This is a genomic window from Desulfitobacterium dichloroeliminans LMG P-21439 (genome assembly GCF_000243135.2).
Taxonomy (GTDB): Bacteria; Bacillota; Desulfitobacteriia; order Desulfitobacteriales; family Desulfitobacteriaceae; genus Desulfitobacterium; species Desulfitobacterium dichloroeliminans.
The window spans coordinates 1,252,447-1,367,789 of record NC_019903.1 but is presented as its reverse complement, the minus strand read 5'-3'; the positions used below and the strand labels follow the sequence as shown (position 1 = coordinate 1,367,789).

General features: G+C 47.0%; 115 protein-coding genes, 3 pseudogenes and 1 riboswitch (2 of these 119 only partly in view). Of the genes and pseudogenes, 11 read left to right on the top strand and 107 right to left on the bottom strand.

Annotated elements, in window-relative coordinates; translation table 11 throughout:
• From DESDI_RS06465 to DESDI_RS06310, 33 genes and pseudogenes are all read right to left on the bottom strand, one after another.
• On the bottom strand, nt 1–124 hold the start of the coding sequence (locus DESDI_RS06465; RefSeq protein WP_015261838.1) for a DUF4320 family protein. It extends 272 nt beyond the left edge of the window; 124 of the gene's 396 nt are visible here — the first part of the coding sequence; the start codon lies at nt 122–124; its stop codon lies off the left edge, out of view.
• Nucleotides 118–495, bottom strand: coding sequence for a hypothetical protein (locus DESDI_RS06460; RefSeq protein ID WP_015261837.1), 378 nt, complete (start codon nt 493–495; stop codon nt 118–120). The genes DESDI_RS06465 and DESDI_RS06460 overlap by 7 nt, the downstream gene beginning before the upstream one ends.
• Before the next feature lie 15 nt (nt 496–510).
• Nucleotides 511–1,380 (bottom strand): secretion protein F, encoded by an 870-nt coding sequence (locus DESDI_RS06455; RefSeq protein WP_083879890.1) that lies wholly within the window; start codon nt 1,378–1,380, stop codon nt 511–513.
• 8 nt (nt 1,381–1,388) lie between these two features.
• The gene (locus DESDI_RS06450) at nt 1,389–2,318 is read right to left on the bottom strand and encodes a type II secretion system F family protein (protein ID WP_015261835.1); all 930 of its coding nucleotides are present in this window, start codon (nt 2,316–2,318) and stop codon (nt 1,389–1,391) included.
• The gene (locus tag DESDI_RS06445; RefSeq protein WP_015261834.1) at nt 2,315–3,715 is read right to left on the bottom strand and encodes an ATPase, T2SS/T4P/T4SS family; all 1,401 of its coding nucleotides are present in this window, start codon (nt 3,713–3,715) and stop codon (nt 2,315–2,317) included. Before DESDI_RS06445 ends, DESDI_RS06450 begins: the two co-directional genes overlap by 4 nt.
• Entirely contained in the window at nt 3,712–4,524 is an 813-nt protein-coding gene (locus DESDI_RS06440; protein WP_015261833.1) for an AAA family ATPase, read from the bottom strand. The genes DESDI_RS06445 and DESDI_RS06440 overlap by 4 nt, the downstream gene beginning before the upstream one ends.
• Entirely contained in the window at nt 4,524–5,420 is an 897-nt protein-coding gene (gene cpaB / locus DESDI_RS06435) for a Flp pilus assembly protein CpaB (RefSeq protein ID WP_015261832.1), read from the bottom strand. Before cpaB (DESDI_RS06435) ends, DESDI_RS06440 begins: the two co-directional genes overlap by 1 nt.
• Nucleotides 5,421–5,432: 12 nt before the next feature.
• A complete protein-coding gene (locus DESDI_RS06430) occupies nt 5,433–5,858 on the bottom strand; it encodes a prepilin peptidase (RefSeq protein WP_015261831.1) in 426 nt (141 codons plus the stop codon).
• Nucleotides 5,848–6,111: a DUF6133 family protein gene (locus tag DESDI_RS06425; protein WP_015261830.1), complete on the bottom strand. Its 264-nt coding sequence runs from the start codon at nt 6,109–6,111 to the stop codon at nt 5,848–5,850. Before DESDI_RS06425 ends, DESDI_RS06430 begins: the two co-directional genes overlap by 11 nt.
• 57 nt (nt 6,112–6,168) lie before the next feature.
• Nucleotides 6,169–6,585, bottom strand: a complete 417-nt coding sequence (locus DESDI_RS06420; protein ID WP_015261829.1) for a SpoVG family protein — start codon at nt 6,583–6,585, stop codon at nt 6,169–6,171.
• A 64-nt stretch (nt 6,586–6,649) separates the two neighbouring features.
• Entirely contained in the window at nt 6,650–7,216 is a 567-nt protein-coding gene (locus DESDI_RS06415; protein ID WP_015261828.1) for a YodL domain-containing protein, read from the bottom strand.
• A gap of 16 nt (nt 7,217–7,232) precedes the next feature.
• Complete coding sequence (locus tag DESDI_RS06410; RefSeq protein ID WP_015261827.1) at nt 7,233–7,961, bottom strand: hypothetical protein; 729 nt, start codon at nt 7,959–7,961, stop codon at nt 7,233–7,235.
• Between the two features lie 41 nt (nt 7,962–8,002).
• Nucleotides 8,003–12,610 (bottom strand): S-layer homology domain-containing protein, encoded by a 4,608-nt coding sequence (locus DESDI_RS06405; protein WP_015261826.1) that lies wholly within the window; start codon nt 12,608–12,610, stop codon nt 8,003–8,005.
• A gap of 88 nt (nt 12,611–12,698) precedes the next feature.
• Nucleotides 12,699–13,283, bottom strand: coding sequence for a hypothetical protein (locus DESDI_RS06400; protein ID WP_015261825.1), 585 nt, complete (start codon nt 13,281–13,283; stop codon nt 12,699–12,701).
• Nucleotides 13,276–13,569 carry a division/cell wall cluster transcriptional repressor MraZ gene (locus DESDI_RS06395; RefSeq protein ID WP_015261824.1) on the bottom strand — a complete coding sequence of 98 codons (294 nt, stop codon included), beginning with the start codon at nt 13,567–13,569 and terminating at the stop codon, nt 13,276–13,278. The genes DESDI_RS06400 and DESDI_RS06395 overlap by 8 nt, the downstream gene beginning before the upstream one ends.
• Nucleotides 13,566–14,021 (bottom strand): hypothetical protein, encoded by a 456-nt coding sequence (locus tag DESDI_RS06390; RefSeq protein WP_015261823.1) that lies wholly within the window; start codon nt 14,019–14,021, stop codon nt 13,566–13,568. Before DESDI_RS06390 ends, DESDI_RS06395 begins: the two co-directional genes overlap by 4 nt.
• Nucleotides 14,022–14,055: 34 nt before the next feature.
• Complete coding sequence (locus DESDI_RS06385; protein ID WP_015261822.1) at nt 14,056–14,988, bottom strand: DNA adenine methylase; 933 nt, start codon at nt 14,986–14,988, stop codon at nt 14,056–14,058.
• Nucleotides 14,989–14,992: 4 nt separating this feature from the next.
• Nucleotides 14,993–15,193: a hypothetical protein gene (locus DESDI_RS06380; RefSeq protein ID WP_015261821.1), complete on the bottom strand. Its 201-nt coding sequence runs from the start codon at nt 15,191–15,193 to the stop codon at nt 14,993–14,995.
• An 87-nt stretch (nt 15,194–15,280) separates the two neighbouring features.
• Nucleotides 15,281–16,486, bottom strand: a complete 1,206-nt coding sequence (locus DESDI_RS06375) for an antirestriction protein ArdA (RefSeq protein ID WP_015261820.1) — start codon at nt 16,484–16,486, stop codon at nt 15,281–15,283.
• Nucleotides 16,487–16,547: 61 nt separating this feature from the next.
• Complete coding sequence (locus DESDI_RS06370; RefSeq protein ID WP_015261819.1) at nt 16,548–16,874, bottom strand: hypothetical protein; 327 nt, start codon at nt 16,872–16,874, stop codon at nt 16,548–16,550.
• Nucleotides 16,874–17,383, bottom strand: a complete 510-nt coding sequence (locus tag DESDI_RS06365) for a hypothetical protein (RefSeq protein WP_015261818.1) — start codon at nt 17,381–17,383, stop codon at nt 16,874–16,876. Before DESDI_RS06365 ends, DESDI_RS06370 begins: the two co-directional genes overlap by 1 nt.
• A gap of 152 nt (nt 17,384–17,535) precedes the next feature.
• On the bottom strand, nt 17,536–18,573 hold the full coding sequence (locus DESDI_RS18160; protein WP_015261817.1) for a hypothetical protein: 1,038 nt from the start codon (nt 18,571–18,573) through the stop codon (nt 17,536–17,538).
• Between the two features lie 78 nt (nt 18,574–18,651).
• Nucleotides 18,652–19,926 (bottom strand): McrC family protein, encoded by a 1,275-nt coding sequence (locus DESDI_RS06355; protein WP_015261816.1) that lies wholly within the window; start codon nt 19,924–19,926, stop codon nt 18,652–18,654.
• Nucleotides 19,923–22,205: an AAA family ATPase gene (locus DESDI_RS06350; RefSeq protein ID WP_015261815.1), complete on the bottom strand. Its 2,283-nt coding sequence runs from the start codon at nt 22,203–22,205 to the stop codon at nt 19,923–19,925. The genes DESDI_RS06355 and DESDI_RS06350 overlap by 4 nt, the downstream gene beginning before the upstream one ends.
• A gap of 454 nt (nt 22,206–22,659) precedes the next feature.
• A complete protein-coding gene (locus DESDI_RS06345) occupies nt 22,660–23,121 on the bottom strand; it encodes a GyrI-like domain-containing protein (RefSeq protein WP_015261814.1) in 462 nt (153 codons plus the stop codon).
• 16 nt (nt 23,122–23,137) lie between these two features.
• Entirely contained in the window at nt 23,138–24,490 is a 1,353-nt protein-coding gene (locus DESDI_RS06340; protein WP_015261813.1) for a DUF3788 family protein, read from the bottom strand.
• 120 nt (nt 24,491–24,610) lie between these two features.
• Nucleotides 24,611–24,874, bottom strand: a pseudogene (locus tag DESDI_RS17575) (cell wall-binding repeat-containing protein); the annotation flags it as partial.
• A 246-nt stretch (nt 24,875–25,120) separates the two neighbouring features.
• Complete coding sequence (locus DESDI_RS06335; protein ID WP_015261812.1) at nt 25,121–26,548, bottom strand: cell wall-binding repeat-containing protein; 1,428 nt, start codon at nt 26,546–26,548, stop codon at nt 25,121–25,123.
• 170 nt (nt 26,549–26,718) lie between these two features.
• Nucleotides 26,719–28,500: a hypothetical protein gene (locus tag DESDI_RS06330; protein ID WP_015261811.1), complete on the bottom strand. Its 1,782-nt coding sequence runs from the start codon at nt 28,498–28,500 to the stop codon at nt 26,719–26,721.
• 85 nt (nt 28,501–28,585) lie between these two features.
• Nucleotides 28,586–29,146, bottom strand: coding sequence for a hypothetical protein (locus DESDI_RS06325; RefSeq protein WP_015261810.1), 561 nt, complete (start codon nt 29,144–29,146; stop codon nt 28,586–28,588).
• A gap of 44 nt (nt 29,147–29,190) precedes the next feature.
• A complete protein-coding gene (locus DESDI_RS06320; RefSeq protein ID WP_015261809.1) occupies nt 29,191–29,994 on the bottom strand; it encodes a hypothetical protein in 804 nt (267 codons plus the stop codon).
• Nucleotides 29,995–30,054: 60 nt separating this feature from the next.
• Complete coding sequence (locus DESDI_RS06315) at nt 30,055–30,546, bottom strand: hypothetical protein (protein ID WP_015261808.1); 492 nt, start codon at nt 30,544–30,546, stop codon at nt 30,055–30,057.
• Nucleotides 30,547–30,715: 169 nt separating this feature from the next.
• Nucleotides 30,716–31,648: a helix-turn-helix domain-containing protein gene (locus tag DESDI_RS06310; protein WP_015261807.1), complete on the bottom strand. Its 933-nt coding sequence runs from the start codon at nt 31,646–31,648 to the stop codon at nt 30,716–30,718.
• A gap of 727 nt (nt 31,649–32,375) precedes the next feature.
• On the opposite strand from DESDI_RS06310, the gene DESDI_RS18245 reads away from it, so the two are divergent.
• From DESDI_RS18245 to DESDI_RS18180, 3 genes and pseudogenes are all read left to right on the top strand, one after another.
• Nucleotides 32,376–32,675, top strand: a complete 300-nt coding sequence (locus tag DESDI_RS18245) for a hypothetical protein (RefSeq protein ID WP_015261806.1) — start codon at nt 32,376–32,378, stop codon at nt 32,673–32,675.
• Nucleotides 32,627–32,746: pseudogene (locus DESDI_RS18535) on the top strand (hypothetical protein); the annotation flags it as partial. The gene DESDI_RS18245 and the pseudogene DESDI_RS18535, both read left to right, overlap by 49 nt.
• A 56-nt stretch (nt 32,747–32,802) precedes the next feature.
• Complete coding sequence (locus tag DESDI_RS18180) at nt 32,803–32,958, top strand: transposase (RefSeq protein ID WP_202950017.1); 156 nt, start codon at nt 32,803–32,805, stop codon at nt 32,956–32,958.
• A gap of 180 nt (nt 32,959–33,138) precedes the next feature.
• Here the strand turns inward: DESDI_RS18180 and DESDI_RS18390 are convergent, their stop codons facing one another.
• Nucleotides 33,139–33,522: a winged helix-turn-helix transcriptional regulator gene (locus DESDI_RS18390; RefSeq protein ID WP_015261804.1), complete on the bottom strand. Its 384-nt coding sequence runs from the start codon at nt 33,520–33,522 to the stop codon at nt 33,139–33,141.
• Nucleotides 33,523–33,670: 148 nt separating this feature from the next.
• Here DESDI_RS18390 and DESDI_RS06295 point away from each other — a divergent pair, with 148 nt between their 5' ends.
• Nucleotides 33,671–34,066 (top strand): pyridoxamine 5'-phosphate oxidase family protein, encoded by a 396-nt coding sequence (locus DESDI_RS06295; protein WP_015261803.1) that lies wholly within the window; start codon nt 33,671–33,673, stop codon nt 34,064–34,066.
• Nucleotides 34,067–34,172: 106 nt separating this feature from the next.
• Nucleotides 34,173–34,583: a flavodoxin family protein gene (locus tag DESDI_RS06290; RefSeq protein ID WP_015261802.1), complete on the top strand. Its 411-nt coding sequence runs from the start codon at nt 34,173–34,175 to the stop codon at nt 34,581–34,583.
• On the opposite strand, the gene DESDI_RS06285 is transcribed toward DESDI_RS06290, so the two are convergent.
• From DESDI_RS06285 to DESDI_RS06055, 46 genes and pseudogenes are all read right to left on the bottom strand, one after another.
• Complete coding sequence (locus DESDI_RS06285) at nt 34,561–34,812, bottom strand: hypothetical protein (protein WP_015261801.1); 252 nt, start codon at nt 34,810–34,812, stop codon at nt 34,561–34,563. The genes DESDI_RS06290 and DESDI_RS06285 overlap by 23 nt on opposite strands.
• A 15-nt stretch (nt 34,813–34,827) precedes the next feature.
• Nucleotides 34,828–35,052: a helix-turn-helix domain-containing protein gene (locus DESDI_RS06280; RefSeq protein ID WP_015261800.1), complete on the bottom strand. Its 225-nt coding sequence runs from the start codon at nt 35,050–35,052 to the stop codon at nt 34,828–34,830.
• Between the two features lie 143 nt (nt 35,053–35,195).
• On the bottom strand, nt 35,196–36,758 hold the full coding sequence (locus tag DESDI_RS06275; protein ID WP_015261799.1) for a recombinase family protein: 1,563 nt from the start codon (nt 36,756–36,758) through the stop codon (nt 35,196–35,198).
• A 1-nt stretch (nt 36,759) separates the two neighbouring features.
• Nucleotides 36,760–37,176, bottom strand: a complete 417-nt coding sequence (locus DESDI_RS06270; RefSeq protein ID WP_015261798.1) for a recombinase — start codon at nt 37,174–37,176, stop codon at nt 36,760–36,762.
• Nucleotides 37,177–38,178 (bottom strand): recombinase family protein, encoded by a 1,002-nt coding sequence (locus DESDI_RS06265; RefSeq protein WP_427846167.1) that lies wholly within the window; start codon nt 38,176–38,178, stop codon nt 37,177–37,179.
• 7 nt (nt 38,179–38,185) lie between these two features.
• A pseudogene (locus DESDI_RS06260) lies at nt 38,186–38,617 on the bottom strand (type II secretion system protein E); the annotation flags it as partial.
• 14 nt (nt 38,618–38,631) lie between these two features.
• The gene (locus tag DESDI_RS06255; protein WP_015261796.1) at nt 38,632–39,444 is read right to left on the bottom strand and encodes an AAA family ATPase; all 813 of its coding nucleotides are present in this window, start codon (nt 39,442–39,444) and stop codon (nt 38,632–38,634) included.
• Between the two features lie 2 nt (nt 39,445–39,446).
• Nucleotides 39,447–40,307 (bottom strand): Flp pilus assembly protein CpaB, encoded by an 861-nt coding sequence (cpaB, locus tag DESDI_RS06250; RefSeq protein ID WP_015261795.1) that lies wholly within the window; start codon nt 40,305–40,307, stop codon nt 39,447–39,449.
• A 13-nt stretch (nt 40,308–40,320) separates the two neighbouring features.
• A complete protein-coding gene (locus DESDI_RS06245) occupies nt 40,321–40,764 on the bottom strand; it encodes a prepilin peptidase (protein WP_041219317.1) in 444 nt (147 codons plus the stop codon).
• Nucleotides 40,754–41,017, bottom strand: a complete 264-nt coding sequence (locus tag DESDI_RS06240; RefSeq protein ID WP_015261793.1) for a DUF6133 family protein — start codon at nt 41,015–41,017, stop codon at nt 40,754–40,756. Before DESDI_RS06240 ends, DESDI_RS06245 begins: the two co-directional genes overlap by 11 nt.
• A gap of 44 nt (nt 41,018–41,061) precedes the next feature.
• Nucleotides 41,062–41,427 (bottom strand): hypothetical protein, encoded by a 366-nt coding sequence (locus tag DESDI_RS06235; protein WP_041219782.1) that lies wholly within the window; start codon nt 41,425–41,427, stop codon nt 41,062–41,064.
• Nucleotides 41,428–41,482: 55 nt separating this feature from the next.
• Nucleotides 41,483–41,695 (bottom strand): hypothetical protein, encoded by a 213-nt coding sequence (locus DESDI_RS06230; protein ID WP_015261791.1) that lies wholly within the window; start codon nt 41,693–41,695, stop codon nt 41,483–41,485.
• A 41-nt stretch (nt 41,696–41,736) separates the two neighbouring features.
• On the bottom strand, nt 41,737–42,141 hold the full coding sequence (locus DESDI_RS06225) for a SpoVG family protein (RefSeq protein ID WP_015261790.1): 405 nt from the start codon (nt 42,139–42,141) through the stop codon (nt 41,737–41,739).
• A 65-nt stretch (nt 42,142–42,206) separates the two neighbouring features.
• Nucleotides 42,207–42,767 (bottom strand): YodL domain-containing protein, encoded by a 561-nt coding sequence (locus DESDI_RS06220; RefSeq protein ID WP_015261789.1) that lies wholly within the window; start codon nt 42,765–42,767, stop codon nt 42,207–42,209.
• 15 nt (nt 42,768–42,782) lie between these two features.
• Nucleotides 42,783–43,376 carry an LPD28 domain-containing protein gene (locus DESDI_RS18035; protein ID WP_015261788.1) on the bottom strand — a complete coding sequence of 198 codons (594 nt, stop codon included), beginning with the start codon at nt 43,374–43,376 and terminating at the stop codon, nt 42,783–42,785.
• A gap of 86 nt (nt 43,377–43,462) precedes the next feature.
• On the bottom strand, nt 43,463–47,503 hold the full coding sequence (locus tag DESDI_RS06205) for an S-layer homology domain-containing protein (protein WP_015261787.1): 4,041 nt from the start codon (nt 47,501–47,503) through the stop codon (nt 43,463–43,465).
• An 85-nt stretch (nt 47,504–47,588) separates the two neighbouring features.
• Nucleotides 47,589–48,176: a hypothetical protein gene (locus tag DESDI_RS06200; RefSeq protein WP_015261786.1), complete on the bottom strand. Its 588-nt coding sequence runs from the start codon at nt 48,174–48,176 to the stop codon at nt 47,589–47,591.
• Nucleotides 48,169–48,462 (bottom strand): hypothetical protein, encoded by a 294-nt coding sequence (locus tag DESDI_RS06195; RefSeq protein ID WP_015261785.1) that lies wholly within the window; start codon nt 48,460–48,462, stop codon nt 48,169–48,171. Before DESDI_RS06195 ends, DESDI_RS06200 begins: the two co-directional genes overlap by 8 nt.
• Complete coding sequence (locus tag DESDI_RS06190) at nt 48,459–49,025, bottom strand: hypothetical protein (RefSeq protein WP_242825446.1); 567 nt, start codon at nt 49,023–49,025, stop codon at nt 48,459–48,461. Before DESDI_RS06190 ends, DESDI_RS06195 begins: the two co-directional genes overlap by 4 nt.
• A gap of 52 nt (nt 49,026–49,077) precedes the next feature.
• Nucleotides 49,078–50,010: a DNA adenine methylase gene (locus tag DESDI_RS06185; protein ID WP_015261783.1), complete on the bottom strand. Its 933-nt coding sequence runs from the start codon at nt 50,008–50,010 to the stop codon at nt 49,078–49,080.
• Nucleotides 50,011–50,014: 4 nt separating this feature from the next.
• Entirely contained in the window at nt 50,015–50,218 is a 204-nt protein-coding gene (locus DESDI_RS06180) for a hypothetical protein (RefSeq protein ID WP_041219316.1), read from the bottom strand.
• A gap of 149 nt (nt 50,219–50,367) precedes the next feature.
• Nucleotides 50,368–50,694 carry a hypothetical protein gene (locus DESDI_RS06175; RefSeq protein ID WP_015261782.1) on the bottom strand — a complete coding sequence of 109 codons (327 nt, stop codon included), beginning with the start codon at nt 50,692–50,694 and terminating at the stop codon, nt 50,368–50,370.
• A complete protein-coding gene (locus DESDI_RS06170) occupies nt 50,695–51,207 on the bottom strand; it encodes a hypothetical protein (protein ID WP_015261781.1) in 513 nt (170 codons plus the stop codon).
• 194 nt (nt 51,208–51,401) lie between these two features.
• On the bottom strand, nt 51,402–52,685 hold the full coding sequence (locus tag DESDI_RS18240; protein ID WP_015261780.1) for a hypothetical protein: 1,284 nt from the start codon (nt 52,683–52,685) through the stop codon (nt 51,402–51,404).
• A gap of 146 nt (nt 52,686–52,831) precedes the next feature.
• Complete coding sequence (gene rlmD, locus DESDI_RS06160; protein ID WP_015261779.1) at nt 52,832–54,187, bottom strand: 23S rRNA (uracil(1939)-C(5))-methyltransferase RlmD; 1,356 nt, start codon at nt 54,185–54,187, stop codon at nt 52,832–52,834.
• A 31-nt stretch (nt 54,188–54,218) separates the two neighbouring features.
• Complete coding sequence (locus tag DESDI_RS06155; RefSeq protein WP_015261778.1) at nt 54,219–54,947, bottom strand: CPBP family intramembrane glutamic endopeptidase; 729 nt, start codon at nt 54,945–54,947, stop codon at nt 54,219–54,221.
• Between the two features lie 300 nt (nt 54,948–55,247).
• On the bottom strand, nt 55,248–55,853 hold the full coding sequence (locus DESDI_RS06150) for a hypothetical protein (RefSeq protein ID WP_015261777.1): 606 nt from the start codon (nt 55,851–55,853) through the stop codon (nt 55,248–55,250).
• A gap of 409 nt (nt 55,854–56,262) precedes the next feature.
• On the bottom strand, nt 56,263–57,393 hold the full coding sequence (gene nspC, locus DESDI_RS06145; RefSeq protein WP_015261776.1) for a carboxynorspermidine decarboxylase: 1,131 nt from the start codon (nt 57,391–57,393) through the stop codon (nt 56,263–56,265).
• Between the two features lie 5 nt (nt 57,394–57,398).
• Entirely contained in the window at nt 57,399–58,604 is a 1,206-nt protein-coding gene (locus DESDI_RS06140) for a saccharopine dehydrogenase family protein (RefSeq protein WP_015261775.1), read from the bottom strand.
• A 122-nt stretch (nt 58,605–58,726) separates the two neighbouring features.
• Complete coding sequence (gene lgt / locus DESDI_RS06135) at nt 58,727–59,542, bottom strand: prolipoprotein diacylglyceryl transferase (protein WP_015261774.1); 816 nt, start codon at nt 59,540–59,542, stop codon at nt 58,727–58,729.
• 634 nt (nt 59,543–60,176) lie between these two features.
• Nucleotides 60,177–60,863, bottom strand: coding sequence for a phosphoribosylaminoimidazolesuccinocarboxamide synthase (locus DESDI_RS06130; protein ID WP_015261773.1), 687 nt, complete (start codon nt 60,861–60,863; stop codon nt 60,177–60,179).
• 81 nt (nt 60,864–60,944) lie between these two features.
• Nucleotides 60,945–62,159 carry an NADP-dependent isocitrate dehydrogenase gene (locus DESDI_RS06125; RefSeq protein ID WP_015261772.1) on the bottom strand — a complete coding sequence of 405 codons (1,215 nt, stop codon included), beginning with the start codon at nt 62,157–62,159 and terminating at the stop codon, nt 60,945–60,947.
• 59 nt (nt 62,160–62,218) lie between these two features.
• A complete protein-coding gene (gene nifV / locus DESDI_RS06120) occupies nt 62,219–63,361 on the bottom strand; it encodes a homocitrate synthase (RefSeq protein ID WP_015261771.1) in 1,143 nt (380 codons plus the stop codon).
• Nucleotides 63,362–63,808: 447 nt separating this feature from the next.
• Nucleotides 63,809–65,263 carry an Asp-tRNA(Asn)/Glu-tRNA(Gln) amidotransferase subunit GatB gene (gene gatB, locus DESDI_RS06115; protein WP_015261770.1) on the bottom strand — a complete coding sequence of 485 codons (1,455 nt, stop codon included), beginning with the start codon at nt 65,261–65,263 and terminating at the stop codon, nt 63,809–63,811.
• Nucleotides 65,263–66,738, bottom strand: coding sequence for an Asp-tRNA(Asn)/Glu-tRNA(Gln) amidotransferase subunit GatA (gene gatA, locus DESDI_RS06110; protein WP_015261769.1), 1,476 nt, complete (start codon nt 66,736–66,738; stop codon nt 65,263–65,265). Before gatA ends, gatB begins: the two co-directional genes overlap by 1 nt.
• A gap of 23 nt (nt 66,739–66,761) precedes the next feature.
• The gene (gene gatC, locus DESDI_RS06105) at nt 66,762–67,046 is read right to left on the bottom strand and encodes an Asp-tRNA(Asn)/Glu-tRNA(Gln) amidotransferase subunit GatC (RefSeq protein WP_015261768.1); all 285 of its coding nucleotides are present in this window, start codon (nt 67,044–67,046) and stop codon (nt 66,762–66,764) included.
• Nucleotides 67,047–67,147: 101 nt separating this feature from the next.
• Complete coding sequence (ligA, locus tag DESDI_RS06100; RefSeq protein ID WP_015261767.1) at nt 67,148–69,127, bottom strand: NAD-dependent DNA ligase LigA; 1,980 nt, start codon at nt 69,125–69,127, stop codon at nt 67,148–67,150.
• A gap of 157 nt (nt 69,128–69,284) precedes the next feature.
• Nucleotides 69,285–70,919 (bottom strand): putative manganese-dependent inorganic diphosphatase, encoded by a 1,635-nt coding sequence (locus tag DESDI_RS06095; RefSeq protein ID WP_015261766.1) that lies wholly within the window; start codon nt 70,917–70,919, stop codon nt 69,285–69,287.
• Between the two features lie 40 nt (nt 70,920–70,959).
• Nucleotides 70,960–73,224 (bottom strand): DNA helicase PcrA, encoded by a 2,265-nt coding sequence (pcrA, locus tag DESDI_RS06090; RefSeq protein ID WP_015261765.1) that lies wholly within the window; start codon nt 73,222–73,224, stop codon nt 70,960–70,962.
• Between the two features lie 166 nt (nt 73,225–73,390).
• Nucleotides 73,391–74,263, bottom strand: coding sequence for a rhodanese-like domain-containing protein (locus DESDI_RS06085; RefSeq protein WP_015261764.1), 873 nt, complete (start codon nt 74,261–74,263; stop codon nt 73,391–73,393).
• Nucleotides 74,264–74,303: 40 nt separating this feature from the next.
• Nucleotides 74,304–74,978: a TorD/DmsD family molecular chaperone gene (locus DESDI_RS06080; protein ID WP_015261763.1), complete on the bottom strand. Its 675-nt coding sequence runs from the start codon at nt 74,976–74,978 to the stop codon at nt 74,304–74,306.
• A gap of 20 nt (nt 74,979–74,998) precedes the next feature.
• On the bottom strand, nt 74,999–76,138 hold the full coding sequence (nrfD, locus tag DESDI_RS06075) for an NrfD/PsrC family molybdoenzyme membrane anchor subunit (protein WP_015261762.1): 1,140 nt from the start codon (nt 76,136–76,138) through the stop codon (nt 74,999–75,001).
• An 11-nt stretch (nt 76,139–76,149) separates the two neighbouring features.
• Nucleotides 76,150–76,698: a 4Fe-4S dicluster domain-containing protein gene (locus DESDI_RS06070; protein WP_015261761.1), complete on the bottom strand. Its 549-nt coding sequence runs from the start codon at nt 76,696–76,698 to the stop codon at nt 76,150–76,152.
• Nucleotides 76,698–78,896 (bottom strand): respiratory selenite reductase catalytic subunit SrrA, encoded by a 2,199-nt coding sequence (gene srrA / locus DESDI_RS06065; protein WP_015261760.1) that lies wholly within the window; start codon nt 78,894–78,896, stop codon nt 76,698–76,700. The genes DESDI_RS06070 and srrA overlap by 1 nt, the downstream gene beginning before the upstream one ends.
• A gap of 29 nt (nt 78,897–78,925) precedes the next feature.
• The gene (locus DESDI_RS06060; RefSeq protein WP_015261759.1) at nt 78,926–79,999 is read right to left on the bottom strand and encodes a rhodanese-like domain-containing protein; all 1,074 of its coding nucleotides are present in this window, start codon (nt 79,997–79,999) and stop codon (nt 78,926–78,928) included.
• Between the two features lie 241 nt (nt 80,000–80,240).
• Nucleotides 80,241–80,927: a Crp/Fnr family transcriptional regulator gene (locus tag DESDI_RS06055; protein WP_015261758.1), complete on the bottom strand. Its 687-nt coding sequence runs from the start codon at nt 80,925–80,927 to the stop codon at nt 80,241–80,243.
• Between the two features lie 217 nt (nt 80,928–81,144).
• On the opposite strand from DESDI_RS06055, the gene DESDI_RS06050 reads away from it, so the two are divergent.
• Both DESDI_RS06050 and DESDI_RS06045 read left to right on the top strand, forming a co-directional pair.
• Nucleotides 81,145–81,456 (top strand): ArsR/SmtB family transcription factor, encoded by a 312-nt coding sequence (locus tag DESDI_RS06050; protein ID WP_015261757.1) that lies wholly within the window; start codon nt 81,145–81,147, stop codon nt 81,454–81,456.
• A 1-nt stretch (nt 81,457) separates the two neighbouring features.
• Complete coding sequence (locus DESDI_RS06045) at nt 81,458–83,203, top strand: FAD-dependent oxidoreductase (RefSeq protein ID WP_015261756.1); 1,746 nt, start codon at nt 81,458–81,460, stop codon at nt 83,201–83,203.
• A 78-nt stretch (nt 83,204–83,281) separates the two neighbouring features.
• On the opposite strand, the gene DESDI_RS06040 is transcribed toward DESDI_RS06045, so the two are convergent.
• The 16 genes from DESDI_RS06040 to DESDI_RS05965 form a co-directional block, all read right to left on the bottom strand.
• Entirely contained in the window at nt 83,282–84,373 is a 1,092-nt protein-coding gene (locus tag DESDI_RS06040) for an FAD:protein FMN transferase (protein WP_015261755.1), read from the bottom strand.
• A 159-nt stretch (nt 84,374–84,532) separates the two neighbouring features.
• The gene (locus DESDI_RS06035; protein ID WP_015261754.1) at nt 84,533–85,420 is read right to left on the bottom strand and encodes a major membrane immunogen, membrane-anchored lipoprotein; all 888 of its coding nucleotides are present in this window, start codon (nt 85,418–85,420) and stop codon (nt 84,533–84,535) included.
• A 440-nt stretch (nt 85,421–85,860) separates the two neighbouring features.
• Nucleotides 85,861–86,631, bottom strand: a complete 771-nt coding sequence (locus DESDI_RS06030) for a CbiQ family ECF transporter T component (protein WP_015261753.1) — start codon at nt 86,629–86,631, stop codon at nt 85,861–85,863.
• 39 nt (nt 86,632–86,670) lie between these two features.
• Nucleotides 86,671–87,294, bottom strand: coding sequence for a Gx transporter family protein (locus DESDI_RS06025; protein ID WP_015261752.1), 624 nt, complete (start codon nt 87,292–87,294; stop codon nt 86,671–86,673).
• Nucleotides 87,287–87,670: a NusG domain II-containing protein gene (locus tag DESDI_RS06020; RefSeq protein ID WP_015261751.1), complete on the bottom strand. Its 384-nt coding sequence runs from the start codon at nt 87,668–87,670 to the stop codon at nt 87,287–87,289. Before DESDI_RS06020 ends, DESDI_RS06025 begins: the two co-directional genes overlap by 8 nt.
• A 39-nt stretch (nt 87,671–87,709) precedes the next feature.
• Nucleotides 87,710–88,819 carry an FAD:protein FMN transferase gene (locus DESDI_RS06015; RefSeq protein ID WP_051015666.1) on the bottom strand — a complete coding sequence of 370 codons (1,110 nt, stop codon included), beginning with the start codon at nt 88,817–88,819 and terminating at the stop codon, nt 87,710–87,712.
• A gap of 179 nt (nt 88,820–88,998) precedes the next feature.
• Nucleotides 88,999–89,679, bottom strand: coding sequence for a bifunctional phosphoribosyl-AMP cyclohydrolase/phosphoribosyl-ATP diphosphatase HisIE (gene hisIE, locus DESDI_RS06010; protein WP_015261749.1), 681 nt, complete (start codon nt 89,677–89,679; stop codon nt 88,999–89,001).
• Between the two features lie 82 nt (nt 89,680–89,761).
• Nucleotides 89,762–90,523 carry an imidazole glycerol phosphate synthase subunit HisF gene (gene hisF / locus DESDI_RS06005; RefSeq protein WP_015261748.1) on the bottom strand — a complete coding sequence of 254 codons (762 nt, stop codon included), beginning with the start codon at nt 90,521–90,523 and terminating at the stop codon, nt 89,762–89,764.
• Nucleotides 90,517–91,308, bottom strand: coding sequence for a 1-(5-phosphoribosyl)-5-[(5-phosphoribosylamino)methylideneamino]imidazole-4-carboxamide isomerase (gene hisA / locus DESDI_RS06000; RefSeq protein WP_015261747.1), 792 nt, complete (start codon nt 91,306–91,308; stop codon nt 90,517–90,519). Before hisA ends, hisF begins: the two co-directional genes overlap by 7 nt.
• On the bottom strand, nt 91,286–91,915 hold the full coding sequence (gene hisH / locus DESDI_RS05995) for an imidazole glycerol phosphate synthase subunit HisH (RefSeq protein ID WP_015261746.1): 630 nt from the start codon (nt 91,913–91,915) through the stop codon (nt 91,286–91,288). Before hisH ends, hisA begins: the two co-directional genes overlap by 23 nt.
• Before the next feature lie 12 nt (nt 91,916–91,927).
• Nucleotides 91,928–92,512 (bottom strand): imidazoleglycerol-phosphate dehydratase HisB, encoded by a 585-nt coding sequence (gene hisB, locus DESDI_RS05990; RefSeq protein ID WP_015261745.1) that lies wholly within the window; start codon nt 92,510–92,512, stop codon nt 91,928–91,930.
• A gap of 15 nt (nt 92,513–92,527) precedes the next feature.
• The gene (gene hisC, locus DESDI_RS05985; protein WP_156801170.1) at nt 92,528–93,598 is read right to left on the bottom strand and encodes a histidinol-phosphate transaminase; all 1,071 of its coding nucleotides are present in this window, start codon (nt 93,596–93,598) and stop codon (nt 92,528–92,530) included.
• A 26-nt stretch (nt 93,599–93,624) separates the two neighbouring features.
• The gene (hisD, locus tag DESDI_RS05980) at nt 93,625–94,905 is read right to left on the bottom strand and encodes a histidinol dehydrogenase (protein WP_015261743.1); all 1,281 of its coding nucleotides are present in this window, start codon (nt 94,903–94,905) and stop codon (nt 93,625–93,627) included.
• A gap of 104 nt (nt 94,906–95,009) precedes the next feature.
• Nucleotides 95,010–95,669: an ATP phosphoribosyltransferase gene (gene hisG / locus DESDI_RS05975; protein ID WP_015261742.1), complete on the bottom strand. Its 660-nt coding sequence runs from the start codon at nt 95,667–95,669 to the stop codon at nt 95,010–95,012.
• A 305-nt stretch (nt 95,670–95,974) separates the two neighbouring features.
• Nucleotides 95,975–97,126 (bottom strand): ATP phosphoribosyltransferase regulatory subunit, encoded by a 1,152-nt coding sequence (gene hisZ, locus DESDI_RS05970; protein ID WP_015261741.1) that lies wholly within the window; start codon nt 97,124–97,126, stop codon nt 95,975–95,977.
• A gap of 1 nt (nt 97,127) precedes the next feature.
• Complete coding sequence (locus tag DESDI_RS05965) at nt 97,128–97,466, bottom strand: YerC/YecD family TrpR-related protein (protein WP_015261740.1); 339 nt, start codon at nt 97,464–97,466, stop codon at nt 97,128–97,130.
• Between the two features lie 208 nt (nt 97,467–97,674).
• A riboswitch (SAM riboswitch) is annotated at nt 97,675–97,776 on the top strand.
• 151 nt (nt 97,777–97,927) lie between these two features.
• Between DESDI_RS05965 and DESDI_RS05960 the strand changes: the two genes are divergently transcribed.
• The 4 genes from DESDI_RS05960 (at nt 97,928) to DESDI_RS05945 (ending at nt 101,603) form a co-directional block, all read left to right on the top strand.
• Entirely contained in the window at nt 97,928–98,950 is a 1,023-nt protein-coding gene (locus tag DESDI_RS05960; protein WP_015261739.1) for a methionine ABC transporter ATP-binding protein, read from the top strand.
• Entirely contained in the window at nt 98,943–99,620 is a 678-nt protein-coding gene (locus DESDI_RS05955; RefSeq protein ID WP_015261738.1) for a methionine ABC transporter permease, read from the top strand. Before DESDI_RS05960 ends, DESDI_RS05955 begins: the two co-directional genes overlap by 8 nt.
• Before the next feature lie 179 nt (nt 99,621–99,799).
• A complete protein-coding gene (locus tag DESDI_RS05950) occupies nt 99,800–100,654 on the top strand; it encodes a MetQ/NlpA family ABC transporter substrate-binding protein (RefSeq protein WP_015261737.1) in 855 nt (284 codons plus the stop codon).
• Between the two features lie 247 nt (nt 100,655–100,901).
• Complete coding sequence (locus DESDI_RS05945) at nt 100,902–101,603, top strand: hypothetical protein (protein WP_015261736.1); 702 nt, start codon at nt 100,902–100,904, stop codon at nt 101,601–101,603.
• Here the strand turns inward: DESDI_RS05945 and DESDI_RS05940 are convergent.
• The 11 genes from DESDI_RS05940 to DESDI_RS05890 all read right to left on the bottom strand — a co-directional run.
• Nucleotides 101,600–102,985 (bottom strand): MFS transporter, encoded by a 1,386-nt coding sequence (locus DESDI_RS05940; protein WP_015261735.1) that lies wholly within the window; start codon nt 102,983–102,985, stop codon nt 101,600–101,602. The two genes, DESDI_RS05945 and DESDI_RS05940, sit on opposite strands and share 4 nt — an antisense overlap.
• A 14-nt stretch (nt 102,986–102,999) precedes the next feature.
• Nucleotides 103,000–103,554, bottom strand: a complete 555-nt coding sequence (locus DESDI_RS05935; RefSeq protein WP_015261734.1) for a manganese catalase family protein — start codon at nt 103,552–103,554, stop codon at nt 103,000–103,002.
• Nucleotides 103,555–103,656: 102 nt separating this feature from the next.
• Nucleotides 103,657–104,916: a phosphoribosylamine--glycine ligase gene (gene purD, locus DESDI_RS05930; RefSeq protein WP_015261733.1), complete on the bottom strand. Its 1,260-nt coding sequence runs from the start codon at nt 104,914–104,916 to the stop codon at nt 103,657–103,659.
• A 38-nt stretch (nt 104,917–104,954) separates the two neighbouring features.
• Nucleotides 104,955–106,517 carry a bifunctional phosphoribosylaminoimidazolecarboxamide formyltransferase/IMP cyclohydrolase gene (gene purH / locus DESDI_RS05925; protein ID WP_041219306.1) on the bottom strand — a complete coding sequence of 521 codons (1,563 nt, stop codon included), beginning with the start codon at nt 106,515–106,517 and terminating at the stop codon, nt 104,955–104,957.
• 36 nt (nt 106,518–106,553) lie between these two features.
• Nucleotides 106,554–107,156, bottom strand: coding sequence for a phosphoribosylglycinamide formyltransferase (gene purN / locus DESDI_RS05920; RefSeq protein WP_015261731.1), 603 nt, complete (start codon nt 107,154–107,156; stop codon nt 106,554–106,556).
• The gene (gene purM / locus DESDI_RS05915; protein WP_015261730.1) at nt 107,156–108,175 is read right to left on the bottom strand and encodes a phosphoribosylformylglycinamidine cyclo-ligase; all 1,020 of its coding nucleotides are present in this window, start codon (nt 108,173–108,175) and stop codon (nt 107,156–107,158) included. Before purM ends, purN begins: the two co-directional genes overlap by 1 nt.
• A 94-nt stretch (nt 108,176–108,269) precedes the next feature.
• Entirely contained in the window at nt 108,270–109,688 is a 1,419-nt protein-coding gene (gene purF / locus DESDI_RS05910; RefSeq protein ID WP_015261729.1) for an amidophosphoribosyltransferase, read from the bottom strand.
• A 111-nt stretch (nt 109,689–109,799) separates the two neighbouring features.
• Entirely contained in the window at nt 109,800–110,516 is a 717-nt protein-coding gene (gene purC, locus DESDI_RS05905; RefSeq protein ID WP_015261728.1) for a phosphoribosylaminoimidazolesuccinocarboxamide synthase, read from the bottom strand.
• A 70-nt stretch (nt 110,517–110,586) separates the two neighbouring features.
• Nucleotides 110,587–111,882, bottom strand: coding sequence for an adenylosuccinate lyase (purB, locus tag DESDI_RS05900; protein ID WP_015261727.1), 1,296 nt, complete (start codon nt 111,880–111,882; stop codon nt 110,587–110,589).
• Between the two features lie 163 nt (nt 111,883–112,045).
• On the bottom strand, nt 112,046–112,537 hold the full coding sequence (gene purE, locus DESDI_RS05895) for a 5-(carboxyamino)imidazole ribonucleotide mutase (protein ID WP_015261726.1): 492 nt from the start codon (nt 112,535–112,537) through the stop codon (nt 112,046–112,048).
• Nucleotides 112,538–112,571: 34 nt separating this feature from the next.
• On the bottom strand, nt 112,572–115,343 hold the 3' portion of the coding sequence (locus DESDI_RS05890) for a phosphoribosylformylglycinamidine synthase (protein WP_015261725.1). 1,074 nt of this gene lie beyond the right edge of the window; 2,772 of the gene's 3,846 nt are visible here — the last part of the coding sequence; the start codon falls outside the window, past its right edge — the gene reads right to left on this strand; its stop codon occupies nt 112,572–112,574.

Here is a 115,343-nt window from a genome sequence, read left to right as displayed (position 1 = left end):
TGTTTTTCGTTATGAATACCGGCAGGACGCTGACAGCAACAGCGATAACCAGCATGACACACAGCACCAGCACTGCCACATCGATATACCCCTCACCGCGCTGGGAACGGAGGAGCTTCAGCATAAGCGTACCCCCTCGTTTTGCGCAGGGGTCTGCCCGTCCTCCAGCATGGCATAGTCCCCCTCTCCCAGCCCCTTGTCGGTGATGCTCCAAAGTACATGATCCATTTCGTCGGCATGGGATACATTTTGCTCCGCCAGCCACTGGTCGCTCACTAACTGGAGCGGGTTATCAAACCGGAGCAGGTAATCCGCATAATCCGGATTACAGCCACCCATAAGCTCATCATAGACGAGCTTTACCGCGGCGATCTCCGCGGCCTGCTCAATGAGGTCGGAAGCGGGTCGGTCCTGGAGCTGCTGGAGGTAGGTGCGGTAGTTTGCCTCAATCCGTTCCTGCAGCTTCTTTTCAAGTTTTTTTCTTTCCATATCCATATGGGTTCCTCCTTTTTAAAACATGTTGCCAAGGGACGTTAAGATCTGAACCGCGATGATCGCCATATATGTCAGCAAAAAACACATCAGCATCACGAAGGAAAACACGCGGATTTTCGGCGGGATTTTCTGCGCCTGTCCCTTGAGCCGCTGGAGCTCCAGTGCCTTGAAGTCATGAGCCAGCATCTGAAAATACACGGCGCTGTCATCGCCCCGCAGGACGCCGATGAGTCCTCTTACCACATCGGACAGCATGGGCGAGTTGAGCCTTGCTTCAGACCGGGTCAAGGCGGCCTCGTAGGATGAGGAGCGCATATCGGCCGTCAGCACATCCAGCTCCCGCACGAAAGCAGGACCGGCGTTTTTCTTGTAATTCTCAAGCATGGCGAGTACATCCCGGCTGGATTTTAAGGTCTGCTCAACCGTCGCCACAAACCGGGGCAGCTCGCTTTCGATCTGATCGCGCTTTGCTTTCAGTCGTTCATCGGCCTTGCGGATTTCCTTGAAGTAGGTCAGAATCGCGAGGATGACCAGAATCGGCGTGACCAGAGGAAGCAGAATCAGACATGGAATGACGCCCAGCAGGATGGCTCCGGCCTTGGTGATGGCGTAGGCTGTGTAGACCTCCGGGGTCATGGAGTAGCCTGCCGCCTTGAGGATGTTTTCCATCCTGCTGTGCTTGTACTCATCCATGCGGATATGCTTTGATAGTCTGACCGCGCCGGACATGATCCAGGCTTCTATGGTCTTTGCGGCTTTTTTGCTTCCTTTTCCTGCCCCCAGCATAGCCTTGGCCGTTTTCATGGTGGGCAGCTTCAGAATATCCGAAAGGACAAAAAACAACCCCGTTGCAAGCAGGATTCCTGCTAAAAATAATTGCTTCATCATCTGCGTCACCTCCTGTATTCAATGGGCTTGGTCAGCCGGATTACAAATGCAGTGGAAATAAAGATGGCAGCCGCACAAACCGCCAGAATGATTTGCCCCACCGCCGTATACATCAAGGTGTGGTACCAGTCCTTGTTGAGTAAATACATGATGGGTACATTCCCGACCACCAGCATCGCCATGATAATGAATTCCTTCCGGGGTTCGAATACCAGGTATTCCAGCTCCGCGTTAACAATGCGCATGTCGCTGAGCTTCGACACAATAGGGGTCAGGGTGGTTTTCAGGCTCCGGTCGTACTGGCAGGCGGCGATGGCGTCACACCACTCCCTGAAAACCTCGTTTTCAATTTTCGGCTTCATTGCATGGAGGGCATCGTCAATGTCCGGACTGATGAGCTTGACCTGTGCCAGAAATCCGGCAAAAACACTCCGGACCGGTGGGTTCAGATAGGGGAGACTTTCCTCCACCGCCGTCACGATATCCTCGTTCCGCAGATATGCCGTGGTGATGATGGATAAGGCCGTTTCCAGCTCGGCAGCGATGTTCTTTTTGTAGTGGCTTGATGTCAATCGGACGTACCAGAACGGAAGAAACATCATACCGACTGCCAGCACCGGCACCAGAAAAACATTCCCCATGAGGATGGCAAGGCTGGCGCCGCCGGCAAAACACAGCAGGGATGCCGCGCAGATAAGGGAAAAGCGGCTGCTCCGTCCGGTGATCTTGAGGATTTCCTGCACCTCCGTGATCTCTCGCCGGAAAAAGGACATTTTTTTACGCCGGGCGGCCTCGTTGATCTCTGAACGGATGCTCTTGTTTTTCCGGGTCAGAAACCCGAACAGGCCGTCAGTAAACGATAGCGGTGAAATTCCAAGTAACAGGAAGGCGCCGGCGATCATGCCGACGCAGGCAACTAAGAGAATTGCGGTCATGCCACAGCACCTCCCATCGAAAGAATGTGTTTCAGGGTATCCTGAGGCATGCCGTTTTCCAGCAGACGTCTTTGCAGGCTTTCTGAAATCCCCTGTATTACGCCGTGCCGGCCGCTGATGATGAATTTGCCGTTTTCCATGCGGTTTTCGGTGATATGATACTGGAACAGAGGACGGAAGTTCCTTGTGCCGTCTGGCAGGATTTCGCACTCCATGATCTCCATGACGCGGCGCGCCTTGTTTTCGAGCTGCTTGCAAAACACCACCAGGGGATAGGCTTCCGTCACATAAGCCATGAGGGTTTCGTCAGACATGTCAACGGCGCGTTTGCAGAGTGATACCATCCTGCGCCATGTCGCCTCGCAGCTGTTGGAGTGGATGGTGGTCAGCACGGTAATGCCGGTTCGGGCGGCCTCCTGGGCGGCGTTAGCTTCCGCGCTGCGCATCTCACCGACCACCACATAATCCGGATTAAAGCGCAGGGACATATCCAGCAGGGTGGTCTGCGTGATCCGCTGCCGTTCGTTTTCGCTGTCGCGGGTCAGGGTGTGGATGACGCTATTGCAGACTCTTCCATCCCGCTGGCGTACCAGCGCCAGCTCACGGGAGCCGTTCTCAATGGTAAAAATTCGCTTGCTGTCGGGTATCGTGGTGAGAAGCCAGCCGGCCAGCGTGGTCTTGCCGGAGCTGGTGGCGCCCGCCACGCAGGTGGAAACACCGTAACGCAGGCATTCCGCCAAAAAGTCCAGCATGGGTTCGGTGGCGGTTCCGCCGCCGATGAAGTCCTCTTTTTGCATGGACTGCGGATTGACGATACGGATGCTTGCCGCTACGCCTACATCTTCATCCACCACCGGAGCTTTCAGCACAGCGATGCGGATGTTCTTGGAAAGATGCCCCAGCACGGCGGGACTGGCGTTATCCAGCACCATGCCAGATACATGAAGCATGCGGCGCACCACATTGACGGCATGCTCCGGGCTATCGAAGCGTTCCTTCAGCTTTTTGGTGACGCCGCTGCTGTACTGCACCTCCACATCGTTCCAGGCGTTGACGTCGATTTCCTCAATGCCGGTGCCGAAGATGTACTTAGTTAAAAACGAGAATTCCGCCATCTCGGTGTACAGGGCGTCCACCAGCTGGGCCTGCGCCATGCCGGCCACTGCCAGGCGGTAATCCTGCACATATTTGGTGATATAGCGCTTGACTTGGGCTTTTACTTCTTCCGTACCGCCGTCGGTGATGAGGGTCGCATATTTGCCGGTGATATATTCCTGTACCTCTTGAAGCACCGAATTAAATTCCCTGGTGGCCCCGCCCGGCGAAAAGAACAGCTCCTGATTGCCTGTCATATCAGCCGCAGACAAATGTTCCAGCTGTAAAGAGTCCTTTCTCATACCTCGAACACCTCCTTTGCGATTTTGGCGATCTCCAAGCGGAAGCCACGGCTGTCCTTGAGCGCCAGCTCCCCAAGCAGGTTTCCTGCCAGCGCCAGATTCTCCAGCTCATAGGAATACGGGATTTTAAACGCCATGTTGCCCAGCACCTGCTCGATGTGCTCCCCTGCCTGATTGGTTTTCACGTTTGATGCCGCCTTGTATTGCTTATCAGCGTCCCATTTCTGTTCCTGTAACAACGGGAGCTGGCTGGACAGATAGCTGACCGATTTAAGGTCGCAGTTCACCAGCCGGAGGACGGAATCGGCCTCCAGAAGCGCAACCGCCGAGAGGACATCATAGGCAATGTAGCTGCCGCAGTCGATGATGACATACGGGGCAACATCCCGCAGGTGGTCAATGAGTTCAACCGCCAGCTCTGGAGTATAGGGCGGATATGTATACATATTCTCGCCCTTCATCATACCGATGATGGTCAGATAGCCCATCTTCTTGAGGGTGATGCAGTTCTGGCGGATGAGGGTATCGGTGATGTGGGTCGCCGCCAGAATACTGCCCAGGGATCGTTCGCATTCCAGATCGGCAGGCGGACAAATGCATGGCAGCATCGGAGCCGTCATGTCACAAAGAAGCAACACAACGTTGCGCTTATGATCGGCCAGATACTTGGCAAGGCGCACACTGACGGTGGTTTTGCCGCTGCCGGGGCTGCCCCACACGGCCAGAACCTGAACATCCGGTTCCAAGTCCTCCTGGGGCGGCTTCAGCTGGTTTCGGGAGAAAAGACTCCCTTTCATGAAATTCATCATCAGCGCCCCCCACTTTCCATGCTTTGCGATTCTGCAGCGGTATTGGCTGCGGCGGCTTTGGCTGAGCTGCTGGTTGATGTGCCGCCCGCAGCGCTGCTTGTCGATGTGGTACTGCCTGTTGAGGAGGTACTGCTTTGGCTCTGCGAGGGCTTCGGATACAGAGCTTCCAGCAGTTTATCCTGAATGGCAAGGAATTTCTGGGCGCCATCCTTGGTGCCGCGGTATACCAGGGACAGGTGGAGCTTGCCCTCAGAGTCCAGCTCTGCCAAGATTTTCGCCTGCTCCGGCGATACAAGAAGGGTTACGGTGGCGGGAAGCTGCTTTTCATTATTCGAACTTGTGGATTTATCCTTTTGGGTATCGGCCTGATCGGTGTCATAGCCGGAACTGGCGGTCACGCCGACAACCTCCACATAGGTCAGCTCGGTGGGGATGACCGTGGAGCCCTGCTTTTTGTAGTCCGGGGCAATGACGCTGACAATATCCCCCGAGGTCAGCTTGCCGGATAAGCCCTCCGCGAAGCTCTTGATGGTGACGGAAATGGCCTGTTTGCTTCCGTTCAGATCGTACAGGTAGGCGTTTTCCGAAGCCGGGCTGTCCGACAGCTTGGCGGCGAGGATGTAATCGCCGGGCGTCAAATCAGCCTTGGCATACTTTCCGATCACCGAATCGGCTTTCGTCATGACGTTTTCGGGCAGGTTGTAGCCGCCTACCTCCACGGTCTGCACCATATCCTTGGTGATTTGTTCGCCGTTTTGGATGTCCTTGACCACCCGGACTACGGTGGTTTTCTGCGACACACTCTGGTTAAAGAGAGGCGTCAGCGCAAAGCAGATAATCAGGGAAAGCACGATGCAGATAGCCCCCAGCACCGTGCGGTTTTTCAAAAAGCTCATAGAATGTTCCTCCTAAAAAAAGAAATAGGCTGTCAGGCAGCCGAGAGAGAAAAAAGGCGCTAGGGGATATGATTTTCGTATATCCCCTCCGCGCGCCTTTTGGATCAGGGTATATATTGCATGAAATATCAGCATGGCGGTAAATCCAAGGATGATCCCCGCCATGCTTTTGTGAAGGCCCAGCACCAGCCCAACGGCAGCGGTGTACTTGATATCCCCGCCGTCCAATCCGCCTAACCGGAGGGCAATGCCGAATAAAAGGACGGCGGTCACGAGCCCCAGCAGCTTTTCCGGCGTGAGGGTCAATAGCCCGGTCAGAGCAATCCCAATACAAACACAATCCGGTATGAGCTGTTTTCTGATGTCACTCACTGAAGCCGCGACCAGCAGAGCGGTAAAAAGGCCGCCCTGCAGCAGCAAGGGCAAGTTACTTACCATAGTTGAACATGTCCGTGATCCGCTGCTTCAGGGTCGGAAGCACCGTTTCTCCGAACAGGGCGTAGAGCCCGGCGAGAACAAGCGCGCCGATTACCACGGCCATCAGGATTTTAATGGCGGTATCCACAAAGCCCTCCCCGCGCTGGGAGCAGAGCAGGGTCTTTGCCGTCAGATACTTCAAGGTCAGATGGTCACGGATATTGACCGCCGTGTTGGACAGGTTTCTCTTGATCTTGTTCAGGAATTTCTTCATTTAAATATACCTCCAATATGTTTTGATAGAATTGTTGTGTGACAAGGATGGCGGGACCTACAGTCCCGCCATCTGCATGCCGGAGCGCTGCTCCGGCGCCTGTTCAAAAGGGGATGCTTCCGCCTTCTGCTGGTTCTGTGCCTGGCTCTGCGTCAGAGCCTGATGGTAAGCGTCAATGACGGCGTTGTTCAGCTGCTCCCGGAATTCCTTGGTTACCGGGAAGCAGATGTCCTTGTATTCACCGCTTCCGGCCTTGTAGCTGGGCATGGCGACGAACAGCCCCTTGGTGCTGTCCATCACCTTCACGTTGCGGATGGCAAAGCAGTCATTCAGATTGACGGATGCGATGGCTCGGATATTGCCCTCCGGCCGGATGGAGCTGATCTTCACATCCACCTTCATGGGCAGGGGCTGTTCCGCGGCGGTCTGCGCATCCTGCTGGGGAGCCTTGGACGTTGCCTGGATTTTACTCATGGTCGATTCCTCCTTTTATAATTTAGAGATGAAAAAACAGCCTTTCGGCTGAGGGTTACTTGGGTCACATACTCATCTGCGGGCCTTGTGTCTGTTCCTGCTCCGATCCCTGAAACGGTATCTCCCGGAAGCCGAAGCGGTCGACATAGTGGAAGGAGCTGCCGGACTCGTCGTACAGCTCTACTACATCAGACATAGAGAGGCTATGTCCCTCGTAGCCGGGCGGGTGGTCCAGGTTGAATTTGGCATAGAGCTCCTCCAGATCGTTGGTTTCCACTTCGCCGTCGTATACCGCTTGGTAATTGGCAGGGTCCGGCTCCCCGAAGCGCTCCGTGAGTTCGTCGTATCCGATGAATTTCATCATGATATCGGCGTCGGACTTCAGCTGATGCACCCTGCATTTCTTCAGCACCTGCAGGTTGCCCTCCGGGTCGAGCTTACCTGCCGCCAGACGGTCAAAGGTACCGGGCATCCACTCGATGTTAAGCCCTCTGGTGTTTGAAAGATAGGATTTCAGCTCATCGTTTTCAAACATCGGGTCCACTATGGCCGTATCCCGTTTGGTGTCTAGATAGCCCGCCGTATTGCCATAGTAGAGAATGCGGTTGTTTTTGATTTGGATTCCGTTCATATAGCACCTCCTTGCATCACATTCCTCCCATTGTCTGCTCCATGCCAGATTCCTGGGATGCAGACTCCTGAGAAGTCCATCCGGTCATGGATTTGATGACCATGGCTTCCTCCTGGATTTTGGACACGCCCAGCTTTTCGTTGTTGTAATCGGCCAGCTCCCGGTTCTTTTCCAGATTGCCGGTATCCCAATCCGATTTGTAGTATCCGGTTTCGCCATGCTTGACGCAGATCAGGCTCCCATCACTGGTCAAGGTAGAAAAGCACATTTCCGGCAAATCCTGTTCTGCATCCAGGAGCTTTTGAAGCTGGCTCATTTCCTGCTGACGCTTGTCGTAGATATATACATAGGCATTGTAATCGCCCTGGATCGGCGTACACCGCAGACAGTAACGGTAATGCTCGCTTTCTGCAACAAACCCATAGCTTCCTCTGGAGCCGTCACCCAGCTTGCTGTCACCATGGTCGTAGCAATATTCCGACATTACGGAGAGATTTCTCAATGGTCCAGTCTTTCGAAGCTCGTTCACGAAGGACTGAAGCTCCGACTTGAATTCCGGTGTATTCAGCGCGTCCTCGTTGTGCGGCCACCAGGTTGACAAGAACTCCCTGCCTCCATGCCCAAAGTCGACGCGCAGGTGGCCGACCGTTCCGAGTTCATGATCCTTCTCATCCTGAGAATAGAACAGCCCCGCTTCCTCAGTCGAAGCGGGGCGCAGACAAAGCCTTTGGTTTTCAGCGTTCATTGGCGATTCCTCCTTTTCTGCTTTCCGTCAATTCTACAAGGTTACTCAAAGTAGAATGTGACGGAATAAGTGATGTTTGACTTGTTATACATGCACGTATGGTTCGTGTAGTAGTAAAACTCCAGCTGGCTGTAGATTCCGGCCGCCAGTGTACGGCTGAAGGTGATGCCGTTGGTGGTGGTCTGGTAGTCCAGTTGGTCCCACTGTCCGGTCAGGACGTTGTACCCGCGGACGCGGCCGTAATCCTGACCGCTGTGCCCATCAACCGGCGGCACCGTGAACGTATAGCTGGTGATGGTTGCGCCTGCGATACCCTGTTCCAGGATGACCGATTCGGGACCTGTCAGCGTCATGCCGCCACCGTGGGTTGAATCAGATACGAAAAATACAATAGCTGCCCAGGGCGACTCAGCTCCGGTGGAGTCCACCGCCTTGACGCGCACCACATTCTTGCCCAATGGGTAGGCGGTACTGGTTTGAGCCGGCCTACCCTCCCACACATAGGTGATGGCGTCGCCGTCCGGGTCGGTGCTGCTTGCTGTGATAGTGATCGCTACACCGGGAGCTATACTGTTGCCATCCGGCGTTCGGGTAATGACGGGCGTGGTCGGCGCCGAGTTGGTCACTGTGAAGGAGATGGCAGTCCAGTCGGAATAAAGCCCCCAGGCATCCTTTGCCCGGACATAGACTGTATGGCTACCCACGGCATAATAGCTGTCGGAGGTGTTTCCGGAGTATTCCAGGGTAACGGAATCCCCATCCGGGTCGGAAGCGTAGGCATAGAGGTTGACCAGGAGATTACCATCCTTGGCTGTTCTGGTTACCGAGGCGCTTCCTGAAGGCTTGTTTGGCGCGTTGTTGGTGATAGCAATGCCCTGCGAGTAGATGAAGGTTCTGCCTGCGCTGTCGGTAGTGCTGGCCGTCAGGACATAGCTTCCGGTGCTGCTGATGGCTATGGTGCCGCCGCTGTTTGACAGGCTTCCGGTATAGCTGGCCGCGCTGCCATCCTTTGTCAGCGACCAGTTGAGGGTTCTGCCCTCCAGCCCGGAGGTCGACGGTAACGACACGCTGAATCCGGAGCCGATGTGAGCCGAGGAAGGAAGCGTGAACGCAAAGCTGGCAATGGGTTTGACTATTCCGGTTCCGGAGGTGAAAGTGAAATTCCGCCCGTTGGTATCGGTGATCACTGCCTGCAGTTTCACGGAGATGGTTTTATCCGTATAGATACGCAGACTGCCGCCGCTGATTCCGAGGGTGCCTGTTGCATACTCCGTGTAGGGCTTCGCCCCACCGCCATCCACTGAGATATACCAGTTGACAGAGGCTCCGCTCAGCTCGGTGCCGGAGGCGGTGACTGCCATAGACTCGCCGCTGTAGGTCAGCGATGGGATGCTGATGCTCATGGTTGGGATGGGGGATATTGTGAGGCTCCGGCTTCTCGTAAAGGTCCGGCCGGTGGGGTCCGTCATGGTCAGGACGAGTTCATACTGGCCCTTCGAGGGGAAGGTGATCGCGCCGCCATTCTTGGTCAGGGTGCCGGAAACATAAGTAGAATACGGTTTGGCATCACCAGTGCCCTGAATGATCGTCCAGTCCCCGGTGAGATTATCCAGATCGGTACCGCTGACGCTGACCGTCCCGGCTTCCCCGGTGTACCAGGGCTGCGGGATGCTGATGCTTATGGTCGGGATGGGATACACCGTGAAGCTCCGGGTTTCCGTAAAGGTACGGCCGTTGGTGTCCGTCATGGCCAGGATTAGTTCATACTGTCCCTTCGTGGGGAAAGTGATTGTGCCGCCGTCCTTGGTCAGCGTGCCTGTAGCGTAAGTGGAATACGGCTTTGCATCTCCATTTCCTTGCTTGATGGTCCAATCTGCGGTGAGGTTTTCCAGATCGGTACCGCTGATGCTGACCGTTCCTGCTTCGCCGGCATGCCAGGTCTGCGGGAGACCGACTGACATTGTTGGGATGGGAAAGACGATAAAGCTCTGGCTTCGTACAAAGGTGCGGCCGGTGGGGTCTGTCATTGTGAGAATCAGCGTGTATTGTCCTTTTGTCGGGAAGGTGATCGTCCCGCCTGTTTTCGTCAGGGTGCCGGAGGTGTGGATGTAATAGGACTGTGCGCCGCCGTCGCCCTGAATGATCGTCCAGTCTGCGGTGAGGTTATCCAGATCGGTACCGCTGACACTGACCGTTCCGGTTTCACCGGCGTACCAGATCTGCGGAACATCTAGCAGGATGGACGGGATGGGATAGACTGTGGTGGAGGCGCTGTAAGAGAACACACGGCCCAGGGCATCCGTCATGGAGGCGGTCAGGGTGTATTCTCCAACCTCTTTGAACTGGATTTTGCCGCCGTAAGCGTTCAGGCTGCCCTCCAGCGCATCGGTGAGCTCTCTCGGCTTGCCGTCCTTTGTGATCGTCCATTCCACCGGCAGCACATTATTGTTGCCGCGGGTTCGAAGGTCGACAGTGCGGTCGGTATGCGTTGATGCCGGCAGCTCAAAGGAAATATTCAGCACCGGCAGGACTACGATCTTACCGCCGTCCTCGTAGAGGAACACGCGCCCGGTTTCATCGGTGATCCTTGCAATGAGCTCATAGGTTCCGGCATGTTTAAAGCGGATGGTTCCTCCATCATTGTCCAGAGTCCCGTCGATGTAGGTCGCAAGATCTTGGAATCCGAAGCCGTTCTCCAACAGCCATTCCACTTTTAAGTTCCCTAATTCCAAGGTTTTTGGAATCACAGAAACTTCGGTGTCGGTGTGTGCGGTTTCCGGCAGCTTATATGTGATGCTGGGTACCGGATAGACCTTGATGGGTGAGGTATAGCTGTAGGTCCGTCCCGCCGGGTCGACGAAGGCGGCTTTTAGCACATATTCGCCCTTTTCCTTGAAGCGGACGGTGCTGTTCATATCCGTGAGCGTTCCTTCGATGCAGTCGGCAACAGATACAGCTTTGCCGTCTTTTATCAGTGACCATTGGATTTCGGCAGTCCCAAGATTCTGGAATGTGGCCTTTACAAGAACACTCGTATCGGTATGCGCGATCTCCGGCAGATAGAAACCAACGGAGCCCACAGGGTAGACCGTGACGGTCTGTGAGGCTTCGAAGGTACGGCCGGTTTCATCGGTGAGAGTTCCGGTCAGCATGTACACGCCCTTGTCCTTGAACCGGATGCTTCCTCCCGCATCGGTCAGGGTGCCCTCCAGCTCGTCGGATAACACAGCGGCTTTACCGTTCTTGGTCAGGCTCCACACTACGGACAGGCCGCCGTTTTCAGTCAACGTGGTGGATACCTCCACGGTCTTGTCCGTATGGGAAGCAACGGGCAGCGTGAATGTAATACCGACTAACGGGTAAACCTTGGTGCTCTCGGCATGCGTAAAAATGCGCCCGGTTTCATCGGTTATGGTGGCGGTCAGCGTATAGCTGCCCTTGGTCTTGAACACAAAGGTGCCGCCGTCATTCCGCAGCGTACCATCCAGTATGTCTGCAGTCTGGACGGCTTCTCCATCCTTCACCACTGTCCACACGATGTCGTGGCCGTAGAGCTTTTCGAGCGGGAAGGTAAGGGTGACCGACTTGTCAGTGTGAGTTGTTTCCAGCATGTCAAAGGTCAGGTCAATCACGGGATAGACCGTCACCGTTTTGCTTAAGACCGTTTCTTTTCCTCTGGCGTTTTTCGCCGTTGCCGTGAGGGTGTATTTCCCTTCCTCTTTAAACTGGATTGTGCCGCCCTCAAGTCCCAGGCTGCCGGTGACGGCGTTGGCCAGCGCCACCGGCTGCTCAGAGCCGTCCACTGCCGATTTCGTCATTGTCCAGGTGAAGCTCTGCATATATTTCCACACGGGCATCACCTTAATCTCAGTATCGGTGTGTGCGGTTTCGGGCAGGTCAAACCGCACCTGCGCATCCGGGACGTAATAGGAACCACCGCCTGAACCACCGCCCGGCGTGGGTGTCGGCGTCGGGGTCGGAGACGGGGTTGGTGTCGGCTTTTCCTTATCCGGGTCGGTAGGCATCGGGGTCGGTGTCGGCGTAGTGGTATCGGTTGCCGGGGTTGTTGGGGATGGTGTCGGTGTGGATGGTTTTGGATCGGCCTTGTCGATCATATCATCAGCCTCTCCCTTGGTAACGGGATCGTTGGGATGGATCTTGTCGTCATCAGTGTCCCCTATGATTCCGTCCTCCTTTCCGACGATGACATAGCCCTTGTCATCGTCCGCGATATCCGACTGGTCATCGTAGCCGCTGTGTCCCTGGGTATTTTTCGCTTCCTCGTCCTGGCCCTTGGCCCGCACCATCATTTTAATGATCTCGGCGCGGGTGATGGGCTCGTCGGGCTTGAAGCCGTCCGGGTAATCGGCAGGGTCAATGATGCCGGCGTCAACAAGGGCCTCGATGTACTTCTCCGCCCAATGTCCGTCGATGTCGGAAAAGCTGGGCGTGTCTTTTTCCGATCCGGCGGTGTCCAGCTTCAGTTCCTTTGCCAGCTCCGCGGCGAATTCCCCGCGGGTGATGATGTCGTTCTGCCCTATGAACAGTTCAGGATGCAGGCGATAGGCAATATATAAGCCGCTGGTCACCAGCAGCACCGCCAGAAGAAATACCGCGAGGATACATTTCCTTTTGTCTTTCAGGTTCATAAATTTTTCATACCTCTCTTCCTTTTAAATTTGACTGTGAAAAAACCGGAATCATATTCTCGATTCCGGCTTTAAGTCCTTAATATTTTCATAGCTTCAGCTCCATGCCTCCCGGCTCCTGCCCATCGCGGTGTACATCCAGTATCTCCTGCGTCGGGTAGATGACCTTTCCCTCCACCATTTCAAAGACGCAAAAGTCATCGCGGTCACAGATCATGATCCTGTGCTGGTAGTCCTTCTGCATTTCGATGTAATCCTGTACCTCCTTGGGGCTGCACAGCCATACGCCGGAGGTGTAGCGGCCGTCCGGCAGGTAGCAGTAGCCGCTGAACTGCGGCTCGTTGCCCTTTAAATCCAGCGCGCCGATGGGCCGGATTTGAGAGAGCTGGAGGCGGGCCTTCTCGGAGAGGGCTTCCGGTTTTGCGATGCCGAAGATGTCGCTCCGGTTCCAGCGAACATGTTCGCCATCCGCAAGAGAGACAGTGAAAATGGAACGGCCAATGGGATAGGGATTGCTGCCGTTGCCTCCGGTGCAGAAATAGAGCTGCCGTTCCGCAATTTTGTATTCCTCCGGCAGTGCGGAGGAGTGAAGAACGATCACTTTTCCCGCGATGGACATGTCATAACCGACCTGCCGGCAGTCCTCCTGTGTTAATAGGGTTTTATCACTCATGGCGTTGCCCCTTTCTCTGATCAACGAGTTCCAGGAGCTTTGCGGCAATGGAAATCTGCTTTTCCTCCGGCATCTCCCGGATGGCGGCATGGACATAAGCTTCCACTGCCTCCGGCGACATGTCGCCCACCTCAATGAGATCGACCTTCTTTACGCTGACGGTTCCCTGGCTGACGCCGACCTTGACGATATCGCCGTAGTCCATGCCAGTTGCGGCGCGGAGCTCCTTGGGGATGAGGACGCGGCCTTTGCCGTCCATAATCTTGTATATAGGCTTTGCTTTCATACGAAATAGCCCTCCTTTTTCATGACCTCCCGAACGGTTTCGGGGTGGATACCGAAGGATTGAAACAGGTTTTTGAGACCATCCGGCAGGCGGTTCAGGATATCCGATTCCTTGATGATGATGGCGCCGGGAACGCAGGTGACGTCCAGATCGTTGTCGATGGGAATGCCTGCGGCGTTCAAAAGCTCATGAGGAAGCGCGAAGTCATCCTCCGGCTCACCGTCCTTCTGTTCTGTATCCTCATCCTCGTCACAGTCCGGAGCGAATGCAAAGGTTACCGGGGTATCTGGCGAGACGACCATCACCGGGCAGGGAAGCAGTCCTTCCTCTGAAATCGCCAGAGTCACGGTCATCTCTGAGTCTGGCTGGATAGCCGCAGCGTTGATGAATTCCATGGGCAACGACAGGCGGCCTTCCTTGTCTACGCAAATACGTTTTTCAATCAGTTTCATAATGGTTTTCCTCCTAAATTTGATTTTTGAATGGTTATTCCATGCCATAAAAACCGGCAAGGTCGAAGAGACCCAGCTGGGTCGGCATATCCCGCAGCCGTTCACCGGTGTCGTAGTTGGAGATCAGGACTTCGGCATACTCGCTGCCGTTGTCATAACGCTGGGCCAGATTGTTCAGGCGACTCACTGCCTCGATCCGGAAGTCCTGATACAGCTCCCGTATGAATTCACAGTCGTTGTAGCTGACCAGCCACTTGCCCTGACAACCTGCCAGCGTATCCCGCAGGCGGTAGTGATCCTCCTTGAGAAATTCCACCGCATAGTGACCTTCTGTCAAATAGTACGGCGGGTCGCAGTAGATAAAGGCGTTCTCCCTGTCGTATTGCTTGATTAAATCCTCGAAGTCCTTATTCTCGATGACGGTATCCTTTAATCTTCGGCTGCCCTGCCAGAGCAGATGAAAGGTCTTACGGATATCGAAGGGCTGGCAGCCGTAGCTGGTACAGCCGCTTCCGTAACTGTAGCGTATGAGCTTAAAGAAGGCAGCGGCGCGTTTGATGTCATTCATCTGTGCCTTCTCAATGAGGATGGTTTTGATTTCCTCGAACTGGATCGGAGTCAGCTGCCGCTGGGCCAGCTCCAGTTCCTTCTGCATAAATTCGCTAGTGAATTCCTCCTTCTCCAGATATCGTTTTAGGACCATAAACTCGTCGCGGCCGTTTAATGGAAGGAATCCCAGTTCCGTCAGGAACGCCATCGGCTGGTCGCGGACACAGCGGAACATATTCGTCAGGTCGGAATTATAATCGTTGTACACCTCCATGACCGTGCCTAGGGGACGGCCAAACAGCACCCAGCCTCCGCCGCCGAAGACTTCGACATACCGCCCGTATTCCTTGGGCATCCTTTGGTAAATGAGATCCCGCAATGCTTTCTTGCCGCCCACCCAGCTGATGATGCTGTTCATCGCATCACCTGCCTTTCTTTTTGCCGTGCATCCGATCCAGGTCGGTCTTTAAACAGGAACCGTCAGGACTCCAGCAGATAAAGCCGACGCCGGGATAAGGACAGCCCTCGCAGCGGGAAGGCTCCTTCGGGGAAGGTATCGTAAACTTCGGAGGTCCGGTGATCTCCGCGACTGTTTTTTCTTCTGTTTTTAAATCATGATTCATAGCTTCAGCTCCTTCCTCGGAAAACAAAAAAGGCGCTGCCTTTTTTGTAAAGACAGCGCCATTCTGTTCCGATATGTAGTTGGCCGGTCAACCCATCTGTTGGCCGGTTTGCTTGATGGAAAAGTCCAGGGTCATTTCCTGGTTGTTGCGGCGGATGATGCCATAGGGAGTAGTGATGGCTTTTGCTTCCTGCATCCATTTGGAATCGCAGCGTGAAAAGTGGAGCAGCTTCAAGTCGGGATCGCTTTCCGGAATGTGATAGCGTAGGAGGAATTCCTGCCTTGCATATTCTTCTGGTGAGGATAGGTCAGGATTAAAATCATAGCAGTCCAGGTTTCTGGTCAAGTCCAACGCCTGGTCGATGTCCGAGCAATCGCTGATTTCCAGGGCAGCTTTGAATTTCGGAAGCTCTCCGGCGTTCTCCAGTTCTCGGATACGTTCGGCAAGGAGATTCATTTTATCAATGTCCTCACTGAAAGAGAACGCCTGCTCCAGCATCGGAATGGGACTGGAGCAATGGGTAAACACACATTCCTCCAGTGATACCGCACCCAGCTGCTCCAGTGCCGCGAGGATTTTCTTATCTCCAGCCGGCAGGAGAAGCGGCACAGTCTTATCCGGTTCCTTATCTTCCATATTAAAATCCGCCTCGGCTAGCTGGAGTTTGAAAATATATGGTGCTTCCTCCGGCAGATCGGGAAGGTGAGCGCCGTCATAGATTTGGTTCATAACACCGGAGCCATGCACTACATAATAGCCATTCTTGAATATACCGCCTTCCGCTTTCCGCTGTTCACAGCCTATTTTCTCATAGTCCAGCAGCTCCAGCAGTTCCTTCTGATACTCCGGCGGTATATGATTGATCGCATCGATAAAATCGTTGTCCACATAGAATTTTCCGAGCTCCCGATCATTGTTCACGGGAACCACATGGACATCTTCCAGACTATAAGTTAGATTAATGAGTGCTTTCATGTCCGGCTGTTCATCGCCCATCGCCACACACCCGTTGAAAGCCAGCAGGTCATGCGTGGGCAGATCGCTGATGCGGTGTGCCAAAAAATTTAGTTCGTCGAGGGAAGGCTTCTCCTGAATGAAGTTCAATTCCTCGCCCTGCATATTAAAGCACTCGACAATTTGATATGGCAGACCATCCCTGATCCGGGCGCGATCCATTGCGTCCTGTATCTCGTCCCGGCTGGCGGGAAGGTTCAGGTAAGCGCCGACATATCCCAGCGCGTCATATAAGTCCGACCGCATGAGTGTAACGATCATCACTTTTTCTTTCTGCATTTGATCAACTCCTTTTGAAATAAAAAAACGCCCTTCAGTTTCAGGTAGAAACCAAAGAGCGCTACATGTTCATCTGCAATCCCTGATCGGGATAGAGGATGGCGAAGCGTGCAGTCTGCAGCTTTTCCGCCTCACCGTTTTTAATAATTTCGTGATGTGAGCCGATCCACTGTAAGTCCTCCAGAGCAACTGGCTCGGGCGGGCCTTGTCCATACCGGAAGGATTGGACAACCACAGAGATGTATTCCGAGCAGCCGCAGTCCTCCACCAGCTCCTGATATGACTGCGATCTTTGTATGTCCTCCACTTCAGGGATGCCGCCCATGATGGCAACGTCGCGGATGCCTGTGTTGGTTTCTAAACCGATGAGTGAAAATATCTTGCTCATCACATCCCTCCCATCACGGGACCGCCGTGTTCAAGGTCGGGAGCTTTGTTTTTCATTTCATCCTCCAGCTTAAGGGAATAGTTTTCATGATTCCAAAAACTGACGTAAATCTCGCCGTCAGGAGTTTTGATGGGACGCTGCTCAAAACCTTCGCCGTATCCGTCAGAATTTTGTCCAGAGACATAATCCAAGAGTGCGGCAACTTCTTCGCCGGAGAGGGGCTCCTTCAGTCCGGCATTCATAACTCCCCACAGCTCGCCGTCAACAACCTCCACTGATGGATAAAGGCTATACACTTTTTTGTTGAGAGCTTCGTCGTGGATGTATTCGGCAAGACCTCGATCGTTTTCGAAGAAACGATTCTCCTTGGCAATGGCAGCGAGAATCTGATCCTCATATGCCACAGCTTCCCTGGGTGTGATATCCTCCCGCTCATCCTCCGAGCAGTCATACTGAGGATAGCTGACGACCTTCAGAGGGAAAAAGATACTCATTTTTTCGTTTGCCATTTTGATTTCCTCCATTCTTAGTTGGCGTGATTATTTTGAAGCCCTAAAAAAGGGCATAAAAAAAGCAGGGTATCTTCGTTAGAAAATACACCCGCTCATTTTCAGGAATTTATCTACAAACCATTGCTTTCATCTTCATTTTTCAGCTAACCTCATTTATGTAACGCCATCCATTTTAATAAAAATGGTCTGTCATTATTTGCAGGCACTTCAAACCACTCCGAGCACAGAAAATAATCCTCATTATATATCTTTACTGGTGATGAATAGTACCTCTTTGGGCTTTCACCATCCGTTAAGCTGGCTTTTTGGAGTAGTGGATATTGAATATCAAAAGTTTCTTTTGAATATTCCTTTGTCTTCATTTTCTCTATTTCTTCCTTGGTAACCTCACCGTTTTCAAGCATTTTACGAAGAACAGTTCTTATAATTATGCCGATTTTCATTTCTTCAAGTCCATCAATACCGTTATACTCAATAGCTTCAAGATTTGGTGATATCTTTTTCTGTACTGTATTTCTGATTCCGCCATTAATCTGCTTTGGTTTTTTAACTGCAAAAAGATTATACATTTGTAAGCTTCGCATAAATAACTCTGAAGTATCTGCAACATCCCCCAGTACATTAAGCACCGGTTCAAGAATCTTATCACTGAAATCTTCATTAGCAATAATACGGATTTTGTATTTCACATTTAAAGTGCTCAGAACAGAAGAAATATCGTCAATGCAGATATTGATATCATTAATAACAGATGGATTTATTCTAGGCGATGTAAAAATGATTGTCCCGGAATTAATATCAAAATATCCATATATACACATTGCTGTCCTGATACATTTTTTGATAACTCTGGTTACAGTTTCTTCTTTTGTCCCGTAATTTAAACCCGCTTCATGAAACGCAACATCAATGGCATAGATGTGCTGTTCATTTTCATCAAATGATATACCCATTACATCAATTTCAGCCTGAGTAAGCACCTGATCTATTCCGCTGTTTCCTTTATACAAATCATAACCATACTTAGTTTTGAAGACCTCAGATGAGTTTTTCATTAGCTGCTCTAATGCTTCTTTGTGCTTAAGCTCCCATTTGGAGGAAGCTTTCCAGTTTGTTTGCACAAGTTGGCATTCTTTAATATGTTTAAGCCATGATAAAAGTAGCGATTCACCAATTTCAATCTTCATTTAAACCACCTCACAGTTCCATATATATCTTAGGCTAGATTCATTCCTAGAAATTATGCTTTATTAGGCTGTTAATTTCTAAGAACATACTATCTGCGTAATATAACATGAGAGCTCGCTTTTTTCGCCACGATCAATAAAACCTGCCACCTTGATAAGGTCAATGGGTTTCATGAATACTTTAGCCATAATCCCGTTCGTGAGTGGATTATAAGTATTAATCTGCTGCAGGACTGGAAGCCCATTCATTGCTGGATAGAGTATCGTAGCGGAATTATTTCCAATTCCGCTGACTGCATATACAGCTAATTGATAAAGCATATCACGCGGAAGGTTTCTATCCCATAGATCACGATATTTCGCATCAAGAAGTTGCACCACCGAACCATTTTTAAGCAAAGCGAAATCAGGACGAGGAGTCGGTGAACGCTTTCCTTTGGGATTGCGTTTTGGTTCATAAGCGAAAAGCATTCCAAGACGATACTGATCTATCACAGAATACTCATCCTGCAAGCTTTTTAATAGCTTGGATACAAGAGTCTCAAAAAACAGGTTCATATCAAAAAAGTAGCCTGGCAAGGAAATGTGTTCCTCTCCATTCTCAATCTGAACCGATTGCGACTCAAACAGGATATTAATTAATTCTATGGCCGGCTTATACACATCATTTAGGCGCGATATTGATCTTTGTGCCGCATTTAATATCGGCCTGCTGAGCCTAGTTTCTTTAGTCAGCATTGATAATTGGTCGCTTATTCTCATCACATCATGACGAAGATTGATATCTGATGCAAGCTTGCCTGCGAGCCTTAAACCTGCCAAAAGAACCTGATTCAAGAGGGTATTTTCTGTTCTTTCATAATAATTACAAGGCAGACACGCCGCAATTGCTCCACCGCGGCTGGCAAGGCGGCTCATATCGATTCGTCCTTTTACACAGGACAAATCATTCTCAAATAATGTATACCCTTTAATAAACCCTCGGTTAAGCAGGCTCTCAGCATAGGTATACAGCGTATATATCAGCAAATCAATGAAATTCAGATTGTCGATATCAAAGTTTGCATAGTGGAATAATTTGAGGTTTCGAAGTCCATAGGTGTACTGCAGCAAAGTAATTAACGGCATCCCATGCAGCTTTGGGGTGATTTGAATACGAATATCGCCTAACGATAAACGGCCCACAAATGAATTGCTTCTTATCAGTACACCATTTCTCATTTCCAGGATTTCAAGGATGCTACTCTCCGTAAGTTTTTGCGCAACTTTGCGTTCAGTCCCATCTTTTAAGTATACACCGTCAAGAAATTGTTCCGACCATTCTGTTAGTTTTAAATGGACTATCGCGCTCATTGTTCTTCTTCCTCTGGGGGACCGGCGACAATGGCATCGGCATCGCTTGTATCATGTTCCTCGCTCAAACGTATTTCCGGACAAGGCTTTAATAATGCGCCGATCAGTTCTGTAAAATCGCCCTCACATAAGGAGTATTGGAGAGTTTGGTTTTTAACGTCAACAAAATCCGAATCTAAAATTGCTGCCATTCGCTCATAATCACCATAACAATATTCTTCGATTAAAGGAAGAATATCTTCCGCTATCACCTGGCGGAAGCGATTCTGAGAAGTAATTGGTTTTTCACCCTCCATGAAATAAGAGTGACCAATTTGCAAGTTGCGGGCATCTCTGCCGATATGCTGGCAGATTCTTTGGTTCAGCCTCTTAAGCCATTCGGAGACAGGCAGTGCGTCAAAGTTAATCCCTTCAAGCAAACTGTAGTCCGGCATTAATTCGTGGAAACCGAAACGCCTGCGGAGCGCAGCGTCCAACAGAGCAATTGACCTGTCGGCTGTATTCATAGTTCCAATGATAAAAACGTTACCCGGTACCGAAAAAGGTTCACCAGATACGGGAAGATATAACGTTTTCCCCCGTTTTCCGGACTCAATTAACATAATAAGCTCGCCTAAGATGCGCGAAATATCTCCCCGATTAATTTCATCTATAATCAGGAAAAACGATTTATTGGGTTCCTTTATCGCATCCGAACAAAGCCTTTTGAATATTCCATCACGAAGTTCAAACAGGGTTTGTCCATTTTCAACCCGTGGTTTTATTCCTTCGATAAAATCCTCATACCCGTAGGAAGCATGAAAACAGCAAATACGGACATATCCATTCGTCCGGCCATCGCCCAAAATGCTTTTTCTCTCATCGTCAGAAAGAGCCTTCCATGATTTCCTAAAGATATTCCGCGCTGCCAATTCCTGCGCTGCTTTTTCAGCATGATATGTTTTTCCTGTACCGGGTGGCCCATAAAGAATGATTTGCTTTTTACGTTCCAGGATACCGTCGATTTTTTTCATAATTCCTTCAAGCGATTGGAGCGGTTTTTCAGCAGGTTTTGACGATACAGTATTCTTTTGTTCTGTAGAGCCTTTTGATAATAATTCGCGTATCTTAAGTAAATTGTCCATGTTTCTATATGGATTTACTGTTGTGCGAAGTCCTTCTTTCGCTTCCGGCAGTTGAGTTTGTTCAACAAATATCCATTCAACTTCCCTTAAATGTGGAAACTCCAAGCCTTCACGGTATTCATAGCCGCCTGTGACTCTGCCGATTCCAAGAGTCTGCATCCCGTCGCCGGCTACGACGATGTCGTTCTCCTTGATTGTCTTAAAAAACCTGATGATCTCATTCAGTTCACGAGATATTGTCTGGGGTTGGTTGGGATAGAGCTTCTCAAATGGCTCCTTCAAAGAATCTCGTATCTCGCTATCCTCTTGGCCATATTGGGTCAAGTCGCCGAGTTCTGCCCAACCGATAGAGATATAGCTATTTTCCTGCATCAGGGGCCATATACTTGTTTTGCTCGATCCGCTTCTTGTACCTATGCGATAATAGTTGACTGGAGAGCCATACATATGCACCATAGTTCGTACAATATGAGAAGACGGTCTGCCAGTCTCCGTGATAATTTTCATCAGCTGCCCTGTCAATGCATAGAGCGATTCAGACTCTGGCTTCTCGCCGTAACATAAAAGAGCATGCTTCTGCCAACCGGTTGTATGGAAAGCGTCAATGTAATTCGGGAAAAGCATATGATAATACTTGTGAATCCATCCGTATCCGCCGATTTTTACATCTTCATCGGAATCCAAACTCTGCTGTAAAGCTATATAATCTTTGTACTCGGGATTCTCAAACTTGGAAATTTGCTCAGCGCCTCTTACTATGGCATCACGAATCTTTTTGCCCTTTTCAATCGCGTCTGCCAGCGAAAGGACGACCTGCTTTTGAGGGCTGCCGGTCATCCAATTGTTATCACTTTTACGTTTGTACATGATGTACTTCAGAGAGCTGCCGCCAGCAATACTGCCGTATTGCCTCGTGTCTATCATCTCGTCATTCTTAAATTCAAGCCAATAGGCAAGCCCATCATGATTCATGACATTGAAAATTGTCTCTATTAATTCTTCGCCTTCAATGCTTTTTAAAACATCAGGACCGAAACGCTTACGAAACATGATATATTCCTGATCTATTTGAGAAACTGGCTTAATATCGCCTTTTTCTAACAGTCGATCGCATTCCTCTATGATAGCGTCATTATTAAAGAAAAAGAAAAACACTGGGTATATCCCTCCATCTCTACTCGAATTTAAAATACTGTTGCCATTCAACGCATAAGGTCATAAACATTATATATGGAAAAATTTATAATAACAATGATAAAACAATCGATGCCATCTTGGTAACTACCCTTTGTCATCTATGAAAACGGCCAAAAAAACGGGCCAAAATTTGCACTTTTTTGCTTCGTTTTTTGCTCATTTTTGGCTTGCAAACCACAACATCTTGTGGTCAAAGTCTACTTTTTGCCCTCCGAACCACATTTCGTCATCTTTATTATCGTTTCAACGTGCCTTGAATGGTCAAAAAAGATGCCGCTGCTTGAGCGTAGTAGGGCCTTGGCGGAAAGGTAAATTTCGCCTAATTTACAAACAGGAGCAGTTGTAAACTCTCCTCATAGATTATTCTTAATGTATCGCACAGTAATGTTTATGATCTATAGGGGAGTCAATCCTATTTTATCGGCACAACAATCTGTGTTAGCAGTTCACTTGCATTGCGACTATCATCATTCAAATAATAATTGAAAATCTTTCCTTGCTGTTCATAGCCATGCTCTATTATCCACTGTATAATTTCAAACATCATCGGATCAGTATCTTCATAAGCACCTAAGAATATGCCTGACACCGCTTTTTGAACAGGAATAGTATATCCTGTGATGTCATCATTTCCCAATACTGATTTTGCAACAGGAAAACCCATTTCTACATCAAGGTTTTCTAAATCAGCATTATGGTAGCATACAAAAGGACCACCGGAGAGCAGCAGACCATTACATGCTGCATACTCCATAATTACCCCATAGGCTTGTTTAGCAGTATCCGGGTAATCATTGAAGTGAATAGTCGTGCGGATAGACAGGACATGCTGCTCCGGTTGTTCCAATAAATTGATTTTTGATATTATTGCCATTTCAATTGCCTCCAGATTAATTTTTTTTTTTACCTCTACGGATGGCGATACATTGCTTAACATCCTCTAATACCGCGTCATTCGTCACGTTTATCATGAGCCACTTCTGACCCATACCGCTTTTTGTTTCGTGGTACAACTGTTGCAAATACTCTGTGAAAAAAGGGAGTGTAAATTCGGTTTCTGTCTGCTCACGATCACCAATGACTATAAGGGCAATAAAGTATCCCTCCTTTGGATACAAGGTACATAATGTACGTCCTGCCTTTTTATATTTCACATTCCATCCGTACTGCAAGGAACATCTACTATATTCCAGCACCGGCTTGCTCTGATATTCTGTCTCCATATGTTTGCACAGGCATTCAAATAAAGGGCTATTCACATAGGTGTTAATGGTTGTTATTGATGGCTTTTGTGTTCCATTGGTTTTATCCCATGTTTGTTTAATTTTAAATATCCTTTGCGATGAGCTTAATGGCAGCCATAACTCCATATAGCTGGCATCCTGATTTTTATTATAATATATCTCGGCAGCGAAATCGCCACAAGTCAGGCTGTGCTTTTTCATCCAGCAATTCATAAATGAGGACGCTTTGAAAATTGCGGAACCAATAAGTTCTGCAAAGTTTTCTGCCTCCAAGCAGCAAACGGCATATTCACCGCTTGGAATTGTATATGAAGCATATCCCTCTTCCTGTATATTTCCGGTGGCTTCAGCACCGGCCATGTAGTTACAGCAACCTTCTCTGGCATCTCCCAAATAAAAAACACCAAATTCATTGCCATTCGGCAGTAAATTTAGAATGTTCGATTTCTGACGATGGAACTCATCCCATATTATCCCGGTAGTAGCAATACCGGTACCTTTGCCTCCTGTTAATTCAGTATCAGGCACCTCCCCTTCAATTCCAATAAATGTGCGCGGTTCATCCAGTTTTCTACGAATCACTTCAACCACAATACCATCAGCTATTAACGATACATCTTCATTAACCATGATATAGTTCAAAAGCAGATCTGGTTTGATGAAATGATTGAGTATAACAGGACAATCACGATATGCATCTGGTGTAATGCCATATGCATCTTTAAATGCACGAGTAAAGTTGGCATGATCTGAAAATCCATAATCAAGTGCCACATCAATGATTCGCTTTTCTTTACTTTTAAGAGCTTCCGAAGCTTTTGCCAACCTACGCAGCCTCACGTATTCATTTACAGATTTTTTCACTAAACGCCCAAACAAGCGCTGAAAATAATACGGTGATAATGATGCTACATTTGCAAGAGTTTCCATCTTTATATTCTCTGACAAATGGTCTTCAATATAGTTCAATGAGTTTTGTATTGCTTGCCATGCATGCATATTATACCTCCTGAAAAAAGGATAGCACTGATATAACCTGACCGCTTGTCACACAATGCTATTTTGAAAAATATTACAATTTATTACCCCTGTTCAATTCATTTGTATCTTTTTATATACTCAAGGGTCACATGACTTGTAATTGTTTAAGCAGACATTCGGTGTGAACGCGTATCTCGCCATCAACTGTCTAATCTGCTGCTCAATGTTTTTACTGACTACAGCCTCTCCTCCGAATAGTGTCGCTCCGGTTAGTTTCTTGCCCTTCAGATAAGTCCTGACCTGATCAGACAACTTGCTGTCCGCTAGGATGATTGGGGCATTGTGATTTGCTGCATAGACACTTCCGGCCAGGGCATCCGGAAAGTTGTTGCCGGTGGCTATAAGACACTTTGTTTCTGTTCACCTCAAGCTTATCTTAATCTTCGCATGTGCTAAAAACAATCCACGCTCCGCAGACTAAACGGAGTGTGGATTTCTGTTACTGTATATCAATCCATTCATGTTTTTAGCTTTTAATAATGCAGCAATCAAATCAAGCACGATGTCATCTTTTTTATCTAAAGCCCTTGATTTATCTGAGATTCAAGCACGTTCAATTTACATTTTTTGTTACACGCTTATTAACACCTACTCGTAGATACGTTCGACTTCATTGCGGACTGTGTCTGCAATCGCACCAGTCCCGCCTAAAAGATGGACTTTTGTGGTGTTTTGCTTGTTATCCCCTAAATATTGTTTTACATAAGTAGAAAGCGGTTCGCCCACAAACAGAATTGGACTGTTAAATTTAGCGGCGACGGCAGAGCCGGACAGCGCATCTGGGAAGTCCTTGCCTGTAGCCAGAAATACTCTCTCCGTATTCGCCTCAAAATTCTTCGCTACCAGGATTGCCGTCTCGTAAATATCGCTGCCGCTGATGCGCTTGGCATTGGTCAGTTGGCCCAGAACAGTGTTGCTGACGGCACTCTGATTTCCAACCACGATGGTCTCTGTCGGCGTTATAGATAGCAGCGCCGCTTGAATAACAGCCGGCAGGGAATTCGGCTGTGTCAACAAAATGGGAATTTCTTGATTGGCTGCCAGCGGTGCGACCACCAGCGCGTCATGAAAATCCTGGCCTGTTGTAATGACGACCTTGCCTTTATAGCCAAGCTCCGAAGCAATTTTCGCCGCCGTAGCATAGCGGTCGGCGCCGCCAATCCTTTGCACGGTATAACTCTGTTTCAGTTTGTTCTCAATCGCCTCGGAAACAGCGCCGCTGCCTCCCAGAACAATGACCTTTTTAGCTCCTAAGCGGGCAATTTCCGCAGCTGTGGCAGGGGTCAGCGTCAGACGGTTCGTAAACAGAATGGGAGCGTCGCATTTTTTGGACAGGGGCGTTCCGGTAAGCGCATCGGGATAATTGTCCTCTCGTGTCAAAATGATGGTATCGGCGCCGCTTGGCCAGCCCTCTTGCGATACCGCAATCGCGGTTTCTATTCGGCTGGCTCCGCTCAAACGATCCGTTTTGGAATCGGCGTAGAAGCTGCCGGATCCGATGGTAACCACATTGGAGACGGGAGAATATATAGGCTGCACGTCCGGCCAGCCCTCGTAGTAATCGTAGTAGACGCGGAGCTGGTAGGAATAAATATGGCTTTTAATATCGACAGAGGTCAGGGTACCTTCGTCAATGGGATCGAAGGTAATTGCAAAGGTCCCGGCGCTAACGGGTGCTTCGCCGTCCTCGCCGCCGGTGTAAACATTAATATATCCGCCGCCGCCGAACTCGTTCCAGGATCCGTCGTCAACCTTCACCGAATAGTCCCAGAAAACAGAACCGCCGCCAGGGGCCTCGCTGTCGAGATTGAGAACGCTCTGGGGGAAATAGACCTGGGCTTCAAAATATGGCCTGCCGTCATCATATGTCTTTAACGCGATGTTCTGGATTGAAGGAGCTTCTATGGATGAAGGAACACCTTCCGGCAAAGCTGCAAATGCAGTGATCGGGAATAGTGCGGTAACGAGAAGTGCCACAATTAACAGCAGACAAGTCCTAACAGATGATTGTTTCATGATAATCCTCCTAAAAATAATATAGACTCTCGGCATTCACCGAGGCAGATAGCACAAGCCTTTGCTTATACCATCCCTATTGATTTCTCCTGCTTACGGGTAGTGGGATTTCATTTATTACACGATGCCGTATGCTTTGTGTTGAAACATACTTAAAAAACAAGGAGTAGTTACTTGGGCGTATGCTTAATCTCAATCGTATACGTAATGCTTCCAGAGGCGCTGCCTTCTTCAGGATAGCCGATCGAAGCGGTTTTAGTGAAACTTTCCGAGCCCATGACTGCATTATTGTTGGTGAAGGGCACTTGGAAAAGGTAATTTCCGTCTTCCTGTTTGTAATCTTGGAATAATTGTTCCGCCATAAAGTTGACAAAGCTGTATTCATCGGACGATTTTTGATCAAGCTCGGGGTTATACCAGACTTTCGTCTGCGCTCCGATCATATCGACCTGAACATCCACCGTTTTACTGTCGCAGGGAGAGAAGTTGATAAACTTCATATTCACCGGATATTTGTTAGGATAATCAATCCGTGTCGTATTTGGTGAACTGTTGGAATAGCTTACATATTCTCCCTCACCCTTTCCGGTAAATACTTTTTCGTCGTTTTCATCCAGCCAGGATAATTTCACTTTGCCCTTCAACGTCATTCTTTGGTTGGCAATGCCGGAGTGCAGCGAGACGTCATAGTTTATAGTGAAGGTCATCGCATCTTTGAGTTTCTGCAGGTACTTCCGGGAAAAGTCCTGGGAGACCTGAAAGTCTGAGGTGAAAATCAACGCGCTCTGGATCAGCGACACTGCCGGTCCCATTGCTTTGTAATTATGCTCTTCTCTGATTTCTTTAATCTTCTTGTCTGCGGCACGGACCATCCAGTCGGAAAATGTATCCAAATAAGGTTGGATAGAGATATCCACTCCCAGAGTTTGGGCTTCTTTTAAAATCTTCAGTGACGCGTTCATTACCGGGATCAGTTTATCGACATCGTTTTTGTAGGTTCGGATCAATTTATCGGCTTTCTTGATATTTCTCATCTGCAGAAGCCCGGCATAATAAAAGGATTCCTGCTCCTGACCCACCAGAGCGACTTCACGGCCTGAGGCTAAAAGCTTGATGATCAGGTCCTTTTCCGGCTGAACAACACTTTCAATGTACATGTCCAGGGCCCGGTTTCTTACTTCCGAGGCATTTTCTCCGTCTTCATCCTGACACATAAAGGTATAATCTGGCGGCACAGGGGGTGCGGATATCGGGGTCTTGAGAAAAGCTCTGGCTTCAATAACGGCTTCTTTGTACGACTCTGCAGCCATTTCAGCCGCCTGCTGAAATTCCCCTTCGCTCACCGGTGTATAGAGAATATAGGAAGAAAAATGGGCTATTTCTATGGAAAGCATATCCGTTTCCGCTTTCTTGGAAGCAAAATTCAAGTGCGTCCCGGATTGATCCCCGAAAAAAACAAAGGATTTGTCTGTACTGGCCTTTGGTCCGCTAATGGACAGAGTGGCCGGAATAATAAACTGCAGGCCTTCCGGCCGCAAAACGACGCCGGCATTCAGCTTGCCAGAAACCATGTCTGTGCTGATATCTCCGGCCAATTGCATGGAAATTGTTTCGGCATACGGCAGGGCATTTTCCGGAATATCCAGGCGCCAGACATTTCCTTCCGTATCTTTAAGCTCCAGAAAGACCGGACCGCGCAGAGGCACATAGCGGACGGAATCTTTGCGTGTCTTATCCAGGGTTAGAGCGGCATTCCCTAAAGAATAATATGAATTCGTTGTGTCTTTGCCGCTTGTTTCCTGATTGGCCAAAGTAACCTCTTGCTTTTCAATAAATTTTTTGAGATCATCATCCGTTGTTTTTTTAGCTGATGTTTTCGCGCAGGAACAAGCAGCCAATAACATGACAACTGATAAGAAAATACTGATGATTTTTTTATTTTTTGCAATCATTTCACAACCCTGATTCTCTCTTGTAATAATTCGTTTTTTCAATAACTAGCTGTTATTTTGATCTGCCATCAGGATATTCATCGTGTTATTCAAAGCGGATATTCGAAAGTATTTGCTCATAATCTGCCGAGAGTGAATCAAAGGAACTGGCTAAATCGCCAAAAGTAATTGCATAGACGTCTGTGCCCTCTAAAAGATAGACATATTCATATTTCATCTGCATCTTGCTGACCATACAGGTGAACATAATTTTTTGGGCGTCGATTCCTCCTATACTTATCTTTTCTGATTGACCAATGTACTTGACATTATCAAAGGATCCTTCGAAGTATCCTTTGGCTTCCTGTACAACGGCCTCAAGGGTTTTGCCGCTGAAATTTTCTTTTTTAACCATAAAGCTAGCCGTGTTCTTCATATATTGGACCGGGAGAACAGAACCGGTTACCTTCTCCCAGCCGGAGGGCGGCGTAATCAAAATCTTTGTTTCCGCCGTTTGGGCTGTTGCCGGCGATGCTGCCTGGGCACTTGGATCGGATTGACCTTGACTTACCGATTTTTGGTCCTGTGCAGGTGTTTTTTGAGAGCTGCAGGCTGAGAGAGCAGCCATTAAAATCAAGCAAATACAAAGTACCATTAGTTTTTTCATTGCGGTAATACTCCTTTTTTTCGTAACGTAAAGTAACATATTAGCTATTGCACCGGCTTCTCCATCGTGACTGTCACTGTATTGTTACCCTTTTCAATATTCATGTAGGCGTTAACCCATTCGCCTTTGGCGTTATAAGCCCGAAAATCAATCGCTGAAACGCTTGTGCTTTCGTCTACATCTGTCGTAAAGCCGTTCTGTTTCAGAAATTTGATATAACCTTCAAAAATTGCTTGATCCACATATTCTAAATGAACCGTTATGCTTTTGTTATTGTCATTGACAACATCGGTAATCTTCCCTGCCAGTTCGGGAACACTTTCCATAAAGTCTTCCGGCCATGATGCAGCGTCATTCATATCGACAGCCGTAGCGGATTGGCCGGAAGCGTTGCCCGACCCATAGGATATTGTGCCTTCCTTGGCAGTAATATTATAGGTGAAGACCGCTGTTGAACCGTCTGCCGCTTTACCGCTGTGAATCAGACTTTCTTCGTCGGCCATACTCATCTCCCCTTTATATCCCATTTTTTTCATTTCGGTAATATAGGCTTGGGCATCCTCTTTTGCCATTTCGGAGAAAGCTACTGTACATTGCCCGGTACTGTCATCCTTCAACACGGCAGTGATCTTGCCTTTTAATTCCGGTAGATTTCCCATGTTATCGGCAGGCCATTTTAAATTTTGGCCGACATCGAGGTCGCCATTTGTGCTTCCGCTCTGGCCAGCATTTCCTTGGGTCTGCCCCCCATTGTTTTCATCTGTTTTACTGCCTGATCCACAAGCCGTTATCATAAACGCCATACACACTATTATCACCACAGTAACAAAACACCTTATTGTTTTCATTGTTTTTTCCTTCTCTTTCAAGTTCTTTTTTTAGAAGTGCTAGAATACCACAATAATCTCTTACTTCATAAGCATCATCGCTCCATGAGATATGTTATCATTGCTTTCGACTACCGGGAAAAAAACGGCGCTTTCATAATCGTCACTATGATTCGGGATGAAGTCATCCCTCACAAACATGGAGAGAGGCTCAACCAGATTTTTCAGCAGCGTTGTTTCCCCTAAAAAGATATCTTCCACAGCTTCCAGCACAGCAAAATTCTCATTGGTAATGCGGCTTAGAAAATTGATCTTTCCTGCTTTTACATCGTCAGGCTTTATGTTTGCTCTTTGCAGCAGGATATGATTTGCCATGATCAGCATGCCGTTGCGTTCAAAAATGGCAATTGGATAAGGGAAATTACCAATCACCTGGAAATGCAGTCCCTCGTTTTGAATTAGCAATTGCATGCTTTTTATTAAGCTGTCCTGAACCTTAACCTTTATTTCAATGTTTTTTTGCATCTGAATCAGATCTTCCAGAAGTTTCTCCTTGCTCTTTTTTTTGCTCACTATTCACCACCTCATTTCATTAAAAGGCCTCTTTTACTTCATGGTAGTGATTTTCAGAAAATAAATATAGTTAATATCAACCTGACTTTAGTAAAGATATTGCTCAATTAAAAAAGCTCCCGTGTTCTTATCACTGACACGGAAGCCTTTATCCTATACTTTTTTATTTTTATCCAAGTGTTTTTCGGTATTGCGATGGTGTCATTCCTACCTTTTCCTTGAACACCCTGGCGTAATTTCCATTGTAATTCAAACCGCAGGTAGAAAAAGCTTCGCCAATAGATAGATTCTGATCGCAAAGCTTCTCCTTCAGCTTGTTTATTTTAACGTCCTGATAATAGCTGAAGGGAGTCATGGAAGTATACCTTTTGAAAAGACGGGAAAAGTGATATCGACTCAGATTTACCGACCTTGCCGCCATGTCCAGATCAAATTCTTCCAGCCAATGGCTTTCTATGTATACCTTCGCTTTAACCATTTCTTCTTTACCATTATACAGCTTGGATGTAACAAAGACATGGACGACATAGGCCAGTTGATTATGATCATCAAAAATAGGAAAACAAGTAATGTTCTGGAAGCTCATGTCAAAGCAAAGCTCGCCTACCTCAAATCTATTGATAATTTCTTGAATTGGCATTTCTAAATCTTGAAATTGTACGGTTTCACCTTGAAATGACTTTAAAATTTGTTCTCTCGCTCGTTCTTCCCATTTGTCGATAACTGGATCTTTCAATACATTGAATTTCCCGATTAAATGATCTTTCGATGGTATATGCATTAGCCTTAAAGATGCTTCGTTAGTTAAAACCATCGTCCCGTTCGGTGAATAAACTTGAATTGGATAAGGAAAAAATTCTATAATCCTTGAAAGCATCTCTTCATTTCCACCCCAGGATTGAAAAGGACGGACAATGTCTTTTTGACTTTCTTCCGTTACTTTATATCTGCCATCTCTTGGTTTGGCAGCGTCGTTGGGAATGGTCCAGACCCTGCCAAACTGGACAGCACCCGTTATCATATTGTGCATGCACAGATATTGTACCCGTCTTACAGATACTCCCCACTTTTCTGCAGCTTCCCGAACTGTCATGTAGTCCATAAAATCACGTCCTCTGCTTTAGATAGAACATTTCGACTAATATGTTAGTACTTTCCAGTATAATACGTTGATACGTATGATACCAGCGATTTTTCTTAATAACTGTTGAATCCTAAAAATGTTACCATAGATTCAACGGTGATACGATATGTCACATGAGTTGACCCATACCCCGTTTTTACAGACACTATAAACACCAAGCCCATTTATATTCTATCAAAAAAAGAAAAGACGTGAAGCGCCCTCTCACGTCAAAACATGTTTTCATTTATAATCCCTCAGCCCCTTTATTTATCAGCATTTCCGCCGTCGCAACAGGATTACGGCCTCCACATGCTTGGAGTTGCATTGATAGCTATCATTTTTATTGTTCCAAGCCCTTTTTTTATCAAGGGTCGTATTAGGGAACATATCCAAGATTGGCTGTCGTTTGCGGAAACATATCATTAGAGATTAGCCGTCTCTTATTTAGCCTAGTTGTTTAGAAGTAAGTTTTAGATTAAAACACAAGCCTTGTAAGCAGATAGACCGTCTCAACATACAGTCAAATTAGGGCTTGAAAGTTTCATAAAATCATGTCTCAGCTTCGTAAATCTTATAGTTATTCTCATCTTATGCCTCATTCACTAAGTTAATGGAATCCTCGATTTCAATTAATGCTTGGGAGTGTAAAATAAATTGTGCCTTTAGCTAATCCAACTATAATAGCACTAAGGAGTTGTCGGAAATGGCTAAGAGCAAAAAACCAAGAATTATGTCCCAGGATCAAGTAAGGCAGTTTATCAAAGAAAACGAGATCCAATCCGTGGAGGATATCCAAAACGTCCTCAAAGACATGTTTGTAGAAGCACTGCAAGGCAGGCTGGAAGGGGAAATGGATACTCATCTCAGGTATCAGAAACATGAAGATGCAAGAAGGAAACTGCAAATCGACGAAACGACCATAGCACCCAAACAGTCCGCAGCGACTACGGAGAAGCCGGTCTGGAGATTCCCCGGGATCGAGAGAGTGACTTCGAACTGGTGATTGTCAAGAAAGGCCAAAGGAGTCAGCACCAGAGACATTCAAGCTCATCTGCAGCAGTTGTATGGAATTAAGGTATTCCAATCCTTATATCAAATATCACAAACAAAATCATGCCCACTATGAAAGAATGGCAGAACCGTCCGTTGATGCGGATCTACGTCATGGTCTTTTGGATGCTATTCACTATAAAGTAAAGCAAGACGGAATGATCGTCAATAAAGCGATCTATATGGTCATCGGCATCGATATGGACGGACAAAAGGATGTTCTGGTCTGTGGATAGGAGAGAATGAAACCTCCAAGTTCTGGCTGGTGGTTCTCAATGAGCTGAAAAACCGATCGGAAAGGGCTCAAAGTTATCTATTGTAAAGGAGATTAATAGCTAAAAGCACAAAATAATTGACAGACCCCGAAATGACCTATAGTGGTGTTACAAATCTAATTGACTATTTCACTATTTGATCTACTCTTTCATGTCTGTTAACATACCATTGGCATGGAAATAAGTTAGTCCCCAATTCCCCATAGAGCTTATAACATCACAAAATTTCTCTCCAAGAGGTGTTAATGAATACTCAACTTTCGGAGGAATAATTTGATAGACTTCACGATGAACGATTCCGTCTAGCACAAGCTCATTCAGTTGACGGTTTAATGTTGCTTGAGTGCAGGGGATGAGTCGATTTAACTGACTGAACCTTTTAGTTCCTTGTTGAAGATGCCAGAATATCAATAATTTCCACTTTCCCATAATAACTTTTTGTGCCATGCAATATGGACACAGTTGCATTTTTACATCATTACTGATTTTACATTCGGAACATTCTTCTAAGTATTTAGAATTCATAAGCACTCCTTAATGAAAAGATATATACTATCAATTATGATAGTATATATCTTTATTAATAGTATTTGCATAATTTGTAATGCATGCTATGATTATATCATGTTAAAGATAAATAACAAGTTTATCTATCAAGAAAAGGAGAATGATCATGGAAAATGTTAATGTAGTAGCAAAGTATTTGCAGGACAGCAAAGTGTGGTATCTGGCAACGAATGGTGAAGCCGGTCCTGATGTAAGACCAATGGGTATTGCTATACCTTACAATGGAAAACTGTACTTCATCCTCGCTAAGCCAATGAACCTTCACAAACAGCTCCAGATCGATGGCAAAGTAGCAATATCTGCTTATTATGATGAGAAAATATTAAGACTTTATGGAGCTGCAGTCCTTGATGATACTGATGAGACAAAGGATGCTTTCATCAGTATGAGTGAACAGATTGAACAGATGTTCCCGAAAGAAGTCATTGCACCTTACTATCTAAAAGATACTAAAGCAAGCATTGGTTCCATGGGCGGAGAATCAGAAAGCTACGAATTTTAAAAACAATCAACCGTTTTATGACTGTCAGGAGTCGAATCAAACTAGCAAGTGCGATTCGGCTACCTAACTTCATTGATTCTAATCCAACAATATAAGGAGAATAAATATGAAAATAGCCGTTAGATATTACACACGAACCGGTAACACCAAGAAGCTTGCAGAAGCTGTTGCAAAAGAAGCAGGGGTCAAGGCATTACCAATTACGGAGCCTCTTACAGAAGATATTGATACTTTGTTTTTGGCAAATTCAGTTTATGCCGCAGGCTTGGCTGGGGATGTTAAAAAATTCATTGCTAACATTGATGTAAAGGTCGGAGAAGTTGTTAACATTAGTTCTGCAGCCATCATCGAATCTACGTATGCTCAAGTTAAAAGCATAGTAGAAAAAAGCGGCTTAAAGATGTCTGAGCATGAATATCATTGCCGGGGTCAATTTACATTGATGCATAGCGGCAGACCCAATACGAAAGACTTACAGGATGCAGTAACTTTTGTCAAAGAATATTTAGAAAAATAGATGAATTTAACGCATATGCTTGCTTGGCTCTTTTTAGGTATTCGCGAGTCCAATGCAAACGCGTATCTTCACTCGGATGCATGATTTCTTTTATGCCATATTCCGGGCCTTCCATTGTATTTTTGAGGCGACCAATTTCTTGCTTAAGCCCGCGAATAGCCGTCATTATCTGGTCTCTAGTTTTTCCTTTAAGGTACTCTTCATAATAACTTTCTGGACTAATCATCATATTAGGCCACCTCCTTTACTCATTACCTGTCTTTATTTCATTGCCATTAGGCAAAATAAATACCTGCTCAAACTTAATATCCAGTGCATCAGCTATGGCTTTCAATTCATCCAATGTTACAGTTTCACGTTTTAGTTTTTTATTGAAATTCTGTGGAGTCTGACCAATACGTCTGGCAAGTTCTGCGACGCTTATATTCATTTGTTCACACAGTTGTTTGATCATATCTGCCGTAGTCATACAGCACCTCCATATTCTACTAAATTATATTATAAACCATTTGGTTGATATGTACAATAACATACCGAATATTCTCATAATTGCCTAATCATAATAAAACCCACAACTCTACTCTAGAGTCATGGGTTAATTAAGTCCGTTTTTCATACTTCAATTTCAATGCCAGACTTAAAGCTTATTACAAAGTGGTCTTCGTACACAGTGACGTTTTGGATCAGCTTCCTTACTAAAGTGTCATCATACAGTAGGGTGCGATATTTGTTCCTGCAGATAAATCCTATCAGCTCGTTGATTCGCTCATTCTCTCCACTTAAGGATGCATCTTCCACAAGAAGCCTCTGCCGCTCTTCACGGAGCTTATCAACCTCTTCTGAAAGGAATTCAAAGTCTTTTCCGTTATTAGCCAGGCTGATTATTTCTTTCTGTTTTTCTTCAAGTAAGGTGTTTATCTCTGATATTCTGTACTCTGTGGTGTCACCAATTATTGCATGGATGTTTTCTTCCAGTGTTCTCATCATGTTATCTCCACCGGCAAGGAGCTTGTTAATGGCCGTCATTACCGCGTCATATAAATCTCCTTCTTTTACCGTGCGGTTCTTACACGTTTCAGGACCTTGCTCGATTCTCGTAACGCATCGCCATACGAACTCTTTTCTACCGCGTATATTCCAGTAGACCCGTCTGTAAATGTCCCCGCAATCTCCGCAGAAGGTTATGGTGCTCAAAGCGTATTTACTGCTATAGAGTCTTTTGTTTTTATCTGCCCCTGTATAAATATTATTCCTGCGATGAAGTTCTTCCTGAGCCTGTAAAAATAGTTCCTTTGGTATGATCGCCTCATGGCTATTTTCAACATAATACTGTGGGACATGGCCTTCATTCTTGACTCTTTTCTTCGTAAGAAAATCCACAGTGAAGGTCTTCTGTAAAAGGGCATCCCCGATGTATTTTTCGTTCATCAGAATCTTTTTTATGGTCTCCGGTCGCCATCTTGGTTTTCCTGCAGCTGTTAAAATATCATCCTTCTCAAGATCCCTCCCAATGCCTGCTAGGCTTTTACCCTCAAGGTACTCTCTGTATATGCGCTTAATGATTTCAGCCTCTTCAGGAACAATGATTAGGTTGCCTTCATCATCTTTCGTGTACCCCATAAATCGATTGTGGTTGACCTGAACTTTGCCCTGCTGGTATCGATACTGAAGTCCCAGCTTAACATTCTGTGAAAGGCTCTGACTTTCTTGCTGCGCGAGGGATGCCATAATGGTCAGAAGCACCTCTCCCTTGGCATCCATTGTGTTGATGTTCTCTTTCTCAAAAAATACGGATATGTTCTTATCCTTGAGCTGCCTAATATATTTTAGGCAATCCAGAGTATTCCTGGCAAATCGACTAATGGACTTTGTAATCACCAGATCGATGTTCCCCTCCATGCACCCGTCAATCATGCGATTGAACTCTTCTCGTTTTTTCGTGTTAGTGCCTGAAATGCCGTCATCTGCAAATATGCCTGCAAACTCCCATTCAGCATTTTTCTTTATAAACTCAGTGTAGTGAGCAACCTGCACCTCATAGCTTGAGTTCTGCTCTTCAGTTTCTGTAGAAACACGGCAATAAGCAGCTACACGAAGTTTTTTTACCTTTTCTTTTGCGGCTGTACTTCCCACCCTTTTTCGTGCTGGAATTACAGTTATGTTTTTCTCGGCCACTTTACACCTCGCTTTCTATCAGACTATATAGGTACTCCGCTCGCGCTATTGGAGCATCTGGAAGCTTACCTTCTGATTTTTTCATTTTAAATCTTTCTATAGGTGGAGGAGCACTGAAAGCTGCAAGCTCTGCAATCCTCCCTAGATCCTTCGCACGATTACTTCTAACTTCTTCAGCCTTATCAAACGTCTCTTTATCAATGATTGCGGGGTATACGTCATTTCCAAGATAGTTGACGTTTTTCAAAATAAGCCCCATGGATGAATGTGTCTTCTGAATACCAGCCTGCTCACCGGCCACAGCAAGGGAAAGCCCGGAAATGTACTTTTCAAAGAACACCCTCACTTGATCTGCTGCCTTCTCATCGATAGTAACAATACCTTCTGTAATTGTATATCCGTATGGTACATAAGCCATTTACCTCACCACCCTTTCTTTCAGGGAAAGTCCGCATTTCATTTTAAATGTCAGTTCATCCCTTGAATTTACAATGATGTTTTCTACAAACTTTTCAAATGCCTCGTCTGTATAATTGCCATCAAACTTATCTTTTGACACATGCTCAAGAATCGTCTTTACCTCATCAGCCCGTGATGTTCCACTTGTAAATGACATGACCAGGTTTGTCTTCTCAGTGGTTAGATTTTTTATTTCGCTATCCAGAGCATTTCGTTCCTTGCTAAAAAGTGCTGGTTCAAGGAACCCTTTTGTCATAAGACCAATAAGCGTATTGCGCTCTTCGGTCAATTGCTCCATTCGCTTATCGATGGCATCAATTCTTTCAAGGTCGCACTCTTCTTGGTTTTTACTTATAGCCTCATAAAGTGGCCCAAGGATAATCTTTCTGCTGTAGGCAAGCTTATTCATCATGGTGGCAAAGGTTGCCTTTATCTCTCCATCACGCAGGAACAGCATGGAGCAGCTGTTCTTGTCTTCAATATGCCCTTTGCAGCTCCAGGCGATATAACTTCTGCCAGCAGAGTAGTTTGTTTTTCTTCTAAACGTGGACCCACACTCTCCACAGATGATTCTGCCGCTTAATACATATCTATTTTGATAAGCTTTTTTGTTAACAGCCTTACTCTTCGCTCTTTTTGTTATCAGCTTTTGTGCCTTAGAAAACACTTCTTTGCTGACGATAGGCTCATGATGATTCTTGCAGTAAAATTGGTCTTTCTCACCTTTATTAGGTCGCCGATTGTAGTTGCTGTCGGTGTAAGTCTTTTGGAAAAGCGCATCCCCTTTGTATTTTTCATTTCGGAGCATATCAATCACTGTTCCTGTGCTCCAATGATTACCTCTTCTTGCAGGAATCTTGTCCCTGTTAAGGCCCTTTGCGATCACACTTCCACCTTTACCAGAAAGGCACTCTGAAAAAATGCGCTTAACAACTTCTGCTTCTTCTGGAACGATGACCATCTCACCATTCACAGCTGTCAAAATGTTCATCCAGCTTTTTGGTGACTCCGCTGCTGTACTGTACCTCGATGTCGTTCCATGCATTGACGTCAATTTCCTCAATACCGGCTCCGAAGATGTATTTTGTCAGGAACGAAAACTCCGCCATCTCGGTGTACAGAGCGTCCACCATTTGCTTCTGTGACATACCCGAAACAGCGATACGGTAATCCTGAACATATTTGGTTATATACCGCTTGATCTGCGCCTTGACTTCCTCCGTGCCGCCATCGGTAATCAGTGTGGCATATTTGCCGGAGATGTACTCCTGCACCTCATGTAACACAGAGTTGAAATCCCTGGCAGCTCCATCGGATGAAAAAAACAGGCCTTGATTGCCTGTCATGGTGATGGCCTGAGGTTTCACTCCCGCAAGCGGCGGGATGTTTATATCCTTCATGCGATTCTTTCTGCTCATACGCCGAACACCTCCTTTGCGAGCTGGGCGATCTCCTTGCGGAGGCTCCGGCTGTCCTTGAGTGTCAGCCCTCCCAGCAGGTTCCCCGATAGAGCCAGATTCTCCAGCTCGTCCGAATGGGGAAGCCTGAAGGAGACATTGCCCAAGACCTGCTCGATATGCTCTCCTGCCTGATTCGATTTGATATTGGAAGCCACCTTGTACTGCTTGTCGGCGTCCCATTTTTGATCCTTCAGGAGTGGGAGCTGGCTGGAGAGGTAGCTGACAGACTTCAGGTCGCAGTTTACCAGCCGGAGAACAGAATCAGCCTCCAGCAGCGAAACCGCAGACAGGATATCGTGAGCGATGGCGCTGCCGCAGTCGATGATGATGTAGGCTGCTATGTCCCGCAGATGGTCAATCAGCTCGGCTGCAAGCTCCTGGGAGTACGGCGGGTAAGTAAACACGTTCTCACCCTTGAGCATTCCGATAATGGTCAGGTAGTCCAGCTTCCTGTGGGTGATGCAGTTCTGCTTGATGAGCAGATCCGTCACATGGGTGGCGGCAAGTATACTGCCGAGGGATCGCTCACACTCCAGATCGCCGGGCGGACAGATGCAGGGCAGCATGGGCGTGGTCATGTCGCACAGCAGCAAGACCACATTCTTCTTCTGATCCGCCAGATATTTCGCAAGACGGACGCTCACAGTGGTCTTTCCGCTGCCGGGGCTGCCCCATACCGCCAGCACCTGCACATTCTGTTCCGGTTCCTCCGGCACAGACTCAGCCTGCTTGCGGGAGAAAATACTCCCTTTCATGAAATTAAGCATCTTTACTCACCTCCGGTTTCCTGTACAGAATTTTGAGGCTCAGTTGGAACCGCCGAGGGGATCGGTGTTTCCGAAACAGCCGCTTGCGGGGTTTGTTCAGCCGTCCGCGACGCAGGCTTCGGATACAGGGCTTCAATTACCTTGTCCTGCAGCTCGGTAAATTTCGCGGCATCCTCCTTGGAGCCCCTGTACACGAGGGACAGATGGAGCTTGCCGTCCGACTCCAGCTCCGCGAATATTTTGGCCTGCTCCGGTGAAGCCAGCAGGGTGACAGTGGCGGGGAGTTGCTTTTCGTTATCATTCTTTACGGTTGAGTCGGCTTCGGCGTTCTGCTGATTGGTGTCGAAGCCTGTGCTGGCGGTCACGCCGATGACCTCCACATAGGTCAGCTCCGGAGGGATCACGGTGGAGCCCTGCTTTTTATAGTCGGGCGCAATTACCGACACGATGTCGCCTGAGATCAGCTTGCCGGACAAGCCTCCGGCAAAGTTTTTAATGCTGATGGAAATAGCCTGCTTGTCGCCGTTCAGGTTGTACAGATAGGCATTCTCCGACGCCGGTGTATCCGACAGCTTGGCCGTGAGGACATAGTCACCGGGGGACAGATCCGCCACTGCGTATTTACCGAGAACGGCGTCCTGTTGCCTGATTACATCCTCCGGCAGGTTGTAGCCGCCGACTTCCACGGTCTGGATCATATCCTTAGTGATGGTATCTCCTGCTTTGATGTCCTTCGCTACCCGGATGACGGTCGTTTTCTGAGACACGCTCTGATTAAAGAGAGGCGTTAGCGCAAAGCAGATGGTTAAAGAAAGCACAATGCAAATAACTCCCAGCACCGTGCGGTTTTTCAGAAAGCTCATAGAGTGTTCCTCCTTAAGTTATAAAGTAGGCTGCGAGGCAGCCGAGGGAAAGAAACGGCGCGAGAGGATATGCCTTTTGAGCAGCCCTTCCGCGCAGCTTTTTGATTATATAATTGCCTGCATGGAATACCAGCAGGGCGGTTAAGCCGATGACCGCAGCGATCATGCTTTTGTTGAAGCCCAGCACCAGCCCGGCCGCCGCCATGAGCTTGATATCTCCGCCTTCCATGCCGCCGAATAAAAGGGCAGCTATCAGAAAGATAATTGATGCGGAAACACCAAGCAGCTTCAGTGGCCCAAAGGCAATTAGGCTGGTCAGGGCTATGCCGACGCAAAACCTATCGGGAATGATACCCTTGCGGATATCAGTAATTGACGCCGCCGCAAGCAGGGCAGCAAAAAAACCGCCCTGCATAAGCGTCGCCAGTTGTGACAAAGCGTCCAGATCAGCCTCCATAATTGAACATATCGATGATACGCTGCTTCAAGGTCGGCAGGATAGTTTCGCCGAACAGGGCATAAAGACCGCCGAGAAGGAGGGCGCCGATGACAACTGCCATCAGGATTTTGATGGCAGTGTCCACGAAGCCTTCCCCGCGCTGGGAGCAGAGAATGACCCTAGACTTGAGGAACATTTCTGTGTTTTTGGCGATCACCCTTGTGATCATATCGTTTGCCTTGCCGATGATTTTTTTAGTGAGCTTTTTCATTGTGATTTACCTCCAAATTCATATTTTCATTGATCGGTTTTTGTTTACATACCGCCCATGCGCAAGGAGCCGCTGTGCTCCGGCACTTCTTCCAAAGCGGGCGAATCTGCTGCCACACTTTGCTCAAGGGGTTTTTGTTCGTCCGGTTTATCTTCCCGCCTTTTTCGCTGCTGCTTATAGGTAAAGGCGGGCGGAATGCCTTCCAGGTCTTTGCACCGCTTGACCCTGTATCTTTCCGTGTCACTTTTGTAAAGGTAATACCAGTCCTCGTCGAAGCTGTATACTCCTGCCACGCCTGTGGCCATTCCGTCCCTGTAAATAAGCTGATACTTAAAAAGTGGGTTGGGATCGCACACAACTCTGATCAGATCCAGTTCCAGCTCTACTTCTTTCGTGTTTACCACCTCCATATGGGCAGCAAAAAACACCGGTGGTTTAGTCCGGTGTTAAACTGCCTGTGAAATCTTATTCGGTTTCGTATTCCTGTGCGTCATCCACATGGAAAAAGCCCTGGGCAGCAGCTTCAACAACCCCTGAAGTCACAAGGGCTGCGGGCATATTTCCTTTGCACAGGAACCCTTCACGAATTGCATGGTTATCCGGAAGCTTCATGTTGGGAAGCTGGTAGTAAAAGGTTTGGCCGGTACCCAGAGGTATTAGGACTTGCTCTTTGCTCATAGGCATCATCTCCAAAAATTTTAAGATAGCCTTTTCCCTGATTATCCCATCTGCATGCCGGAGCTTTGCTCCAGTGCCTGGTCAAAAGGGGGCGAATCCGCCGCCTTCTGCTGCTGACTCTGCGTGAGAGCCTGTTTGTATGCGTCGATGACCGCATTATTCAGCTGCTCCCTGAATTCCTTGGTGACAGGGAAGCAGATGTCCTTATATTCGCCGTTTCCCGCCTTGTAGCTGGGCATGGCGATGAACAGCCCCTTGGAGCTGTCCACAACCTTTATATTCCTGATGGCAAAACAGTCATTGAGGTTGACGGATGCATAGGCTCGGACATTGCCTTCCGGACGGATGGAACCGATCTTGACGTCTACCTTCATGGGTATGGTCTGCTCGGCTACAGTCTGTGCAGCTTCTTGCGCTGTGTTGGCCGCATTCTGTGTTTTACGCATTGGTGATTCCTCCTTATAAATTTTTGGAATTAAAAAAAACAGCCTTTCGGCTGCGGCTGATTGGGTTACATGCTTATCTCCGGTCCTTGGTATAGCTCCTGCTCCTGCGGCTTGAAGGATATTTCCTTGAAGCCGAAGCGGTCTACATAGTGAAAGATACTGCCGGAATTATTGTATAATTCGACAACATCCGACATGGAGAGACTATGCCCCTCGTAGCCGGAGGGATGGTCGAGATTGAATTTGGCATATAGGGCCTCCAGCTCGTTGGTATCCACCTCGCCGTCGTAGACCACCCGGTAATTATCCGGATCTGGCTCACCGAAATTCTTCAGCAACTCGTCGTATCCGATGAATTTCATCATGGGGTCAACATCGGGCCTGAGCTGCCAGACACGGCACTTCTTCAGAATCAGTGCATTGCCTTCCGAATCGAGCTTTCCCTCCGCCAGCCGCTCGTAGGTGCCGGGCGTCCACTCCACATTGATTCCCTTGGTGTTTGAAAGATAGGACTTGAGCTCGTCGTTTTCAAACAGGGGGTCTACAACAGCCTTATCCTTGTCGAGATATCCGGCTGTGTTGCCGTAGTAGAGAATTCGGTTGTTTTTAATCTGAATACCGTTCATGAAAGCCTCCTTGTATCACATTCCACTCATTTTCTGCTCCATGCCGAACTCCTGCGAGGATGGCTCCTGAGACACCCAGCCGGTCATGGATTTGATGACCATGGCTTCCTCCTGCGCTCTTGACACGCCCAGCTCCTCGTTGTTGAAGTCGGCAAGCTCTCTGTTTTTCACAGGGTCGCCGGTATCCCAATCCGATTTGTAATAGCCGGTTTCACTATGCTTGACACAAATGAGGCTGCCGTCGCTAGGCAGAACGGAGAAGCACATGTCTGGCAGCTCGCTTATATCTCCAAGCGTGAGACCGTGTTCATCACAGAACTCGGCAAGCGTCATACATTCTCCGAGGAAATTCAGTTCTCCCTTGAACCGGCGATATCCTTCCTGTGGGATGGCGACCGGTTCCGGTGTAAGAACAGTTGCGGCGTGATTCACAGCGACGAGGTTTTCAACCGTTACCGGGCTGCCGGGATCATTGTCCGAGCCGCGCACATCGTAACAGTGAAAACCCTTCGGAACAGTCGACCGCTCGATGCGGGAGTTGGTAAAGAGCGCCGGTTTCCCGAACAGCTCCACATGCTCATGATGTTCTTCTCTGGCATTTACGCTCATAGGCGATTTCTCCTTTCCTGATTTGTAAAACGGTTAGGAACAGCAGCATGATAATCATGGTGCTGTTCCCGTCATCAGAGGATTGGTTACTGGAAATAGAAGCTTACGGAGTAAGTGATATTGCTCTTGTTGTACATGCAGTCGTGGTTGGTGTAATAGTAGAACTCCAGCTGACTGTAGATACCGGGCGACAGGCTGCGGCTGAAGGTGATGCCGTTGGTGGTTGTGCCGTAGTTCAGCTGATCCCACTGTCCAGTCAGCACATTATAGCCGCGAACACGACCGTAGTCGTCGCCGCTGTGACCTGAAACAGGCGGCACCGTGAAGGTATAGTTGGTGATGGTCGCTCCTGCGATGCCCTGTTCCAGAATGACCGATTCAGGGCCGGTCAGCGTCATGCCCCCGCCGCGATTGGGGTCGGCGATAAAGAACACGATAGCCGCCCAAGGCGATTCGGCGCCAGTTGAGTCAACAGCTTTCACACGCACCACATTTTTACCGAGGGGATAAGCAGTGCTTGTCTGTGCCGGACGGCCTTCCCAGACATAGTTGATAGCGTCGCCGTCAGCATCGCTGCTGGAGGCGGTGATTGTAATTGGTACGCCGGGAGCGATGCTGTTGCCGTCAGGAGTACGGTTAATTACCGGAGTTGTGGGCGCAGAGTTGTTCACAGTGAAGGTGATTGGTGTCCAGTCGGAATACAGCCCCCATGCGTCCTTTGCTCTGACATAGACGGTATGAGTACCCACGGAATAATAGCTGTCCGCTGTGTTGCCGGAGTATTCCAGCGTAACAGTGTCGTCGTCCGGATCGGCTGCAAATGCCGAAATGTTTACCTTCAGCTTGCCGTTTAGCGCTGTTCTTGTGACCGTGGCGCTGCCGGTGGGCTTATTCGGTGCAGTATTGGTGATGTTGATGCTCTGCGAATAAGTGAAAGCTCTGCCTGTGTTGTCGGTCGTGCTGGCAGTCAGAACATAGCTGCCAGGTACGCTTATTGTAATAGCGCCGCCGCTGTTTGACAGACTTCCGGTGTAACTCGCCGGGCTTCCGCCTTTGGTCAGCGACCATGTAAGGGTTCTGCCCTCCAATCCCGACATAGTCGGCAGGGATACGTTTATATTGCTCCCGATATGAACAGAGGACGGGATGGTGAACGGGAAGCTGGCTATCGGCTTGATCGTCGCCGTGTTGGATGTAAAGGTGAATTTCCTTCCATTCACATCGGTAGTTTCGCCAATCAGCTTAACAGCAATGGTTTTGTCCGTGCTGATGGTAAGACTACCGCCGCCTGTGCCGACAGTGCCTGTGGCATATTGGGTATAGGACTCGGCCTGACCGCCATCCACAGAGATAAACCAAGCAGTATCCGTGCCGTTAAGCTCTGTACCGGAGACGGTGATTGCCATGGAATCAGTGCTGTAGGTCAGCGGCGGGACGCTGATGCTCATGGTCGGGATGGGAAATACCGTGAAGCTCCTGCTCTTTGTGAAGCTGCGTCCGGTGGGGTCTGTCATGGTCAGGAGCAGAGTGTATTGTCCCTTAGTCGGGAAGGTCAGGCTGCCGCCTGCTTTGGTGAGTGTACCGGATGCATAAATTGAGTACGGTTCAGCACCGCCGTCATCCTTCACGACCGTCCATTCAGAGGTGAGGCTCTCCAAATCCGTACCGCTTACTCTGATCGTTCCGGCTTCACCGTCGTACCAAACCTCCGGCATGCTGAGATTAATCGTTGGGATTGGGCAGACTGTCGTTGATGCACTGTAAGAGAACGCCCTGCCCAGAGCATCCGTCATGGCGACAGTCAGGGTGTAATCTCCGGTCTGCATAAAGCGTATTTTACCGCCGTAGGCATTCAGTGCTCCATCCACAACGTCATATAGCTCAACATTCGTGCCGTCTTTGGTGATTATCCACTCCACCGGCAGTATGTTGTTATTGCCTCGGGTCCTTAGGTCGATGGTTCTGTCGGTATGGGTTGCTTCAGGAAGCTCAAAGCTGATGCTCAGCACTGGCAGGACTTCGATCCTGCCGCCGTTTTCGAACAGGAATACCCGCCCGGTTTCATCGGTAATTCTTGCAATCAGCTCGTAGGTTCCGGCATGCTTGAAGCGGATGGAGCCTCCGCTGTTATCCAGTGTCCCATCGATATATGTCGCCCAATTCTGGAAGCCAAAGCCGTTCTCCAACAGCCACTCAACATTGAGTCCATCCAGTTCCGTGGTTTCCGAAATCACATTGACGATGGTATCGGTGTGGGCGGTTTCCGGTAATGTATATGTGATGCCGGGAACAGGGTAAACCTTGACGGGCGCCGTATAGCTGTAGCTTCTGCCAGCCGGATCGGTGAAGGCGGCTTTCAGAACATACTCGCCTTTATCTATGAAGCGGATATATCCGCCCTCGTTGGTCAGCTCGTCCTGAACCGCATCAGCAAGGACAATAGCTTCTCCGTCCTTGGTCAGCGACCACTGGATTGCAGCGTCGCCAAGGTTCTCAAAGAGTGTTTCCACATGGATCGTTTTGTCGGTATGGGTGATCTCCGGTGCGTAAAAGCCGATGGAGCCTACCGGATAGATGGTTATGGTATGGGAGTCTTCAAAGATTCTGCCGGTTTCGTCGGCGAGCGTCCCGGTTAACATATACACGCCCCTGTCCTTGAAGCGGATATTCCCGCCGCCACTGGTGAGGCTGCCCTCCAGCTCGTCGGCAAGCGCTGCCGCTTCACCATTCTTCGTCAGGCTCCAGCTGACGGTCAGACCTTCCGCTTCGGTCAGAGCTGTGACCACATCCAGCGCCGTGTCGGTATGGGACGCAGCGGGAAGTGAGAATGCTATGCCCGCCACAGGATAGACCTTGGTATTTTCACTATGGGTGAATACTCGGCCGATTTCGTCGGCAATGGACGCTGTGAGCGTATATTTGCCCTTATTCCCGAACACAAAGGTGCCGCCTTCGTTTCCAAGCTCGCCCTCCAGAATGTCTGTCGGCTGGACAGCTTCGCCGTCCTTTGCCGCCGACCACACGATGTCGTGTCCATAGAACTTTTCCAACGGGAAAGTGAGCGTGACTGATTTGTCGGTATGGGTGGTTTCCGGCAGGTCAAAGCTCAGGTCGATAACCGGATACACTGTTACCCGCTTGGACAGCACGGTTTCCTTTCCTCTGGCGTTTTTGGCTGTGGCGGTCAGAGTATACTGTCCTTCCTCCTTGAATTGGATTGTGCCCCCCTCCAAGCCGAGGGTTCCGCTTACAGCATCAGCCAGCTCCATAGGCTGCTGTGAACCATCAACGGCGGTTTTGGTCAGCGTCCAGGTATAGGTTTTCATGTACTTCCATACAGGCATCACATGAATTTCGCTGTCGGTATGAACCGTTTCGTGGAGTTCAAACCTCACCTGTGCGGGAGGATAATATGAGCCGCCTCCTGAGCCGCCGCCAGGATTGCCGGGTGTGGGCGTAGGAGGCAGGGTAGGAGTTGGGGTTGGCTGGTTTTCGTCCGGATTCGTCGGGGTAGGCGTCGGCTGATCCTTGGCTCCGGGAGTCGGACTCGGAGTGGTTGGCGTTGGTTCAGTCGGCTTCGGCGTGACCTTGTCGTTCATATCCTCGGCTTCGCCCTTGGTAGCCGGATCATTGGGACGGATTTTATTATCATCCGTATCTCCGATGATTCCGTTCTCACGGCCGATGATGACATATCCCTTGTCCTCATCCCTGATGTCCGGCTGGTCATCATATCCGCTGTGCCCTTGAGTGTTTTTTGCTTCCTCGTCCTTGCCATCCGCTCTCACGAGCATCTTTAGTATCTCGGCGCGGGTGATCGGGTCGTCGGGATGGAAGCCGTCGGGATAATCGGCGGGGTCAATGATTCCGGCGTCAATGAGTGCTTCGATGTATTTTTCCGACCAGTGACCGTCAATGTCGGAAAAGCTGGGCGGGTCTTTTTCCGCATTTGAGGTATCGAGCGGAATTTCCTGCGCCAGAATTGCGGCGTACTCACCGCGTGTGATGATTTCATCCTGCCCGACAAAGCTCTCCGGATGCAGGCGGTACGCCGTATAGATTCCGCCGCATATAAGGAGAAGGAGAGCAAGGGCAATAATGACGATGCGTTTTCCTTTCTGTTTCATGGGTTTTCTCAATCCTTTCTTTTAATTTTGACAATGAAAAAACCGGAACCCTTTATCTGATTCCGGCCTTAAGCCCATATTGCTTTCATAGCTTCAGCTCCATGCCGCCCGGCTCCTGCTGTTCCTTAAAGAAAGCTTCCAAGACCTCCGGTGAAGGATGAATTAGCTTGCCGTCAATCATCTCGAACACACAGAAGTCATAACGGTCGCAAATCATTACACGGTGCTGATAGTCCTTCTGCATTTCGATGTAGTCCTGCACCTCCTTGGTGCTGCACAGCCATACGCCGGAGGTATATCGGCCGTCCGGCAAAAAGCAATAGCCGCTGTACTGCGGCTCATGGCTTTTGAGATCCAGCGCAGCTGCCGGACGGATCTGCGAGAGTTGCAGCCGGGCGTGGTCGGACAGGATCTCCGGCTTTGCGATACCGAGGATGTCGCTTCGGTTCCAGCGAACCTGCTCACCGTCCGCAAGGGAAACGACAAAAACTGATCGGCCGCTGGGATTGGGATTGCTGCCGAAGCCTCCGGTGCAGAAGTACAGCTGATGCTTGGTGTTACGGAATTCCTCCGATAACACGGAGGGTTTGAGGACTATAACCTTACCGTTGATTGAAAAGTCATACCCGCTCTTCAGACAGTCCTCCTGAGAAAACAATACTTCCTCACTCATGGCGCTGCTCCTTTCTCTGTTCGACCAGCTCCAGCAGTCTTGCGGCGATGCCTATCTGCGTTTCCTCCGGCATGTCGCGGATGGCGGCGCGCACAAACGCTTCCACTGCTTCCGGAGACTGGTCGCCAAGCTCGATGAGATCAACCTTCTTGGCTGTGATGACCCCCTTGTTCACGCCGAGACGCACAATATCGCCATGCTCCATTTCAGCGGATGCGCGGAGCGCCTTGGGAATCAGGACTCTGCCCTTGTCATCAAGGATCTTGTAAATGGGCTTTGCTTTCATACGAAATAACCTTCCTTTCTCATAACCTCCCGCACCGTATCAGGATCAATGCCAATATTGCCGAACAGATCCCGAAGCTCATCCGGCAGATTGTCCAGAATATCTGCTTCCATTATGACGATGGCGCCGTCAGTGAAGATGATATCGAGATCGCTATCCTCCGGAATGCCTGCCGCCTCCAACAGCTCACCGGGTACAAACAGATCACCTTCGTCCTCCGACTCATCCTCCAGCTCATCTTCCTCATCTTCATCTGCATTGTAAAAGACAAGGCTTCCGTTCCCGCCGAAAGCGCCGAGACTGCAGTCCTTCGGAATACCCGCAGCCTCCAGAAGCACATCCGGTATGTGCAGCTCATCCTCCGGAGCGAACACATCCTCATCATCTGGATTAATAATGATATTTGAAGGTTCAGTTGTGCTGAGGTGTATCGGGCTGGGATGGGTTTCCCCTTTCGCAACTGCAAGGGAGACGTACACCTCATCGCCGGGATTGAATCCAGCCCCTCCTACGGTTTTTTCAGAAATGACAAGTCGGCCGTCCTTGTCCACGCATGTACGCATTTCAATCATTTTCATAAAGTAAAACCTCCTGATAAAATAATTTGTTTTCCTGTCATTGCATGCCGAACAATCCGCCGAGGTCGAATAAACCCATCTGGATAGGCATATCCCGCATGCGCTCGCTGGTGTCGTAGTTGGAGATAAGCACCTCGGCATATTCGCAGCCGTTGTCATAGCGCTGCGCAAGGTTGTTGATGCGGCTGACCGCTTCGATGTTGAAGTGCTGATATAACTCACGAATGAATTCGCAGTCGTTGTAGCTGACCAGCCATTTGCCCAGACAGGATGCCAAGGTATCCCGCAAACGGTAATGATCTTCTTTTCTGAATACCACTTCGTAGTGTCCCTCTGTTTGATAATATGGGGGATCGCAGTAAATGAAGGCGTTCTCACGGTCGTATTGCTTGATCAGAGCTTCGAAGTCCTTGTTCTCAATGACCGTGTCCTTGAGTCTGCGGCTTGCCTGCCAGATGAGGTCAAAGGTTTTGTGGATATCGAATGGCTGACAGCCATAGCTGGTGCAGCCGCTTCCGTAGCTTAAACGGATGAGCTTGTAAAAGGCAGCAGCGCGTTTGACGTCATTCATTTGCGCATTTTCCAAGAGGATGAGCTTGATTTCATCAAACTGCGGTGCTGTGAGATACCGCTGGGCGATCTCTATTTCCTCCTGCAGGTACTCGTTCGTGAATTCATCCTTCTCCAGAAATTTTTTCAGGACATTAAACTCATCCCGTCCGTTCAGCGGAAGGAAGCCCAACTCCTTAAGCAAGGCCATGGGGCGGTCACGGATGCAGCGGAACATATTAGCAAGGTCGGAGTTAAAATCGTTGTAAACCTCCATAGCGGTGCCGGGCTTTCGCCCGAACAACACCCAGCCGCCTCCGCCAAAGACTTCAATGTATCTGCCGAATTCCTTCGGCATCCTCTGATAAATCAGATCCCGCAGTGCCTTTTTACCGCCCACCCAGCTGATGGGGCTGTTCATTACATCACCTCCCTCTGCTTCGGCGGCTGATCCTTTCAACCTCTGTTCTCATACAGGAGCCGTCTGTACCCCAGCAGATGAAACCGACGCCGGGATAAGGACATCCAGCACATCGGGCGGTATCTTCGGGCGAAGGCACGGCATACTTTTTAGGTGGTCCGGTTCCTTCTGCGTCGATTTTTACTTCTGTGTTTAAATCATTGTTCATAGTTCAGCCCCTTTCTCGGAAAAACAAAAAGGGCGCTGCCTTTTTTGTAAAGACAGCGCCTTCTCGTTCACTTATTTAGTTATTTGGTTTACATCACAGTTTTTGAAAATGCAAAAAGCGCCCTTCAGCTTCATAGAAACCAAAGAGCGCTACATGTTCATCTGCATTCCCTGATCGGGGTATAGAATAGCGAAGCTTTTAGTCTGCAGATGTGTAACCGCTTCGCTTAACAAAAAATCGGGACGAGCTTTGAGCCAATCGAGATCCTCGGTCATGGCATCCTCCGGCTCTCCCTCACCATAACGGTAGGATTTAACCGCCACCATGATATATTCTGATCCGCCGCAGTCCTCAACCAGCTCTTTGTATAGCCGGGATTTTTGGATGTCCTCCGCTTGGGGGATGCCGCCCATGAGTCCGACGTCTTGGATACCGGTGTTGGTTTCCAGACCGATGATAGAGAACACCTTGCTCATTTACATTCCTCCCATCACCGGACCGCCATATCCAATGTCAGGAGTTTTATTTTTCATCTCCTGCTCCAGCTTTAAGGAATAGTTTTCGTGATTCCAGAAGCTGACATAGATTTCTCCGTTGGACGTTTTAATGGGGCGCTGTTCCAGGCCCTCACCGTATCCGTCACTATTTTGCCCAGACACAAAATTAATGAGCTCGGCGGTTTCTTCGCCGGAGAGCGATTCTTTTAGTCCTGCTGTCATGACTCCCCATAGCTCGCCATCGACGACTTCCACTGACGGGTACAGGCTATACACCTTTTTATTGAGAGCTTCGTCGTGGATGTATTCGGCAAGGCCACGGTCATTTTCAAAAAACCGATTCTCTTTTGCGATTGCGGCGAGGATAGAGTCCTCATACGCTACGGCCTCTTTGGAAGTGATGTCCTCCGGGTTGTCCTCAAATCCATACTCGCCTTGAGGGTAGATGATGATCTTCAGAGGGAAAAAGATACGCATTGTTTCGTTTGCCATTTTGATTTCCTCCATTCTTTTTTACGCTGCCAGGCAATAAAAAAGAGACTATGTTTCTCAAAAAGAAAAATATAGCCTCTCATGCTCCTGCCTGATGGCAGCACATATATAATTGTGTTGGGTCTATATGAAAACAAAGGCATCAGAATTATTCCTGATGCTTTTACTTTCTTTAAGTGAAAAGTATCCCGTCTTTAGATATAGGGATCTGATAGCATCCCAGAATTGTTTTTTTCTTCTATAATCAAGCTTTTCAACAGCATTTTAATATCATCAAAATTCATGCTCTCATTATAACCTCGTCCGGCCTGAAGCCATCTGCAATTCATTAATCTGTCAAATGTAGCCTCGCAACTTCTTCTTGGGCAATGACTTAGGGTTGATTTGAAAAAACTATTATGGACTGAATAATGATGTGTATGAATAAAATTCTCCCATGACTTTACCACATCATCTTCATTTCGAATATCAATTATTTCTATTTCTTCAAATTTCCTATCTGTCACATTTCCCCACGCTTGTTTTAACATAGCAATAGCTGCGGCATCAGATTTAGGAGCGCTATATCCAAAAATCGTTACCATATATGCAACTTCCAGTGCATTCTGCAACGATTTCCAACTCTTCTCTACGGCTTTGATAGATGCATAGTCTTTATTTCTGATAGGATATAATAATTTTACAGGCATAAGATGTTTCCCACAATGAGGACATTCCATAAATGTAGTTCCCATAACATTGCAACTGTCACAAAATCCTACGGCTACATTACCATGTAAAAAAGCTAATTGAGGTAAATTGTCAGTTATTTTAACACACCTTAGATAAGCCTGAACTAATAAAGGATCCCAATTGAATGATGCAATCAAGTCCTTCCTGGTCAAGCTTAACATCAGAAAATCATATACTGTTGGTCCATCAGGAATAACAAAGTCAACGAAATAATTGTATATTCGTTCTTCTAAGTTTAATCGCGCCTGTGTGCAATCATCTCTGTCGTACATTTCCATATAAATATCTTCAAGATTATCACTTTTTGTTTTCAAATTAATGCTTGAAAGGACTCCCTCCATGCCTAACTTCTGAATAAACCCAGACATAGCAGATATTTTTCTACCATTTTTATCTCCGTTTGGTAAAGCTGCCATGCTTGCCCCAGCACCTAATAAAACTACGTGAGGTCTATTTTTCATATGCCGCTCGTATTTTTTATACACCTCGTCATCTGGTTCAGTAAATAAATCATCATTTAGATCCCTGATGATAGGGTTGTAAAGCTCCGCATTATTATCAATTACTATCTTTCCATCGATAAGTTCACCTGGGACAACAAGGGTTTCTTTTAATTCGACTAAGCACGATCCTTCAGATGCAATACAAGAATGCTCTATATCCAAACAAATCGCATTACTCAAAAGTTGCTTTTTAACTTCATTGGGAACATCACCCCAACTTTTCCCCACATAATCATGTGACATATCTCACACCCCGTTTCATTTCTTTAGATAAAATCAAATGTCATCTATAAAACGCCCTAAAAAACAGGGTCAAAAAATGCACTTTTTCGGCTCGATTTTAGCCCATATTTTGCTCCAAAACCACTACATGTAGTGGTTAACCTGCCTCATTTGCCCTTCAAACCACTATTCGTCATCATTATTATACACTCAACGTGGGCGGTCCACCCAAACATATCCACCGGCTGTACCTCACGCACCTGATATCCACCGCTCTGCAGAATACCTAAATCCCTCGCCAATGTTCCGGGGTCACACGACACACAAATGATCTGCTGAGGCTGTAGCTTGATTAGCCCTTCTAGCACCCTACGGTGGGCACCGGCCCGGGGTGGGTCAAGGACCACTAGGTCGGGATGCTCATCTATCTCTTGGAAAGTATCTTCAACTTTCCCCGCAATAAATTCCACATTCTCGATTCGATTATGCTGTGCATTCATTCTGGCATCCTCAACCGCATAAGGATTTTCTTCGATTCCCCAGACCTTCTGAGCCTTGGCAGCTAACGCTAAGGTAATCGTGCCAATGCCGGAATAAAGGTCCCAAACTACCTCTGCGGGTGATCGTTGCGCCCATTGCAAGACCGTAGTATAGAGCTTTTGGGTCTGAATAGGATTGACTTGTAGGAAGGCAAGGGGTGAAACCTTATATTCTAACCCCAAAATTTCTTGTCTAAAGTCCCCTTCCCCTATGAGCAACTCTGGTTTACCTGCGGCGCTAACTCCCCATATTGAGCGAATTCCTGCTCGCTTAGAATTTCCATTGCTTTCGATTGATAACGAATCCATTTTCCCTAAGAGCTCGCGAAGGCTTCCCCCATCACTGACCGGCTCCAAGACAAGCATACCCTCCCCATGTGAATTCTCACGTAAGGTGAGGGCTTTGATTTCCGGTGCTTCCTTGAGTAGGATGTCTTCTATTTCTTTTAACCACCGATTCATCGGCTCACTGATCAATAAGCAATCAGTAAAGCGAACGATGGTATTGCTCTTTTCCTGATGATATCCTAGTCGATGATCAACGCCCCGATGGAACCGACCTTTGTTTCGATAACGCCAAGGGTCCTCCATGCCCATAGTCGGGTGCATAATGACATCATCCATCGCAATCTTGCCAATCCTCATGAGATTGTCGGCCACCCAGCGCTTCTTCCAGGCCAACGTCTCGGGATAGCTAAGATGCTGCAGTTGACAGCCACCGCAAAGGCCGTAGACTGTGCAAGGAGGATTCACGCGCTGACTTGATACGGTCGCATCTAGGACATCTATAAGTCTGCCCCGTTGCCAGCTTTTTTTCTCTTCGAAGATCTGGACTTTCCCTGTTTCGCCCGGTAATAGTCCGGCTACAAAGGTGGCCCTCCCGTCGTGATAGCCCACCCCCGCTCCTTCGGAAGATAGGCGCAGGCACTCCACCTCAATAATTCGCTCTAGCTTCGACTGATTGGAGCGATTCTTTTTATTCACAGAGTTTCCTCCTTCTTTCACCCATCGCCACTTACCTTTGAATCCACACCATTAAGGCCATGAGGGTATTCCATGTTCCATGGGCAATAATTGACGGCCAAAGACTGCCCGATTTTTCGTAAAGCCATGTCAGGACGACTCCGCCCACAAGCAAGGGTAAAAAACGAACCACATCAAAATGCAACAGAGCAAACAAGCCTGCTGTAAACAGAATGCCTTTGCCTCTTCCATATTCTTGTCGAAAAGGTGGATAGAATAACCCTCGAAAGAAAACTTCTTCTTTGATCGGAGCTATTACCCCGCCCAGTAAAATCAGCAAAATCAATTGCCAGTCATATTGCGCCCCCACCAGAACCAGGGTAAAGCTTTGCGGAGCTGGAGTTCCTAAGAGATTAGCGAGGAAATTCCCCAATAAGCCCACAGCGACAAGGAGAAAAACCCCCATCAGCAGTCCCAAGAGAATATAACGAAAAAGTGGTCGAACTAGCCCTAGCTCACGCAAGGGACGCTTGATAAGCCTAAAGAAACCTAGGAGTATGACGAGATAGAGTAAAGCTTCTCCCATACCTACCGTCAAATAGCGAAAGAACCCCTCCAGTTGATCCAATTCTTGAGGAGTCCTGAGCCAGCCAAAAAAGAACTCGAGAGCATATATGATGAGCAATAAAAAAAGCCCCTGCCAGACGTTCCAAGCCGGGCGTCGTGGAGGAATTTCCTTGCTTGCTTTATCACTTGCTTTATTGGAGGTTTTCTCTTCCATCAATAATCTCCTTAACCATCAATGATGTCTATAATGTTATGTTCATTACTTATTTTAATCTAAAGGTCTACAAGTGTCCATAAAGCATGGCTAAAGAAAACCCGACTTTGCTGATCTTTATGATACACGCATCGCATAAGGCGAAGTCGCTGGTTGCCTCATACTATCAAACGATGAAACGATAGAGAATTCATTCATTATGCTAATAAAAAAGAAAAGGAGCCTAACGGCTCCTCTACAGAAAATGCTCCTACTGATATGATAAAATTCGATTTCAAATGTGAGTAGTTTAATAAGAGTCTATCCAAAAAGAAGTGCACTTAATAAAGCAAGTCTCCTTCTTCTGTTGCTCTTTGGATAACCCTCATTGTTAGTTTTAGGGCTTATGGCCTTAAGATCACCTTGATATGTTATCTTACCTTCTAAATCAAGTAGGTTCTGCGGCCTCACCAGACTCCTTGGCATATTTAAATCCACGATGCCACTTTCCTTCAAGAGGTGATAGACAAATTCCGAGCACAAAAACCTATTCTCATTATGCAGAGGCTTGTCCAGTAAACCGTTCACTAAACCCATATAATTGTATTTATATTGGTCGCTATGGGTAATAAAATGCTCTAGCATTTCCTTGGCTTTTTCATATTGCTCTAAGGTTACCTCAACCTCAATAACCACTCCAGGTAAAGTTTTGCAGAATCCATACACTCCCTTGTGGAACTCTTCACTCCGAAAGCGACCAATGAAAGGATTGTAGGTAGTCCTTCTGCCAAAGCTATACATTTGATTAAGTTCTTGATCAAATGTAATGGATGCATGAGTATATTCATCATCTTTAATCATATGGATGAGTTTGGATATTAGGGTGTTGGTTCGGGTCAAAATGATATATACATAATACTTTTTCAATATAATTATCCTCCGAAGTTATTGATATAACCATTATCACAGAAAATCTTAAAGAACTACTAAACAAAATATTAATAATTGCTTAATTTTAGTTTAAAATCTTCTTGAATTTAGGCAGAAAAGCAATTCTGTGCTCAATCCTCAAACCTAAATAGATGAAGATTATCACAAAGGGTATCAACAGTAAAAAACAATCCTTTACCATTATAAATTTTGTGAAGCATAATTACTAGTATTCTTTTCTGTTTATTTAGCCATTTCTGTCCATGGGAAGATTTAACTCAAAAAGCCGGTGCAGGTAATGTAATAATTTACCTTCCACCGGCTTATCTGTAATGCCAAATTACTTAACCATCTGAACTATAAGCATCAATTTTAATAGTGGGATCTTCAAGATAAGTGAACCGCTTTATGATAAACGATTCTTGAAATCCTCATAGCCAAAACGTCGAATCATCTTAAAACCTAATTCTTCGTTGTAGACCACGATATTCGGTAGATTCACACCATTAAACATATTGTTTTTCACCATGGTGTAGTGTGCCATATCGCAAAAGATGAGCTTGTCACCCGGCTTGAGGGGCTCCGGGAACGAGTAATCGCCAATGACATCTCCGGCAAGGCAGGTATTACCTCCCAGCCGATAGGTATAGGGATGTTCTCCCGGTTGACCGGCATTGATAATCGCCGGTCGATATGGCATCTCCAGAACATCAGGCATATGACAGGCGGCGGAAGCATCCAAAATGGCAATCTGCATGCCATTGTCCACAATATCGAGGACTTTGGAGACTAAGAAGCCCGTATTTAAGGCCACAGCCTCGCCCGGTTCCAGATAGATATCAATCTGATACTTTTCCTTTAAATAGTTGATACAGCGAATCAGGGTTTCCAAATCATAATCCGGTCGCGTAATATGATGACCGCCACCTAGGTTAAGCCATTTCATCTTCTTGATGTGCTCGCCGAATTTTTCTTCGACCACCTTGATAGTACGTTCCAAGGTATCCGAGTCTTGTTCACAGAGGGTATGGAAATGCAGACCTTCGACCCCCTCCAGTTCCTCCGGCCGGAAGTTAGCTAGGGTGACTCCTAACCTCGAGTTCTGAAAGCAGGGGTTATAAATATCCGTCTCAATTTCTGAGTATTCCGGATTGACGCGAATCCCACACCCGATTTTGCGAGGATGGCTCTTGATTTTATCCTTAAATTTGCGCCACTGAGCAAAGGAGTTAAAGACCATATGATCACAGTACTCTAACAGTTCATCGATTTCCTCATCAATGTATGCCGGTGCATAGATATGAACTTCTTTGCCCATCTCTTCAAAGCCCAATCGAGCCTCGAACAGGGAGCTGGCCGTAATTCCTTTGAGGTATTGACCGACTAAAGGAAAGACAGCATGCATGGAGAAACCCTTCAAAGCAAGCAAGATGTTGCAGCCAGTCCGATCTTGGACAGACTTCAAAATCTCTAGATTCCTTTTGAGAAGGTTCTCATCCACAACATAACTTGGTGTCGCTAGTTCAGTTACATTCATTGATCTTATTCCTCATCCAATAATGTCGGTGCGAAGTCCTCTTTCCAAGGCAAACCATACTTATTTAAGGCCGCCATATAGGGATCGGGATCGAATTCTTCCACATTATATACCCCGGGCTTTTTCCAAATTCCTTGCATAATCAACATGGCACCAATCATGGCCGGAACCCCTGTAGTATAAGAAATCGCTTGTGAGCCCACTTCAGCATAGCATTCTTGATGGTCACAGATATTGTAAACGTAGTACGTTCTGGGCTTACCGTCTTTAACCCCTTGGATAATACAACCGATATTGGTTTTCCCTTTGGTTCTCGGTCCCAAGGAGGCAGGATCCGGCAGAACAGCTTTTAAAAAATGTAAGGGTATAATTTTGTGACCTTCAAAATCAATAGGCACAATGGAGGTCATGCCAACATTTTGCAAGACGGTTAAATGGTTTAGATAATTATCGGAGAAGGTCATCCAGAAGCGGATTTGTTTAATACCCTTAATATTCTTAGCTAAAGATTCTAATTCTTCATGATAGAGCAGATAGATGTTCTTGGGGCCAACCTCATCTAAATCATACTCTTTCTTAACGGAAAGGGGATCTGTTTCGATCCATTCGCCGTCCTTATAATAGCGACCCTTCGCCGTAATTTCCCGTATATTGATTTCTGGGTTAAAATTCGTCGCAAAAGGATACCCATGATCCCCACCGTTAGCATCAACAATGTCAATGGTGTGGATTTCATCGAAATAGTGCTTTTGTGCGTAGGCACAAAATACCCCGGTCACCCCAGGATCAAAGCCACTTCCCAATAAGGCTGTTAGTCCTGCCTGAGCAAATCTATCTCTGTAAGCCCACTGCCATTTGTATTCAAACTTCGGTACATCCGGTGGTTCGTAATTGGCTGTATCGAGATAATGGACTCCAGTAGCTAAACACGCATCCATAATCGTCAAATCTTGATAAGGAAGCGCCACATTGATAACAATTTCCGGTTTAAAATCTTCAATAAGCTTAATCACATTCTCGGTAATGTCGGCATCAACCTGAGCTACCCTAACTTTGGTCTGACTGCCGATGAGTTTATCTCGGATGTCCTCGCATTTTTTAAGCGTTCGGCTCGCAATACAAATTTCCTCAAACACTTCCGGAACCTGGCAACATTTGTGTGCTACAACGCTGGCGACACCACCGGCCCCAATAATCAAGGCTCTTCCCATGTTAAAACCTCCATTTTCGTTAAAAATTTAGACAAACATGATTATAATTAAAATGCAGTACTTTATCAATAAAATTTCTCGCATTTTAGCGATTTTAGCGCTAAAACATGTTCTAGCTCTACTTACTTATCTGGTTTTAGCAAATACTTACCTTCGTAAGGAAGATTTTCTTTAAAAAGCTTCTTATGAAATACGATCATCACAATGCCGACAATGATTAATACCAAGGATAAACCTTGTGATACACGCAGCCCAGGTATCAAAAATAGACTATCCATTCTCAGACCCTCAATCCAAAAGCGCCCTAGACCATAGCCAATGAAATAAGTGGCGAGGAGCTGACCGGTGAATTTGGTTCTGTGTCGGAAATAGATAAGAAGAAAGAAGACTCCTAAATTCCACATACTCTCGTAAAAGAAAGTGGCTTGGTGCCATTCTCCTAACCAATCGATTAGCACGGCATAAGGAAAAAATTGTAGATTGGGATTCGTGACCAGATTTCCGAAGGCCTCTTGGTTGATATAGTTCCCCCAGCGTCCGATCGCTTGTCCTAGAATCAAACTGGGAACGACGATATCGATGATACGCAACAAAGGAAATTTGTTAAGCTTGGCAAAAATAAGGGCTCCGATGAAGCCGCCAATTACACCACCATAGATTGCTAAACCACCTTTCCAAGTCGCGATGATATCTATCGGATTGGCGGCATATTGGGGCCACTCAAAAATTACGTAATAAACCCTTGCCCCGATAATAGCTAAGGGTAGGACTATCATCAAGAAGTCGAAAATCGCATCACTTTTAAGACCTTGGTGCTCCGCCTCTCGACTAGCTAACCATACCCCAATGATGATGGCAGAAGAAATAATGGCACCATACCAAGCAATATTTAGTCCTTCAATTCCAAATAAGTTTTGTACTAGGAAACGATCTGACATATCTCTAGTCGCCTTTCTTTATAGAATCCTGCCAACATTGTACCATAACCCTATTATCTACTCAAAATTAGTGCATCAAACTTTTTTTATTAAGAGTACATGGATCATTTAATATCTACTATAAAAAAGCCGCAAACGAAGCTTGCGCCCAAGGAAACACTATCCGACCCGCGAGCGTAGCTTATCATACAGAAGAGAGCGATTTGCGGCGGAGGGGCGTCTTGCGGACGATGTTTCCGTAGCATTAACGGAGCCACGGTTCACATCAGGTATTACCCAGAGGTTTGGCGACGAAAGTGTCCGGTGGACAATTTCGCCGAGGCGGAATCCACAGATGATGCTTACCCGCCGAGGATTTTGCTACGGAAACAAGTGCGCTAGCCTTGGAGCGCCTGAGCACGTGATTCTCCGATAAAGAAACCATCCGGTGAATGGTTTCAGGAGATCACGCCCGAAGGTCGCGGATGTATGCTATAGGAAGCTTGGCTTGTGTGAAGAATGTACAGAAGCCCTAGCTGACTTATCCACGGAGTGGAAAAGCTACTCGACCCAAACATAAACGGTATAGCTTAGCTTCGTGGAAGTCTTAAGCTGAAAAAGGCCACGTAAGTATTCCTTACGTGGCCTGACAAGCTTATGCTTCTAACATCATCTTTTCCAAATCAAGCGGCTCAATATACTGCTCCCCGCGATAGGCCCGCATGTTGCCTCCGGAGATTTCATCGATAAGGGCTACGTGATTGTCCTCGCCCACTCTGCCAAACTCAAATTTGATATCATAGAGCTCTAGGTCCTTTTTGGCCATTTCGTCTTTGACAATCTCGCCAATTTTTCGGGTTAGCTGACCCAAGGTCTTATATTCCTCTTTGGTCATGATCCCCAGCATTTCCAGCGCTTCGTCCGTTATCAAGGGGTCATTGCGATCATCATCTTTTAAGGTAACTTCGACATAGCCATCGAGAGGATCACCTGAATTGCAATATTTGCCGTATCTCCGGTGAAAACTGCCCACAGCCTTGTACCTAAGAATAACTTCCACCCCTTGTCCAAAGGGTCTGGCTGGCTTTACCGTCATGGTGTTTTGCTCGATATTAGCTGCCAAATAGTGGGTTGGGATACCCGCCTCATTGATCTTCTCGAAAAAGAACTGAGTCAGACGAAGTCCGGCTTTACCCGCTCCTTCAATCGACAGTCCCACCGTATTCGCACCCGGGTCAAAGACACCATCGGTGCCGGTGACATCATCTTTAAATTTTAGCAGATAGGTTCCGTCTTCTTGACGATAGACATCTTTTGTCTTCCCGGTATATATTTTTTCCATGATATATACTCCCTTCATCCCATCAGGTTTCTTGAGCCAGCATAATACGAAAGCCCAACCTTATCGAGCTACCGAGTTAGCTCAGACTGAACGAGTACCATCTAAGGTCTTCTTAATTGCGTGAAGAAATGCTTCAGTCGTTACCGATTGCTTATGTGGCAGTTCAGAGATTAGGGCCAGATCCTTGGTCATAATCCCTGCTTCAATCGTTTGTAAAGAAGCTTTATCCAGTTGATCAGCAAACATCACTAAATCCTCTAGGCCATCCAACTCACCACGTTTGCGTAATGCACCAGTCCATGCGAATATGGTGGCGATGGGGTTCGTCGAGGTCTCTTCCCCTTGCAGATGCTTGTAATAGTGACGAGTCACCGTGCCGTGGGCAGCCTCATATTCGTAATAGCCTTCTGGTGATACCAACACTGAAGTCATCATCGCTAAGCTACCAAATGCAGTGGCGACCATGTCCGACATGACATCCCCATCGTAGTTCTTACAAGCCCAAATATAACCGCCTTCGGAGCGAATGACGCGAGCTACAGCATCGTCAATCAATGTATAAAAGTATTCCAGCTTGGCCCCTTCAAACTTTTCCTTATACTCCTGATCATAGATCTCTTGAAAAATGTCTTTGAAGGTATGATCATATTGTTTGGAAATAGTATCCTTAGTAGAAAACCACAAATCCTGTTTAACATCTAGGGCATAGTTGAAGCAAGCCCGAGCAAAGCTCTCGATGGAGCTATCCAGGTTATGCATTCCCATTAAGACGCCTTTACCAGGGAAATCAAATATCGTCTGACGAGTTTCTTTGCCTATTTTATCGGTATAGACAAGTTCCGCCTTACCGGGACCCTCAACGCGGTACTCAACATTTCTATAGATATCTCCATAAGCGTGACGAGCAATGGTGATGGGCTTTTTCCAAGTGGTCACCAGAGGCTTAATACCTTCCACAAGGACGGGGGCACGGAATACGGTGCCATCGAGGATCGCTCTGATGGTGCCATTAGGGCTTTTCCACATTTCCTTCAGGTTATATTCCTCGACCCGCTGGGCATTGGGGGTAATGGTCGCACATTTAACGGCTACCCCGTATTTCTTCGTAGCTAGAGCCGCATCGATGGTTATCTGGTCATCGGTCTCATTGCGTTTCTGCAGTCCAAGATCGTAATATTCCGTTTTTAACTCGATATAAGGTTGCAGGAGAATCTCTTTTATGTACTCCCAGATGATTCGGGTCATCTCATCCCCGTCCATCTCCACCAAGGGTACGTTCATTTTGATTTTTTCCATGTCAGCCTCCTTTGAATAATTTCTGTTCCTTGTTAAACTTCATTATTTATGCTACTGATTTATGACTCAGCTTTATCTCGATGCAAGTCTTCGTAGAGATACATAAGTTCCTTATCAAAGAGGGAACGCTTCATATCTACGGCAAATTCCCGCACCCGTGCCAAAAGCACATCTGCCTCTTCACTGGAGATTTCTTTACCGTACTCATTGCGGAACTTTGCTTTAATCGCTGCGGTGCCTGAGTGTTTCCCAATCACAATCTGCCGCTCTAAGCCGACTTCCTCCGGCTTAAACACTTCATAAGTAAGGGGATTTTTCAACGCACCATCGGCATGAATTCCTGATTCATGAGCAAACATGTTACTGCCCACGATGGCTTTCCACACAGGAACGGAGCGGCCAGATGCTCTAGCCACAAATTCAGAAACCTCCACGAAGCGCTCCGTGGCAAAGTTCAGATCGATTCCCACTAAATGTTTGAGGGCCATGACGACTTCCTCCAGAGCGGCATTGCCTGCTCGTTCTCCTAAGCCGTTGACAGTTACACCGATATGTGAAGCCCCGGCTTTTACTCCGGCCAAGGCATTGGCAGTAGCCATACCAAAGTCGTTATGAGTGTGCATCTCGATATCGATATCCACACTCTTCTTTATTTGGGCAATCCGATCAAAGGTTTTAAAGGGTTCGAGTATTCCCACCGTATCGCAATAACGAAGTCGGTTTGCGCCGGCATTCTTAGCCTGGCGGGCAAATTCTAAAAGAAAATCCATATCTGACCGGGAAGCGTCTTCTGCATTCACCGATATGTAAAGTCCATTCTTCTTGGCGAATTCAGTGGCCTTAACCATTCTCTCAAGGACATCCTCGCGAGTGGTCATGAGTTTATGTTCGATATGGATGTCCGAAGTGGAAATAGAAATTGCCACAGCATCACAACCACATTCGATTGATTTCTGAATATCAGCAACAACCGCTCGGTTCCATCCCATAATGCTAGCTTTTAAGCCCATCTTAACAATATCCTTGATGGCCTTTTGCTCATCGCCACCCATCACCGGAACCCCAGCCTCAATTTGGTCCACCCCAAGATCATCCAGCATCCGGGCAATCATTATTTTCTCCTGATTGGAAAAAACTACGCCTGCGGTTTGTTCCCCATCCCGCAATGTCGTGTCCACAATGGTTAGTTTTCTTTCTACCACGACTACTTCAGCTCCTTAGCCTTTAAAGCAATATATTTATCGAACTTAATACTAACATAAACTAGAAATTTTTAAACTAATCTAGATTATAAATACTGTATACTTCAAAGAAGATCCCTAGCGACCCTCAAGCGTAGCTTAACATACAGTAGAGAGCGATTTGCGCGGAAGGGTGTAAAGCGGACGCCGTTTCCGTAGCATTAACGGAGCCACGGTTTACATCAGGTATTACCCGGAGGTTTGGCGACGAAAGTGTCCGGTGGACATTTTCGCCGAGGCGGAATCCACAGATGATGCTTACCCGCCGAGGATTTTGCTACGGAAACAAGCACGCTAGCCCTGGAGCGCCTGAGCACGTGATTCTCCGATAAAGAAACCATCCGGTGAATGGTTTCAGGAGATCACGCCCGAAGGTCGCGGAAGTATGTTAAGCTACACGACCCAAAGCTACAGTTTCGAAAGCTGTTCCTTCAGCAAGCTATTGACAACCCCAGGATTGGCCTGACCCTTCGTAGCCTTCATTAGCTGGCCCACAAGGAAGCCGATGGCTTTTTCTTTACCCGCCTTGAAGTCTTCCACGGATTGGGGATTAGCGGCAATCACTTCATCGACAATCTTAAGTAGGGCACCGGTATCACTGATTTGAGCCAGACCCTTTTCCTTGACAATGACTTCCGGGTCTTGTCCGGTTGCAAACATGTCTTCAAGGACGGTTTTTCCGATCTTACCGCTAATGGTTCCTTTGTCGATGATGGTCAGGAGCTCCGCCAATTGCTTGGGCCTCACCGGGGATTCCTCCACCCTGATTTGCTGCGCATTCAGAAGTCGGGTCAATTCACCCATGACCCAGTTGGCCAAGGTTTTGGCCTCTCCATAATTCTGCAGAGCCTCATCAAAATAATCCGACAGTTGCTTGGACGCGGTAAGGACGCCAGCATCATACTCCGTGAGTCCTAATGATGTATAGCGTTCCCGACGCACCGCAGGCATTTCAGGCAGGGTTTGGCGAATTTCCTCCACCCACTCCCGACTGATGACCAAGGGCACCAAATCCGGCTCAGGGAAGTAGCGATAATCATGAGCTTCTTCCTTGGAACGCAAGGAAAGGGTGACTCCTTGGCCTTCGTCCCAGGTACGTGTTTCCTGCACGACAGCTTGCCCCTTATCCAAAAGTTGCGCTTGTCGCTCAATCTCATATTCTAAGCAACGCCGTACCGAGCTAAAAGAGTTAAGGTTTTTCGATTCTGTCCGGGTGCCGAATTCTAGCTGACCGAGGGGACGCAGAGAGACATTGATATCAAAACGTACCGAGCCCTGTTCCATCCGGCAATCCGAGACCTCCGTGTATTGAATGGTCCTGACCAGCTCTTCTAAAAAGCCCACTACATCGGGAATCGAACGCATATCCGGTTCGGAAACAATCTCCAAGAGCGGTACCCCGGTCCGGTTATAATCCACAAAGGATTCTTGAGAAGTGGAAATAGTGGCGCCGCTGTGCACCAGCTTTCCCGCATCATCCTCCATATGAGCCCGGGTGATCCCGACCCGCTTCGTCTTTCCTTCTACTTCATAGTCGAGCCAGCCCTGCTTACAGATGGGCAGGTCGTATTGGGAGGTTTGGAAGTTCTTCGGGGCATCAGGATAAAAGTAGTTTTTACGGTCGAACTTGGAGAAGTCAGCGATTTCGCAGTTCAAAGCTAGCCCCGCTTTAATCGCCAGATTGACGACTTCCTTGTTGAGGACCGGTAATACCCCAGGCAAACCTAGGCAAACAGGACAAACATGGGTATTTTGCTCCCCACCAAACTCCGTGGAGCAATTGCAGAAAATCTTGGTCTTCGTGGCGAGCTCCACATGAACTTCCACTCCGCAGACCATTTCATAACGATCAAAGGCCTTCATTACTTTGCCCCTCCTTGACTCAAGCTTGGTTTCACAGTATGGAAGGAGGTGTTTTTTTCAAAAGCATACCCTGCCTTATAGAGGGTTCCCTCCGCAAAATGTTTGCCCATCAGCTGCATTCCCACCGGCAGTCCATCCACAAAACCCGCCGGCATCGATAAAGCAGGAATTCCTGCCAAATTAATGGGGACAGTGCACACATCGGACAGATACATGGTCAGAGGGTCAGAAGATTTTTCCCCAATCCGAAAAGCGGTTGTGGGGGTAGTCGGGGAAAGCAGTACATCATATTTTTCAAAAGCTTGGTCAAAATCCCGCACGATTAAGGTGCGTGCCTTCTGGGCTTTTAAATAATAGGCATCATAATAACCGGCACTTAACGCATAAGTTCCCAGCATAATCCGGCGCTTCACCTCTGAGCCGAAACCTTCGGCCCTGGTTTTGCAAAACATGCTGAGGATATCCTCTGGGGATTCTGTGCGATGCCCATAACGAACCCCATCATAGCGCGCCAAGTTAGAGCTGGCTTCTGCTGTAGCAATCAAATAGTAGGCCGGCATGGCATATTCCGTATGGGGTAAGGAGCATTCCTCAACGATTGCTCCGAGACTTTCATAGGTACGGATAGCCTCCCGAAGGACGGTTTCAACCTGGGGATCCATTCCTTGACCAAAGTATTCCTGAGGCACCCCGATGCGTAGCCCCCGAATATCTTCTGTTAAAGAACGAGTATAATCTGGCTTCGCCAAGGACACGGAAGTGGAATCCTTGGCATCATGCCCGGCAATGGCATTGAGAACCCAAGCATTATCCGCCACCGTTTTGGTCACTGGGCCGATTTGATCCAAGGATGAAGCATAGGCAATGAGTCCATAGCGAGACACCAACCCATAGGTGGGCTTTAAGCCGACGACGCCGCAAAAAGCCGCGGGCTGCCGAATCGAGCCCCCTGTATCGGAGCCGAGTGTAAATACCGCTTGATCGGCCGCCACAGCAGCCACCGAACCCCCCGAAGATCCTCCCGGTACCCGTTCAAGATCCCAAGGATTGCGAGTAGCAAAAAATCCTGAGTTTTCTGTGGAGGAGCCCATGGCGAATTCGTCCATATTGAGCTTGCCTAAAAGAACGGCACCGGCATCCTTGAGTTTATCGGTCACTGTCGCATTGTAGGGCGGGATAAAATTGTCTAAGATTTTTGAGGAGCAAGTGGTCCGAATGCCCTCTGTACAGAGATTGTCTTTGAGAGCCATGGGAATTCCCTCAAGTGCTCCGAGCTTTTCTCCTCGCGCCAGCTTTTCATCCACAGCCTTCGCCTGTTCGAGAGCTGTTTTCTTGGTTACCGTGATAAAGGCTTTAATCTCAGGGTCTACTGATTCTATTCTAGCTAAGAACCCCTGGGCAAGCTCTGTGGCACTGATGGCCTTGCTTTCTAAAAGCTCGTGCAGCTCCCCAATCGTTCGCGTCGTTATCTCCATGAAGTCTATTTCCCCTTCCCCAATTAAACAATCCGCGGTACTTTAAAGAAGCCGCCTTCAGCTTGCGGCGCATTGCCGAGTACTTTCTCACGATCCATAGAGGGCTGCACTTGATCTTCACGCAGCACATTATGTAAAGGAACAGCATGAGCCGTGGGTTTAATATCATCCGTATTGAGCTTCTCTAGCATAGCTGCATAGTCGAGGATGGAATTCAACTGTTCGGTATTTGTAATCAGCTCTTCCTCCGTCAATTCCAAGCGAGCAAGCAATGCTACATGTTCGATTTCTTCCCGTGATATCTTCACTTTTTTCCACCATCCTACATATATTTACTCTACAAAATTAAGCCAAGTAAGAGCTACTCGACCTAAATTATGATAATTGATAGTGTAGCAAAACCAAGCCCTTAGGGCAACAGCTTAGCAAATTCCTCTTCCGTCAAGACGGGGATTCCCAATTCTTTAGCTTTCGTTAACTTTGAACCCGCCTTTTCCCCAGCCACCACAAAGGCTGTTTTCTTGCTGACACTGCTGGCGGCCTTGCCACCATGCTCTTCGATGAGCTGTTCAGCAAATTGACGATCCCAGTGTTCCAAGGAGCCCGTGACCACGATGCTCATACCAGCGAAAACCTGTGCCTTCGTGGAGCGCTGAGCGGTCATATCCACTCCGGCCTGACGAAGCTTGGCCAAGAAGCTGTGAGTGCTCTCTTGTTGGAAGAATCGAGCAATACTTTGGGCCATGGCCGGACCGATGTCCGGGATCCCCTGCAGTTCTTCACTGCTGGCTTTTGCTAATTCATCCATGGTTCCGTATTTTTGCGCTAAAATCTTACCAGCCTTCTCTCCCACATGGCGAATTCCCAAACCAAAAATCAAAGGTGCCAGACCTCGTTCCTTACTCTGAACGATAGCATTTAAAAGATTTTCGGCGGACTTCTTCCCCATCCGCTCCAGTTCTACCAGAGCATCAAACTCTAAGGAATATAGATCCGCTGCATCTTTGATCAATCCGGCCTCGAGGAGCTGATAAATCACTGCCGGACCCAGTCCATCGATATTCATGGCATCTCGAGAGACAAAATGAATGATGGCCTCTCGCTGCTGAGCCGGACAGGTGATACTGGTACAGCGGTGGGCTGCTTCTCCCTCTTCGCGGATGACCGGGCTTTGGCACTCGGGACAGAGCTCAGGCATCGTGAAGACTCGTTCCTCTCCGGTTCGCTTTTCCGGTAGGGATTTGACCACTTCAGGAATTACATCCCCGGCCTTCTGAATCAAGACATGATCCCCAATCCGAATATCTTTGGCTTGAATATTGTCTATATTATGCAGGGTCGCCCGACCCACGGTAGATCCCGCTACAAAAACAGGGGTTAAATTGGCTGTAGGGGTGAGAACCCCTGTCCGCCCTACCCGTATAACAATATCCTCGATAATGGTTTCCACCTGCTCGGCAGGAAATTTAAAGGCAATCGCCCAGCGGGGGCTTTTTGCTGTAAAGCCCAGCTCCTGCTGTTGAGCGATATCGTTTACCTTGATAACTAGTCCGTCGATATCGTAAGGAAAGCTATGGCGGGTTTCAGCCATTTCTTCACAATAACGGATTACTTCTTCAATCTCTGCGAAGATCTCATATTCCGGATTGACCGAGAATCCAAGTGCCTTGAGATAATCCAGCACAGCAGTCTGTGATGCCAATCCCATCTCTTGGGGAAGTAAAACTTGATATGCAAAATACCCCAATTTACGCTGTGCAGTAATCTTGGAGTCCAGTTGACGCAAAGAACCGGCAGCGGCATTGCGAGGATTGGCAAAAAGGGCTTGACCGGCTTCTTCACGATCTTGGTTCAGTCGCAGGAAGGAGGCCTTCGGCATATAGCCTTCCCCCCGTACATCTAAGCGTGGAGCAAATTGGCGGAGTCGCAAGGGAATCGCGGAGATGGTTTTGACATTGGTGGTAATCTCTTCTCCCACTTCGCCGCTTCCTCGGGTTGCCCCGCGCATAAGCACCCCGTCTTCATAGGTTAAAGCCACTGTTAAACCATCAATTTTAAGTTCCACCACATATTCAACTTTGGCAAATACTGAACGAACCCTGCGATCGAACTCCCTGAGGTCCCCGGCATTAAAAGCGTTATCCAAGCTTAGGAGAGCTTCGGCATGACGAACTTCCGGGAATTTCTTACTGATTACCCCCCCGACCCGTTGGGACGGCGAATCGGGTGCCAGTAACTCCGGATGGTCTTTTTCCAAGGAAATGAGTTCCTGCATGAGGGCGTCATATTCCGCATCGCTTAGGGTGGGTTGGTCTAGGCCATGGTATTGATAATTGGCTTCTTCAATCTGCTGAATTAAAGCACGAATTCGTTGAGCCACATCGGACATAAAATGTCCTCCCTCCTAGAAAAATCGAATATAGACAATTTACAGCCGGTAGTCCTTGGGCAAATAGGATACCTACAGGTAAAGCTTATGTAAAAATCCGAGTGGACTATAGATAGCGTTGCGGGTCACCCTCACAACGCTATCTATAGTCTAACCGTTATCGAAGAAAGTACTTAGATAATGGCGGAACAACTTGCTTCTTCCGTGATAATACCCCAGGCAGGAAGATGCTTCCATTTTCTAAGGGTTTATCAAAAGCCTTAGCTATTTCTTCGGGCTGGGCACTGCTGATAAATAACTCCGTATTTTCTTCAATCAAATCCGTTACCATCAGCATGAGATAATTCATCGCCCGTTGGCCGCGCAGCTCTTCAAGTCTTTGGGATAATTCGACACGCAATTGGTCAAGTCCTTCAATCCCCATGACGCTGAACTGGCCGATGCCCATGCGTAAATCTCCCATGGTAAATTCCTTAAGGTCCTCTTCGATTAACTCATCCACCCTGCGTTCCCCGAGGTTGGAGGCAGCCTTGAACATCTGCACCCCAAATTCCTTAGGATCTACTCCGGCCAGATCAGCCAGATACGCAGCTATCTCTTTATCCCTATCCGTGCAGGTCGGGGATTTAAAAATGACGGTATCGGATAAAATAGCCCCGAGCATGATTCCGGCTATGGCCTTATCGGGAACAATCCCCCAATCCCGATAGCTTTTGGCGACAATTGTACAGGTTGAGCCCACTGGCTCGTTGCGGAATAAGATAGGTTCGCCGGTTTGGATGCCACCCACCCGATGATGATCTACCACTTCAAGAATCTGCGCCTGGTCTGCTCCAACGACTGCTTGACCCAATTCATTGTGATCCACGAGGATCACTTTTTTGCGGCTTAAGCTTAAGAGATGGTAGCGGCTAATCAAACCGACAACCTTACCCTGCTCATCGAGAACGGGATAATTACGGTAGCGAGTTTGCAGCATCTTATCTTTGACTTCCGAAATAAGATCATCTTCGTTAAAGGAGATAATCCCTTCGGTCTTCATGGCACTTTGTACGGGTGCGGTCATGGGGAGAAGGCGGGCTGCCGTAAAGGTATCATGAGGCACCGAGATGACCACACTGTTACTTTGACGAGCTAGTTCCTCTATCTCTGGGGTTAGGGTTGCGCCCCCGGTCAAGATGAGGGCAGAGACTCCCTGGCGCAGTGCAATTCTTTGCGCCTTTTCACGGTCTCCCATCAGCACGATATCACCGGTTCCCACATAGGACTCCAGAGACTCATGACGCATTGCCCCAACATAGACCTTGCCACAAAGCTCCTGCTCTTCATCTCCGGCCAAGAGTGAACCGTTCAAGGAACGAACGACATTTTTAGCTGAGACATGAAGAGGGCTCAAATCATAATCAGCCATGTTCTCAATATAAGAACCGGATAAATCACCGACGGTAATCATGCCCATCATCTGTTCTTTCTTATCCACTACGGGGAGAGTTTTTTGGTTCTTTTCCTGCATGATCTTCCAGACTTCTAATAGAGAGGTCTTGGGCCCTACCGTCGGAATGGGGCCACTGAGCAAATCCTTTACTCGCAGATGAAGATCTTTTATGAGCAACGGAGCTTCCACCCCGAAGGAATTTAACACAAATTCCGTCTCCCGGTTGATTTTTCCGGCACGGCAAGGGATTACCTGGCTCATTCCTAAGCGTTCCTTTAAACGGGAGTAGGAAATGGCGGCACAGATGGAATCTGTATCTGGATTTCGATGGCCTATTACATATACTTTTTCTGGCATGGTAAAAACTATCCTTTCATTCTAGGTCGGGTAGCTTTTCTTATAGCTTCATTAGCTTGGCATATTCTGCGATAAGTTTCTTTATCTCACCACCAAAGACTACCGAAAGCTCAGCAGAGCTTCCTTCCCCTTTGATCGCTACGATCACACCTTTGCCGAATTTGGCATGCTCCACTTTTTCTCCTACTTTGTAATCGAGGCCGGGAGCGTCCATGATAGGATTGCCAATATTCCTTTCCCCCACTCGCCAAGGGGAGACTTCTGAGGTCGTGCTACCTGCGCTTACTGTGGCGGGGCGAGGTTTTTGCATGCGCTTAGTTGGGGGATCGATGGGGTCTCTATCCACTAGAATCTGGGTCGGAATCTCTTGAAAAAACTCCGAAGGACGGTTGTACTGTGTCCTGCCATAAAGCATCCGTTGTTGGGCATAGCTGAGATATAAACGTTCCCGAGCACGGGTAATCGCCACATAGCAAAGTCGCCGTTCTTCCGCCAGTAGCACGGGGTCAAGCATCGAACGACTGCTGGGGAAGATTCCTTCCTCCATCCCTCCTATGAAAACTACTGGGAACTCCAAGCCTTTGGCACTGTGAATGGTCATCATAACCACTGCCTCGTCCCCTTGGTCTAAGGTGTCGATTTGAGCAACTAAGGATACCTGCTCGAGAAAACCTGCCAAACCGGGGCGAACGGCTTCTTCCATCCCCTCCACTTCCACGGTTTCCTCATATTGATCGGCTTTCTCATCGTACTCGGCGGTAACGGATAAGAACTCGCGGATATTTTCCTGCCGCGCTTCGGCTTCCGGGGATTTATCGCCTATCAGATTATCCCAATAGCCTGTGCGTTTTAAAATTTCTTCTACTAATCGGGTGACTGAACTTTCCTCAACAGCGAGGGTTTTAAGCTCTTGCATCAGCTGAGCAAATGCCAACAAAGGCTTCTTAGCTCGTGTTTGGAGTTCCGGAATATAGTTCGCTTCCATGATTGCATCTAGTACCGGCATTTCCTGTTCTGTGGCATAGTCTAATATTTTTTCTAAAGTGCTCTCCCCTAGTCCTCGCTTAGGGACATTTAAGACTCGGGAAAAGCTCACTTGATCGGCTGGGTTATGGAGTATTCGCAGATAAGCCAAAATATCCTTAATTTCCATACGCTCATAGAACTTTAGTCCTGAGAATATTCGATAAGGAATGCCTTCCCGCATAAAACGTTCTTCCACTACACGGGATTGCGCATTGGTACGATAAAGTACGGCAAAATCGTTGAAGCGACGGCCTTCCACATTGAGCAAGCGCTGGATCCGCTCCGCCATATAGCGAGCCTCATCGTGTTCATTTTCCGATACATAATAGACAATGGGCTGGCCGTCTTCATTATCCGTCCATAAGGATTTCTCTTTACGCTCAGTATTGTTTTGCACCACGGCATTGGCCGCCTGCAGAATGCTTTTGGTTGAACGATAGTTCTGTTCCAACTTCAAGACCTTGGCTTCCGGATAATCCCGCTCGAAGTCTAAGATATTCTTGACATCCGCTCCTCGAAACATGTAGATGGATTGGTCATCATCTCCGACTACACAAAGATTGCGGTACTTCTTAGCCAAAAGATTGATTAAGGCATATTGCGCATGGTTCGTGTCCTGATATTCATCGACCAAAATATAGCGAAATTTATCTTGATACTGAGCCAGTACCTCAGGGTTTTCTCGGAATAACCGAACCGTCAGCATAATAATATCATCAAAGTCCAAAGCATTATTACCGATAAGCTTTTTTTGATAAAGATTATATACACTTTCGACCTTTTGTTCGAAGTAATCGGTCGCCCGACGCGAAAAATCATCTGGGGTCTGTAACTTATTCTTGGCATCACTAATGGTAGATAATATGGCACGCGGCGCAAATTTCTTTTCGTCGAGAGCGAGCTCCTTCATACAGGATTTAACTACCGCTAATTGATCCCCACTGTCATATATGACAAAGCTCCGAGAATATCCCGGTAGATAGCCGATTTCGTTTCTTAAAATGCGCACACAAGCAGAGTGAAAGGTGGCGACCCAAAGTCCTCTTCCTTCACTACCCACTAAACTGTACACGCGCTCTCTCATTTCCTGAGCCGCTTTATTGGTAAAGGTAATCGCTAGGATATTCCATGGATCAATTCCTTGAGCAATCAAATGGGCAATCCGATAGGTTAAAACGCGGGTTTTTCCTGAACCTGCCCCAGCTAATATCAACAAGGGACCCTCCCGGTGTTCCACCGCTTGACACTGCACCGGATTCAAATCCTCTAATCTATACATCTTCTCTCCACCTCACTATTCAACTTAATATTATATCATAGGAGGGAAGCTTGTCTTATATTTTTTTTGGATTAGCTAAACTGAGCTTATAGAGAGGGACCGTGCGAAAATACTATTCACACGGTCCCACAAACGTTTCTATGAAGTTTTCTGCGCTAATCCTTACTTACTCAAAAGCATATTTTCCGGCAGCATCAATGGTGATCTTATTGTCAAGAACTAACACATTGGTATAGCCTTCAGACTTAAGATGAGCTTGAGCAACTTTAGCACGAGCACCTACTGCGCAATGAACTAAGACTAAAGCATCTTTATTGGGGATAGCTGTGTTAATTTTAGCGATTGTAGCAGGATGATCCACAGTGAATTGATCTCTGACCCCAAAGTTCAAAGCACCTTCGATATGTCCTTTATCGTATTCTGCTTTGTCACGAGCGTCAACGACATAATAGTCCTTACCGATTGTTCCTTGCATTTTAGCAACCCATGCATCGGGTTTGAGTTGTTCAGAGCTACCAGTGATTTTAGTTGCACCAAAGTAGCCTTTAGTATCAAATGCGGTCCATCCATCTAATGCAAACGTGTTGACATAGCCTTTATCTAAGAAAGCTTGGAGATTCTTTTTCGCACGTCCACCGGACTTGCAGTGAATTAAGACAACAGCATCCTTAGAAATACCTTGTAATTTTTCATCGATAACATCGGTGTTTCCCGTGCCGAGTGTAGCGTTAGCGTCGATATTGATTGAGCCTTCTAAAGCTTTTTCTAATTTGATTTCGTCGGGAGTTCTTAAATCAACGATATAGTAGTCTTTGTTAATGGTTCCTGTCATCTTGGCTGACCAGGCATCCCAGGCTAAGGTATTGGACTCTAAAGTCGCTGTAGCGGCGGGTTTCTCAGGCTCTGGGGTCTGTGTTTGCTGTGCTGGTTCTTTAGCTGGTGGAGCGGCAGCCGGTGCTGCAGATCCACAACCCGTGACTAGACTAAGTGTCAGTAGTAAGGAAATGATCAGTGTTAGAGCTTTTGATTGTTTTAACATTCTTTTTCCCCCTTTTTTATTTAAACCAACTCTTTAGGAGTCAATTTAATTCGGAAGCCGCTGTGACACATGAATACTCTATGGTCTGGGTGTTATCAATCGTAGAGCAAGCAAATATCTGGAGAGCCTTCTCTAATTCGTTAAGAACTGCCAAGTAAATGCTACTGTCGACTGGTAAATCTGCAAGAGCTTTATACAAGTCCGGGAGCCAATCCAAATGGTCTTGACAGAACTGCTGGGCCTCCTTAACAAAACCGTTGCCCACGAGGAAAGCTAAAAGTTCTAAGAGAATCGAGAGATGATCCGGCATCATGTTGTATTCTATAGGTAGCTCTAATTCAAAGGCCTGCAGAAGATGTCGAACATGTTGAGCTGAATCCCCCATGAGATACCCTTTTTGATGTTTAAACGGGACTTGATAACTCCCATCTAAGGTCCATTGCTTATAAATGGATTCAATGGGAGGGGCAAAGGGTTTGCGGGCTCCTAAAAAGCAATGATTATATAGGGCAACCCACTCCTCGTATGTCGGGGCATCCTTTTTAAGCTCACTAGCAATCGGATAACCTACTTTTTGACTGAGTTCACTAATCTGCTGATCGACCTGCCCACTGCGGACCGACTCGCAGAATTCTTGGTCTGGAAAGGTGAAGAATTCTGCAAAAACTGAAAATAGGTCATAAAAAGCCTGCTGGGAAATACCGGAATAGCTCATGTTCTCACCTTCTATCTAGCTTAATGATGAGTGTCCAAAGAGAGTTTGCTTTCAGCGAAATCAAACATCAGAATGACGAAGCCAATTACCCCGATGATCAAAGACCATTCACTCCAGGTTGGAGAATAAGCATTCCACGTTCCTACAGCCAAGGCCGTAGCATCCGTAATTTGTAGGGGAACCACTTGTCCTGCGTAGACGAAGTCCAACCGCGAGAAGAGTAAACCGAGCATGGCCAATAGTGCAGCTGCGAAGGACTTGCCCAGAGAGGTGAATTTGGATTGAGATAAGATAAATAAGGGGGCCACGACACCCATTAGCACTTCCATAACCCAGAAGGGTATCGCCATGGGGCCCGACACCATGGATTTAGCTGCTTCAGCGACGGCCAGATTCTCACTGCCCAAGGCTGTTCCTAACTTGATCCCTTGGAAAACAGCAAAGACAATCAAAGCACCGGCCAGTATCTTACTTAAGGATTGAATTAAATCCTTACGCTGAGCTTGATCACGATAAGAGTTATCCTTAGAAAGATAGCTTATAATGGTCAGAACTGCAGCTCCGGAAACAATTGCCGATATCACCATGTAGATTGGATAGTAGTAGCCATCCCAGAATCCCCGTGCATACGTATAAGAGAAGACTCGGCCCAAATTAATGATGGCTGATAATTTGACCAAAAGGGATACATAGGCGATCCCCGTAGCCACCTTATGGTTGTCTTTCATGGTGAAGTAAAACTCCCCAAAGAGCAGAATCAGATAAGCTCCATAGAAGGCACCCATCCAGAAGATAGGGCTGTCCAAGTTAGGGGAAAACAGTAGGTAAATCAATTTAAAAGGATTTGAAAGTTCTACTGCCAACACGATAAAGGCAGAAAGAAGCAAGAGAATCGAAGCCAATAAGGATCGTTTGGAAAGGACTTCGAATTTTTTAATCCGAAACACATGGCCTAAGGAACCGACTAGACCCGTACCTGTAGCAGCTACTGCAAAAAAAACATATCCGGAGATCAAAGCTCCCCATGGGACATCGGGAGTGACTCCAAAGGCATGCTCCCCACTGATGAAGTATTTATTGATAGAGCCGAGCAGAGCAAAGGCCACTAACACCAGGGAGAGATAGGTCCATAAGCTTTTCTGATACTTTCTTTTCTCCATGGGCGCACCTCCTAAACTCTTTTACTTTTGGCGTAATAAATTCGCGGCTTGGTATGGAGATCAGCCCGCAACTGAACTACTTCTTGCGTCGTCAAAACCTTATGAAGTGGACTATCAGGATCATCCAAATCCCCAAAGATTCGGACACCATTCATGCAGGTCGAAACGCAGGAAGGAGTCTCCCCGTTGACTACATATTCAGCACAGAAACGGCACTTTTCCGGAACCCCATGCTCATTGATAACACGAGCATTATAGGGACACGCTACCATGCAATACTTGCAGCCAATGCATTTATTCGCATCGATTAGGACTATGCCATCTTCCCGCTTATAGGTAGCGCCTGTAGGACATACCTTTTGGCAGGGAGCATCATCGCAATGCTGACATTGAACTGGTACAATCGTCCGCTTAACATGGGGATACTGACCTGTTTCCTGTTCAATCAAGCTGTTGAAATTCATATTTGGTGGTAAACCCCACTGCATTTGACAAGCAATACGGCAAGCATTACAGCCTGTGCATTTATCGGGGTCAATGAACATCACATAATTGGCCATCATTTACCCCCCTTGGCAATGGTCACGATACATTCTTGTCCCATGACATGACCGGTCTTTTTATCCACTCGAGCAGGAATAAAGTCGTTGTAATTTACCCCTTTACCATACCCGATTTCTAATTTTTCTGAGTAGGTTCCGTAGGTGGAAGGTACCCATACACAATCGGGATGAAGCCCTTCTGTGGCATGAATCTGTACCTGTTTGGAGGTGATATCGCTCTTCACTGTAGCCCAGTCTCCTTCTTGGAGTCCTAACTCTGCAGCTCGGGAACGATTCATCCACATATAGGTTCCCTTTTTCTCTTCCGTTATGGACATCAGATAGGGGTTATTGGTTGTCATAATGTGGGAATGCCAAGGCTGCTTGCCATGAATCAGGCGGAACTCGTTGGCTGCTTGAGGTTTCACCAAGGGTGGTACCCAAGTAGGAACACCTTGATATCCTTCTTTACGCCAGGCACCAATAGAGAACTCAATCTTACCTGTGAACGTATTAAAATGTATTCCTTCATCCTTAGGCAGAACTGAAGGCATGAGCTCAATGCAACCTTTTTCCCTGAGTTGCTCCACGGTAATTCCTAGAGGTCCAAGAGCTACTTCTAGCTCCTCTTCGACAGTGTAGCCATAAAGATTTTCAATCCCGTAAGCCTTGGTTAAGCCTTGCATAATATCCAACAAACCAAGACTTGAGGTTGTGCTCTCCAGGGCTTTAAAGCGGGTAGCTACTTGAGCTGCCGGCCAATACACATTGCCGTTGATGACCTTAGGGTGTTCAGTCCGCTCAAGATAGTGATTCTCGGGGAGGATATAATCGGCGGTATATAAGGATGTCTCATTCCAATCTAAGGGTATGCTCACAACAAGATCGGCATTTTTAATCCCCTTTTGATATTCCGGCTCAGGTGCTGAACGTAAGGGATTGTATGAATAGAAGAAAACGATCTTCGCTGTTCCCTTTTCAATCATATCGGGAATCCGCTGGGGAATTCCACGGGAGGCCTCGACTAAGGGGTACTGTCCGGCGACTCCCGCACCATCGGCACGAGGTCCTTTGACAGCTGAAGGTCCGTAATAAGTAGCTTCCGGATGCCCAAAGGTCGTGCTGGCAGCTGGGAATAATCCACCCGCTTTCCAATAGTTCCCGAGGAGAGCGTTGATAATGATATTGAGCATGGCCGTTTCATTGGAATTTTGGTAATGAGCGGCAAGTCCGTGATAACCTGGATCCAAGAAGGCCTGAGGGGCATTATCGGCAAGACCGTGGGCGATTTCCCAAATCTTATCCGCTGGTATGCCGCAGATCCCCGCCGCTTTCTCAGCGTCAAAGTCCTTATTATGCATCCAGAATTCATCAAACCCAAAAACATACTCCTGAACAAATTTCTTATCGTAGAGCTCTTCGGAAATAAGGGTATGGGCAATTCCCAAATAGAATGCCAAGTCTGTTCCCGGTCTGATGGGGATCCATTCGTCGGCGATGGTCGCTAATTCACAGAAACGGGGGTCTACCACGACAATTTTCGATCCTTTAGTTTTGGCCTCCGTGATGCGGCTCATGGCGGCAGGGATAATACCTCCCGCATAGTTTCTCCCGACAAAGAGCATATACTTGGCCTGATCGAAGTCCGAATTATACATGCCGCCGACCATGTTCTGCCAGATGTTCGTCTTGGCTGTAAAACAGGTAGCATAGTGGGTAATGTAATTGGCGGAGCCAATAATATCCATAAATTGCTGAGCATAGGTTTCCTTACCACCGTGGCAGGCCCAAACGAATTTATCGCCACCATGCTCCTCAACGATGTCCTTCATTTTGGTTCCAACCTCTTGGAATGCTTCCTCCCAAGTGATGGGTTGGAAATTATTTTTGTCATCAACGCGCTTCATCGGTTGGGTTACCCGTCCTGGATTATAGACATTTTGGGCAATCCCATGAGCACGCGCACAAAGATGACCTCTTGACTTTATATGGGTTTTATTGCCTTCGACCTTCCAAAGTCTGCCGTTTTTTACTGAAGCCCATACTCCGCAATAACTGGAGCAGCCATTGCAAAGGCTCGGAACGCGAGTTATCTCCCCGTCTTTGGCATTTTCAGCAAAAACCTTAAAGTCCATCTCCAAAGCTTGGGGCAACGCAACGGCAGTGGTGGTCGCAGCGGCAAGTTTTATAAATGATCGGCGTGATAGTAGCTGCATTAACCTTCCCTCCTTATCTCAATAATTCATCAACCACAACCCGCAGCACCCGCACTTGGCTGTACATAGTTCAGCGGTATTAATTCATAGTAATCTTTAACTAGGTTGCCTACCGGTGCAACCCCTGTGATTTGTTCATCTTCACTCCAATAACTCATCCCGTATTTCAGAGCTACGCTATCATAACCCAAGGTCACTAAGCTGCGAGCTCCCAAACTTGCGTCCATGCCATCATAACCAATCAAAACAATGCGACGGTCTAAGGGAAGTGTCTTCACTTTGTCGGAACTGGCCAAATCCGCAAGGGGAATATTAACCGATCCTTCAATGTGTCCCAGTTGATAATGCTGAGGTTCCCGAATATCAACCAAGTAGGTCGATCCTGATCCTTGTTGGATTTCACTAGCCAGGTCTTCGGCTGTAACTACCCCTTTATAATTGCGATCTAAATACACACGGGTAGTTTCAGTGATATACTCATCCGTTCTTTTCTCCGGATATTTAATCTCCGGCACAGTATCATTCGCTGGGCTAATGACTTCTGATCCCGTAACTAGAGGATATTTCAAAGGTTGAACGGGAAAAGCCTCATATCCCCTCGGTGAATCTTCTTGGGTCCAGCTTTGAATGCCATAGAGCAACGGTACTGCCTTGAACCCTAGCTGACTCCATGTAGCGGCAGTTTGGGCAGCCTGATGCCCATTGTAATCGATTACTACGATGTTTTTGTCTTTGGGCAGACTTTCTAAGCGTTCAGGATTAGACGTCTGGGCATAAGGAACACATACAGATCCCTTAATATTACTGTTGACAAAATCTTGATTAGCACGGATATCGACTAAGAAGTAATCCGCATTTTTTTGCTCAATAATCTCATAAAGCTCCTCAGGTGTCATGGCACCGATTTCCCCATGGGCGAGATAATCATCCACAATCTGTCTGACGGATTCAAACTGGTCGACCATCGGTAATTCTTGATCAACCGTCGGGTTAACGCTTGTTGCTGTAATATCTTGAGTTTGAACTGTACCAGAGCATCCAGCCATGCTTAGCGCAAGCAATAACACTCCCAACAACACTCCAAATGAAATCCGCTTTTTCATTGGCTACCCCCTCCTTTTAAACTTCTTGTGATCGTATTCACATAAGGGTTTAGTAGAACCATCAGAACAGTCAGAATTCTATAATGGTTTTATAATTCCACTTATGTAACATTTCACAACTTCTATTGTTATCCTACCACACCCTCCTTTTTTCATCTGTGACTAAAGTACATATGTGAAAAAAATGTGAAGAACAAACTCATTATTCTTCACATTCACGTTTCATCTTTTTAAGTTTGATCTATTGCTGGATGATTTTCTCTAATTCCTGAGAATTCTTGATATCTAAGCGGCCACGGGATAATGTTAAAATCCCTACGCGTTCAAAACCTTTTAATTCCCGGCTAATGACTTCGCGAGCTGTGCCAAGTTCGCGGGCGATTCCTTCATGTGTGATATAAACCGGGCATCTTCCATCATTACTATTAGAAAGCAGAAGTTGAGCCAGTCGCTTTCTGACCGATATAAACGCGAGACCATCTACCATCAACGTCGCCTCAAAGAGGCGGTTGGAAAGATCACTCATTACAAATCGATAAAACGGCTCACATTCGGTAAAAGATTGCTCAAAAAATCTTCTCGTCACCCAAATGACTCTCGTATCAACTTCCGCGGTGACTGTGACCGTATTTCCTTTAAAATCTCCTAGTACACAAGCTGCAGAAAGAGGGCAAATCCTCCCTTTGCCAATATGGTACATCGTTATTTCGCGTCCATCTTCCGAATTCATAGCCACTCGCAAATCACCCGATAAAACGAGTGCTAACCCGTGGCAAAATGACCCCTTTTCGGCAACGATTGTACCTGCAGGTGCTTCTTGGTAGTTGGAATGATCCATCAAGTTTTCAAGCTGCTTATAGGATAAATCTCCGGCGAAACAGAACGTTTCAATCAATTCCTCGATTATCGCCGATCTTTTATCTCCCATTCCTCACCCTCCTTGAAATCTCCAATATCTAGAATTTCTACATGCAATCTAGAATTTCCTTTTTACTAACCGCTTTAGTCGCCTCAAAAACTCACTCAAGAAATATATTAGGCCTTTCGCCAGCATTACTCTTGACTATAAACCTATTATATCATATTATTCGAATATAGGGATATATGGATATAATTTATATTCCTGAAGGAAAGGCGGAATTCCTTTGAATCAAGATTTAGCTAAATATGAAGAAGTTGCCGAGATCCTGAAGGCCTTAGCTCATCCTGTAAGACTTTGCATCGTGAACGGTATCTTAGGTAGCGGAGAGTGCAATGTTACTCATATGCAGGGTTGCCTCAATGTTCCCCAATCCACAATCTCTCAGCATCTACAAAAATTGCGAGCAACAGGAATTGTTGAAAGCAAAAGAAATGGGCTTGAGGTTTACTATACCATTAAGAATGAAAAAGTGGCTAAACTGATTGATGAGATTCTCGCCGATGGGCACAAGGACTCAGAAAGGGGTATAAAATAACATGAAGAAAAAAGTACTGATAGTTGGCGGAGTAGCCGGTGGAGCCTCGGCAGCAGCTCGACTAAGAAGACTAGATGAAAAGGCCGAAATCATTCTCTTCGAACGAGATAATTATATTTCCTTTGCCAATTGCGGATTGCCTTACTATATTGGTGGAGCCATCGATAAGCGTGAGTACCTTATGGTTCAGACCCCTGAGGAAATGAAAGCTCGTTTTAATATCGATGTTCGCGTTAATAGTGAAGTGGTCAGGCTCGATACCGAAAATAAAAAAGCGCTTATTCACAGTGTGGCCAAGGGAACCTATGAAGAGGATTACGACTTTGTGATTCTCTCACCCGGGGCAAGAGCCTTGCGTCCGAATATTCCCGGTATCGACAGCAAGAGGATCTTTACCCTCCGCAATATTCCAGATACAGATGCGATCAAGGAGATTGTTGATCAAAAAAATGTCAGGAACGCCATCGTCATTGGCGGCGGATACGTAGGAGTCGAAATGGCTGAGAATCTCAAAGAACGAGGTTTAAATGTGACCCTAGTCGAAGCAGCCCCCCATATCCTCGCACCCTTTGATTCAGATATGGTGGTGCTTGCAGAAAAGGAAGTAGTTGATCATGGCATCCGACTCATCCTGAATGATGGTGTGAAGTCCTTTACTGAGCTTGGCGACCAAGTTGAAGTCACCCTTGCCAGCGCTACAAAGCTCCAAGGGGAACTTGTCATCTTGGCCATCGGTGTTACTCCTGATACCGGCTTTCTTAAGGATAGTGGCTTGGAATTAGGACCCAGAGGACATCTTGTTGTCAATGAGCATATGGCAACCAATATCCCGGGGATCTATGCGGTGGGTGATGCTGTGGAGGTGGTCGACTATATCACAAAAGCTAAAACAGCCATCCCCCTTGCCGGTCCGGCCAACAAACAAGGACGAATTGCCGCTGATAATATTGCCGGTATTCCTTCAACCTATCAAGGAACCCAAGGTACAGCCATCATCAAGATCTTTGGCATGACCGCTGCGAGTACCGGAGCAAATGAAAGGACCTTGCAACGCGCCAATATTCCTTATCAGATAATCACCATCCATCCTGTTTCCCATGCTTCTTATTATCCTGGTGCAACGCCCATGACCCTGAAGCTGATCTTCAATGCTGCTGGCAAAATCTTAGGCGCACAAGGAATCGGTAAGGATGGCGTGGATAAGCACATTGATGTGATTGCTACTGTGATTCGTCTCAAGGGTACGGTTGATGATCTCACTGAACTGGAACTGGCTTACGCCCCGCCTTTCTCCTCGGCTAAGGACCCTGTGAATATGGCTGGCTTTGTGGCTCAAAACGACTTAAACAAAGGAGCTCACACTACGACATGGCAGGAGTTTGAGGAATTAAAAGAAGAGCATATACTATTAGATGTTCGTACAAAAGGTGAGTTTGCCCGGGGGCATGTAGAAGGGGCTATCAACATTCCAGTTGATGATTTGCGCGAGCGCTACCTTGAATTAGACCCTCAAAAACTTATCGTCCTCTATTGTGAGGTGGGGATAAGAGCGTATATCGCTGACCGCATCCTCTCTCAGAAGGGCTATCGAGTTGAAAATATTACCGGTGGCTATACCACCTATTCCGTCCTTGGCTTCGATCCAAGCAAAGGTATCGATGAGCACAAAACTCAAGCCAGTGTCTATGCCTGCTGTAATTCAGAAAGTAGTATAGATTTGGAAACTCAGGCGGTAAAACCAAAGTAAGTCTATAAAGGAAATACACCAAAAAGCAACGCCCTTGGCTTCATTCGAAGCAAGGGCGTTGCTTGATTTCCTCTGCCCTTACGAGCCAACCTTCGGCTGTAGTGTATAGGCAGGATCCGTGATTTCAAAATCAGCTTCATTAATGCCGGATGTTACAAACACTTTTTTATCGGCAGTGATAAATATGGCCTCCATATCAGGTAATTCTTCAATTACTTTCATACCTTCTTCTAGACCCAGCAGGAAGGTCCCGGTAGTCAACCCATCTGCGTTGACGGATTCCTTCGTAATGATTGAAACACTAATGAGGCCATTATCCCCAGGATATCCTGTGTCCGGATCGATGAGATGATGATAAATCTTGCCATTATCCTCTAGGTAACGCTCATAGGTTCCAGAGGAAACCAAAGTTTGATCATTCAAGAATACGACACCCATCGAATCGCCTCTGGGTTCGTAGGGATCCTGTAAGCCAAGCCTCCAGAGCGAGCCGTCAGGTTTGGTATTAATGACGATAACATTGCCTCCTAGGTTAACAATAGCATGCTGGATTCCAGCCGCTTTGAGAATTTTGACAGCTTCATCTGCTGCATAGCCTTTGGCAATAGCACCCAGATCCACCTTCATGCCCGGTTGGGTTAATCTAGCTGTAAAATTCTCTTTATCTAAAATCAACTCCTGATGATTGACCAGGGGCAACGTCTTGGTAATTTCCTCTTTTCCCGGCACTCTCGCATCAGGAAACCCAATATTCCAAAGCTTAACAATCGGCCCTATTGTAATATCAAATTTCCCCTGAGATAACTCCGAGAAATATTTTGCTTTTTCCAGTACGAAAAAAGTGTCTGAGCTTAGTTTAATAGAATCTTCACCGGCAGCCTCGTTTAAGCGGATGATTTCACTTTCTGGGTACTCATCATTAATAGTCATCCTGTGCTCAATGTCTGTGATGCGATCAAAGATTCTTTGAAAAATCTCTTTATCTTTGATCTCATCATAGATTGTAATCCTAGCTACCGTTCCCATCAAAAAGGTTGTTTCAGCTACGGGTTCTATCTCCTTCACTTTCGTCTTAGTGTCCGAGCAACCAACAAGCAAGAATATCATGCTTAAACACATAATAAGGATCAACCCTGATGATTTAAATGGTAAATATCTTCGATGTTGCATGTTGTGTGAAACCCCCATCTTTGGTTTAGAAAAATCATATAAATCTATTAAGCTCTATTATATTACAAAAAAAGCCGAATGTAGAGTGTAGGCTTAAATCAAATGAAGAAGCAGTCGGAACCGCTTCTTCATTCATTAAAGTTTTTTTAGTTTAAACTATTATTTTGCACCTTCAAGGGCTTTTTGAGCCAGGTTGAAGAATTCAGATACATGGATGGATACACCAGCGATATCATCGGTGTGACCTTCAGCATCTTTGTAAGCGATTTTGGTTGCATCTTGAGTTTTTAAGAGATGAGCTTCAGCTTTTTGAGCTTGAGCAACCCACTCACCTTGGTTTCCAGGAGCGAGTTTGTATTCACCTTCAGTGGATTGAATATCTTTGTTAGGCTTGGTTGCGTCTTCAGGAAGACCATTCCAGTCTGCGCCTACGATGGTTCCGTTCTTAACTACGATGCTAGTCATGTACTTCCAGCCTTTTACGAAAGCTTCGTCAGCAGCGTAGTAAATGCCATCTTTGTAAGCTCCTTTGGCAACAGGTCCTTTGTCTAAAGCAGCTTGAGCCAGGTTGAAGAACTCTGATACATGGATGGATACCCCAGCGATATCATCAGTATGACCTTCAGCATCTTTGTAAGTGATCTTGGTTGCATCTTGGGTTTCTAAGAGGTATGCTTCAGCTTTTTCAGCTTGCTCATGCCATTCAGCTTGAGCTTTACCTTTTTCTTTAAGACCATATTCGCCGTCTTTAGATAAGTTGTCTTTGTCTTTGCCGCCTTTGATGTTTAAGCCGTTCCAATCAGCAGCAACAATGTTACCATTCTCAACGGTTAAAGCAGCGAAATACTTCCAGCCACCTGAACCATACATAGCATCTTCAGCGTAGTATACTCCATCTTGATATTTTCCTTGAGCTGTTTCAGTTTTTGCAGGCTCGTTTTTTGCAGGATCAACAGCCGTAGCCGGTGTAGATTGGTTACCGCAACCACTTAAAACGAGTACCGCTCCTAAAGTCATAACTGTTACCAAAGATTTAATTTTTTTCATTTCCTTACTCCTCCTTATTTAGCACCCTATTTGAACTTTTCAAGATATCAAGTTAAGCATTTGTGTACAGTTTTTGTACCCTCTAGCTCCCCCTTCCACCTTGTGAAAGTTCCGTTGAGAAAACGAATTTTAGCACAAGCTTGCGCATACAATAAATGCTAATGACAATATATGTATGGGCAATATTTGTCTCCAACAAGTTTTCTCAATACGACTTTATCAGAAAGGGCTATCTCTGTCAATATCAAATTTAGAATTCTTTTAATTTATTTGCTTTGTATTAAAGATTTTAGAGACTTAGCTTTAGCATGAAATCCCGAGGAAAAACGTTCATTAATCAAAACGCGGGCAATAATTCTACCTAGGCAGAACCATTACCCGCAACTAAACAAGTGGCATTTAGTCAATAAACAGTATTGTTTTGATGTAACAAAACAGATCTATAGCATCCCTTTTTCGGCTATCCAGATTAGATCTGCTACGCTCATAAAGCTCAAAATAGCTACCCCATCTTTCCAAGTGAATTTAAAGTGGTAACCATATAGATCTTCAGGACGAACTTTTTCTACATATTCTTGAATTTTATCGATCTTCTCAAAAGAGTCCACGATCAATGTCACGATGATCTGAGATATCCCCTTCACATTGATCTTAAATTTCCGCTTTTCTTCCCCGACCACCGCACGCATCTTTTCCCCTAAGCTCTTTTTCACTTCTGAACCCGTTTCCTTAAGCTGGACTACGATACACATAATCACCTTCAGGTAGTCTGAGGTCGGGAGACCCAGCTTCTTCAACGGATAGAAAAATCGATCCAACATCCCAATAAACGTTTTCATCGGGGTGGTATGGAAGTAAAGAATACTGACATACCAAATAACAAAGAGCTTAAATAACCGAAGAAAAATAGCATTTGACCCTTGATAGGCAAACAAAGGGTTCTTAAAAAAGTAATAGAAAAGAGCGTTCATCAGAAGGCCAAATAAATAAGGAACTAAGACGATAATCGCGAAGGACGCCCCACTGAGCATTAAGGTTCGCAGATTGACCCTAAGGACCCCAGTGGCAAGGATTATATAAAAGCCCAACAGCGCAAAACTAATAGGGTTTTGGAAATAAAAGGGCATAACCATGAGCAGAATCGCCAGGATCAATTTGATTACCCCATCGATCTGTGCGCGTTCTGCTTTATTTGCACCTTCACTATTCATCAAGTTCAAATCCTTTTCCACATTGCATTCATATCACCTTTAGAATCCCTCATCCCGATCCCCTTCTGCTTTGGTCTCTTCAACTTGAGGAGGGACCTGGTCTTCTGAATCCTCTTGATTATCTACATTATCTTGATTCTCTACATTACGAGTTTCTCCAAAAATGTTCTTTTTCCTAACCTCATTAATGGCTAATTCACCGATACTTCCGGTGATCAAACCGGTCACAACGGCTGAGACCAAAAGAATCGGCAGGTAATAAAGAACCACAAGCTGGCCGAGAATGAAGGATGCCACCGTAATCTGGGTTATGTTATGAACCATTGCTCCGGCAATGCTGATTCCTTTGATACTAAAATATTTCGATAGCTTCTTATATAAGACCCACATGACTATGGCACTTAAGATACCACCGCTTAAACTAAAAGCGAGCATCATCACACCTCGCGTCAGGATCGCTACCACAAAGCAGCGCACTGCCACGATAAACAAAACATCTTTAAAACCTAAAAAGGCAATGGCGATCATCGTGATGATATTGCCTAAGCCGAGTTTAATCCCCGGTACGGGAATGGGCACAGGAATAAAGGATTCAAGGAAAGAAATAATAATGGCATTGGTGACTAAGATGATAATAATCGCAAAGCGCTTGTTTCTATTCATATTTATCACCTTCAATAACTACGATTGTTTCAGACGGTAAACAAACGGCTATATCACCCTTCTTCGTCAAGGTGCCGGTTTTAACACAGATTTGATCAGGACATCCAGCCTGTTCGAATTTAATTGTGCCATTTTCGGCTAAAATCGTCACCTCAATACCATCTTCATAATGAAAATGCTGAGGTTCTTGAACACCGTTCAAATCGATTCTGGCCATTTCCTTACCGCCTCTTGTAATAACTGCAATGCGTTCATCCGCTGGATTACTTGGATTAACCTTATTCCATAGCCACGGAAGGGTTGCGCCAATCCCCACTAAGAGCACCACAAGAATGATAATAAAGTCACCTTTTTTACGTTTACCCTCAGATTTCATCGATGTCTCCAATCCCCTATATCCACTGCTCAATAGGTTCTATTCTTTTACGTACTCGTATTCTTTGCTCGCATCATTGAATTCAAAGCTATCCTTGATGCCCTTAGTGACATAAACTTTCTTATCTTGAGTGATAAAAATCGCTTCCACCCCACCATATTGCTCAAGCATCGCTCTTCCCTTTTCTAAGCCTAAGATAAAAGCCGCAGTATCCAGAGCATCCGCTTCCAAAGAAGAATCCGTTATTAAGGTGATACTCATGAGATCGGATTGGGCCGGATAGCCTGTGTGGGGATTGAGGATATGGTGATAACGAATTCCGCCTTCTTCAAAAAAGCGTTGGTCATCTCCGGCTGTCACCACCGCCTTATCGATTACCTCCACCATACCTACAAGTTCTCCGCTCTCGGCGTTGCTAGGTCGTGGATTTCGAACCCCCACCCGCCAGGGAGAACCATCCGGCTTACTTCCCATGGTGACTACATTTCCCCCTAAATTAATAAAGGCCGATTCGATACCATGCTTCTTGTAGATTTCAACAGCTACATCTCCTGCATATCCTTTAGCAATGCCACCTAAATCCACTGCTTGGCCCTCGTTTTTTAAATAGCCTGTATTCCCTTCAATAATTAAATCTTGATAATTCACTAAAGGAAGTAACTTGTGTAATTCCGCTTCGGACGGTATCCTCTCTCCTGCAGAGCCGATTCCCCAGCTTTTTACGATGGGACCGATGGTCGCATCAAAAGCCCCTCCGCTGAGCTCGGAAACTTCCTGGGACTTATTAATAATCCTTAACGTCTCTGCATCCAGACTCACCCTTTGCTTACCGGCGTTTTCATTAAGCTTATTTACATCGCCACCCGGAGCATTGAAGGTTAATAACGCTTCGAGACTATTCATTTTTTCCGTCGTCTCATCGATGGCAGCCTGCCCATCAGCCCCAAATACTCTTTGGCTGATAATCGTTCCCATAGCAAAGTCAGTGGCTTCAAATGCTTCGGGAGCTTCTTTCTGTACAGCTTTCCCATTACATCCTGCCAGTAATCCTACGGACAATAAGACGATGGCGATTGATGCCACCCATTTTTTTGCCTGCTCCTTGATGATAATCAACAAATCCATCTCCTTTATCTTCTGCAATGCCATACCTGATGACACCTTTTAAAGCGACTAGTATAGAGCCAACAAAATCCTTATTTTCTCTACAAATAATACCATACCCATCTTGAGAATCAAATAGCTTACCTAAGATTGTGTTCCTATGGTATGAAAAAATCCTAGCGGGAGAGTTTCTATACTCTCTCGCTAGGTTCATTATCTACACTTTATTTTTTTCGGGCAAGCAATTCTTGTGAAATTTCCTGGAGCGTTACTCCGCGCTCTTCAAGCAAGACTAAGAGATGATAAAAAAGGTCGGATACTTCATAGCGAATCTCCTCCACTGAGGAATTCTTGGCCGCAATGATTGTCTCCGCGCTTTCCTCACCTACCTTTTTCAAAATCTTATCAATGCCCTTTTCAAACAAATATGTGGTATAGGCCCCTTCGGGGCGCTCCAAATTGCGAGAATGAATCACTTCCGCCAGGAGCTCAAGAGTTCTACCTAAAGGGAGGGGTGGAATGACCTTAGGCTCACCAAGCGGTACAAACTCCCGCCCTTGGGCTGCATAATGGAAGCAAGAATAATAATCTTCATGACAAGCTACCCCTTTTTGCTGCACTGTCAATAAAATGGCATCTTGATCACAGTCAAAGCGGAGCTCCATAACCTGCTGGATATTACCTGAGGTCTCCCCTTTCAACCAAAGGGATTGGCGGCTCCGACTATAATACCAGGCCCTGTTTTCCTTCAAGGTCAAGCGCAGAGCTTCCTCGTTCATATAGGCCAACATCAAAACCTTCTGGGTATTTACATCCTGCACGATCGCAGGTATTAAACCATCCTCATTCCATCGGATTCCTTCCGGAATCACTACCGTTGATTCCTCCGGATTCTCAGTTGTCATAGGAATTCCACCTCTTAACGCATTATTAATTATGTTCTGTTAGTAATCATTTTCTGCCTAAGTCCCCTTGACTAATTTCTCTTCAAGAATTTCTCACAGGGATTTCCCGCGCTTTAAGATAGGCCTTGGCTTCTGCGATACTGTATTCCCGATAATGAAATATAGATGCGGCGAGGACCGCATCGGCCTCCCCTGTTGTTAGTCCCTCTGCTAAATGCTCTAGGGTTCCTACCCCCCCACTGGCAATCACAGGCAGGGAGACCGCTCGGCTTACTGCTCGAGTCAACTCAAGGTCATAACCGTTTTTGGTTCCGTCCCGATCCATGGAGGTCAGCAAAATCTCTCCCGCACCTAAATGCTCTACTTCTTCAACCCACTGCAGAACATCCTTGCCGGTTGGGGTACGTCCTCCATGGATATAGACCTCCCAAGCACCCGGACTTGTCTGACGAGCATCGATAGCCACGACGATACACTGACTACCAAAAGCATGGGCACCTTCCTCAATCAAACTGGGGTTCTGAACTGCCGAGGTGTTCAGCGAGACTTTATCGGCACCGGCACGCAACATTTTGCGAATATCTTCAATGGTGCGCAATCCTCCCCCAATGGTAAAGGGGATAAAAACCTTTTCCGCGGTTCGACGGACCACATCCACCATGGTTTCGCGACCTTCCGACGAAGCGGTAATATCAAGAAAAACCAGCTCATCAGCTCCTTCTTGATCATAAAGAGCCGCCAACTCGACCGGATCACCGGCATCACGAAGGTTCACAAAGTTCGTCCCTTTAACCACTCTTCCTTCATGAACATCCAGACAGGGGATGATACGCTTCGCTAGCATCCATCTCCCTCCCTATCATTTTCTAGATTTAAGTTAACGCCGAATAAGTTACCACTGGAAGCTGTAACTGCCAAGGCAGCTGACAAAGCAATTGCGCCGGTATAGAGGGCCTTGCCGATAATAGCTCCTGCGATGGGCACGCCCTGATTAGCCTCTTTTTGCAGAAGAATGATATCTTCGAGGTGGGATACTCCACCCGAAGCAACGACCTGCAAACCGCTTACTCGGGCTAATTCCACGGTGCTTTGGATGTTGGGACCTTGAAGCATCCCATCCCGGGAAATATCCGTAAACACTAGGTGCTTAACACCAACTTCTTTCATTTTCAAAGCCAACTCTAAGGCTTCTAGCTCTGTCTTTTCCGCCCAGCCTTGGACAGCCACTTGCCCATCCTTGGCATCAATACCGACCACAATAGCCTCACCAAAACGAGCTACAGCCTGTTGTACCAACTCCGGATTACGCACGGCTACCGTACCAAGAATCACCCGCTCGACCCCCAAATTTAGAAGCTCCTCTATTCTCTCCAGGGAGCGAATCCCGCCCCCCACTTGAACCTTAAGCCCCGAGGACTGAATAAGTTGTCGGATGATGAGATCATTGACAGGTTGCCCGGCAAAAGCCCCATCTAAATCCACCACGTGTAAAGAATCTGCCCCTTGAGCTTTAAAATCACGAGCCACTTCTACTGGGTTCTCAGAGTAGACCGTCGCATCCTCCATACGGCCCTGCAGAAGACGTACGGCTTTTCCTCCCTTGAGATCAATCGCCGGAAAGATCCGCATCCTCATACACCCACCTTCCAAAGTTCTCTAATAATTTAAGCCCCCAAGGGCTGGATTTCTCCGGATGAAATTGGGCCCCCCAGATATTATCTCGCCCCACGAGAGCGGGAAATCTCACCCCATAATCACTTGTTCCCACTATGCAATCTTGATCAGCAGTTAATGCATAGTAAGAATGCACAAAGTAAAAAAAGGCTTCCTCAGGAATTCCCTCAAGAAGAAAGCAAGGTTTTTCCTGGTGGAGGGTATTCCATCCCATATGAGGTATTTTGCGTCCAACGGGGAACTTCACTACTCTACCGGGCAAAAGCCCTAATCCTTGATGTTCACCGTGCTCTTCGCCCACTTCAAACAGCACCTGCATACCGAGACAGATACCAAGGAAAGGCTTGCCTGATTGGGCATAACGAAGCAAAGGCTGCACCCAACCTTTTTCCTTGAGAGCTGTCATGGCATCAGCAAAAGCTCCTACTCCCGGCAGAATAATGCCTTTCATCTCAGTCAATTCACTCGGTGACTCGAGAATTCTCGCCGAATAACCTAACTTCAAGAGGGCTTTTTCAACACTCCGCAAATTACCGCGGTCATAATCAATGATACCTATCAAGAAAAATCCCCCTTATAGAACTCCCTTGGTGGATAATACTCCCTGGAACCGCTGATTCTCCCGAACAGCCAAACCAAGTGCTCGTCCAAATCCCTTAAATAATGCCTCTAAGATATGGTGACGGTTCTTACCAGAAATCTGGCGCATATGTAAGGTTAGGCCGGCCTGAACAGCTACTGCCCTAAAGAATTCCTCGGCCATCTCCACTGGAAATCCCCCGACCATTCCCTCAGAGCTATCCGCTTCCCAGACAAGGTAGGGGCGATTAGAAAGATCCAGGGCTACCTGAACTAAAGCCTCATCCATCGGTAGAAGGGTATCAGCGACCCGCTCAATTCCACGGCGGTCTCCCAAGGCTTCCCGTAGCGCTTGCCCAAGCACGATTCCGCAATCTTCAATGGTATGATGAGCATCTACCAGCAAATCCCCTTGTGCCTCAACTTCAAGATCCAGATATCCAAACCTAGCCATGGCTTCCAGCATATGATCAAAGAAGCCGATTCCTGTATTGATCCGAGCTTCTCCTCCACCCTCCAGCTTGAGTTTTATTCTTATGTTCGTTTCTTTGGTGTTCCGCTCGATTAATGCTTCACGCATAAAATATACCTCACTTTATCCAAGAATCTCCTCTAGCGCACTGATTAATCTCGTGTTTTCCTCGGGTAGTCCCGTGCTCAAGCGCAGCGCCTTACCAACTACCGGGAGATTTCCCATATTACGGATGAGGAATCCTCGCTCAATCAACTGTTCATAGACTTGTTCCGGATTCTCCGGTCGGAAAAGGACAAAGTTGGCGCGAGTTGCAAAGACTGTGACTTGGGGTAGCAATTTTAGTGCCTCGACAATCTTGTCCAGCTCATCGATCAATAAACGTCCTTGTGCCCGATAATCCTCCACATAGTTTAAAGCGACAACCCCTGCTTTTTGGGTAAAGCTGTTCACATTAAAGGGCTGACGGGCTCGATTGAGCAGCTGAATCGTTGACCCTTGCCCGAGAAGATAACCCAAGCGGAGGGCCGCCATAGCAAATAGCTTAGAATAGGTTTTCATTACCAAAAGATTGGGGTGGTTAGGAATCTGATCCACAACGCTTTCCCCGGCGAACTCTCCATAAGCTTCATCCACAATGACAATCTTCTGTGATTCCTTGACAATCCTTAAAATATCTTCTCGGGGAAAAAGGGTCCCCGTTGGGTTATTGGGATTACAGAGAATAATCATATGAACCCTAGGCTGGCCTGCTGCTTCAAGAATTCCATCCACATCTAGGCAAAAATCCCTGCCGTCCTCAGCAAGGAGAAGGGGAACTTCGATGGTATCCGTCCCCGTCACTTGAGCAGCTGCTCCATACATACTAAAGGTCGGAGGATGGTAAATTACAGCTCCCTTCTCCCCCCCGAAGGTTGTCATAACTAATTGAATGAGCTCGTCCGAACCATTCCCCGCCAAAATCCCCTCGACAGGAACCCCAGTATACTGAGAAAGAGCCAGCCTGAGCCCTTGGGCTTCCCCATCAGGGTAGCGGTTGAGAGCAAAAGATGAAGCAAACAATTCCTCTCTCATGCCCTTAGGCCAAGTCAGTGGATTTTCATTGGCATCCAAGCGAACGCAGCCAGGAATAGCTTTGCTTTCATAGGCTTTTAGCGTTTGAATCTGAGGTCTAAGAAAATTCACCGCCGGCATTCTTCCTAAGCTAGGTTGCACTTTTTCTACCATAGTTTTCTTACCTCCACAGCCCGGGCATGTGCCTCAAGCCCTTCTTTACGAGCCAGATGGGCGATGTGTTTACCATCTCGCTGCAAAGCCTTTTCCGAATAACTGATCACACTGACTTTTTTCATAAAGGTATCCACGTTTAAGGGGGAATAAAAACGGGCTGTTCCTCCCGTTGGCAAGACATGGTTTGGCCCGGCAAAGTAATCGCCGACCGGTTCCGGTGAGAATCGTCCCAGAAATACTGCCCCGGCATTCTTTACTCTGCCCAGCCAGTTATACGGCTCTCGCACTACTAGCTCGAAGTGTTCCGGAGCAACTTCGTTCGCTAAGTCCATTCCCTCCACTAAGTCCTTGACAAGAATGGCTGCCCCATAGTTCTCCCAGGAAGCTCTAGCAATCCCTTGCCTGGGTAGCTCCTGAAGCTGTCGCTCCACCTCCGCCACAGTCTTCTCTAGTAATTGTCGATCAGGGGAAACCAAAATGGCGGAAGCTAAGGGGTCATGTTCAGCCTGAGAGAGCAAATCTGCGGCAAGCTCCTCCGCCCTGGCGGAATCGTCAGCCAAAATCAAAATCTCACTGGGTCCGGCCAACATATCAATATCCACCGTTCCAAAGACTTGTTTCTTGGCCAAGGTGACAAAGATATTTCCGGGCCCGGTGATTTTATCCACTGAGGCAATTTCTCCGGTACCAAAGGCCAAAGCCGCTATGGCTTGAGCTCCGCCGACTTTGTAGATTTCGGTGACTCCGGCCTCGGCTGCGGCCACCAAAACCTCCGGTAAGAGGGTGCCATCCTTGCTAGGTGGAGTCACCATAACGATCTCCTCCACCCCGGCGACCACGGCTGGCACCGCATTCATCAATACTGAGGAAGGATAAGCTGCCGTTCCACCTGGAACATAGACGCCCACTCGTTTAAGGGGAAGCAAAAGTTGCCCTAAGATACTTCCGTCTTCCTTGGGATCAAGCCAAGAATTACGTTTTTGTTTTTCATGAAATGCTGCAATATTTTCCTTGGCGAGGCGAATAGCCTCGATAAATTTCTCATCAACTAAAGAGTAAGCTTGAGTAATTTCTTCTTCGCGGACTCGCAGGCCAAGAGAATGCAGATCCACTCCATCATATTTTTCCGTTAAGTCATAAAGAGCTGAATCTCCCTCTGTGCGCACTCTTGCAATTATCTCAGCCACATTTTGCTCCAGCAATTGATCATCACCATAAGATTTACGGGTGAGGGTAGATAAATCCAGCTCCTCGAGAGTTTTAATATCCATAAACTATACCTCCAAAAAACGAAACTTGCTGGTGCCCGTAGCACTCTCCCTACGGGCTTGTTAGTCCTTCGATGGCAGCGGCTACAGTGGCTCCACTAGTTAGGTTATACTATCTGACGAAGCTTCTCCGTCAGTTCATTAATTCGCTCATATTTCATCCGGTAAGCAACTCGGTTGGCGATAAGTCTTGTGGTCGCTTCAAGGATAGGTGCCACTTCCACCAACTTGTTTTGCTTTAAGGTGGTCCCTGTAGAAACAATATCCACAATCATCTCCGAGAGTCCTACCCGCGGCGCTAATTCAATATTACCATGTAATTTAATGGGTAGCACCTGCATCCCCTGCTGCCGGAAAAATTCTTCGGCTACCCGGGGAAACTTCGTGGCCACTCGCTGATGGTTTAAGGCACTTAAATCATACGTCCCCTCGGGAAGGAGAGGGGGTACCTTTTCTTCCGGCATAGCTACCACAAAGCGGCAATAGCCAAAACCAAGATCTAACAGCTCCACAACATCTTTGTTTTCCTCTAAAAGGGTATCCTTCCCGACAAAACCAACATCTGCTGCGCCATATTCCACAAAGGTCGGAATATCTGTGGGACGGCAAATAATAATCTGGGCTTGGGACTTCTCCAAAGGAAATACTAATTTTCGCGAGGCTTCACTGACATCCTCGCAATCAATGCCAATCTTAGTCAGAGCCTCTAAGGAGTCAATTAATAATTTACCCTTTGGCAGAGCGATGGTTAAGAAATTACGAGCCAATCTCTCTCATCTCCTCAATATATAAAAATACTTTAGTTAGTTAAAGCGTTAGAGCATTACAGTTATTATAGCAACCTCTACCTACCTTGGCAATACTTTTCAAAAAATCTCTCCGTCTAATCTAAACAACTCACTTTATCCTTAGTTTCCACCAATTTCCCCATGGCTATTTATCACTGAATTGATCCGCATATGCTTCCGCCTCTATATCCCGAATGTTTCCTTCTACGAAACCCGGATGCAGGTGGTCAAGGCAATAGTAAAGCAAAAACTCCTCCAGTTGGAGGAGCTGCTCACTCTTCTTTTTATTTTACACAATACACATCCTTAAATCCTTTGCGAGTGGCCAACTCCTCAGCCTCTCCCTGATTCAAGGGCACTAAACTCATTTCCACTTTTTTACCCTCTTGACGCAGTCTTTGGGTTTCCGTGATTACTTTTGAAGTGTCCTGTCCGTAAATGAAAATCTCAGCTAGATCGGCTTGGCTAGGGGGCAATTGTTCAATGATGGCTTTTAGATTGATCGCAAAACCAGTGGCTGGGTAATCATCTCCAAATTCACCATATAAGGAATCATAGCGACCCCCTTCAACAATCGGGAAACCTACTCCAGGTACATAGCCTTCGAAAACAGCCCCTGTATAATAGCTAAACCCACGCAGTATCCCCAAATCCAGAGACACCTTGTCTTGGACACCGAAATCTCTTAGGTAGTGATAAACCTGTCGCAGTACCTCTACAGCTTTAATCAGTATAGGCTCCTGACTCCATTCGAGAACTTGACCTAACATCTCTTCTGTTCCGTGAAGATGAGGTAGCTTTAAAAGAATCTCCTGAACTCTACCTTCTAAGCCACACTCCTTGACCAAGCGTTCGATACCGACAAAATCCTTGCGCGCTAACTTCTCTTGATAATTAATCCTAAAAGTCTCAGATACCCCTAGTTCATCCATAATCCCGGTAAAGATCCCCATATGCCCTAGATTAATCTGAAAACCCCTAACACTGATACGACCGAGGGCTTCACAGGCTAACGCAATCACCTCTGCATCGGCTAACGGGGAAGCCGAGCCGACAAGTTCTACCCCTACTTGACGGAATTCTTGCTTATGAGATTTTGAGTAACGGTATACATCGGCAGAGTAACATAACCTTAAGGGCAAATTACCACCCCGCATCCGTGTGCTGACCATCCTAGCAATGGGGGTAGTTAGCTCCGGACGCAAGACAAGGACATGACCTTGGCGATCAAAGAGTTTAAAGAAGGCATCTCCTTCTTCCTCCACCGGTTCAATACACGCCCCATATTCTAAGGTCGGAGTGACAATTTTCTGATAAGCCCAAGCTTTGAACAAATCGAGAACGGAATCTTCGGCTTGATCCTGTAAGGCTAGCTCATTCGGCAGAATATCGTGCATCCCTTCCGGAATTCTTAAACCCAAAGAGCTACGAGGCATATTATTTCTCCCCCTCTTCTTGTTCCGCCAATCGCTTCAATACCATCTGGTAACCATCAGCACCAAAAAACAAGCACCGCTTGACCCTGCTGATAGTGGCCGTGCTGGCACCTGTCGCTTGGGCTATCGTTGTATAGGTTACATTCTTCTCGAGGAGTTTGGCTACTTCTAAACGCTGCGCCAGAGACTTAATCTCGGCAACAGTGGCGATATCTTGAAAAAATCGGTAGCATTCTTCTCGATCCTTTAATAGTAAAATCGCATCAAAAAGCGCATCAGTTAATGAATCACGCAAGCGTTGATCAATTCCTTGAAAAACATCATCTTCATGTTCTTTCATTATCGCTCATCTCCTTACACTTCTATACTTTAATTTATTAAAGTATCGCGCCCTTGTCAATATTCTTCAGCTCACTTTAGCAAATTTGTTTATGATTACAGGTGTATTTCCTATCCTTGTTATACAAAAATGACTTGCCAAAGGGTAGTGCACTATGTTAATATAGTTTCTATCAAGATTCATAATTGACTTAAAAGTTAATAGATTACTCTTATCCAGAGTAGGTGGAGGGACTGGCCCGATGAAACCCGGCAACCGGCATTTAATGTACGGTGCTAAATCCTGCAGGAAAAATACTGGGAGATGAGAGGAAAGCCGAAGATAACTCCGCGGATTTCCTCGTGGAGTTTTTTATTATATCTTTTTAAATTTTATTTTATTTTATTTTCTTAATTTAGATTTCAATAACAGTCTGCCTTTAGAGCATTCAACTTTTAGATTATGACGAGGAGGAAAGTCCCTTGATACGCATAGAGAATTTAACCAAAGTTTATACCTCCCTCAAGGATCAAATAACAGCAATTGAAGATATAACTCTTCATATTCCTCAAGGCGCAATTTACGGCATTATCGGTTTAAGCGGTGCCGGCAAGAGTACCTTGGTCCGTTGCATTAATCGCTTAGAGGAGCCCACTAGCGGCAAAATTTTTATTGACGATCAGGATCTGATGAAGATGTCCGCCCGTGAGCTTAGACAAGCTCGCCAAAAGATTGGCATGATCTTTCAACACTTTCATCTGCTCCAATCACGCACAGTCTTCGATAACATTGCCTTTCCCTTAGAAATCGCCGGCTATAAAAAGCCTGACATCGAACAACGAGTTAAGGAGTTGCTACCCTTAGTGGGCTTAGAAGATAAAGCCCAGGTCTATCCTTCTCAACTCAGTGGCGGACAGAAGCAAAGAGTAGGCATCGCTCGCGCCTTAGCAACGAATCCAAAAGTACTTCTCTGTGATGAAGCTACTTCGGCCTTAGATCCTCAAACAACCCTATCCATCTTGGAGCTCTTGCGCGACATCAATCAACGCTTCGGGTTAACCATCATCATGATTACTCACGAAATGAAAGTGGTTAAAGAAATCTGCACAGATGTAGCGGTAATTCATGAGGCCAAGATTGCCGAACAAGGACCTGTGGAAGCGGTATTTATACAACCCCAATCCAGTATCGCTAAGGAGTTCATTTCCACGGTATTCCCCAACGAACTGCCCATGGATCTACTTCAGGAATTGTCCACTCATCCTAATTCTCAGATTGTCCGCATTCAGTTTTTAGGTTCCAAAACTTCGGACCCCATCATTACCGATCTGATCAAAGAATGTGATGTTCAAGCTAATATTCTCTATGGAAGCATTGATCATCTTCGCTCTACTCTCTTTGGCACATTAACCCTGGAGCTACAAGGAACTCCCGAAAAGCTAGCCCTAGCTCATGACTATCTTGCCCAGCGCGAACTCAAAGTGGAGGTGATACAGCATGTTTGATTTCTCCAATCCGCAGTATTGGGATACCATGTTCCAGCTTTTGACCCCGGCTACAGGGGAAACCTTCTATATGATTATTGTTTCTACCCTGCTCGCCTATGTGCTGGGAGTCCCCTTAGGGGTGATTTTGGTCATCTCTTCACCTAACCACATTTCGCCAAACCCTTGGATTGAGCGTATCCTAGGTACAATTATCAATGTTTTTCGTTCCATACCCTTTATCATCTTATTAGTTCTAATTATTCCCTTCACTCGTGCAATTGTTGGTACCTATATCGGTACAACAGCAGCCATCGTTCCTCTTGTCATTTCCTCGGCACCTTTCGTGGCCAGGATGGTCGAGAGTTCTCTCAAGGAAGTCCCCTACGGGGTGATCGAAGCGGCCTTATCCATGGGCTCTTCTCCCTGGCAAATTATCAAAAAAGTGCTTCTGCCCGAGGCCAAGGGGTCTCTCGTCCTGGGTGTTGCTATCACCACCATTAGCATTATTGGCTACACGGCCATGGCCGGTGCTGTGGGTGGAGGTGGTTTGGGAGCCGTGGCTATTCAATATGGCTATAACCGCTTCCGGACTGATATCATGCTTATGACCGTCGTGATTCTTGTGCTTATCGTCCAAGTCATCCAGTCCCTTGGCACCATGCTTGCTCGCCGAATGACTCATCATTAAGACGGTTGTTTCAAGCCAACTACGAACCTATTCATGGCGTACCGGTCGCCGTAACAGGTTTAGGGAATGGACTTGTAACATATAGTTATCCATGAGGTAAACCCAACATGTCTTCATCAGTATTCATCGGATAAACGATGATACAAAGAGAAAAATGGAACATCAAAGGAGGAAAAATAATGATTCGTTCACATCGCAAACTAGCTACTTTACTGCTAAGCTCCGTAGTTGCTCTTTCCCTACTTGTAACCGGGTGCGGAAACACTGCTCAAACCACACCCCCGGCTAATACCGGTAATGCCAATGAGCCTGTCACAATCAAAGTAGGGGCTACCCCCGTACCCCATGCCGAAATCCTAGAATTCATTAAACCAGAATTAGCAAAACAAGGCGTCAATTTAGAAATCACTATTTTCACTGAATATCCTCTACCCAATCCAGCCGTAGATTCCGGTGATATTGATGCGAACTACTTCCAACACACCCCTTATTTAGAGACCTTCACCATTGATCAAGGACTGAAACTTGCGGTCATTGGTACAGTTCACATTGAACCCATGGGCCTCTATTCAAAAAAGATCACCAAGGCTGATGAACTCAAGGATGGTGACACCATTGCTATCCCCAACGACCCTTCCAATGGCGGACGCGCTTTGGCTGTCTTGGAATCTGCTGGTTTGCTTAAACTCAAAGAGGGTGTCGGTGTTAAGGCAACCATCTTAGATATTACCGAGAACACTAAAAATCTGAAGTTCTCCGAAGTAGATGCTGCTCAACTTCCCCGTGTTCTTACTGATGCAAAAATTACCGCAGCCGTCATCAACACCAACTTTGCTTTAGAGGGCGACTTAAATCCAACAGAAGATGCTCTTTACCTAGAAGGTAAGGATTCTCCTTATGCCAATATCGTAGTTGCTAAAGAGGATCGCAAAGATGATCCCAATCTGCAAAAATTAGTCAAAGCCCTCAACACCCCAGAAGTTAAGAAATTTATCGAAGATACCTACAAAGGTGCAGTTATTCCTGCATTCTAAGATATTGTCAGTAAATCGTTATAGGAAACTTGGCTTCACCGTGCTTTAGGTTTCACGCATCACCGAAGGCGAAGCAGCTGGTTGTCCTTATAAAAAGGCCGTTCTCCACATTAAATGCGAGGACGGCCTTTTTGATTTACCATATTTTTGCTGGATTAGAACGGGTTTGCCCTCACACACTAAGAACAACATTACTTAGGGTGATAGGTCTCGGCATTTCATCCTAAACAGATGAGGAGAAATCCCTATGAATTCCTTCGATAAGAAAATAAAGACTCGGTTGAGTATGCACCCTGAGATGCTACGCAGTATCTTAGCTTACCCCAATGAGGAAACCCTCACAACCTTAACACGCTATCAAGTATTTGAATCTAAGGGCGCCTATCTTGGCCACCTTCTCACTTCGCTGCTTCCGCAGTGGGAATACATTGCTTGTGAAGGCAATGAGTACCTAGGGAAAGTTATTCGCAATCTCGAAAAGACACAGATCAGTCCAATTCAACAGGAATCTGATTTTCTCCGGGCGAATCTATTGCGCATTCGTGTCCTCACCGAAACCCCGGGAACCTTCCCTTTCTCGCCGTTAACCATCCAAGAAAACCTTTTTCGCTTTTTAGAAGGCGCTGATCTTGTTGCGGATTTACCACAGTTAGCTGTCATTCATTTCGCTAAGGATGAACTACGACCTCTAGCTGCAGAACTTGCCCAATATCGCCTAAGTCCTTTAAGTCGGCGCTATGTGCAAAACCTTTTTCATCAAGAGCGACAAGAAGCAATCCTCGCAAATCTTGCCTATCTCTGCAAAAATTACCCCTTACTCAGCACCTGCCGACAAGCGTACGCTTTACTTCTTTCCCTAGATAATATCGAAAACTGGAGCAGGCATCCCTTCTGTCTCCGTTTAGTATCCAACCGATTCTGGGAATATCGCTCTAAGGAAATTCTCTAAGCTACTTCATCCATGGGTCGTCCTTTGGTCTCTTCACCAAGAACAAGCACGTTGATTACAACTAAGATAAGTACTCCCGTAAACATCAAGAAAACGGTTTCCGTGGATATCGAGGCTCCTAACATTCTGCCAACCACCGCAGGAGCTAAGATACCCCCAATCCGACCAAATCCTGCTGCCCATCCTGCTCCAGTTCCCCGTGCCCTGGTCGGATAGAGCTCAGGGGTATAGGTATAGAGAATTCCCCAGGCGCCGAGATTAAAGAACGACATGAGTGAGCCGAAGACAAGAATCATGGTCACACTGTCAGCTTGTCCAAAGAAAAAAGCACTCGTCGCTGTTCCCAAAACGAAAGTTGCCAAAGTGGGCTTACGGCCGATTCGATCCACAAAAAATGCGGCAGTAAAATAGCCGGGAATTTGAGCTAAAGTCATAACAATGACATAACTAAAACTCTTGGTCAAGGAAAAACCCTTAATTGCCAGAATAGAGGGCAACCAAGTAAAGATTCCGTAATATGAATAAACAATGCCGAACCATAGGAGCCAAAGAAATACAGTGCGCCGCAAAAATTTCTTAGAGAATAGTTCCCCTAAGGTTACTCGATTCACCTTTGTGTTATTGCGAGATTTGGAAGGCTTGTCCACCGTAACTTTCCGCCCCATCTCCTGGGTACCTACACCCGCACCAGTACCTACACCCAAATTGGCTTTGTTGCTCCCTGAATCCTCTCCTGCTACCATGCGATACACAGCTTCTGCTTCTTCTAGTCTGCCATTTTCCTCAAGGAACCGTGGCGACTCCGGGATGTATTTCCAAAGATAAAATACATAGAGTGCAGGGATGGCACCAATGAAAAAGGCAACATGCCAGCCAAAGGCCGGAATAATCAGATACGATATGACTGCTGCTAAGAGCCAACCGATGGCCCAAAAGCTTTCCAGAAGCACAAGAAATTTACCCCGGTGCTTCGCAGGTGTGAATTCACTGACCAAGGTCACTGCGACAGGCAGCTGTCCTCCTAAACCAAACCCAACCAGAAAGCGGAAAACCAAGAGGGATTCATAACTCCAAGCCAACCCGCATAGGCCAGTGGCTATGGAATACATGACCAAAGTAAACGCAAAGACTTTTTTACGGCCCACGCGATCGGCGATACTGCCTCCAATGATTGCCCCGAGAGCCATCCCGACCAAACCAATGCTCCCGATGTTCCCCACCTGCTCAGGGGTTAACCCCCAAGTCTTCATCAAAACCGGGAGGACAAACGAGATAATTCCCGTATCCATGGAATCAAACATCCACCCTAACCCTGCAGAAAGCAGAAGAATATAGTGGAAACGCTTGACCGGTAAATTCTCGATTCGTTGTGATATGCTCATCGGTGCTACCCCCATCAATCTAAGACCTGCAAACTCATTTTGTAATCATAGATGATTCCCATATAGTGTTCGCTACTACCGCCTTCCATCATCACCTTATGACAACGATATAAGAGCTTCTGATGAATCCCTTCGCGGCGAGCCAGAAAGCTTAAGAGGCGCTTTACGCCAGGATCCTGGGTCAGGTTAGCATGCTCTTCATATTGGAGGCGGGCCCTTTTCTCTAAGGCGACATTAGCCCTTAATATCTTTTCCGATTCAGAGTATTGATAGACATTGGCAAGTGACCAGGCTTGGTCACTTGCATTCACTAGGCGATGAACCTCACCACCCAGTTTGATTATCATTGCCGATAGGGTTTCCAAATGGGCCAACTCTTCAGCAGAAATGAGCCCCAGCAATTCGCGTATATAACGGTTATCTATATTAACTTGATGATTTAGGTACTGAACTACTTGAGTCAGTTCTCCATCCTTACCGCCATAGTGTTCAATCAACTGTTTGGCCAAGACCGGATCAGGTCCTTCCACATGGATTGGATAAAAGAACCGTTTGCGATAGCTGTACACACCGTTTCCCTCCCTTGCACATCGTCCTGTCTTCAGTATATGAAGAACGGACAAAGCAAGGTCACAAGTGGAAAAGCAAATTGTCGCTATAATGTTGCTTACTTATAGACCCTTTAGGCCAATATCCTTCCGATAATGTGCCTGCGGGAAATCTATTTTCTCTACTAAAGTATATCCTAAGTGGCGTGCCTCGGAAAGGTCTTTTCCTAGGACGGTAACCCCCAAGACTCTACCACCGGTGCTTTGAAGCTGCCCATCTTCAGCACGAGATGTTCCCGCGTGAAAAATAACTTGTCCTTCAGCTAGGGTTTCCGGTAAAGCCATCGGTATACCTTTTTTATAAGCCGCGGGATACCCAGGTGCAGCCATCACGATGCAAATAGCGGTTTCCTTTTCCCACTCGAGCTGCACATCCCCCAAACGTCCTTCCGTACAAGCCCAAAGAGCCTTAAACAAATCCGATTTTAAACGCGCGATGATTACCTGGGTTTCCGGATCGCCGAAGCGTACATTGAATTCTAGGGTTTTGGGGCCTTCCTTGGTGAGCATCAGACCGGCAAAGAGCACCCCTTGAAAAGGCATCCCTTTTTCCTTCATAGCACGTAAAGTAGGCTGTATAATCTCACGCAAGGCTTGTTCCTCAACTTGAGAATTCCAAAAGGGCGGTGGACTGTATGTACCCATCCCCCCCGTATTTAAGCCCTGATCACCATCCAGAGCTCGTTTATGATCTTGGACCGGGACCAAGGTAACCGCGTTTTCTCCATCGCATAGGCAGAGCAAACTGACTTCTTGCCCTTCCAGATACTCTTCCACCAGCAGCAATTTCCCTGATTCCCCAAAGGAACCATCCATTAGCTCATCAACAGCTGTTAAGGCCGTTGGCAAATCCATAGCCACGATCACCCCTTTACCAGCGGCTAAGCCATCGGCTTTCAAAACAATCGGTGCTCCCAGCTCTTCAACATAGGCCTTGGCCTCCTCGGGATTGGCAAACACCTGACTTTTAGCTGTTGGCACGTCGGCCTCGACCATAATCTCCTTGGCAAAGGATTTGCTGCCTTCAAGACGAGCCGCGGCTTGCGTTGGTCCAAAAACTCTTAACCCTGCTTGGGTAAAGGCATCCACAATTCCTAAGGTCAAAGGGGCCTCAGGCCCCACCACGGTCAAATCAATACCTTCCTTCTTGGCAAATGCCAGCAAACCAGAAATATCGGTAGCGGCTATGGGCACATTCCATTCCTGAGTTCCGGCATTTCCCGGAGCCACAAACACCTTCTCGACCTCCGGGCTTTGAGCTATTTTCCAAGCGAGAGCATGTTCCCTGCCCCCATTACCTACCAGCAAAACTTTTTTTCCCATAGGACACCTACTTTACTCATTGATTGGTCGAACACAACCTAGTGTTTAAAATGACGTCGATGGGTAAACATCAGAATCAAGCCTAAACGATTAGCAGCCTCAATGACTTCCGCATCCTTGACCGATCCACCGGGTTGAACCACAGCACGAACCCCTGCTTTAGCAGCCTCTTCCAAGGAATCCGGGAAAGGGAAGAAAGCGTCAGAAGCAAGATAGGCTCCTTGGGCCTTTTCGCGTGCCTGCTCTAGGGCAATCTTCACGGAACCGACCCGATTCATCTGACCAGCTCCCACTCCTAGAGTTTGACTCATTTTAGTAAGAACAATCGCATTGGATTTGACATGCTTCACAACCCGCCAAGCAAAATCCAGCTCTTGGATATCTTGAGGGGTCGGCTTAAGATCACTAACAGTCTCCCAAGCGGAGACTGGTGTTGTGCCCTCATCTTCTTCCTGAATTAAAAATCCCCCTTCGATCGAGCGCACCTTCCAGGGTGCAGTTGCCCGCTGTGCCCCTGGTGTCACTTGAACCAGACGAAGATTTTTCTTTTCCTGCAAAATCTCCTGGGCTTCTTCGCTAAACTTAGGAGCTACAATTACTTCATAAAAATGACCTTTCAAGGCTTCGGCACAGGGTGCTTCGATTCCCCGATTGAAAGCGATAATCCCACCGAAGGCCGATACCGGGTCCGCTGCTAGAGCTCTTTCATAGGCTTCAAGGGCAGTCTTGCCAAGGGCAGTTCCACAAGGATTAGTATGTTTAATAATGGCACAAGCAGGTTCGCCGAAATCCTCTACAATTCCCCAAGCAGCATCCATATCCATCCAGTTATTATAGGAAAGTTCTTTCCCCTGGAGTTGTTGCCCATGAGCTAAAGTCCCTTCAGCCCCAATCCTACGATAAAAGGCAGCCTTTTGGTCAGGATTCTCCCCATAGCGGAGGTCCTGGACCTTTTGCCCAGAGAGGGTTATGGAATCAGGGAAAACGGATTGATCCGTAGTCGATTCAGCTGATTCCTTCGCCAGCTCCTGAGCTAAATAATCCGCAATATAGCGATCATATTCAGCCGTATGGGCAAAGGCCTCGGCAGCCAAACGTTTACGCAAAGCATAAGGCACTTCACCTTGCTCGCGCATTGCTTGCAGAACTTCCCCATAACGTTCCGGATTCACGACGATACTTACACGTTCTTGATTTTTAGCTGCCGCCCGCACCATCGAGGGACCGCCGATATCAATATTTTCAATGGCCTCTTGGAATTCCACTCCCGGTTTGGCGATGGTCTCCTTAAAAGGATAAAGATTCACCACCACCAGCTCAATAAGGCCAATTCCATTCTCTTTAAGCTGTTGCAAATGTTCTGCCGTGCCACGGGCGAGTATCCCTCCATGGACCTTTGGATGAAGTGTCTTGACTCGTCCATCCAGAATCTCTGGAAAGCCCGTAATCTCTGTGACATAGCTTACAGGTAGTCCTGCACCGGTCAAGGTCTTAAAGGTTCCTCCAGTGGAAACCAAAGCGAAACCTAGCTCCACCAGTCCCCGGGCAAATTCTACCAGTCCTGTTTTATTAGAAACACTGAGCATTGCTCTTCTCATCAAAAAAGCCCCCTCAAACTAAATCTTCTCATTGCCGTGTTAATCAAGAATCTCCACGACACGCCCCTGCCGACTGACCCGTCCAGTCGCCACTAACTTTACTGCCTCAGGATAAATTCGATGCTCGACTTCCAGAATGCGGTCTGATAAAGATGCTTCAGTATCATCCGGCAACACTGCTACAGCCTCTTGTAGGATAATGGGACCACTATCCAGCCCCTCATCCACATAGTGAACTGTACAACCGGAAAGCTTGACCCCATATTCCACGGCCTGCCTTTGGGCATGAAGGCCTTGAAAAGCCGGTAGCAACGAAGGGTGAATGTTGATAACGGGAATTTGGCATGCTTGCAGAAATTCCTTGCTCAACACCCGCATAAATCCTGCGAGAACCAGAAGCTCTACCCCCTGCTCTCTCAGCCAACTCAGGATTGCCCCCTCCTGTTCCCCCCGGGTCCCATAATTGCGAAGAGGGAAGGCTTGATTTAGTACCCCTACATCTTGAGCCCGTTGCAAAGCTAGAGCATCCTCACGGTCTGAGCCTACAGCCACGATATCCGCCCCCAGCATGCCTTGCTTCCAGACCTCAATCAATGCCTGTAGGTTGCTTCCTCGTCCGGAAGCCAATACCCCGATCCGCATCAACGATAATTCACTCCCTTGCTCTGGCCTTGAACCTCTCCAAAGACAAAGCTTACTTCCCCTGCCGCCCGGAGCTGACCCTGGATTTCCTCTACATCTTGAGGATGGACGATTAATACAAAGCCAATACCCATATTAAAGGTGCGAAGCATTTCTTCTTCAGCTACCTCACCCATGGTTTGTAATAGCTTAAAAAGGGCGGGAACCTGCCAGGCGGAGCGATCAATAGTAACTCCAAACCCTTCCGGAAGAATACGGGGAATATTTTCAGTTAGGCCTCCCCCGGTAATATGGGCCATCCCAAGAATCTGGCGTTTCTCTAGTAGGGGAAGGACGCTTTTCACATAGATCCGCGTGGGACGAAGGAGCGCCTCGCCTAGAGTTTCCCCTAACTCCGGGTAGACCTTATCCCAAAGGTCTGGAGCAAAGACTTTCCGTACCAAGGAATAGCCATTGCTGTGAAAGCCGGACGAAGCAAGACCGATTAAGACATCGCCCTCTTTAATCTGCGAGCCATCGATCAGATCCGGGCGGTTCACTGCTCCTACGGCAAAGCCCGCAATATCGTATTCCCCTTCGGCATAAAATCCAGGCATCTCCGCTGTCTCACCGCCGATAAGGGCACATCCGGTCAATTCACAGCCCTTGGCAATTCCGCCCACGACTTCAGCCACTTGCTCAGGCACCAATTTACCCACAGCCAAATAATCGAGAAAGAACAAAGGCTCCGCGCCTTGGACTAAAATGTCATTCACACACATGGCCACCGCGTCTTGGCCGATGGTATCATGCCGATTCATCTGAAAAGCCAATTTGAGCTTTGTCCCGACTCCATCCGTTCCGGAAACCAGTACTGGTTCCGGATATTTTTTCAGATTCAAAGCAAAGAGTCCACCAAAACCACCGAGTCCCCCCATGACCTCCGGACGCAGGGTCCGCTTTACGGCAGGTTTCATCAACTCCACAGCTTGATTTCCGGCGTCAATATCTACTCCAGCCTGACGATAAGAATATCCCATTACAGATCCACCTTTCTATTCTTTCTAGCCAACTCTCCACCCCGTGGATAAGCCAACTAAGCTTTCGAAGAAAGCAGGTTTCCTATAGATTAATTTAACATTTGCCTTTACAGGTTTCCAATTTAGCTTTCGCCCCCGTAGGCATTCCTGCAGGATAATTGCCATCAAAACAAGCCATACAAACGGACAAGTTTCCTAAGGCTCTGCGCACCCCTTCATCAGATAAATAGTAGAGAGAATCTGCCCCCACATATTGGCGAATCTCTTCCAGATCCATATTTGTGGCGATGAGTTTTTCCCGCTCCGCCGTATCAATACCATAATAGCAAGTGTAGAGAACCGGAGGACTGGAGATGAGGAGATGGACTTCCTTTGCCCCCACCTTGCGAAGCATTTCGACGATTCGTGAACTGGTGGTCCCTCTTACAATCGAATCATCAATCATAATCACCCGTTTACCACGTATCACTTGGGCATTGGCATTCAGCTTCAACCGCACTGCGACTTCACGCATTTCTTGGGTGGGTTGAATAAAGGTTCTTCCCACATAACGATTTTTAAGCAAGCCTTGGGCAAAAGGTATCCCAGATTCCTCCGCATAGCCTAGGGCGGCGGTCATCCCCGAATCGGGTACCGGAATCACAATATCCGCCTCGATTGGGCATTCTCTAGCTAATTCAACGCCCATTCGGCGACGGCTTTCCGTCACATTCAATTCGTCAATCGTGCTATCCGGGCGAGCTAAATAAATGTATTCAAAGGCACAGACTGCTGTCTTCTGAGACGGCAGCCCTTGTCGTGAGTGCAGACCATCCTCATCGATCGTGATGATTTCGCCCGGTAAAACATCACGGACAAATTCAGCTCCTATCGTATCTAAGGCACAACTCTCCGAAGCAAGACAATAACGACCTTCAAGCTGTCCAATGCATAAGGGACGAACGCCGTAGGGATCCCGTACACCCATGATCTTGTTATCCGCGGCAATCACCAGCGAATAGGCCCCTTGCAAATCTAACATGGTCTTCACAAGGGCGTCTTCTAAGCTGCTTCGATAATAGCGAGCAATTAAGAGCACAATCACTTCCGTATCGACTGTCGTCTGAAATACTGCTCCATCCTTGACTAACTCATCTCGTAGCTCTGCCGCATTGGTCAAGTTTCCATTATGAGCTAGGGCCATCATTCCCTTTTGGTAATGAACAACGAGAGGCTGTGCATTAGCAAGGAGGCTAGAACCCGTCGTAGAATAGCGCACATGGCCAATCGCCATTTTTCCCTTGCTATTCAGTTCCAACAGTACCCTTTCCGAGAAGACTTCAGAAACCAAACCCATCCCTTTGTGCACTTGAATAGTACTTCCATCAGAAACGGCAATTCCAGCACTTTCCTGTCCTCGATGCTGCAAAGCATAAAGGGCGTAATAGGTGAGACGGGCTACTTCTTGCTCAGGCGCATAAATGCCGAAAACTCCACATTCTTCATTAGGTTTATCATCCCAGGGCTCTCTCAATTCGATACCCTCCTCATTTATTAATGCCAAATATATATGTCATATTGAGCATCGCGAAGTATCTTAAACCGAAAATATCCACAAGTCATCCTTCCCTTCAGGATGACACTGTTATGCTTTAAGGACTGAACTGACCCGGCGATAGACTTCTTCGTAGGCTTCTTCAACTTGGCCGAGATCACGACGAAAACGATCTTTATCCAGCTTATTCTGAGTTTCTTTATCCCAAAAACGGCAGGTATCAGGAGATATTTCATCCCCTAAAAGCACTTTGCCCTCATTTTTGCCAAACTCCAATTTGAAATCCACCAAGATGATACCCGCTTGGTCCAGAATCTTTTGCAATACCTCATTGATGCTAAGCCCCATTTCTTGGATTTCTTGAAGCTCCGCCACTTCCGCCCACCCCATCGCTAAAGCGTGGGACTCATTGACGAATGGATCACCCAAAGAATCATCCTTGTAATACAATTCTACAACCGGTCGTGCTAGTTGAAATCCTTCATCTACCCCCAGTCGTTTCGCTAAGCTGCCGGCTGCGATATTGCGTACGACCACTTCCAAAGGAATCATTTCTAATTTACGCACAATCATTTCTCGATCATTGAGTAATTCGACAAAGTGGGACGGAATACCGGCCTTTGCTAAGGCTTGGAAAAAGAGAGCAGATAGTCGATTGTTGACAATTCCTTTGTCCCCAATTGTTCCTTTCTTTTCGCCATTAAATGCAGTAGCGTCATCCTTATATTCCAGCCAATAGATCCCTTCTTGATCCGTGACAAAAACCTTCTTGGCTTTACCCTCGTATACCATTTCTCGTTTTTCCATTGCATATCTCCTCTTATTCATGAAGTAGGGAACGACACAGGCCGTTCTGCCGTGAATTTAGACATGGGCTTTATAGAAGTCCGACTCGTTTAAAGATTGTATCCACGTGTTTAGTATGGTAGTTGTAATCGAAAAGTCCCTCAATCTCTGCTTCCGTCAGGTACTTGCGAATCTCTTGATCCTTAAGCACTAAGGACTGGAAAGTCTCCTTCGTCTCCCATGCCTGCATAGCATTACGTTGTGTCCAGGCATAAGCGTCTTCTCGACTTGATCCCTTTTTGACCAAAGCCAACATAACTCTTTGGGAGAAGATTAAACCCACGACTTTATCGATATTTTGTTGCATTTTTTCTGGAAAGACCCGCAGGCCCTCGATTAGCTTAATCATCTTTTCCAAGACATAATCCAGAGCAATGGTACTGTCCGGCAAAATAATCCGTTCAGCGGATGAATGAGAGATATCGCGCTCATGCCAAAGAGACACATTCTCTAGGGCTGTTTGAGCATTGCCGCGAATAACCCTAGCCATGCCACAGATTCTCTCTCCGGTAATGGGGTTTTTCTTATGGGGCATGGCCGACGAACCTTTTTGGCCTTTGGCAAAAGGTTCTTCTACCTCATGCACATCGGTGCGCTGCAGATTTCTTAATTCGGTAGCTATCCTATCTAATGAGCTAGCAACTCCAGCCAAAGTCGTTACATAAAAAGCATGTCGATCGCGCTGCAACACTTGGGTAGAGATTGGTGCCGGGCTTAGACCAAGGGATGCACACACCCATTCCTCGACCTGGGGATCCACATTAGCGAATGTCCCAACCGCTCCGGAAATCTTACCAACGCGAATCTCCTCACGGGCAAATTCCATACGACGGGTTTGCCGTTTAATCTCTTCATACCAAAGAGCAAATTTTAGACCCATTGTGATCGGTTCGGCATGAATGCCATGGGTTCTTCCCATCATTAAGGTGTCCTTATGTTCCAAGGCCCGAGTTTTCAACGCTGCTTCCAATCGCTGCAGTTTTTTCAGCAGTATGTCAGCCGCTTCAACCATTTGCAATGATAAGGCTGTGTCTAAAACATCAGAGGAGGTGAGTCCGAGGTGAATATACTTGGCTGGCTCTCCGACATTTTCTGCTACATTGGTGGTAAAAGCCAATACATCATGATGGGTAATTTCTTCAATTTCCTTAACTCGCTCCCAAGAGAAGCTGGCTTTTTCACGGATGACCCGGACAGCCTCTTCGGGTATTTTACCAATCTTCGACCAACCCTCACAAGCAGCAATTTCTATCTTTAGCCAAAGCTCTAGGCGATGTTGATCTGTCCAGACGCGGCCCATCTCGGGAAGAGTATATCGTTCAATCATCGGCAATCTCCCTTTCCGTTTTAGAGTTCCATAAGTTTTTGGGTCCATTTAGATCATTATCTTTAGATCTATCTATAGCTCTGTATCTATAGTTCTGTATCTATTGTTCTGCATCTATTGTTCTGTGCCTTTAGCTCCAAATGGACCACTGCTTTCAGAAGATTTATTTGAGTTTCTCTTGCAAGGCCTTATCCTTGGCCTCTACCCCTTCTGCCATTGTTACTCGATAGTCTTTTAACGCCACTCGCAAATTCTGGTCGGAAAGCGCAATCATTTGAACCGCCAAAAGTCCGCCGTTTTTAGCTCCATTGATGCCCACAGTAGCCACCGGAACACCCGGGGGCATCTGGACGATGGCATACAGGGCGTCTACCCCTTCCAATGCACCACTGCGAATCGGCACCCCGATTACGGGTAGAGTCGTCGCTCCTGCCACCACACCAGGCAAATGAGCTGCCATCCCGGCCCCGGCAATAATCACTTTGCCACCTTGTCCTTCGAATCCACTCACCCAATTCAAGGTTCGCTCCAAGGTCCGATGAGCTGAGGATACCTTCACTTCATAGCTAACTCCAAATTCCTTGAGAACTTTAATGGCGTCTTCCATGACACTATAATCTGAGTCACTGCCCATGACGATACCGACTTGATTCATTCTATCTTCCTCCATTCGTGTAATTTAGCTTGGCTTATCCTCTGAAGTAATTCACGCCGCCTTCAAAGATCGGCTGATACTTATTGCCGTGGATGTTGATAGCGATGCCTTCACCCTCGCGCTCGGAGTGGGCCATCTTGCCGAGGACTCGGCCGTCTGGGCTAGTGATTCCTTCGATGGCTTCATCGGAACCGTTGGGGTTAAAGCAGACATCATTGCTGGGGTTGCCCTCCAGATCCACATACTGGGTTGCTATCTGGCCTCTTTCCATGAGCTTGCGAATGGTAGCAGGGTTAGCTACAAAACGACCTTCCCCATGAGATACGGGAATGGTATGGATATCATTTACTTCCACCCCACTAAACCAGGGAGATAACGTGGAGACTACTTTGGTTTGCACCATACAGGAGACATGGCGTCCAATTTTATTATAGGTTAAGGTCGGCGAGTTCTCGTCCAATTCGATAATTTCGCCATATGGCACTAGACCTAGTTTGATAAGAGCTTGAAAGCCATTACATATACCCAACATTAGTCCATCTCTTTGGGTGAGCAACTTCATGACTGCTTCCTTGATACGAGGATTGCGGAACATGGTCGCGATAAATTTCCCCGAACCATCGGGCTCGTCCCCAGCACTAAAGCCACCGGGGAGCATGATGATTTGTGAGCGTTCTATCTCTTCAACAATTCTTTGTATGGTCTGTTCCACATGATCAGGGGTAAGATTGCGTACTACCAAAGTGTCTACCACTGCTCCAGCCTTCTCAAAAGCCTTCCTCGAATCATATTCGCAGTTGGTTCCAGGGAAAACCGGGATAAACACACGGGGCTTGGCAATTTTGGTGGAGGGTCTGTGTAGATTACGCTCCCCATAGGAAAAGTCCTGAGGTAAACCCATCTGGGCCGTTTTGGTTGGGAAGATTCTTTCTAAAGGCTTTTCCCAAACGGCTCTGGCCTCGGCCAAAGTAATCTCGACTCCGTTAAGCTCGATAGAGGGCTTGGCTTGAGTGCTTCCTAAAACCCTATAGTTAACTTCCCCAAATAATTCTTTAAGATTATCTGACTCGGAAATTTCTAAAATTATTGAACCGTAATCCGCATGGAATAGGTCTTCCTCAGCCGTTGCTGCTAAAAACTTCATCCCGATGCGATTACCAAAGGCCATCTTCGTGAGGGCTGCAGCCAGTCCGCCCATTCTTACAGTATGGGAGGCATACACCTTGCCGGATTGGATGAGTTCATGAACCTTTTTAAAATTACGAGTTAGATTTTCGAAGTCAATCACTTCTTTTTCATCCCGACGGGAGGGAACTAAAACGACTTGGCTCCCCGCTTCTTTAAACTCCTGGGATACCACGTGATCGGTATGCAACACACCCACAGCAAAGGCCACCAAAGTAGGAGGAACATTGAGATCCATAAAGGATCCGGACATGCTGTCCTTACCACCAATAGCCGGAATCCCAAACTGCTTTTGTGCGTATAGTGCTCCTAGTAAAGCACTGAAGGGTTTTCCCCATTTCTCCGGATCTTTTCCCAGTTTTTCGAAATACTCTTGGAGGGTCAGTCGAATTTTTCCGTAATCTTCCCCGAGAGCTACCATTTTAGTAACCGCTTCCACGACTGCATATAAGGCACCATGGAAAGGGCTCCATTTTGCCAGTTGCGGATTATAGCCATAAGTCATGGCGGTAGCTGTAAAGGTTTCCCCGGATTCCAGAGGGATCTTAGCTACCATTCCCTCGGTGGGAGTTTCCTGATATTTTCCCCCAAAGGGCATTAATACTGTATTAGCGCCGATAGTACTATCAAAGCGTTCCACTAAGCCCTTTTGGCTGCAGACGTTAAGCTCTTGAAGATTAGCTAACCAAGCTTCCTTTAAAGCGGTTTGTCGAGAATGGACGGTGCCTATGGAAGTATCTTCTTTGGCGTCTTTTCCAACAGCCAGTTTTGCTTCGATGCCTTGCGGTAATTGCTTAAAATAGTTATGTTTACCCTCCGGAAGTTTTACAAGCACATTAGCCTTTTGCTTTACTCCGTTCGTATTTAAAAATTCACGACTGATATCCACAATTTTTTTGCCGCGCCAAGTCATATTCAAGCGTGGAGTTGCACTGACTGAAGCCACTAAGGTAGCTTCGAGATTTTCCGCGTCGGCATTTTGGACAAAGGCCTCCAGATTTTCGGCGGCGATCACCACCGCCATCCGCTCTTGGGATTCGGAGATAGCCAACTCCGTGCCATCTAAGCCCTCATATTTTTTGAAAACTGCATCTAGGTTGATTTCCACGCCATCAGTCAACTCGCCAATGGCCACCGATACTCCCCCAGCTCCAAAATCATTACATCTCTTAATCATGGTGCTGACCCGGGGATTGCGGAATAAACGTTGGATTTTTCTCTCTGTGGGAGGATTCCCTTTTTGTACCTCAGCTCCACAGCTAGCCAACGATTCAGTGGTATGTTCCTTGGATGAGCCTGTAGCACCACCACAGCCGTCGCGTCCGGTTCTGCCACCCACTAAGACCACCACATCTCCCGGTTCAGGGGTTTGACGGATGACGTTTTTCCGAGGGGCAGCCGCAATTACAGCACCAATCTCCATCCTTTTAGCGATAAAATCTTCATCATAAACTTCCGCAACTTGTCCAGTGGCCAAGCCGATTTGATTGCCATAGGAGCTATAACCTTCTGCCGCACCGGTGGCAATCTTGCGTTGAGGAAGTTTCCCCGGCAGTGTCTCTTCCACTTTCGCCCGAGGGTCTCCGCTTCCAGTCACTCGCATGGCTTGATATACGTAGGT

What these genes read in the sequence shown, in the direction of transcription:
- purE (WP_015261726.1), bottom strand. Translation starts at nt 112,537, where the DNA reads ATGAATCAAGTCGGTATCGTCATGGGCAGTGACTCAGATTATAGTGTC.
- DESDI_RS06425 (WP_015261830.1), bottom strand. Translation starts at nt 6,111, where the DNA reads ATGAAGAAATTCCTGAACAAGATCAAGAGAAACCTGTCCAACACGGCG.
- DESDI_RS06070 (WP_015261761.1), bottom strand. Translation starts at nt 76,698, where the DNA reads ATGGCCAATTATGTGATGTTCATTGACCCCGATAAATGCACAGGCTGT.
- DESDI_RS18240 (WP_015261780.1), bottom strand. Translation starts at nt 52,685, where the DNA reads ATGTCACATGATTATGTGGGGAAAAGTTGGGGTGATGTTCCCAATGAA.
- DESDI_RS06240 (WP_015261793.1), bottom strand. Translation starts at nt 41,017, where the DNA reads ATGAAAAAGCTCACTAAAAAAATCATCGGCAAGGCAAACGATATGATC.
- DESDI_RS06025 (WP_015261752.1), bottom strand. Translation starts at nt 87,294, where the DNA reads ATGAATAGAAACAAGCGCTTTGCGATTATTATCATCTTAGTCACCAAT.
- DESDI_RS06130 (WP_015261773.1), bottom strand. Translation starts at nt 60,863, where the DNA reads ATGGAAAAAATATATACCGGGAAGACAAAAGATGTCTATCGTCAAGAA.
- nspC (WP_015261776.1), bottom strand. Translation starts at nt 57,393, where the DNA reads ATGAATGTAACTGAACTAGCGACACCAAGTTATGTTGTGGATGAGAAC.
- DESDI_RS06405 (WP_015261826.1), bottom strand. Translation starts at nt 12,610, where the DNA reads ATGAACCTGAAAGACAAAAGGAAATGTATCCTCGCGGTATTTCTTCTG.
- DESDI_RS06390 (WP_015261823.1), bottom strand. Translation starts at nt 14,021, where the DNA reads ATGAAACTGATTGAAAAACGTATTTGCGTAGACAAGGAAGGCCGCCTG.
- DESDI_RS06035 (WP_015261754.1), bottom strand. Translation starts at nt 85,420, where the DNA reads ATGAAAAAAATTAAATCTTTGGTAACAGTTATGACTTTAGGAGCGGTA.
- DESDI_RS06365 (WP_015261818.1), bottom strand. Translation starts at nt 17,383, where the DNA reads ATGGCAAACGAAAAAATGAGTATCTTTTTCCCTCTGAAGGTCGTCAGC.
- hisIE (WP_015261749.1), bottom strand. Translation starts at nt 89,679, where the DNA reads ATGACAACTGAGAATCCGGAGGAATCAACGGTAGTGATTCCGGAAGGA.
- DESDI_RS06370 (WP_015261819.1), bottom strand. Translation starts at nt 16,874, where the DNA reads ATGAGCAAGATATTTTCACTCATCGGTTTAGAAACCAACACAGGCATC.
- DESDI_RS18160 (WP_015261817.1), bottom strand. Translation starts at nt 18,573, where the DNA reads ATGAAGATTGAAATTGGTGAATCGCTACTTTTATCATGGCTTAAACAT.
- DESDI_RS06270 (WP_015261798.1), bottom strand. Translation starts at nt 37,176, where the DNA reads ATGGCTTATGTACCATACGGATATACAATTACAGAAGGTATTGTTACT.
- purD (WP_015261733.1), bottom strand. Translation starts at nt 104,916, where the DNA reads ATGGGAAAAAAAGTTTTGCTGGTAGGTAATGGGGGCAGGGAACATGCT.
- DESDI_RS05940 (WP_015261735.1), bottom strand. Translation starts at nt 102,985, where the DNA reads ATGAGCATATCACAACGAATCGAGAATTTACCGGTCAAGCGTTTCCAC.
- DESDI_RS18245 (WP_015261806.1), top strand. Translation starts at nt 32,376, where the DNA reads ATGGCTAAGAGCAAAAAACCAAGAATTATGTCCCAGGATCAAGTAAGG.
- ligA (WP_015261767.1), bottom strand. Translation starts at nt 69,127, where the DNA reads ATGTCCGATGTGGCTCAACGAATTCGTGCTTTAATTCAGCAGATTGAA.
- DESDI_RS05965 (WP_015261740.1), bottom strand. Translation starts at nt 97,466, where the DNA reads ATGAAAGAACATGAAGATGATGTTTTTCAAGGAATTGATCAACGCTTG.
- DESDI_RS06030 (WP_015261753.1), bottom strand. Translation starts at nt 86,631, where the DNA reads ATGAATAGTGAAGGTGCAAATAAAGCAGAACGCGCACAGATCGATGGG.
- DESDI_RS06040 (WP_015261755.1), bottom strand. Translation starts at nt 84,373, where the DNA reads ATGCAACATCGAAGATATTTACCATTTAAATCATCAGGGTTGATCCTT.
- DESDI_RS06195 (WP_015261785.1), bottom strand. Translation starts at nt 48,462, where the DNA reads ATGAAAGCAAAGCCCATTTACAAGATCCTTGATGACAAGGGCAGAGTC.
- cpaB (WP_015261795.1), bottom strand. Translation starts at nt 40,307, where the DNA reads ATGAGCTTTCTGAAAAACCGCACGGTGCTGGGAGTTATTTGCATTGTG.
- DESDI_RS06355 (WP_015261816.1), bottom strand. Translation starts at nt 19,926, where the DNA reads ATGAGCGCGATAGTCCATTTAAAACTAACAGAATGGTCGGAACAATTT.
- DESDI_RS06375 (WP_015261820.1), bottom strand. Translation starts at nt 16,486, where the DNA reads ATGCAGAAAGAAAAAGTGATGATCGTTACACTCATGCGGTCGGACTTA.
- DESDI_RS06265 (WP_427846167.1), bottom strand. Translation starts at nt 38,178, where the DNA reads ATGGTCATCGTTCCAGAAGAAGCAGAAGTTGTTAAGCGCATTTTTTCA.
- DESDI_RS06335 (WP_015261812.1), bottom strand. Translation starts at nt 26,548, where the DNA reads ATGAAACAATCATCTGTTAGGACTTGTCTGCTGTTAATTGTGGCACTT.
- lgt (WP_015261774.1), bottom strand. Translation starts at nt 59,542, where the DNA reads ATGTCAGATCGTTTCCTAGTACAAAACTTATTTGGAATTGAAGGACTA.
- purN (WP_015261731.1), bottom strand. Translation starts at nt 107,156, where the DNA reads ATGCGGATCGGGGTATTGGCTTCCGGACGAGGAAGCAACCTACAGGCA.
- DESDI_RS06185 (WP_015261783.1), bottom strand. Translation starts at nt 50,010, where the DNA reads ATGAACAGCCCCATCAGCTGGGTGGGCGGTAAAAAGGCACTGCGGGAT.
- DESDI_RS06255 (WP_015261796.1), bottom strand. Translation starts at nt 39,444, where the DNA reads ATGCTTAATTTCATGAAAGGGAGTATTTTCTCCCGCAAGCAGGCTGAG.
- DESDI_RS05950 (WP_015261737.1), top strand. Translation starts at nt 99,800, where the DNA reads ATGATTCGTTCACATCGCAAACTAGCTACTTTACTGCTAAGCTCCGTA.
- DESDI_RS06460 (WP_015261837.1), bottom strand. Translation starts at nt 495, where the DNA reads ATGGATATGGAAAGAAAAAAACTTGAAAAGAAGCTGCAGGAACGGATT.
- DESDI_RS06320 (WP_015261809.1), bottom strand. Translation starts at nt 29,994, where the DNA reads ATGAAAACAATAAGGTGTTTTGTTACTGTGGTGATAATAGTGTGTATG.
- purC (WP_015261728.1), bottom strand. Translation starts at nt 110,516, where the DNA reads ATGGAAAAACGAGAAATGGTATACGAGGGTAAAGCCAAGAAGGTTTTT.
- DESDI_RS06430 (WP_015261831.1), bottom strand. Translation starts at nt 5,858, where the DNA reads ATGGTAAGTAACTTGCCCTTGCTGCTGCAGGGCGGCCTTTTTACCGCT.
- DESDI_RS06385 (WP_015261822.1), bottom strand. Translation starts at nt 14,988, where the DNA reads ATGAACAGCATCATCAGCTGGGTGGGCGGCAAGAAAGCATTGCGGGAT.
- DESDI_RS06140 (WP_015261775.1), bottom strand. Translation starts at nt 58,604, where the DNA reads ATGGGAAGAGCCTTGATTATTGGGGCCGGTGGTGTCGCCAGCGTTGTA.
- hisD (WP_015261743.1), bottom strand. Translation starts at nt 94,905, where the DNA reads ATGGATATTAAAACTCTCGAGGAGCTGGATTTATCTACCCTCACCCGT.
- hisB (WP_015261745.1), bottom strand. Translation starts at nt 92,512, where the DNA reads ATGCGTGAAGCATTAATCGAGCGGAACACCAAAGAAACGAACATAAGA.
- DESDI_RS06080 (WP_015261763.1), bottom strand. Translation starts at nt 74,978, where the DNA reads ATGAGCTATTCCGGTATTTCCCAGCAGGCTTTTTATGACCTATTTTCA.
- DESDI_RS06310 (WP_015261807.1), bottom strand. Translation starts at nt 31,648, where the DNA reads ATGGACTACATGACAGTTCGGGAAGCTGCAGAAAAGTGGGGAGTATCT.
- DESDI_RS06125 (WP_015261772.1), bottom strand. Translation starts at nt 62,159, where the DNA reads ATGGAAAAAATCAAAATGAACGTACCCTTGGTGGAGATGGACGGGGAT.
- DESDI_RS06175 (WP_015261782.1), bottom strand. Translation starts at nt 50,694, where the DNA reads ATGAGCAAGGTGTTCTCTATCATCGGTCTGGAAACCAACACCGGTATC.
- DESDI_RS06225 (WP_015261790.1), bottom strand. Translation starts at nt 42,141, where the DNA reads ATGCGTAAAACACAGAATGCGGCCAACACAGCGCAAGAAGCTGCACAG.
- DESDI_RS06205 (WP_015261787.1), bottom strand. Translation starts at nt 47,503, where the DNA reads ATGAAACAGAAAGGAAAACGCATCGTCATTATTGCCCTTGCTCTCCTT.
- DESDI_RS18390 (WP_015261804.1), bottom strand. Translation starts at nt 33,522, where the DNA reads ATGAATTCTAAATACTTAGAAGAATGTTCCGAATGTAAAATCAGTAAT.
- DESDI_RS06395 (WP_015261824.1), bottom strand. Translation starts at nt 13,569, where the DNA reads ATGAAAGCAAAGCCTATATACAAGATTATGGACGGCAAAGGCCGCGTC.
- DESDI_RS06190 (WP_242825446.1), bottom strand. Translation starts at nt 49,025, where the DNA reads ATGCGTACATGCGTGGACAAGGACGGCCGACTTGTCATTTCTGAAAAA.
- hisC (WP_156801170.1), bottom strand. Translation starts at nt 93,598, where the DNA reads ATGCCGGCGGTGAATTTTCTTAGACCTCAGATTCAAACGCTAAAAGCC.
- DESDI_RS06095 (WP_015261766.1), bottom strand. Translation starts at nt 70,919, where the DNA reads ATGCCAGAAAAAGTATATGTAATAGGCCATCGAAATCCAGATACAGAT.
- DESDI_RS05945 (WP_015261736.1), top strand. Translation starts at nt 100,902, where the DNA reads ATGAATTCCTTCGATAAGAAAATAAAGACTCGGTTGAGTATGCACCCT.
- DESDI_RS06290 (WP_015261802.1), top strand. Translation starts at nt 34,173, where the DNA reads ATGAAAATAGCCGTTAGATATTACACACGAACCGGTAACACCAAGAAG.
- DESDI_RS18180 (WP_202950017.1), top strand. Translation starts at nt 32,803, where the DNA reads ATGGCAGAACCGTCCGTTGATGCGGATCTACGTCATGGTCTTTTGGAT.
- DESDI_RS06045 (WP_015261756.1), top strand. Translation starts at nt 81,458, where the DNA reads ATGAAGAAAAAAGTACTGATAGTTGGCGGAGTAGCCGGTGGAGCCTCG.
- DESDI_RS06180 (WP_041219316.1), bottom strand. Translation starts at nt 50,218, where the DNA reads ATGAACAATGATTTAAACACAGAAGTAAAAATCGACGCAGAAGGAACC.
- DESDI_RS06345 (WP_015261814.1), bottom strand. Translation starts at nt 23,121, where the DNA reads ATGGCAATAATATCAAAAATCAATTTATTGGAACAACCGGAGCAGCAT.
- hisF (WP_015261748.1), bottom strand. Translation starts at nt 90,523, where the DNA reads ATGCTAGCGAAGCGTATCATCCCCTGTCTGGATGTTCATGAAGGAAGA.
- DESDI_RS06380 (WP_015261821.1), bottom strand. Translation starts at nt 15,193, where the DNA reads ATGAATCATGATTTAAAAACAGAAGAAAAAACAGTCGCGGAGATCACC.
- DESDI_RS06400 (WP_015261825.1), bottom strand. Translation starts at nt 13,283, where the DNA reads ATGAGTGATAAAACCCTATTAACACAGGAGGACTGCCGGCAGGTCGGT.
- DESDI_RS06245 (WP_041219317.1), bottom strand. Translation starts at nt 40,764, where the DNA reads ATGGAGGCTGATCTGGACGCTTTGTCACAACTGGCGACGCTTATGCAG.
- DESDI_RS06200 (WP_015261786.1), bottom strand. Translation starts at nt 48,176, where the DNA reads ATGAGTGAGGAAGTATTGTTTTCTCAGGAGGACTGTCTGAAGAGCGGG.
- DESDI_RS06420 (WP_015261829.1), bottom strand. Translation starts at nt 6,585, where the DNA reads ATGAGTAAAATCCAGGCAACGTCCAAGGCTCCCCAGCAGGATGCGCAG.
- DESDI_RS06220 (WP_015261789.1), bottom strand. Translation starts at nt 42,767, where the DNA reads ATGAACGGTATTCAGATTAAAAACAACCGAATTCTCTACTACGGCAAC.
- DESDI_RS06325 (WP_015261810.1), bottom strand. Translation starts at nt 29,146, where the DNA reads ATGAAAAAACTAATGGTACTTTGTATTTGCTTGATTTTAATGGCTGCT.
- DESDI_RS06230 (WP_015261791.1), bottom strand. Translation starts at nt 41,695, where the DNA reads ATGAGCAAAGAGCAAGTCCTAATACCTCTGGGTACCGGCCAAACCTTT.
- DESDI_RS06410 (WP_015261827.1), bottom strand. Translation starts at nt 7,961, where the DNA reads ATGAACGCTGAAAACCAAAGGCTTTGTCTGCGCCCCGCTTCGACTGAG.
- DESDI_RS06330 (WP_015261811.1), bottom strand. Translation starts at nt 28,500, where the DNA reads ATGATTGCAAAAAATAAAAAAATCATCAGTATTTTCTTATCAGTTGTC.
- DESDI_RS06085 (WP_015261764.1), bottom strand. Translation starts at nt 74,263, where the DNA reads ATGTTAAAACAATCAAAAGCTCTAACACTGATCATTTCCTTACTACTG.
- DESDI_RS06295 (WP_015261803.1), top strand. Translation starts at nt 33,671, where the DNA reads ATGGAAAATGTTAATGTAGTAGCAAAGTATTTGCAGGACAGCAAAGTG.
- gatA (WP_015261769.1), bottom strand. Translation starts at nt 66,738, where the DNA reads ATGGAGATAACGACGCGAACGATTGGGGAGCTGCACGAGCTTTTAGAA.
- DESDI_RS06055 (WP_015261758.1), bottom strand. Translation starts at nt 80,927, where the DNA reads ATGGGAGATAAAAGATCGGCGATAATCGAGGAATTGATTGAAACGTTC.
- gatB (WP_015261770.1), bottom strand. Translation starts at nt 65,263, where the DNA reads ATGAAGGCCTTTGATCGTTATGAAATGGTCTGCGGAGTGGAAGTTCAT.
- DESDI_RS06285 (WP_015261801.1), bottom strand. Translation starts at nt 34,812, where the DNA reads ATGATGATTAGTCCAGAAAGTTATTATGAAGAGTACCTTAAAGGAAAA.
- DESDI_RS18035 (WP_015261788.1), bottom strand. Translation starts at nt 43,376, where the DNA reads ATGAGCGTAAATGCCAGAGAAGAACATCATGAGCATGTGGAGCTGTTC.
- DESDI_RS05955 (WP_015261738.1), top strand. Translation starts at nt 98,943, where the DNA reads ATGTTTGATTTCTCCAATCCGCAGTATTGGGATACCATGTTCCAGCTT.
- srrA (WP_015261760.1), bottom strand. Translation starts at nt 78,896, where the DNA reads ATGCAGCTACTATCACGCCGATCATTTATAAAACTTGCCGCTGCGACC.
- DESDI_RS06340 (WP_015261813.1), bottom strand. Translation starts at nt 24,490, where the DNA reads ATGCATGCATGGCAAGCAATACAAAACTCATTGAACTATATTGAAGAC.
- nrfD (WP_015261762.1), bottom strand. Translation starts at nt 76,138, where the DNA reads ATGGAGAAAAGAAAGTATCAGAAAAGCTTATGGACCTATCTCTCCCTG.
- DESDI_RS06445 (WP_015261834.1), bottom strand. Translation starts at nt 3,715, where the DNA reads ATGAGAAAGGACTCTTTACAGCTGGAACATTTGTCTGCGGCTGATATG.
- DESDI_RS06170 (WP_015261781.1), bottom strand. Translation starts at nt 51,207, where the DNA reads ATGGCAAACGAAACAATGCGTATCTTTTTCCCTCTGAAGATCATCATC.
- DESDI_RS06455 (WP_083879890.1), bottom strand. Translation starts at nt 1,380, where the DNA reads ATGAAGCAATTATTTTTAGCAGGAATCCTGCTTGCAACGGGGTTGTTT.
- purM (WP_015261730.1), bottom strand. Translation starts at nt 108,175, where the DNA reads ATGGGATATTCTTATCGTCAGGCTGGAGTAGATATTGACGCCGGAAAT.
- DESDI_RS06440 (WP_015261833.1), bottom strand. Translation starts at nt 4,524, where the DNA reads ATGATGAATTTCATGAAAGGGAGTCTTTTCTCCCGAAACCAGCTGAAG.
- DESDI_RS06015 (WP_051015666.1), bottom strand. Translation starts at nt 88,819, where the DNA reads ATGGCATTGCAGAAGATAAAGGAGATGGATTTGTTGATTATCATCAAG.
- pcrA (WP_015261765.1), bottom strand. Translation starts at nt 73,224, where the DNA reads ATGTATAGATTAGAGGATTTGAATCCGGTGCAGTGTCAAGCGGTGGAA.
- DESDI_RS06060 (WP_015261759.1), bottom strand. Translation starts at nt 79,999, where the DNA reads ATGAAAAAGCGGATTTCATTTGGAGTGTTGTTGGGAGTGTTATTGCTT.
- DESDI_RS06020 (WP_015261751.1), bottom strand. Translation starts at nt 87,670, where the DNA reads ATGAAATCTGAGGGTAAACGTAAAAAAGGTGACTTTATTATCATTCTT.
- hisA (WP_015261747.1), bottom strand. Translation starts at nt 91,308, where the DNA reads ATGCGGATCTTTCCGGCGATTGATCTCAAGGGAGGAAAAGCCGTACGT.
- hisZ (WP_015261741.1), bottom strand. Translation starts at nt 97,126, where the DNA reads ATGCCTCGTAGCTCTTTGGGTTTAAGAATTCCGGAAGGGATGCACGAT.
- DESDI_RS06280 (WP_015261800.1), bottom strand. Translation starts at nt 35,052, where the DNA reads ATGACTACGGCAGATATGATCAAACAACTGTGTGAACAAATGAATATA.
- DESDI_RS06155 (WP_015261778.1), bottom strand. Translation starts at nt 54,947, where the DNA reads ATGGAAGAGAAAACCTCCAATAAAGCAAGTGATAAAGCAAGCAAGGAA.
- DESDI_RS06415 (WP_015261828.1), bottom strand. Translation starts at nt 7,216, where the DNA reads ATGAACGGAATCCAAATCAAAAACAACCGCATTCTCTACTATGGCAAT.
- DESDI_RS06235 (WP_041219782.1), bottom strand. Translation starts at nt 41,427, where the DNA reads ATGGAGGTGGTAAACACGAAAGAAGTAGAGCTGGAACTGGATCTGATC.
- DESDI_RS06450 (WP_015261835.1), bottom strand. Translation starts at nt 2,318, where the DNA reads ATGACCGCAATTCTCTTAGTTGCCTGCGTCGGCATGATCGCCGGCGCC.
- cpaB (WP_015261832.1), bottom strand. Translation starts at nt 5,420, where the DNA reads ATGAGCTTTTTGAAAAACCGCACGGTGCTGGGGGCTATCTGCATCGTG.
- purB (WP_015261727.1), bottom strand. Translation starts at nt 111,882, where the DNA reads ATGATTGAACGATATACTCTTCCCGAGATGGGCCGCGTCTGGACAGAT.